Below are 107027 nucleotides of genomic sequence, written 5' to 3'. Positions count from 1 at the left end.
TCGAGAAGATGCAGGTGTTCTGGCCCTGGTCTTCCTTCAGGATGTCGGCCTGCACGGTGCCGCGCACGTTCATCAGGACCCAGTCCTTGATCTTGGCCGCTTCGTCGTCGGTCGGCTGGCGGCCGTTGTCCGCGACGAACTTGTCGATCTGCTGGTCGATGGCGGTATTCATGAACATCGCCAGGATGGTCGGGGCTGGTCCGTTGATGGTCATCGAGACCGAGGTCGACGGGCTGCACAAATCAAAACCGTCGTACAGCACCTTCATGTCGTCCAGGGTCGCGATCGACACGCCCGAGTTGCCGACCTTGCCGTAGATGTCGGGACGCAGGGCCGGGTCGGCGCCGTACAGGGTCACCGAGTCGAACGCGGTCGACAGGCGTTTCGCGTCCATGCCAGTTGAAACTAACTTGAACCGGCGGTTGGTGCGGAAGGCATCGCCTTCGCCCGCGAACATGCGGGTCGGGTCTTCGCCTTCACGCTTGAAGGCGAATACGCCGGCGGTGTAGGGGAAGGAGCCCGGCACGTTTTCCAGCATCAGGAAGCGCAGGACCTCGCCGTGGTCCTCGAATTTCGGCAGCGCGACCTTGCGGATCGGGTTGCCCGACAGGGTCTTTTGCACCAGGCGGGTGCGGATTTCCTTGTCGCGGATTTTGACGACGTAGTCGTCGCCCGCGTAGGCGGCCTGCATGTCCGGCCACATCGCCAGCAGTTTTTTGGCGCCGCCTTCCATGGCGTTCTCACGCTCGGTGATCAGGTCGTCGAGCACCACCTCACGGTTGGCGGCGGCCAGCATGCGCTTGGTCTCGCTCAGTTGCTGGCGCTCTCGCGCGAGCTGCACTTGTTTGCGCACGTTGCGGTGGTAGCCGCGCACCGTGTCGGCGATTTCGGCCAGGTAGCGTGCGCGTGCCGGCGGCACGATCACGTTCTTCCCGCTCGAGTACTTCTGGCTCGGCGGCGCCAGCTTGCTTGCTTCCACCTTCAGGCCCAGCTCCGCCAGCTTCGGCAGCAGGCCGTGGTAGAGGGCGGTGACGCCGTCGTCGTTGAAGCGCGAAGCCTGGGTGCCGTAGACCGGCATCTCGTCCGGCTGGCGGCTCCACAGTTCGCGGTTGCGCTGGTACTGCTTGGCGACGTCGCGCAGCGCGTCCTGGGCGCCCTTGCGGTCGAATTTGTTGATCGCGATGAAGTCGGCGAAGTCGAGCATGTCGATCTTCTCGAGCTGCGAGGCGGCGCCGAATTCCGGGGTCATCACGTACATCGAGGTGTCGACGTGGGGCACGATGGCGGCGTCGCCCTGGCCGATGCCCGAGGTCTCGACGATCACGAGGTCGAAGCCGGCCACCTTGCAGGCCGCGATCACGTCGGGCAGGGCCTGCGAGATCTCGGAACCGGCTTCGCGCGTGGCGAGCGAGCGCATGAACACGCGGGCCTGGCCATTCCACGGATTGATCGCATTCATACGGATGCGGTCGCCCAGCAGGGCGCCGCCCGACTTGCGGCGCGAAGGGTCGATCGAGATCACGGCGATGTTCAGGCGGTCGCCCTGGTCGAGGCGGATGCGGCGGATCAGTTCATCGGTCAGCGAAGACTTGCCCGCGCCGCCGGTACCGGTGATGCCCAGTACCGGGGTCTTGACGCTGTCGGCGGCGTCCACGATCTGCTTGCGCAGGTTCGCGTCGGCCTTGCCGTTTTCCAGCGCGGTGATCAGCTGGGCCAGCGGACGATGGCGCGCCGCGATCTCGCCTTGCTGCAGGGCCTCGATCGAGGTCGGTGCGTAGGAAGACAGATCGACGTCGCAGGCTTCCAGCATCGAGCGGATCATGCCGACGAGGCCCATGCGCTGGCCGTCTTCCGGGCTGAAGATGCGGGTGACGCCGTAGGCGTGCAGGTCCTCGATCTCGCTCGGGACGATCACGCCGCCGCCGCCGCCGAACACCTTGATGTGGGCGCCGCCGCGCTGGCGCAGCAGGTCGATCATGTACTTGAAGTATTCGACGTGGCCGCCCTGGTAGCTCGAGATGGCGATGCCTTGCACGTCTTCGGCCAGGGCCGCGGTGACGACTTCGTCGACCGAGCGGTTGTGGCCGAGGTGGATCACTTCGGCGCCGTTCGACTGCAGGATGCGGCGCATGATGTTGATCGAGGCGTCATGGCCGTCGAACAGGGAAGCGGCGGTGACGAAGCGCACCTTGTTGAACAGCCGGGAATCGTCGATCTGGTTGATGATGGAGAGGTCGGTCACAAGCAACTCACGTGAGAAGGGGAGGTTGGTACTGCATCGGCAAGGGGACAGGGTCCCCTTGCCGCCTGGCGTCAGGCGCAAACCGGTTCGGAAAGGTCCTGTGCCGGCGCGGCCTTGGACGCGCCTTTGGGCACCAGCAGTGCGCACAGGGCCGGGATCATCACCACTGCGCCAAACATATTCCACAGGAACATGAACGCCAGCAGCAAGCCCATGTCCGCCTGGAACTTAATGTCCGAGAAAATCCAGGTGGCGACGCCAAGCGCAAGCATGACACCCGTCAGCGCCACTGCGACGCCTGTCGTTTTCAGGGTTTCGAAGTAAGCCTCGCGCAAGGCCAGGCCGCGCTGGAAGTAATATTCCATCTTGTTATAGATATAGATCCCGTAATCGACTCCGATGCCGATGCCCAGGGCGATCACCGGCAGCGTCGCGACTTTCACCCCCAGTCCGAGCGTTGCCATGATGCCTTCGCACAGTACCGAGGTAATGTAAAGGGGCAGCATGATGCACAGGGTGACGCGCAGCGACTTGAACTCCCACCACACCAGCAGCGCGACGATGCCGTAAACCAGCGCCAGCATCAGCGGCTCGGACTGTTTGATGACCATGTTGGTCGCGGCATCGATGCCGGCATTGCCTGCCGCCAGCGTGAACTTGATCTTGTCGTCGTTATGCTCTGCGGCGAACTTTTCCGCCGCATTGACGACGGCTGTCAGGGTCTCGGCCTTGTGGTCTTTCAGGAAGATCAGTACCGGCACCATCGAGCATTCGCTGTTGTACAGCTCGGTAGGCAGCATGCGGTGCGCGGCATTCGCACTGTAGCGGTTGCGCGTGACCGACTGCCAGCGCATGTCGCCGCCATTCTGTCCCGCCAGCACCCGCTTCATCGAGGTGAACAGCGACGAGGTCGATTCGACTCCCGGCACGTTCTCCATGTGCCACTGGAACTGGTCGACCGTGGCGGCCACCGGATACGCGCCGCACTCGCCGACTGGAGTGGTGACCATCACCACGAATACGTCAGGGCTGGTCGCATAGTTGGCCGCGACATAGGCATTGTCGAGGTTGTAGCGCGAGTCGACCCGCAGTTCCGGGGCGCCGGGATCGAGGTCGCCGATCTTGAGGTCACGGCTCAGGGTGAATCCGCCGGCGAAGACGATGGCGGAGATGCCGACCGCGATCCAGGCGTTACGTGGTTCGGCCACGCGCGCAAGCCAGTGCGCCCACGCATAGCTGCCCTGCATGCGGCGCTGCTGGTGGCGCAGGCCCGCTGCGCTGACGCCGAGGTAGGACATCAGGATCGGCAACAGGAACATCTTGGTGACGATGATGACGGCCACGCCGACGCTGGCGCTGATGGCCAGTTCGCGGATCACGCCGATGTCGATCACCAGCAGCGTCGAAAAGCCGACCGCATCGCACAGCAGGGCGATCGAGCCTGGAATGAACAGGACCCGCATGCTTGCTTTTGCCGCTTCGATATTCGTGCGCCCGAGCACGCGCTCGGTGGCCATCGTGCTGATGTTCTGGACGGCGTGGCTGACGCCGATGGCGAAGGTCAGGAAGGGCACCAGGATGGAGTAGGGGTCGAGCCCGAAGCCAAGCATCCTGACGATGCCGAGTTGCCAGACCACCGCCAGCGTGCAGCAGAACAGCGTGGCGGCGGTGCTGCGCCAGCATCGCGAATACAGGTACAGCACCAGGGCCGTGAGCGCGAAGGTGAGCGCGAAGAACACCCCGATGGCGCGGGCGCCTTCGATCAGGTCGCCCACGATCTTGGCGAAGCCGATGATGTGGATCTTGATGTTCCCGTGCTGGTACTTGTCGCGCACCAGCTGCTCGAGCCGGTCCGACAGCTTGCCGTAGTCGAGCCGCTCGCCGCTCTCGGGGTCGACTTCCTGCAGCGGGGCCAGCACGATCGCCGACTTGTGGTTGTTCGCCACCAGGGTGCCCATGATGCTCGAGCGCGCCACGTTGGCGCGCACCGCCTCGATCGAGGCTGCCGTGCCGTCGAAGCCCTGGGGGACGATCTGGCCGGCGGTCAGTCCTTCCTCCGTTACTTCGAGCCACTGGACGTTCGGCGTCCACAGGGATTTGAGGGCGCCGCGATCGACGCCTGGAATATAGAACACCTCATCGGTGACCTGCTTGAGCGTATCGAGAAACTGCTTGTCGTAGATGTCGCCGCCCGTGTTCTCGACCACAACCCGGATCACGTTGCCGAGCGGACGCAGTTCGTTTTCGAACTTCAGGTAGTTGGCGATGTAGGGGTGCGAGGAAGGCACCATTTTCTGGAAGCTGGCGTCGGGCCGCAGCTGCGCCGCGTGCCATGCGAACAGTACCGTCAGCAGGAGGAACAGGACCATGGCCGGCATGCGCAGGCGCACGAAGTTCTTTTCCAGGAAAGCCCCGGCATCCCATCGGGATGTCGTACGCGGGTGTGCATCCGCAGCGGCCGATGATTGTTCGTGTTTATTCATAGGTAGCTCGCTCGGTTCAAGGGCTTGCGTGAGGCGGTTGGTCCAGCACGAGGATGCGTGTCCCGCCGGATCCGGCGGCGAGCAGGCGCTTGTCGCCCAGGGGCTGCGGCAGCAGGGCGGCGAGTGGCCGGCCGGCACCCGCCTTGACCAGGGTGAAGCTGGCGCCTCCGTCACGGCTCACCAGCACTTGGCCGTCGCCGGCGGCAAGCGCCAGGCTGCCGTCGGGCGCGACCATGCCGCCGACCAGTGCCTTGTTGACCAGCCTGGGCAGCGCCTTCCAGCTCTTGCCGTCGTCTTCGGAACGCAGCACCGTGCCGCCGAAGCCGAATGCGACGATGGCCTTGCTGCCCGCCGGGGCAAGCACACCATACAGATGGCCGGCGTAGCCGGTATCCAGGGTTTCCCAGCTGGCTCCGCCGTCCCGCGAACGGCGCAGCTTGCCGGCTTCACCGGCGATTACCAGGCTGCCGTCGCCAATCCGGTTGATGCTGTTGTAATGAAAACCTTCCGGATTGTCGATGCGGGCGCCCCAGGTTGCCCAGTTGCGGCCGCCGTCGGCGGTGTGAAACAACTGACCGAATGCGCCCACGGCAAGGCCACGGTCGGCGTCGGCGAACCAGATCCCGAGCAGCGGCAGGGAGGGACCGAAGGCGGCGCTTCCTTCCAGGTCGGCGACGGCGTTGTCCAGGGTGTCGGCGAGCTCGGCCTGCGCCGCCCCGGCCGCCTGTGCCGCGGCGCGGCGTCGCCTCAGATCGTCTAGCATCAGGGCATTGGCCACGTTGCCGTCGAACTGTTTGTGCCAGGTGCGGGCGCCGTCGACCGTGCGCAGGATCACGCCGTCGTGGCCAGCCGCCCAGCCGAGCTGGTCGGAGACGAAATACAGTGAGGTGAGGGTGACCGATACCGGTACCCGGGCTTGCCGCCAGGTGACGCCCTGATCGTGCGAGTAGACGATGATGCCGCGTTCGCCTGCTGCGACGATCGCCTTGCCGGCATTGGCCACTGCCAGCAGTGTGCCCTTAGCGGCGATCGGGGATTGCAGGGCAGGGACCTTCAACAGGTCGATGGCGGCGGTGGCGGGGGCGGGGGCCAGCGCCAGCGCGGCGGTGGCCAGCACGAGCAGCCTGAACAAAGAGGATGTCGACGCGGATGGCTGAATGGGGAGAGGTCGGGCTTGCATTGGATGACTCGCTGTAACGAAAAAGAAAGCAGGCCGCGACCGGGGCCGCGGCCTTGCATGGCGCTTAGTTGCCTTGGCGACGCATCGCTTCAGGCGCGAAGGACTTGAGCGTCATCTTCTCGCCGAAACGCATCGGCTTCTCCTCGTTCATCATGCCGGTGACCAGGTAGCGGCGCGACTGCAGGTCGTAGAGCACCTCGGTGATGGCCCAGGTCATGGGCTGGTCGTAATAGGGCATCAGGTGCGTTTCGCGCACGCGCCATAGTTCCCCACGGCCGTCGTACTGGTCGGCGTGGGCGATCGACCAGCTGTCTTCGTCGATGTAAAACACGCGCTTGGCGTAAATGTGGCGCATGCCCTTTTTGACAGTGGCTTCGACCACCCAGACGCGATGCTTTTCGTAGCGGGGCAGGTCGGCCCGGATGTTGGTCGGCTGGATGATGTCCTTGTACTTCAGGCTCTTGTCGCTCAGCTTGAAGTTGTTGTAAGAGATCAGCATCTCCTTCTTGCCGATCAGCTTCCAGTCGAAACGGTCGGGTGCGCCATTGAAGCCCAGGTGGTCGTCGATGGTGCGCAAGCCATCCGAACCGGTACCGGGCGCATCGTAGGCAAACTGCGGCGCGCGCAGCACGCGCCGGGTCCCGGGGTTGTAGATCCACGCCAGGCGCGGCTCCTTGACCTGGTCTTGCGGCTCGTGCACCAGCACGCCGTCGCCGGCCACGTTGGAGGGGCCGGTCAGCTTGGCCAGGTAATAGTACAGGCGGTTCGGATCGGTCTTGTCGAGCGCCCAGGGCGCGACGAAGGTCTCGTCACGTGTCGTCGGCGTGAACGCACCATTCGACTGGACCGGGAATTCCGCGTTGTAGCGAGTCCACGAACCGCCGAAATAGCGCGCCTGGTGATTCCATTGCACCTCCAGGCCGTTTCTCGGCACCGGGAAGGGGATGGTGCCCTTGCTCATGCCGATCACACCATTGCCGCCGTCTGCCAGCTTGGTTTGCGCGCCTTCGCTGCGGGCGAGGTCATAGATCGACTTCGGATAGGCGGCGGTGCGGCGGCTCTGGTAGACCTGCATCTTGTACGTCGGGTAGCGCTTGAGCATGGCAAGTTGTCCGGGCGCCAGCAGGTCTTTGTACTGGTCGGCGTTGGCGGCGGTCACCGTGTACAACACCTTGTCCGACGCAAACGGATCTGCGTAGCCCTTGCTGCGGTCGAAGCCGGCCGGCGCCGAAGTAAGTCCGCCTTCCCAAGGAGGAATGCTGCCGTCCTTGTTCCCCGCGCGTTCCGCGCCGACCGGCGTGAGGTCCTTGCCCAGCCGCGCGACCTCCTCCGGCGTCAGGTCGGCCATTGCATTGCCGGCGGCGGCGAGGATGATCAGTGCGGCGCGGCGGAATGCCGTCGTAGTGGTTTTCATCGTGTCTCCTGTCTATGTCTTAGAAATTGACGCCGACCACAGCGGACACGAAGTCGCGGTCATGGAAGGTGTCGTACTTCGCCTTGCGGTTGAAGCGGTTGTAGCTCAGGTCGGCGTAGTACTTGCCGAGGTAGTCGAAGCGGGCGCCGAGCCCGAGCATCTTGCGATCCTCGACGAACTGCGAGTCGGCCGAGTAGCCCTTGACGTCGTGCGACCAGAACACCCGTGGTTTGAGGTTGACACCGGCCATGACGTCCGGGTAGCTGCCTTCGAGGTTGATCCGGTATCCCCAGGCACTGGACGTTGCAAAGCCCTCGTTCTCGCAATACGCCGGCGCTGGATTGCCGGCGCCGGCAGCGCCCCCGGCCGTGCAGTTGGTGAGGGTTGAAGTGGTTGCCTGGCCATACACAAATGCGCGGCCGTAGCGCTTGCCCGTGTTGGGGTCGCCGATCCCTGACCAGCGCTGGTAGGCCACCTCCCCGAGCAGGGTCACGGACTCGGCACCCAGCACACGCGGGAAGATCTTCAGGGTCGATACCTGGAACTGGCTCTTGTCCTTTCGTTCATAGCCGGTAAACAGGATGTTGGCGTTACGCGGCGTCGCGGCCAGGAAGCCCAGCGGTCCGACACCGGCGGAAGCGCCGCGCAGCAGGTCCAGTCCGTTCAGCTGCACGGGCAGGTCCTTGGTCTTGCTGGCTTCGCCAAACACCGACCAGCCGCCCAGGCTCGTGGAGAAGCTTAGTCCGAACACCTTGATGTCCTCGCCCGACCAGTCCCAGGCGTATTGCAGGCGGCTGGTGCCGGAGGCAAAGGCCGACGGCGCAGGGCTCGCGTTGAACAGGATGCTGATGACCGGCGAGCGCTGGTGATAGTTCACCGCGTAGGCGCCGAATTCGGTAGCGAGCTCCTGCGAGAAGTAGCGCAGGGCGAGGCCGAACTGGCCGCTGTCCTTGCCATCGATGTCGCCGGCATTGGCGAGGATCGCGGTGCCGTTGGCATTCGTTACCCGGTCGGGCGAATTGGCCAGCGGACCGGCGGGCACGTTGACTCCGCGGTCAGAGCAGTTGTAGACGTCCGAGATCGACCAGTAGGTACCGCAGCCGTCGAGGATGTTTTTCTTCCACCTGAATTGGTAGAAGGCTTCGGCGCTCAGGTTGTCGGTGATGCCGAGGTTGGCCCAGACCTGGGGAATCGGCATCAGGATTTCCTTGACCTGCGAACCGGGACGGCGCGATGCGGACAGGTCGAAGGCGCCGAACTGGTTGATGCCGGAGACAAAGAGGCTTTCTCCCCAGTTCACCACTTGGTTGCCGAGCTTGATGCTGAGCGGGCGATCCTCGCCCAGTTCGGTATTCCAGGATGCGTAGGCATCGAGCAGGGCCACGCCCGAGAACTTGGACAGGCGATCGAAATCGTCGTCATTCAAGGCTGCACCCGGCGTAAAGCGATTCGCCGAACTGCCATGGGGGACGCCGCTGTTGTTCAGTTCGAAATCGTGCCAGGCCTTGGCGCGCAGGAAGACGCCGACATTGTCGCGCTTGAGCGAAACCTCGCCGATCAGTTTCGCGATGGTGGAAAACGTGTCGTGCTTGTCGTAGTTGAGATTGCCGTCGTCATGGCTCGAGCCTCCCGTACCGCCGTTGCCGACCATGATCAGGGCCTTGTCGGCTTCGCGCATGCGCATGCTGGTGCCGAGCGAGGCGTTGAGCGAGGTGCGGACCTCGACGCCATTGGCTGTCACGAACTCGGCCGCCATCCCGGCGCCGGAATGCAGGCCCGCAAGGGCCAGCAGCGAACACATGACCGCCTTGCGCGGCAACGTCGTCGGGTGCTGCGCGACAGGCCGGCTCCGCTCCGGCTCCGGATAGTGCTTTCTCATCTATGTCTCCTCCAATGGATCGTTTGAATTGTGGTGTGGCGAAGCCTCCCGATCCGTGGCGGCCACGCGCGAACGAGTCGCTGCTTTTTTATGCTTCTTTCTGCGAGCGGCAGGGCCGTCGCCCACGCTCCATTACAAACAGACCAGTCTGTCTGCAAATATATGGAGCTCGTATCGTGGTGTCAAGTTGTTTTGGAAAGATTGGCGCGCGCAGGAGCGGGCCGGCGCGGCGGCCGGCCAAGTCGATCGAATGGAGGGAGAACGAAGGGAGGTGGTGGACGTGTCGTCCGGAGGGTCAGGCGGCGTGCTTCTTGTTTTTGGCGGGCTTGCCGCCGCTGTCGAGATAGAGGGCGCGGCCAGCCTCGTAGGCCAGCTGCTTGACACGCTCGAACCGCGGGGTGTCGACCTGCCACAGCATGCGGACAGACAGGCCGCGGATCGTGCTGAAGACCAGCCACAGGATGTCAAGCGCGGCCTCGTGCGAGACGCCGCGCCGCTCCAGTTCGGCCAGCCAGGCATCTTCAACCGCAAGTCGGTTATCACGGGAGATGGCACGCACGCCTTCGCGCAGTTCCGGGTCGCGCTCGGCGGCGGCCAGCAGGTCGAGGCCGATGGCAAAGTCCGGGTGAAGAAAGAAGTTGGCCGCGTCCTCGACCATGGCAGCAACGATGTCGTCGTCCTCGCCGACCTCGGCGAGGCGTCCGGCACTCTCCCGTCCCGCATCCTCGAACATCCTGGCGAACACGGCCAGCACAAGATCCGCCTTGGAATGGAAATGGTGGCTCTGCGCGCCGCGCGACACCCCGGCTTCCTCGGTGACGTCGGCAACTCGCAGGCCGGCAAAGCCGCGGCTGCGCAATAGATTGATGGCCGCGAGGATGATGCGTTCTTTCGTTTCGGCGCTGCGCTCCGCCTGTGAGCGGCGTCCTGTCTGTGTGGCACTCATGTTGGCTGGAGATTTCAAAAAGTTAAGACTTCGGGATGATATTACAACGGCTCCCGCTGCGCCATGGTTCCAGAAGCCTGCCGTCTCGGCGCGGAATGCGCACACCATGTCAGGTGCCAAACAACGCGCAGTAATGCTTGACTCAGGAATTTTGGCCTTGTATATTTCATTTACCGACAGGATGGTCGGTTTGTTAGTTGACCGGGAATTAGCTCTCCTCGGCCAATCCGACAACGGCACAGAATAAAGGAGACAGAGATGGCTGGATCAGATGTGCAAGCGCTTGTCGTCGAGAACGAACAGCAAGGAATGTTTCAGGTCGCGCGGGCGGCGTTTACCTCCGCAGACGTGTTCGAGGCGGAGTACGAGGAGCTGTTCAACAAGTGCTGGCTGTATGTCGGTCATGAATCCGAGGTGAGCAAGAACGGCGATTACGTGCGCCGCACTATTGCGCGGCGCAACCTGATCTTCAATCGCGATTCGGACGGCCGCTTGAACGCGTTTTTCAATACCTGTCCCCACCGCGGTGCCGAGGTGTGCCGTGAGCAAAAGGGCAATGCCAAGCATTTCCAGTGCTTCTATCACGGCTGGATCTTCGCGAATAACGGCAGCCTGAAGAGCCAGCCCGGCGCGGACCGCTACAGCGTGCATTTCAAGGAGCAGCAGCGTGGCAACCTGGTGGCGGTACCCCGCTTTGCCAACTACCGCGGACTGTGCTTCGTCAATTTTTCGCAAACCACCGTGTCGATCGAAGAATACCTGGGAAACGCACGCGAATACCTCGATCTGGTACTCGACCAGGCCGAATCGGGCCTTGTAGCCGTCAATGGCATGCAGGAATACTCCCTGCGCGCAAACTGGAAGCTGCTGGTGGAGAACAGCATCGACGGGTACCACGCAGCGACCACCCACTCGACCTACCTCGACTACCTCGCCAACATCCACGGCAAGGGCATGAACAAGGTCGGGCTCGAAGGCGTCGGCACCAAGCTGGACAATGGGCACGCCGTGATCGAGTACAGCGCACCATGGGGGCGTCCGATCGCGAACTGGGTGCCGGCCTGGGGCGAACAGGGCAAGGTGGAGGTGGATGCGATCCGCGCCCGCCTGGAGGAGCTACATGGGAAAGAAAAGGCGGACCGCATTGCGCTCAAGAACCGCAACCTGCTGATCTTCCCGAATCTCGTCATCAACGACATCATGGCGCTGACCTTCCGCACCTTCTTTCCGACTGCACCGAACAGCCTGCACGTGACCGGCTGGGCGATGGCGCCTCAAACCGAATCGGAGTGGGCGCGCAAGTACCGCCTCGATAACTTTCTTGAATTCCTCGGGCCAGGCGGCTTCGCCACGCCCGACGATGTCGAGGCGCTCGAATCCTGCCAGAGCGGTTACCAGAACGGCATGGAACAGCATGTGCAATGGAACGACATGTCGAAAGGGATGGGCATGGAAGCGGGCTATTCTGACGAAATCCAGATGCGCAGCTTCTGGTCGGAATGGGGCCGCCGCATTCAGCCGGCAATCGACCGGAAAGGAGCGCGCAAATGAACCTGCCGACCCGCAGCGCTGTCGAGGACCTGCTGTTCCTGGAGGCCGACCTGCTCGACCAGTGGAAACTCAATGACTGGCTGGCCCTGTACGCGACCGACGCGCGCTACGAAGTACCGTCGACCGACCTGGCCAAGGATGCCGATCCGGACAATAGCCTGTTCTACATCGCGGACGATCGCACACGTCTGGAGCAGCGCGTGATCCGCTTGAACAAAAAGAGCATGTGGTCCGAATCGCCGCGCTCCCGGACGCGCCACCTCGTGAGCAACGTCCGGGTGCTGGGCGCCGAGGGGGATGACATCCTGGTCAGCGCCGCCTTTGCCGTCTACCGCACCAAGTGGGGAAATACCGACCTGTTCGTCGGCGCCTACCACTACCTGCTGTGCCGCGAGGGCGACGCCCTGCGCATCAGAAAAAAACGTTGCCTGCTCGACCTGGACGGCCTGCGGCCGCAAGGACGGGTCAGCATCCTGCTGTAAGCCGCACGGCCCGCTGCGCGGGCCGCATGCGCATGCTCCCACTACGAAGGAAAGCACCGTGACACTACCATTCCGTTATGAAAAGCTGGGCTATGCCGCCCTTAACGTCACCAGCCTTGAGCGGTCGGTCCCGTTCTATCGGGACCTGATGGGCCTGGAAGTCGTGACGATGGATGAGCGCATGGCATTCCTGCGTTGCGGCCAGGACCATCACAGCCTGATCCTGTACCAGGCCCCGTCAGCTGGGATCAAGCGAGTCGCCTACAAAATGGCGACCAAGGCCGACCTCGAGCGCGCTTTCGCGCACCTGGCCGAGAGCGGCATGGCGCCTCAGTGGATCGATCCAGCCGAAAGCACTGCGCTCGGCATCGGCCCCGCTTTCCGTGTTCGCGAGCCGAATTCGGGCCTGATGCTCGAGTTCTATGACCGCATGATCCAGATGGCCGTGCCGTTCAACCCCACGGTGACCAAGATCGCTCGCATTGGCCATGTCGTGCTCGGCGCCCGCAAGTATGCGGAGTCGGTGCGTACGCTGAGCGAGGTGTTCAACTTCACGGTATCGGATTTCGTCGAAAACAAGTTTTCCTGGATGCGCTGCTTCCCGAATCCGCTGCACCACGCACTGGCTGTCGGCAAGAGCGAGCGCGATCACCTCCACCATGTCAACTTCATGGTGTCGGACATCGACGATATCGGCGCCGCCATCAACCGCATGAAAAAGGCCGGAGTGCAGATCGTGTTCGGACCAGGTCGTCATCTGCCTTCCACCAGCATTTTCCTGTATTTCCTGGATCCGGATGGCATGACGATGGAGTTCAGCTTCGGAATGGAGGAGATCCACGAAGAGAATCCTCGCGAACCGCGCATGCTCGAAATGCATTCGCGGACGATGGACATCTGGGGCAGCACGCCGCATGAGCAGTTCGGCAAATTCGGTGCGATCGAGGGCGGCCATGACTGAGCGGATCCCGTCAACAGAGCGCCTGGCGGGCCAGGTGGCGGTCGTGACCGGCGCCGCCCATGGCATCGGTCTGGCGATTTCGCTGCAGCTGGCGGCCCAGGGCGCGCAGGTCGTCATGGCCGACCTGCTCGGCGACACGCTGGAAGGGGCAGCCACCGAGGTACGCGCGGCGCATGGCGGCCAGGTACGCACGTTCTCTGGCGACCTGTCGCGCGAGGACGTGGTCGAAGCGCTGCTTGCCCGCGTGCGGGCCGAGTTCGGTGCCGCCGGCATCCTGATCAACAACGCCGGTGGCGGCGTCATTCGTCCTTTCCTCGAGCATACGCCGGAAACGCTGCGCGCCACGCTCGACCGCAACCTGTGGACCACGCTCTGGTGCTGCCGCGCCTTCCTGCCCGACATGCTCCATGCCGGCTACGGCCGCATCATCAACATCGGTGCCGATTCCGTGCGCAACGGCCTGTGGCAACACGCCGCCTACAACGCCGCCAAGGGCGGTGTGCACGGTCTGACCACGGGCCTGGCGCGCGAGTTCGCCGGCGCCGGTATCACGGTCAACACGGTCGCGCCGTGCGCGGTTAACACAGCGGCGCTGGACCGTGCGCGTGAAGCCGCCCCGGCCTTCGCCGCCCAGGTGGTCGAGGTGATCCCGATGGGACGCCCGGCTGAAGTCGACGAGGTGGCGGCGATGACGGTCTTTCTGGCAGGCAGGGAGGCGTCCTACGTGACCGGGCAAGTCATCAGCGTCAACGGCGGGAGCACCATGCTGTGAGCAAGCCGCCCGCAGACGCCGTCCGGCCGGCGCGCCGGACCCAGACCGAACGCAGCACCGACACCCAGGAACGCATCCTGGCAGCGGCCACGGAAGTCATGCGCAAGCACGGGTATGCAGGACTGCGGGTGGCGGACGTGACGGCGGCAGCAGGCGTCTCGCGCGGTGCGCAGACCCATCACTTCCCGTCGAAAGTGGAACTGGTGCAGGCAATCTTCGCGCGCATTTTCCAGCAGGCCAGCCATGCCAGCCTGGCGCGTGCGTCGGCTGTGGCGCGCGGCGACGATGTCATCGCCGCCCTGATCGAGGATGCCTCTGCCTTCTTCCTGGGGCAGGATTTCACGCTCGGGCTGGACATGCTGGCCGCCGCCGGACGCGATCCGGAATTGCGTGAGGCGGTGCAGGACAGCGCGCGCCTGAACCGGTTCGCGGTGGAAGGAATGTGGACGCAGGTACTCGAAAGCCACGGCCTGTCGCGGGCCGACGCCGACGACGTGCTGTGGCTGGCGTTCAGCGCGATCCGCGGCCTGTCGGTACGGCTGCTGTGGGACCGCGACCCCGAGCGTTTCGAACGGGTCAAAACGCTTGCCTACGACGCCGCACGCAGGCTGTACGACAGCAAGCGGGCAGTGGCGTAGTGAACCCGGGCCGGCATCTGCTGCGGGCTGGCCAACACCAATCATCAAAAGGAAAAAGAGACATGAGCTTATGGAACGATATGCTGGGGACGGAAATCCGCTATGTGCAAACCCGCTCGTTCGGACGGATCCGGATTGCCGAGGCGGGCGACAGGAACGCGCCGGCCATCCTGTTTCAACACGGTATCAATGGGCATCTGGAAGCCTATGCCAAGAACCTGATTCCCTTGTCCGCGGAGTTCCACGTCATCGCCTTCGACTATGTCGGCCATGGCCTGTCCGACAAGCCGGTGCTCGAGTATTCGCCGCTTCTGCTGGTCGAGCAACTGGCCGAGCTGATGGACGCGCTGGATCTCGAGCGCGCCCATCTGTCGGGCGAATCGCTGGGCGGATGGGTGTCGGGACTGTTCGCAGCCAAGTATCCGCACCGGGTCGGCAAGCTGATGCTCAACACCGCCGCCGGGCTGCCGGTGGTGTCCGAAAAGGGCAGGGCCGACTTGCAGAACCTGATGGCCCTGAACGCGCGCAACGTCAACAACGTACCGACGCCGGAATCGGTGCGTGCCCGCCTGCATTGGCTGATGCATGAAAACAACCGCCACCTGGTTGACGATGAACTGCTCAATTTGCGCCTGGGCATCTACCTGCGCCCTGAGACGCGCGTGGTCGCGCCGATCATCAACGCCATCATCGGCCGCCATGACGACTACCTGATTCCCCTCGAACAGATCGCCTGTCCGACCATGTTCCTGTGGACCCTCGACAACCCGATCCACGATCTCGAAACCGCACGTGCGTCGCAGGCGCGCATTCCCGGCAGCGAGTTGTATGTGATGAAAGGCGATTCGGCGCACTGGCCGCAGTACGAGGCGCCGGAGGAGTTCAACACGGTCGCCGCCCGCTTCTTCCGCGCCGCCTGAGTAGAAAAGGAAAAATCCCATGACGATGACAGAAGAAAAAATTCGCCAATATGGCGACGAGCTGTACGAAGCCTTGCTTGCACGGCGCAGCGTCGGACCCCTGAGCAGCCGCGAGTCCGAGATCAGCATCGCCGATGCGTACCGCATCCAGCAGCGCATGGTCCAGCGCCGTACCGACTTGGGCGAACGCATCGTCGGCAAGAAGATCGGCGTCACGAGTGTGGCCGTCATGAACATGCTCGGCGTCGATCAACCGGACTTCGGCTACATGCTCGACGGGATGATCCACGGCGACGGTGCGGCCATCGAGGCGGCCAGCCTGATCGCCCCCAAGGCTGAGGGAGAGATCGCCTTCGTGCTGAAAAAGGACCTGATGGGTCCGGGCGTGAGCGCGGCCGACGTGCTGGCCGCCACCGAAGGGGTGATGGCCTGCTTCGAGATCGTCGATTCGCGCATTACCGACTGGAAGATCAAGATCGCCGACACCGTCGCCGACAATGCCTCCTGCGGCGTGTTCGTGCTGGGCGACCGCATGGTCGACCCGCGCGCGCTCGACCTGCGGACCTGCGGCATGGTCCTCGAAAAGAACGGCGAGGTGGTCGTCACCGGCGCCGGTGCCGCCACCATGGGCTCGCCCGTCAACGCCATCGTGTGGCTGGCCAATACCCTGGGCCGGCTCGGGATCGGCCTGAAAGCCGGTGAAGTGATCCTGTCCGGTGCGCTCGGCGCGATGGTGCCGGTCAAGGCCGGCGACAACCTGCGGGTGGCGATCGGCGGCATCGGCGGGTGCGCCGTCCGCTTCTACTAAACCAAGGAAACTCCCATGCAAAAGATCAGATGTGCATTGATCGGACCTGGCAACATCGGTACCGACCTGCTGTACAAGCTCCAGCGCAGTCCCTATCTCGAGCCGGTGTGGATGGTAGGGATCGATCCGCAGTCCGAAGGGCTGCGCCGCGCAGCCGAGATGGGCATCAAGACCACCGCCGACGGCGTCGATGGACTGCTTCCCCACGTCCTGGCCGACAACATCCAGATTGCCTTCGACGCGACCAGCGCCTACGTCCATGCCGAGAACTCACGCAAGCTCAACGAACTCGGCGTCTTGATGATCGACCTGACCCCGGCCGCGATCGGTCCGTACTGCGTCCCGCCGGTCAACTTGCTGGAAAACCTCGGCAAGGGCGTGATGAACGTGAACATGGTGACTTGCGGCGGACAGGCGACGATTCCGCTGGTAGCGGCGGTATCGCGCGTGCAGCCGGTTGCCTACGGCGAAATCGTGGCCACCGTGTCGTCGCGCTCGGCGGGACCTGGCACGCGCAAGAACATCGATGAGTTCACCCGCACCACCGCAGGCGCAGTCGAGCGGGTAGGGGGCGCGCGCAAGGGCAAGGCAATCATCATCATCAACCCGGCAGAGCCGGCACTGATCATGCGTGACACCGTCCACTGCCTGACCGACGATGAGCCTGACCGCGATGCGATCACCGCGTCGGTGCACGCCATGATCAGGGAAGTCCAGAAATACGTGCCGGGCTACAAGCTGGTCAACGGGCCGGTATTCGACGGCAAGCGTGTTTCGATCTTCATGGAAGTCGAGGGCCTCGGCGACTACTTGCCGAAGTACGCCGGCAACCTCGACATCATGACCGCGGCGGGCGCACGCACCGCCGAGATGTTTGCCGAAAAGATGATCAGTGGCGAGTTGAAGCTGCAAGCGGCAGCGCGCGCAAAGGAGCCCGCATGAGCACGAGCAAGACCATCACCTTGCATGACATGACCCTGCGCGACGGCATGCATCCGAAACGCCACCTGATGACGCTCGACCAGATGACCAGCATCGCCCAGGGCCTGGACGCGGCCGGGGTGCCGCTGATCGAGGTCACCCATGGGGATGGACTGGGCGGATCGTCGGTCAATTACGGCTTTCCCGCACATTCGGACGAGGAATACCTCGGCGCCGTGATCCCGCTGATGAAGCAGGCCAAGGTATCGGCGCTGCTCCTGCCGGGCATCGGCACAGTCGACCATCTGCACATGGCGCGCGAACTGGGCGTCAACACCATCCGCGTGGCGACCCACAGCACCGAAGCGGATGTCGCCGAGCAGCATATCAGCCGCGCCCGCAAGCTCGGCATGGACACGGTCGGCTTCCTAATGATGGCGCACATGGCCAGCCCCGAGAAAGTCCTCGAACAGGCCCGGCTGATGGAAAGCTACGGCGCGAACTGCATCTACTGCACCGATTCGGCCGGCTACATGCTGCCCGAGGACGTGAAGGCGCGCATTGGCCTGCTGCGCGATCGGCTGAAGCCGGAAACCGAACTCGGCTTCCACGGCCACCACAACCTCGCCATGGGCGTCGCCAATTCGGTCGTCGCGGTCGAGTACGGCGCGAACCGCATCGATGCCGCCGCCGCCGGGCTCGGCGCCGGTGCAGGGAATACGCCGATGGAAGTGTTCGTCGCAGTTTGCGCGCGCATGGGGATCGAGACCGGAGTCGACCTGTTCAAGATCCAGGACGTGGCCGACGACCTGGTGGTGCCGATGATGGACCACGCGATCCGGATCGACCGTGACTCGCTCACGCTCGGCTATGCCGGTGTGTACTCCTCCTTCCTGCTGTTCGCCAAACGGGCGGAGGCAAAGTACAAGGTACCGGCGCGCGAGCTCCTGATCGAACTGGGACGGCGCGGGATGGTGGGCGGGCAGGAAGACATGATCGAAGACACCGCCCTGACCATGGCGCGCGAACGCGGCCTGGCCGTCTAGGAAGGCGCCCGCATGCCGCACAGCCACTGCCGCGCGATCGACGTCCATACCCACGTCGTGCCCGAGAATTTTCCCGCCTACCCGGGCGTGGATGCGGCGGCGCCCTGGCCGTCGATGGCGCCGGCACACGCCTGCCACCGCAGCGTCATGATCGCCGGCAGCGTGTTCCGTACGGTGCCGCAGCAGTCATGGGACGCGCCTTCGCGCAGCATCGACATGGACAGCCTCGGTATCGGGCGCCAGGTGCTCTCGCCCATGCCCGAGCTGCTGTCCTACTGGCTGGCGCCGCGCGATGGCGCGGCGCTGGCGCGCCACCTGAACCAGGACATCGCGCGCATGGTGGCGCAGCAGCCGGAGCGTTTCTTCGGCCTGGGCGCGGTGCCGCTGCAGGACGTCGGGCTGGCGATCGCGGAGCTGGATCATGCGCTGCACACGCTTGGCCTGGCCGGCGTGGAGATCGGCACCAACGTCAACGGCGTGCCGATCGGCGCACCGCAGCTCGAACCGTTCTTCGCCGCCGCCGAGGCCTGGGATGCGGCGATCTTCGTCCATCCCTTGCGGCCGTGCGGCATGGACCGCCTTGTCGGCCCGCCAGCGCTCGAACAGGTCCTGGCATTTCCCTGCGAGACAGGGCTGGCCGCGGCCTCGTTGATCACCGGGGGTACGCTCGCGCGACATCCGCGCCTGCGCATTGCGCTCAGCCATGGCGGCGGAAGCTTCGCCGCGCTGGCGGCGCGCCTCCAGCATGCGTGGTCCATCTTCCCCGCCTTGCGCGACACGATGGGGCCGCCGATGGAAAGCGCCAGGTCGTTCTACTACGACAGCCTGGTATATGACCGCAGGCTGCTGGAAAACCAGCTTGCCCTGTTTGGGCCGACCCAGACCATGATCGGATCGGACTATCCGTTCGTCATCCGCGACATGGATCCGGCCGGCCGCATCGCTGAACTCGGCCTCGACGCCGAGACGACGGCCCTGCTGACCCATGAAAACGCCATGCGCTGGCTTGGCCCGCGCGTGACCGATCGGCAGTTTTGACTGGAGCATTATCGTGAAACAGCAATTTCAAATCCGCCTGGCCGGAAGCGACGATGTTTTTGATTGCGACGGCGAGGATACCCTGCTGCGCGCCGGGCTGCGCCAGGGGCTCGGCATTGCCTATGAGTGCAATGTCGGCGCCTGCGGCTCCTGCAAGTTCGACCTGGTCGAGGGTGAGGTCGAGGATCTGTTTCCAGAAGCCACCGGCCTGCGCCAGAAAGAGCGCGAGCGCGGCAAACGGCTGGCCTGCCAATGCATCCCGCGTGGCAACTGCACGATCAAGATACGCACGGGTGCGGAGTACGTGCCGGCGACGCCGCCGCGGAAGCGCCGCGCCACGCTCGCCAGCAAGACCGCCCTGACCGGGGACATCTCGCTGTTCGAGTTCGCCGCGGATGGTCCCGCCGCCTTTCTCCCCGGGCAGTATGCGCTGATCGGTGTGCCCGGCAAGGGCCAGCTGCGGGCCTACTCGCTGTCGAACCTGCCAAATCCCGAGGGGCGCTGGCAGTTCGGCATCCGCCGCGTACCGGGCGGAACCGTAAGCAATGCGCTGTTCGATGCCGTCCAGGCGGGCGACGAAGTCGTGCTCGACGGCCCATACGGCATCGCTTACCTGCGCGAGAAAAGCAAGCGTCCGGTCGCCTGCATCGGCGGCGGCTCCGGCCTGGCGCCGCTGCTGTCGATCGTGCGCGGCGCCGCGCTGGCCGGCACCGCGGCGCGGCCAATCATCCTGTATGGCGGACGCGGGCCGGGCGATATCCCCGACGTCGCAGCCATGCTGGCGGACGAAGACGTTCCGGTCGACTTCCATCCGGTCGTGTCGATGCCGGACCTGGCCGGCGCTGCCTGGTCGGGGGACGTGGGTTTCGTTCACGAATTCATCCCCAGGAAATTGACTCAGCCACTGGACGTCTACGAATATTACCTGGCTGGGCCACCGCCGATGATCGAAGCCGCAGTACGGCTCTTGATGATCGAGGCGAAGGTCCCTGCAACACAAATACACTTTGATCGCTTCTTCTAAGGCGACAGCTTCCGTTTTTTTGGAGACATTTATGGCACTGCACAAGGTATGCAAGGTGGGAGACGTTCCCGAAGGCGGATGCTTCCGCGCGGAGGTCGATGGAATGCCGGCGCTGGCCGTCTTTCATGTCGACCAGGGCTATTTCGTCATGAACGATACCTGTTCGCACGGCGAGGCATCATTGTCGGAAGGCGAGATCGAGGATGGGCAGGTGGAATGCCCCTGGCATAACGCGCGCTTCTGCATCAAGACCGGCGAAGCGCTGACCTTTCCCGCCGTCGAGCCGCAAAAGGTGTACCGTATCAAGCTGGTCGACGACGACATCATGGTCGAGGAATAGTGACGACATGGAGACCTCAATGAGCGCTTACGGGGCATTCACCGCCGCACGCGACCTGCTGCAGCGGCATCGTACCGACTACGACACCGCCATGCGCGAATACCGCGCGCCGGCCATGGAAAAATTCAACTGGGCCCTCGACTACTTCGACGTCGAGGCGCGCGGCAACGATACGCCGGCGTTACGGGTAGTGGCGGCCGATCGCAGCGAGCAGGTATTGAGCTACGCCGAGATTTCGGCGAGCTCGAACCAGGCGGCCAATTACCTGCGCGACCTGGGAGTGAAGCGCGGCGACCCTGTCCTCCTGATGCTGCCCAACCGCGTCGAACTGTGGGAGCTGATGCTCGCCGCGGTGAAGCTGGGGGCGGTCATCGTGCCGACCACGATGCTGGTGTGCGGGGATGACCTCGCCGATCGCCTCGACCGGGGTGCGATCCGGCATGTCATCGTCCAGGCCAGCGAAACGCCGAAATTCACGGAAATGCATGGTAACTACACCCGGATCAGCGTCGGCGGCGAGGTGGATGGGTGGCACTCCTTCGATAGCGGCCGGCTGGCATTACCAATGGATTTTTTGCCGGAAGGCGTGACACTGGCAACCGATCCGCTGCTGCTGTACTTCACCTCCGGCACCACTTCCAAGCCCAAGCTGGTGTTGCACAGTCACCAGAGCTATCCAGTGGGCCACCTGTCGACGATGTACTGGATTGGCTTGCAAAAGGGCGACCTGCACTGGAACATCAGCTCGCCCGGCTGGGCAAAGCATGCATGGAGCTGCCTGTTCGCTCCGTGGAACGCAGGGGCGACGGTCTTCGTCTACAACTACGAGCGCTTCAACGCGCGTGACGTCCTGGATGTGATCTGCAGCTCGGGAGTGACTTCCCTGTGCGCCCCTCCCACGGTGTGGCGCATGATGATTCAGGAAGACCTGACCCGGTTCAAGGTACCCTTGCGCGAGCTGGTCGGGGCCGGTGAACCGCTCAATCCCGAAGTGATCGACCAGGTCGAGCGTGCTTGGGGAATCCGGATTCGCGACGGCTTCGGGCAGTCCGAAACGACTGCGCAGATCGGCAATACCCCTGGCCAGCCAATCAAGCCGGGTTCGATGGGGCGGCCACTGCCGGGCTATGAGGTCGTCCTGCTGGATGCCGACGAGCTGCCTGCCGCCGAAGGGGAGATTTCGCTGGTCCTCAAACCTATGCCGGTTGGACTGATGCTCGGCTATCAGGGGGAGCCGGAGAAGACGGCGCAAGCGTTGCGTCAAGGGCATTATCATACCGGCGACACGGCATGGCGTGACGCGGACGGATATTACTTTTACGTCGGGCGGAACGATGATGTCTTCAAGTCGTCGGACTATCGCATCAGCCCGTTCGAACTCGAAAGTGTATTGGTGGAGCATGACGACGTGCTCGAGGCGGCGATCGTGCCGAGTCCGGATGCGCTGCGTTTGTCGGTTCCTAAAGCCTTCGTTACATTGCGCCAGGGAGCCCTGCCGGGGCCGGAGCTTGCGGCGTCGATTTTTGCCTTTACCCGCTCGCGGCTCTCTCCCTACAAGCGGATCAGGCGGATCGAGTTCACTGAGCTCCCCAAAACAATTTCTGGGAAGATCCGGCGTGTCGAACTACGAAACCAGGAAGCGGCTGCAAGATGCGCGAACCGTAGGCCCAATGAGTTCTGGGAAGAAGATTTTTTAGGTGGGTGAGCTGCAGTACCGGCGCCTTTATAGAATAGGCGCTTTCGAGTGAGACAGCCGCGGTCGGGCAAAAATATGTTTGGGGTATGGCTGAGGGTAGGCGCGCGATCTGATCAGACGGGTAACTGTGTACGTGCGGGTTTTCGTCGTTAATAGTAGTTCCACCGTCTCCGCCAAGTTGAAAAATAAGGAAGCCACCCTCGGGTGGCTTTTTTATTTGCAATTTGGCGGAGACGAGGAAAGCGCCTGCGCGCTTTCCGGGTGTCGCCAAGGCGGCAGATTCGATGGGTTGCGCGTACTCGCGCAACCGCGGCCCGCGAAACGTGGGCGAATCCCTGTTTGCACAGAAGTTAAGTTATCGAAGCCACCGCAAGGTGGCTTTTTTCTTTTGTAACCCAGGCCGGCCAGCTTCGTTGACAGGGAGCTGCCCGGTACATGCAGAGACGGTTTTCAGGTCATCGAGTGGAGCCCGATCATGTTGCCCTCGATGTCGTTGACCAAGGCGATGTAACCGTATTGGCCAATCGAGAATTTGTCCTTGAAGATCCTCCCGCCCGCTGCAGCTGCCCGCGCAGCAGCGGCAGCGCAGTCGTCGCAAATGAAATAGACGAGCACGCTATTCCCGCCTGGTTTGAAACCTTCCATCCTGACCAGCGCGCCCGGGGCGCCGTATGCATTTTGCTGCGCAGGGAAGGCGCACATTTCCTCTAACGGCCCGTCAGCTTCGGCCGGCGACAGCATCTTGGCAAGCTCAAGCCCCAGCACATCTTCATAGAACCGGCGTGCACGGTTCATGTCTTCGACGTAAATCTCAAACCAGCCCACCACATTGTTTGTCATCGCATTTCCTTCCGAAAGAAATTGAGGGAGACTCTCTGGATGCACTGCTGACGACTGTGGAGATGCCTTGTTCGTTTCGGATGCCCGCTGCTCAGGCAGGGCCGGCACGTTCAAGTCCATCTCCCCTGACGCTTGTTGCTCTACGATCCGCACCGCGACTGCCCGCCCATCGACGACGGGCCGTGGATGACGAAAGAGCAACATAGTACTCCTATTTAAATCGGTGATAAATGTCGACCTTCTTCATGCAACGTCGCCTGCCTTTTTTCTTCAGTTGCCACGGATAGGCAGAGAAAGATCGGTTGAGATAGCAGACCGGGATATCGATGCCCGCGTGCCGGCGGCCAAAGCGAGCGTCGGGCAGGACAAGTGTCATGTTGACGCAATATCAGTTGCCCCGAGCTTTGATGGGACTGTATTATTCAGAGGACCACGTCCCCGACCGTTCAAGGTTCGAGCACGTACCGCCCTGGGACTGCGCCCAGGGCGGTGTTGGCCGGGCGGGCGGGAAGCCGGGCTGGTTCATGGCCGGTCCTTCAATGCGCCATCAGCACCGGTAGCGGGGCGCGCTCGAGCAGCACGCGGGTGACGCCGCCCAGCACGATCTCGCGGTAGCGGCTGTGGCCGAAGGCGCCCGTGACCAAGAGGCTGGCGCCGGCGCCCTTCGCCATGCCTATCAGGGCGTCGCCGACGCTGGCCTGGGAGCGTTCGCTCAGCACCTCGACCCGCACGCCGTGGCGCGCCAGGTAGAGCACGATGTCGGCGCCCGGCTCCTCGCCATGCAGGCCGGATTCGAGGTCGGGATTGACCAGCGCCAGGCGCACGTTGCGCGCGCGCGTGAGCAGCGGCATGGCGCCGGCAATCGCGCGGATGGCCTGGCCGCTGCCGTCCCAGCCGACCACGATGTTGTCCGCCAGCGGCGCGCCGTCATAGGAGGGCGGCACCACCAGCACCGGGCGCACGCCGTGCATGGCCAGGTATTGCGGCAGGCCGCGCACGGTGGCGGCGTCGCCTGCGTCCTGGCCGGTGACCACCAGGTCGGCGTAGCGCGAATGCAGCAGCAGGGCGTCGCGGTTCTCGTCCTCGACCAGGCGCTCTTCCAGCGACGCCACGCCCAGCTGGCGCGCGCGCTCGGCGAAGCGCCCCAGGGAAGCGCGGGCCGCCTCGCGCAGCGAGTCGAATTCATCGGCGGGGCTGACCGCCATCGAGCCGGTCAGCATGGCATAGGCGGGCCAGGACATGCCGGTCGCGGCGCAGCCCACCAGGTGCGCCTCGTGGGCGTTGGCCAGCCCTGCAGCGGCGCGCAGCCTGGCCTCGGTCAGCGGGCTCTCGTCGACATGGACAATGATGGTCTTGTACATGGCAGCTCCTCCTTGACGGTCCTCAAGCCGGGCCGCGCCGAAAGGCGGGCGTCCGGCAGCGATGACTCTACGCCGAGTGAAGGGCTGCGTCAGACGTGCGGATGATGCAGATCAATAATCCTGCAAATTTCCAGTCCTAATCGGGGCGATGGCGGATGGCGTCGATGACCAGGGCCAGTGCGCGCGAGTGACGGCGGCTGGGGTAGAAGGCATGCAGGCCGGCGAAGCGCGGGCACCAGTCTTCCATCACGCTGACAAGGCGTCCGGCGGCGATGTGCTCGGCCACCAGCTCGTCGGGCACGAAGGCCAAGCCGGCGCCGCTCACGGCCGCCGCCACCTGGTGCGCCGCTTCGTTGAAGATCAGCTGGCCGCGCGGGCGCGCCTCCAGGGCTTCGCCCGCGTGCTCCAGTTCCCAGGCGTAGATGCCGCCGCTACTCGACAGGCGCAGCCCGATGCAGTTGTGCTTCACCAGGTCCTGCAGCGAGGCCGGCTTCGGACGCCATTCGAAATAGGCGGGCGCACCGACGATGCGCATCTGGACGTCGGCCGTGAGGCGCACGGCGATCATGTCCTTGTCGACCTGGTCGCCGTGGCGCACGCCGATGTCGAAGCGCTCGGCCGCGATGTCGACGATGCGGTAGTCGGCGCTGAATTCCACGTGCAGGTCCGGGTATTGCGGCAGCAGCGGCGCGATGCGCGGCCACAGGATACGCTCGATGACGTGGTCGATGGCGGTGATGCGCACGGTGCCGACCGGCTTGTCGCCCAGGTCGCTGATGTCGGCGATCTCGGCCTCGATCTCTTCCAGCTTGGGCGCCACGTTCTGGATCAGGCGCTCGCCCGCCTCGGTGGGCGAGACGCTGCGCGTGGTGCGGGTCAGCAGGCGCACGCCGAGGCGCTGTTCTAGCGAACGCACGATGTGGCTGAGCGCCGACTGGGTCATGCCGAGGCGGGCGGCGGCGCGCGTGAAGCTGCGCTCCCGCGCGACGGCGAGGAAAACCAGGATGTCGTTGATGTTGTCGCGGGCCATGCGGCAGGGCTTTCGTGGAAGATTATGCAAATTCTCGCACGAATAAGGCCGCTAATTCATGACGCCCATTCATAAGCCCATGCAATTTCCAGCCCGTTTTTGGGTGCGATCCGCCGCTACCATGCAGCCTTTGTTATTGGATTGGAAGGAAGCAGCATGACTGTCAACGCCTATGGCGCCCACGCGGGCGACCAGCCACTCGGACCGCTCGCCATTACCCGCCGCGCCCCCGGCGCGCACGACGTCCAGATCGACATCGCCTTCTGCGGCGTGTGCCACTCCGACCTGCACCAGGTGCGCGGCGAATGGGCCGGTACCATTTACCCCTGCGTGCCGGGTCACGAGATCGTCGGCCGTGTCGCCGCGGTGGGCGCCCATGTCACGCGCCACAAAGTGGGCGACCTGGTCGGCGTCGGCTGCATGGTCGACAGCTGCCGGCACTGCGCCGACTGCGAGGCCGGCCTGGAAAACTACTGCGACGGCATGGTCGGCACCTACAACGGGCCTACTGCGGACGCACCCGGCCATACCCTGGGCGGCTACTCCCAGCAGATCGTGGTGCACGAACGCTTCGTGCTGCGCGTACACCACGACGAAGCCCAGCTGGCGGCGGTGGCGCCGCTGCTGTGCGCCGGCATCACGACCTGGTCGCCGCTGCGCCACTGGCAGGCTGGCCCCGGCAAGCGGGTCGGCATCGTCGGCATCGGTGGCCTCGGACACATGGGCATCAAGCTGGCGCGCGCCCTCGGCGCCCACGTGGTGGCCTTCACCACCTCGGAGTCGAAGCGGCGCGATGCCGAAGCTCTCGGCGCCCACGAGGTGGTGGTCTCGCGCGACCCGGCGGCGATGGCCGCGCAGGCGCACAGCCTGGACCTGATCGTCAACACGGTGGCCGCGCCGCACGACCTCGACGCCTACCTCACGCTGCTCAAGCGCGACGGCACCATGGTGCTGGTGGGCGCGCCATCCTCGCCGCATCCGTCGCCGCAGGTGTTCAACCTGATCATGAAGCGCCGTGCGCTGGCCGGTTCGATGATCGGCGGGATCCCGGAAACCCAGGAGATGCTGGACTTCTGCGCCGAACACGGCATCGTCGCCGACATCGAGATGATTCGGGCCGATGAGATCAACGCCGCCTACGAGCGCATGCTGGCGGGCGACGTGAAATACCGCTTCGTGATCGATAGTGCGACGCTGGGAGGCTGAACGGATGGGTAACATGCATCTCGACCTGCCTCTGGAAGAGGCGCGGAGCGCGCACAAGCCGGCGGCCTGGGGCGCGGTGTGCGCGCTGTCGCTGGGCGCTTTTGCGCTGATCGCATCGGAATTCATGCCGGTCAGCCTGCTCACGCCGATCGCGGCCGATCTCGGCATCAGCGAAGGGCAGGCCGGGCAGGCCATCGCGATCTCCGGTGCATTCGCGCTGGTCACCAGCCTGCTGTTCCCGACGCTGGCCGGCCGCATCGACCGCAAGCGCCTGCTGCTCGGGCTGACGCTCTTGATGATCGCTTCCGGCACCCTGGTCGCGCTGGCGCCGAACTATGGCGTATTCATGGCCGGACGCGCGCTGATCGGCGTGGCGATCGGCGGCTTCTGGTCGATGTCGGCCGCGATCGCGATGCGCCTGGTGCCGCCGCATCAGGTGGCGCGCGCGCTGGCCATCCTCAATGGCGGCAACGCGCTGGCCACAGTGGTGGCGGCGCCCGCCGGCAGCTACCTCGGCGCGCTGGTCGGCTGGCGCGGCGCCTTCTTCTGCGTGGTGCCGGTGGCGGCGCTGGCGCTGGTGTGGAAGTTCGCCAGCCTGCCTGCGCTGCCGGCGCAGCACGGGGGAGCATCCGCAAACCTGTTCCGGCTGGCGCGGCGTCCCGCCGTCGCACTCGGACTGGCGGCGGTAAGCGTGTTCTTCATGGGGCAGTTCGCACTGTTCACCTACCTGCGGCCCTTCCTGGAGCGCGTGACGCAGGTCGACGTGTCGACCCTGTCCTTCGTGTTGCTGCTGGTCGGCGTCGCCGGCTTCGTCGGCACCAGCGTCATCGGCGGCTTCCTCAAGCAGGGCCTGTACCGCGTGCTGGTCGGCATACCGCTCTTGATGGCCGGGATTGCCGGCGGCTTGATCGCATTCGGCGCTTCGCTGCCGGTCACTGCCGTCCTGCTGGCCGCGTGGGGCCTGGTCGCCACTGCGGCGCCGGTGGGCTGGTGGATGTGGCTGTCGACCACGCTGCCCCATGAGGCCGAAGCTGGCGGCGGCCTGATGGTGGCAGTGATCCAGCTCGCGATCATGCTCGGCGCCACCGTCGGCGGCTTCCTGTTCGACCTGAGCGGCTATCGCGCGACCTTCGGCGCCAGCGCGGGGCTCCTGGTGCTGGCTGCCCTGCTGGCCGTGGGGGCGGCGCGGCTATCTCACTTATCCATCCACAAGGAGAGCACATGAAACGACTTTGCATCGCCATCCTCGGCCTGAGCCTCGGCGCTTCCAGCCTTGCGCAGGACATGGTCATCACCCGCGCCGGCAGCCAGGCCTCAAGCAAGGGACCGGCCCAGAACTTCACCGGCAGCGTGCGCATCGATCCGCTGTTCGCGCCAAGCGGGCCGTCGCCCACCTCGGGCGCCTACGTGACTTTCGAGCCGGGTGCGCGCTCGGCCTGGCACACCCACCCGGCGGGCCAGGTGCTGGTCGTGACGGCCGGCGTCGGCCGCATCCAGCAATGGGGCGGCAAGCTTGAGACCATCCGCGCGGGCGACGTGATCTGGACGCCGCCAGGCGTGAAGCACTGGCACGGCGCCCAGCCCAGCAGCGCGCTGACCCACATCGCGATCCAGAACACGGTCGAGGGCAAGAACGTGGTGTGGCTGGAGAAGGTCAGCAACGAGCAGTACGGGAAGTAGCCCGGCGCGCCGCAATGGGCATCCGTGGCAGACTGCGATCTTTGCCGCAGATGGACATCGCATGAACGAGCACATCCAACCCGTCCCACTGGACAAGGCTTACCGCCTGCTCAGCCACGGCCCGACCGTCCTGGTCTCGGCGCGCCACGACGGCGTCGAGAACGTGATGGCCGCGGCCTGGGCCTGCGCCCTCGATTTCGCGCCGCCCAAGCTCACCGTGGTCCTCGACAAGTCGACCCGCACCCGCGCCCTGGTCGAGGGCAGCGGCAGCTTCGTGATCCAGCTGCCGACCGTGAAGCAGCTGCGCCTGACGCATGAAGTCGGCAACCGCAGCCTGAACGCCGAGCCCGATAAACTCGAGCGCGCCGGCGTCACCCTGATGCGCATGGGAGGCGTCGATGCGCCCCTGGTTGAAGGCTGCTCGGCTTATCTCGCCTGCCGGCTGGTGCCGGAGCCGCACAACCAGCAGGCCTACGACCTGTTCATCGGCGAGGTCACCAGTGCCTGGGCCGACGATCGCGTGTTCCGCGACGGTCACTGGCATTTCGAAAGCGCTGACCCTGGCCTGCGCAGCATCCACCACATCGCCGGCGGCCACTTCTATGCGATCGGCGAGCCGATGCGCGCGGCCGACTAGCGCGCTTGCGCCGGGGCGGGCGCGCGCCGCGCCGCCCTCATGACCGCCACGTATTCCGTCACCCAGTAGGCCAGGGCCAGGGCCGGCAGCGCCAGACCGGTGAGCAGCGCCGCCTGCCAGCCGTACGTCGCATACACCCAGCCGCCCAGCGCCGAGCCGAACGCGCCGCCGGCGAAGAACAGCGCGAAATACAGGCCGTTGAGGCGGCTGCGCACTTCCGCGCCCAGGCTGAAGATGGCGCGCTGGCCCAGCACCAGGTTGGCCGCCACCGCCATGTCGAGCACGATCGAAGCGAAGGCCAGCAAGCCGAGGTCGGCCAGGCGCGAGGGCGGTGCGAGCAGGGCCAGTGCGAAGCCGGCGATCCCCAGCAGCAGGGCGATCGCGGTCGCGACCAGGGTGTGGCCGCGGTCGGCCAGGTGGCCGGCCACCGGGGAGGCCACCGCGCCGGCCATGCCGACCAGGGCGAAGATCGCGATGCCGGTCTGCGACAGGCCGAAGCGCGGGCTGCTCAGCGCCAGCGGGGCCACGGTCCAGAACAGGCTGAAGGCGCCGAACAGGGCCGCATGGTAGGCGGCGCGGCGACGCAGGACCGGGGTGCTGCGCAGCAGGGTCCAGAGCGAGGCCATCAGCGGGCCATAGGCCAGCTGCGGCGAGGGCATCCGCTGCGGCAGGCGCCGGCGCAGAACCAGCGCCAGCAGCGCCATCAGGACCGCGGCGCCACCGAACACAGCGTGCCAGCTGCTGTGGTCCGCCACCAGGGAGGCCGCCGGCCGCGCCAGCATGATCCCTAGCAGCAGGCCGCTGACCACCTTGCCGACCGTGCGGCCGCGGGTGCGCTCGATCGACAGGTGGGCCGCGAAGGGCACCAGCACCTGGGCCGCCACCGAACCGAGCCCGATCGCGAGCGCCGCCGCCAGGAAGGCCCAGGCGCTGGTGCTGAGCGCCGCGGCCAGCAGGGCGACGGAAGTGAAGGCGAGGCCGCCGACCACCAGGCGCCGGTTCTCGACCAGGTCGCCCAGCGGCACCACGAACAGCAGGCCCAGGGTATACCCGACCTGGGTCAGGGTGACCACCAGCCCGGCGGCGCCGGGGGACAGGCCGGTGGCGCTGCTGATCGGGCCCACCAGGGTCTGGGCATAGTAGAGGTTGGCGACGATCAGGCCGCAGGCCAGGGCCAGCAGCAGGACCATGCCGGGGGCGATGTCCTCGTGGTTGGGGGATGGGTCGTGCATGGTGTGCTCCTGCGTGGAAAAGAATGGAGCCATTCTAGAGAAGATGGACTGGAAGATAATTAGCCGACAAACCGCCCACACTTGTCAGCTTTTATGAACAATCGCGCGACTACTGCAGGGCGCGCGTGTCCGCCCCGGTGGCCGCCGCCGCCGCGGTCCGGATCTCGGTCGCCTGGTGCAGCGCCATGCGCCAGCCTTCCGGCTGGCGGGTCCAGATGCGCACGTAGCGGCCCCGCACCGGCTGGCCGCCTCCCAGGTCCTGGCGCTCGGCGCGGTAGGTGCCGGTCACCAGCGCGACGCTGCCCTCGCCGAGCAGCTCGATGTCCATGTCCTCGAGCTCGTACTTGCGGATGCGGTAGTCGTCGCGCGCCAGCGACTGCAGGAACTCGGTCTTGCTGCGCAGCCTGCCATTGGTTTCAACGTGGCGGTAGTTACCGCCGATGAGGCGCCGCAGCTGTTCGATGTCGCGCGCATTGAGTGCCTGCGCCCGCTGGCGCTCGGCCTCGCGCACGCTGCTAACGGTGGCGCCGCGTGCGGGAGCATCCCCGGCGTGGGCGGAAGCGGGCTGCCAGAGCAGGCCGGCGAGGCAAAGCGTGACGAGCGGAAGAGGGCGCATGGCTGGGCTCGGAGTCGGGTTGATTCGATTATAGTAATCCTGCTTAGGAGCAAATGTCACACATTCTCGCGAACGCGACACATTGTTGGTACACATGACATGGTAATTGTGTGTCTGAAAGTCAATATCTGGTACAGTTCCGGGAAGACGGCAGCCAGGCCGTCACCTGACCTTGACGGATGCGTATGCCAGCAGCTCCCTTGCCCCCAGACGAACTAGACCGGCTGTCGATGCTCGACGCCCTGCACCTGCTCGACACTCCGCCCGAGCCGGTATTCGACCGTGTGACCCGGCTCGCCAGCCGCCTGCTGGACGTGCCGATGGCGCTGTTCTCGCTGGTCGACGCCGACCGCCAGTGGTTCAAGTCGCGCGTTGGCCTCGAGGTGGACGAGACGCCGCGCGAAGACGCCTTCTGCGCCCATGCGATCGGCATGAGCGCGCCGCTGGTGGTCAATGACGCGCAGCAGGATGCGCGCTTCAGCGACAATCCGCTGGTTAACGGACCGCCCAACATCCGTTTCTACGCCGGCGTGCCGATCCGCACGACGGCAGGCCTGGCGATCGGCACCCTGTGCGCGCTCGATACGAAGCCGCGCACCTTCAGCGAAGAAGAAGTGCAGGTGCTGGGCGACCTGGCCGCGATCCTGACCAAGGAGGTGCAGTACCGCGAGCGCATGGTGCTGGCGCGCGACCAGCTGGCGCATTCGAGCGAAGTGCTGGGCGCCAGCGAGGCGCGCTTTCGTACCATCTTCGACATCGCCAGCGTCGGCATCGCGCTGGTGGCGCCGGACGGCGGCTGGATCAGCGTCAACAAGGCCTTGTGCGACATCGTCGGCTACAGCGAGGAAGAGCTGTGGCGCCTGACCTTCCAGCAGATCACCCACCCGGACGACGTGTCGGCCGACGTCGCGCAGCTCGCAGCGATGGGGCGGGGCGAGCTCGATCAGTACCAGCTGGAAAAGCGCTACATCCGCAAGGACGGCAGTGCGGTCTGGATCAACCTGAATGTCTCACCCAAGCGCAACGACGCTGGGGTGGTCGAATATTACGTTTCGGTGATCAAGGACATCCAGGCCGAGAAAGCGGCGCAGCAGCAGGTCGCGGCGCTGAACGCCGACCTGGAACGCCGGGTGCAGGCGCGCACGGCCGAACTGCAGGACGCCAATGTGCAGTTGACCGCGGCGATGAAGCGCCAGCACGCCATCGAAGGCGAGCTGCGGGCGCGCGAGGCGGAGATCCGCAGCGTGGTGGAAAACGCCAACGACGCCTACATCAGCCTGGACGAAGAGGGTACGGTCACGGCCTGGAATCGCCAGGCCGAGGACACTTTCGGCTGGCCGCGCAACGAGGCGCTGGGCCGCAAGCTGGAGGAGCTGATCATTCCGGAAGCGCACCGCGACGGCCACCGCGACGGCATGCAGCGCTTCCTGGCGACCCGTATCGCCAGTGCCGTCGACCAGCGCCTGGAGTTGCCGGCGCTGCGGCGCGACGGCAGCAGCCTGACGGTGGAAGTGCGCATCCGCGCGCTCGAGATCAACGGACGCACCATGTTCAGCGCCTTCCTGCACGACATCAGCGCGCGCAAGGAGGAACAGGAGAAGCGCGAATACGAGACCAGGCACGACCAGCTCACAGGCCTGCTGAACCGCCGTGCGCTGCTGGAATCGATCCCGATCGCCCAGGCGCGCGCGCGCCGCAGCGGCAAGACGCTCGGTATGCTGTTCATCGACCTGGACGGCTTCAAGGCCGTCAACGATTCGCAAGGGCACGAAGCGGGCGACATCCTGCTCGGCGTGATCGCCGAACGCCTGCGCGCGGCGGTGCGCAAGACCGACAGCGTATACCGGCTTGCGGGCGACGAGTTCACCGTGCTGCTGGAAGACATGGCCGATACCTTCGACGATGCCCACACCGTGGCCGAGAAGCTGATTTCCAGCATCTCGGAACCGGTGGAACTGCCGGGCCGCGCGGTGCGCGTGCGCGCCAGCATCGGCATCGCCCTCGACACCGGCGGCGCCGAGCGCAGCTCGGACGAGCTGCTGAAGGAAGCCGACCACTTCATGTACCAGGCCAAGAAGGCCGGGCGCGGGCGGGTCTGCTCGGCGCGCCGTCCTTATTGAAGTGCGCGCCTGGCGCAGCTTGAGTTCCTCTCATTCCAGGCGTTCGCCGCCGGACTGGTAGGCGGCACTGGCCAGGTTGCCGTAGTTGCGCAGCTTGAGATTCAGCCTGGCGACAAAGACCGCCGCGCCGGCGGCGTAGCGGACGTCGCCGATCCGGACCTTTTTCGGCCTGCGACTGCTTGTCGTTCTTGTCGTCATCGTCCTCTTTCCACCACAGCCGGCCAGGCTTTCCTTGCAAGGACAATGCGCGCTCCCTCGTCGTGTCGGGAGTTCGATGGGCAGCCCATCCATTCGTTCGGCCATGGCACGCATTCCACCGATGAGCTCAATCGGGACGCGAAATATGTGCACAAACACGCTTGACCTTCCCATCGTGGGAAGGAATATCCTGTAGATATGGATAAAGGAAGCAACATGGACACGAGTACAGATTCCGGCAGCAGCACGGTGCTGCGCATCGAGGGCATGACCTGCGCCTCCTGCGTGGCGCGGGTCGAGAAGGCGCTGCAGAAGGTTCCCGGCGTTCGCGCCGCGACGGTCAACCTCGCCACCGAAAAGGCCAGCGTGCACGGCGGCGCGGACCTCGCCGCGCTGGTTGCGGCGGTGCGCGACGCCGGCTACGAAGCGGCCGAAGCGAGCCATGCGCCCGTCCCTCAGGAACCGGGCAGGGCGCTGCCGTCCTGGTGGCCGGTCGCCGCCGCGCTGCTGAGCATCCCGCTGGTGGCGCCCATGCTGGCCCAGGTTGTCGGCGTCGACTGGATGCTGCCGGGCTGGCTGCAACTGGCGCTGGCGACCCCGGTGCAGTTCTGGCTCGGGGCGCGCTTCTACCGGGCCGGCTGGAAAGCCCTGCGCGCCGGCAGCGGCAACATGGACCTGCTGGTCGCGATCGGCACCAGCGCCGCCTATGGCCTCTCGCTCTACCTGCTGCTGGCGCACCCGGGCGGCGCGCACGGCGCCCCGCACCTGTACTTTGAATCCGCCGCCGTCGTGATCACGCTGGTCCTGCTCGGCAAATGGCTGGAGAGCCGCGCCAAGCGCCAGGCGCTGGCGGCGATCGGGGCGCTCGAGGCATTGCGCAGCAACGACGCCCTGGTGCGGCGCGCCGGCGGCGACCTGCGCATCCCACTCGCCGAACTGCGCGTGGGCGACCTGATGGTGGTGCGACCGGGCGAGCGCGTGCCCGCCGACGGCCTGGTGGAAGAGGGTCGCAGCCACCTCGATGAATCCCTGCTCACTGGCGAGAGCCTGCCGGTGGCCAAGGGACCGAGCCAGCAGGTGGCCGGCGGCGCCGTCAACGCCGACGGCCTGCTGCTGGTGCGCGCCACCGCGGTCGGCGCGCAGACCATGCTGTCGCAGATCATCCGGATGGTCGAGGATGCGCAGGCGGTCAAGGCGCCGATCCAGCGCCTGGTGGACCGGGTCAGCGCGGTGTTCGTGCCGGCGGTGCTGCTGGTCTCGCTCGTCACACTGCTGGGCTGGGGCCTGGCGACCGGCGACTGGCAGGCGGCCCTGCTCAATGCGGTGGCGGTGCAGGTGATTGCCTGTCCCTGCGCGCTGGGCCTGGCGACGCCCGCCTCGATCATGGTCGGCACCGGCGCCGCCGCGCGCCACGGCATCCTGATCAAGGACGCCGAAGCGCTGGAGCGCGCCCATGCACTCGACGTGGTGGTGTTCGACAAGACCGGTACCCTCACCGAAGGCAAGCCGCAGTTGGTCGCACTTGAAGGAATTGATCCGCCCCGGCTGTTGCAGCTGGCCGCCAGCGTGCAGCAGGCCAGCACCCACCCCTTGGCGCAGGCGGTGCTCGACGCCGCCCGCGAACGCGGCCTGGCCCTGATGCCGGCGGCCGATGCACGGGCGCTTCCGGGACGCGGCATGCAGGCCGAGGTGGACGGGACCACGGTATGGCTCGGCAACGCGCGCCTGATGCAGGAACAGGGCGCGCCGCTGGGCGAGCTCGCGGCGCGCGCCGCCGCGCATGAAGAACAGGGACGCACCGTATCCTGGCTGGCGCTGCAGGGTCCCGGAGGCATCGAAGTGGCCGGCCTGCTTGCTTTCGGCGACACGCTGAAACCCGGCGCCGCCGCGGCGGTGGCGCGTTTGCAGGGCATGGGCATCGCCTCGGTGATGCTGACCGGCGACAGCGAAGGGGCGGCGCGCGCCGTGGCGGCGCAAACGGGCATCACGCGCTTCCACGCCGGCGTGCTGCCGGGCGACAAGGCGCGCGTCGTGGGGGACCTGATTGCCGCCGGCAGCCGGGTGGCGATGGTCGGCGACGGCATCAACGACGCCCCGGCCCTGGCCGCGGCCGACGTCGGCATCGCCATGGCCAGCGGCACCGACGTCGCCATGCAGACTGCCGGCATCACCCTGATGCGGGGCGACCCCGGCCTGGTGGCGGACGCAGTGACGATCTCGCAGCGGACGTACGCCAAGATCCGCCAGAACCTCGGCTGGGCTTTTGTGTACAACGTGGTCGGCATCCCGCTGGCGGCATTCGGTTTCCTCAATCCCGTGCTGGCCGGCGCCGCGATGGCGCTCAGTTCCGTGAGCGTGGTGGCGAACGCACTGCTGCTGCGCGGCTGGCGGCCACAGGAATCACCCAAACTCGCATCATCGACCAACGGGGCCAGCGCGCCCATTCAACAAGGAGCATTGCATATGTATGAACTGACTGTGGAAGACATGAGCTGCGGCCACTGCGTCGGCCGCGTGACCAAGGCGGTACAGGGTATCGACGGGGATGCCAAGGTCAGCATCGACCTGCCGACCAAGCGCGTGCGCATCGACAGCGATGCCGATCTCAACGAAATCGCGGCGGCGATCGATGCCGCCGGCTATCCGGTCAGCGCACGCGCCTGAGCCGTCCGCACGCTGTCAAAACGACAAATAAACTTCAGATGAGCTATATTTTTATGTAAGGTAGATAATTGCCGGGCGGACGGCCCGATCGACGCAGCATTCCACGGGGATGACCCATGCGACAAGGTGTTCTGACAGAACCGGCAGACCTGGCGAAACACCCGCCTTCCGGGACGCAATTGCGCAGCGTTCTGGTCGTCCTCGCGGTGCTGGCGGTGCTGTTCGCGCTGCTGGCCCCGTTTGCCCGCACCCCCTTGCCGGTGGCGCCGGAATTCGTGCCGATGTACCAGTCGATCCTCATCGGCAGCAACCTGCTCACCGCTATCCTCCTGCTTGGCCACCTGCACACCAGCCGCTCCTGGTCGCTCGGCATCCTCACGCTCGGCTATCTGTTCACGGCCCTGATCGCGCTGGCCCACATGCTGACCTTCCCGGGCCTGTTCTCCGCCCACGGCGTGCTGGGCGGGAACAGCCAGACCACGCCCTGGCTGTTCATGCTCTGGCATGCACTGTTCCCGCTGTTCGTGATCGGCTACGCGCGCAGCTACCGGCGCCCCTTGCCGCCCCACTTCCTGCGTGTCGGCAGCTTGCTGACGGGGCTGTTCGTCGCGCTGCTGGTCCTGCTCTGCACCAGCGGTGCGCCCTACCTGCCCCCGCTGACGGACGGGCATCGCTTCCTGCCCGCCTACCGCTGGATCAGCGCCCTGGTGCTGGCACTGGCCCTGGCCGCCCTGTGGCGCACCGCCCGTAAACGCCCGCGCGCGGTACTGGACGTCTGGCTGACCATCGCGATGTCGGCCTGGGTCTGCGAGGTCATGCTGTCCTCCCTGCTCAATGGCGGGCGCTACGACCTCGGCTTCTATGCCGGGCGGATGTATGGCCTGGCGGCCTCGCTGTTCGTGCTGGGCGCGGTCGCCATCGACAACATCGCCCTGCATGAGCGCCTGCGCCTGACCTTCGAAGAGATGCTCGAGACGCGCTCGCGCGCGCAGTGGCAAAGCCTGCTCGGATCGGTGCTGCGCCAGCTGCCCGACGGCGTCCTGATCGTCGACCGCGAGGGCCGCTGCGTGATGGCCAACGACCAGGCCGAGCAGATGGCGGCGCGCTTCGAGCATGCCGGCTGCGCCGGCCCAGGCCGGATGGAGGGAACGGCGGCGATGCTCTCCCTGATCGGCGAGCCGGTGCGGCGCGTGATCCGCGGCGAACCGTTTCGCGACGCCGTGCTGGAGAGCCTGACGCGCGATGGCCGCCGCGTGTATGCGGTGAGCGGAGCGCCGCTGCGCGACGGCGCAGCCGAGCTGGCGGCGGCCGTGATCGTCCTCGACGACATCACCGAACGCACCGAAGCGAATGCCGCGCTGGCGCGGGCGCTCGACCAGACCCGCTACCTGATCGAGAACACACCGCTGGCCGTGATCGAATGGGACCGCGACTTCGTGATCCGCCTGTGGAACAAGCGCGCCGAGGAGCTGTTCGGCTGGAGCGCGAGGGAAGCGGTGGGACGGCGCATCGATGCGCTGCCGATGATCCACGAAGAGGATGCCGACAGGGTGACCGGCGCCATCGGGCGCCTGCTCGATTCCGCCACGCGCTACGTCAAGTCGAGCAACCGCAACCGCACGCACGACGGCCGCACCCTCAGCTGCGAGTGGTACAACTCGGTGCTGCACGACGAGGACGGGCGCATCGACCGGGTGTTTTCGCTGGTGCTGGACGTCAGCGAGCGCGAAGAAGCGATGGAGGCCTTGCGCGAAGCCGACCGCCGCAAGGACGTCTACATCGCCACCCTGGCGCACGAGCTGCGCAACCCTCTCGCGCCGATCGCGAACGCCGCGTCGCTCCTGCGCGGCAAGGCGCTGGCCCAGGACCGGATCGACTGGATCGCCGCCATGGTCGGGCGCCAGACCGCGCAGATGGCGCGCCTGCTGGACGACCTGCTGGACGTGACCCGCATCAGCCGCGGCAAGATCGCGCTGCATCGGGCCCCGGTGGAGCTGGGCCGCCTGCTGCGCGACACCCTGCAGACCAGCATGCCCCTGGTCGAAGCCGGCCGCCACCAGGTGGCGCTCGACCTGTGCGACGAACCGGTCTGGGTCGAGGCCGACGCATTGCGCCTGACCCAGGTGCTGGCCAACCTGATCAACAACGCCGCCAAGTACACGCCCCCTGGCGGGCGCATCGGCATCCTGCTGAAGGAAGAGGACGGCGAAGCGCGGGTGGAGGTGAGCGACAACGGCATCGGCATCGAGCCGGACATGCTGGCGCGCGTGTTCGACGCCTTTGTCCAGGTGTCGAGCGCCAGCCACCTGGCCCAGGGCGGGCTCGGGATCGGCCTGTCGCTGGCCAAGGGACTGGTGGAGCTGCATGGCGGCCGCATCGAGGCCTACAGCGCGGGGCCGGGACGTGGCTCGGCCTTCACCGTGCGGCTGCCGGCGATCCATCCGGCGCCCGCGTCCGACGTGGACGTGCAGGAGGCTGGCGGCGGACCACGCATCCGCCATCGGGTGCTGGTCGCGGACGACAACGTCGACGCGGCGGAATCGCTGGCTTGGCTGCTGCGTTCGGAGGGAGCGACGGTGGAGGTGGCGCACGACGGGGCGGCCGCGCTGCGGCTGTTCAACGCGCGTCCGGCGCAGATCGTGGTGCTGGACCTGGGAATGCCGGAGCTGGATGGGCTGGAGGTGGCGGCCATCCTGTCGCGCCGTACGCCGCGGCCCTTCCTGGTGGCGGTGACGGGGCGCGGTCGGCAGGAGGACCGGGCGGCATCGCTGGCGGTGGGCTTCGACGAGCATCTGACCAAACCGGTGGCGCCGCACCAGCTCATCGAATTGCTCTCGAAGTTGTAGGGTGGGCAGGTTTCCTGCCCACGCGGTGATCGCTAGCGGCTCCGCTTTCGTGCGGGATGATCTCGCTGCAAACTATCACCGCGTGGGCGGAGATCCGCCCACCCTACGGTCAATGCTTATGCGAAGTCGGCTTCTTCGCATTCATCGCCGGCTGCTCCGACGCCGGCGCAGCCGCCGCACTCGGCGCCGCCGGCAGCTCCCCGGTCCACTCCCGCGCCACGGTCCCCGCCGGATGCTTGTACCAGCCCGGATCGGTGTAATCCCCGCGCGCCAGTCCTTCGCGCACCTTCAGCACCGTGAACATCCCGCCCATCTCCATGTTCCCGAACGGTCCTTTGCCGTCCATCATGGGCAAGGTGTTCTGCGGCAGGCGCATGCGCATGTCGCCCATCGAGCCGCCGCGGTCGCCCATCACCATGTAGCCCGGCACCAGGCTGTTGATCTTGCGCGCCACGCCGCGGTGGTCGACCCCGGCCAGGTTCGGCACGTCGTGGCCCATCGCGTTCATTGTGTGGTGCGACTTGTGGCAGTGGAAGGCCCAGTCGCCGGGATTGTCGGCTACGAACTCGATCGCGCGCATCTGGCCCACCGCGACGTCGGTCGTCACTTCCGGCCAGCGCGCGGAGGGCTGCACCCAACCGCCGTCGGTGCCGGCCACCTGGAAGGTGTGGCCGTGCAGGTGGATCGGGTGGTTGGTCATGGTCAGGTTGCCGACCCGGATGCGCACCTTGTCGCCCAGGCGCGCCACCATCGGGTCGATGCCGGGGAATACCCGGCTGTTGAAGGTCCACAGATTGAAGTCGAGCATGGTGTTGGTGCGCGGCGTGTAGCTGCCCGGTTCGATGTCGTAGGACGAGAGCAGGAACACGTAGTCGCGGTCGACCGCGTGCTGCTTCGGGTTCTTCGGGTGCGTCACCCAGAAGCCCATCATCCCCATCGCCATCTGCATCATCTCGTCCGCATGCGGGTGGTACATGAAGGTGCCGGCGTGGCGCGCCACGAATTCGTAGACGAAGGTCTTCCCGGGCGGGATGCCGGGCTGGGTCAAGCCGGTGATGCCATCCATCCCGCAGGGCAGGATCTGGCCGTGCCAGTGGACGCTGGTGTGCTCGGGCAGCTTGTTGGTGACAAAGATGCGCACGCGGTCGCCCTCGACCACCTCGATGGTCGGGCCCGGGCTCTGGCCGTTGTAGCCCCACAGGTTGGCCTGCATGCCGGGGGCGAGTTCGCGCACCACGGGTTCGGCGACCAGGTGGAATTCCTTGACGCCGTCCTTCATGCGCCAGGGCAGGGTCCAGCCGTTGAGGGTGACCACCGGGTTGTAGGGCCGGCCGTTGGGCGGCGCCAGGGGCGCGGCGGTGGCGCTGGAGCTGTGGACCGGGGCTTCGGGCAGTCCGGCGGCGCCGGCCTTGCTGATCAGGGAGGCGCCCAGCATGGTAGCGCCGGCATTGGTGAGGAAGTGTCTGCGGTTGGTCATGGGGTTTCCTTGTTCGGGCGGCCGCCCAGCGCGCCCTCGAGGGCGCAATCGGCCAGCCAGAATTCCTTGAGGGCGTCGATGGTGCTGCTTACGGCCTGCGCCTGTTCGCGCGCGTCGGCCAGCAATTCGAAGGGGCTGGCCAGCATGCCGTTGTAGCGCAGCAGGGTCTCGTCGGCGATCTTCTTGCGTAGCGGGATGACCTCGTCGCGGTAGTGGCGCGCCAGGTCATAGCTGGCGCGGTAGCCCAGGTAGCTCTCGCGCGCTTCGCTGCGGGCATTGACGGCGGCGTCGCGCACCCGGTACACGGCCTGCATGTAGAGCGCTTCGGCGCGGGCGACGCGGGCGCCGCCCCAGTCGAACAGCGGCAGTTCCAGGCCGACTTCGTAGCCATTGGCGCGCGCCGAACCCGTTTCGCTCTTGTTGTGGTAGCCGAGGTCGAGCACGTTCACGAAGCGCGTGCTGCGCGTGAGGCCCAGGTCGCGCGCCAGCTGCTCGGCGGAGACGCGCGCGGCCTGCACGTCCAGGCGCCGTTCCAGGGCGGTCTGTTCGATGCGCGCTAGGTCGCGCGGCGCGGCCGGCAGCTCGGGCAGGCGCTCCGGCAGCGTGTAGCCGGCCTGCGCACCCCAGAGGCCGAGCTGGCGGGTCAGGTGTTCGCGTGCGCCGTCGAGCGCGCGCTGGGCGCGCAGCACCCCGGCGGCGGCTTCGGCATGGAAGGCCTGTTCGCGTGCCAGGTCGAGCTGGCTGGCGTTGCCCGCCTTGGCCATGCGGCCCATCAGTTCGGCCGAGGCGTCGGCCGCCACGTTCACCTGGCGTGCGTAGACCAGGCTTTGCCCGGCGGCGACCGCCTCGATCCAGGCTTTGCGGGTTGCCAGCGCGTGGCCTTCGATGGCGGCTGCCACGCTCAGGCGCGCCGACTCTGCGCGGCGCGCTTCCATGCGCTGGCGCAGCGGCATGGTCAGCAGGCCGGCCAGATCGAAGCCGATCGAGCGCTCGATCTCGACCTCGCCGTGCCCGGACAGGCGCGAGAATCCGAGCGCGGGATTGCGCAGGCGCGCAGCCTGGGCCAGGTCGGCCTGGGCCACGCCGACGTCCCAATAGGTGGCCTGCAGGCCCGGGTGATTCAGGAGAGCGATGCGCACCGCGGCGTCGATCGAGACCGGTTCCTTGAGCAGGGCCTCGACTTCCTGGCTCACGGCCTGGGCATCCGGCCCGGCGAGGCGCGGGGCGACCCCAAGGCGTTGCTGGACCAGGGTCGCGACGGCGTCGGCGCCTTCTTGCGGGCTGGTGCTGGCGCAGCCGGCCAGGACCAGTAGCGGAAGCAGGAGGGCGGCGCGCATCAGTGATGCCCCTCTTTGTCATGCCCGGAATGGTCGTGGGCTGGCGCGGGCTTATCAGGCTTTTCCGCCGGCGCCGGCGCACGTTCGGGCATGGTCAGCATCATCGGCTTGTAGCCGAGGACGGTGCGATTCGCTTCCACCCAGTGGCGGTCGGGCGTGGTGGGTGGCGTCTCGGCCGCCCGGTAGTCCTGTGGCGTGCGATACGCCGTTTCGGGGACGGGCGCCTTGGCGTCATCGGCTTGTGGCGGCGTCGCGCCGGCCACAACGGGGGCAAGTGCCAGCACGGCTGGCAAGATCAAACGGAACATGGGAACCTCGTTCGGAGAATACGGGACGGGCGCACGCGCAGCGCGCGGCGGCCGGACGAATCAGGCGAGGGCGTGACGGGGAGGGCGTTCGGGGAGATCGGGGTCGCTTGCGCTCACGCGCGCCGAGGCGGCGGCGGGGCAGCAGCTGCACGGGCAGCAGTCGGGGGCTGCAGGGCTGGAGGCAGGCGCCATGGCGGTGCCCACCGAGCAGGCGGCGCAGTTGCCGCACTTTTTGTGCTGCGGCCCGCCGGCGCCGTCGTCGTCCGCCGCGGCATTGGCAGCGGCGTCGCCGTGGCAGGGCGCCTTGGCTTCGTGCTTGGCCGCGTGCTTGGCCGATGAGGACGCCATTCCGTGCGCGCAAGTCATCGCCGCCGCGGCGAATCCCTGGAAGGGGACTGCCAGCAGCACGAGCCAGACGAGCAGGGTGCGGACGAGCATTTTCACGCGGCCATTCTAGCATGGGTTTTTACAACACCGGGCGGCCGAATATTGCAGAGCTTGCAAGCGACTGTTAGTATGCCGAGGGGATCTACTCGGAGGGCGCCATGCACATGCTGTTTCGCCTGCTCGGCCCACGCCGCAGGAAAAATCAGGAAGAAATCACCGGCCGCGCGGCCGAGGTGATCGCGCAGGTGCTGTTCGACGTGGGCCTGGACCGCTTCCTGGCCGGCACCATGCTGCTGGACCGCGAGTATCGCCTCCATTTCTACGCTGCGCCGCCGCAGTCTTCCCGCGCCGTGCTGGCCAGCGTCGCCGTACTGGAGCTGGGCGAGGCGCGCGTATTCCGCACCCACGTGATGCAGTCCGGGATCGACGCGCCCACGCTGGCCTGCCACACCCGCATCATGGCGGATGGGGTCATGCGCGAACTGCGGGCCCGTTCGCCGGCGCTGTGCGCACTGCCGGCCGCGCGCCGCGAACGCCGGCTGATGCGCCGCGCCTGAGCCTACTGCGCCATTCGGTGCGCGCCGCCTCGCGCAGCATTGCTATCCTTCCCCTGCAGCTATTTGCGTGGAAAGGCTATCTGTATGAGCGTTCGCAACCTCGAGCATCTGTTCGCACCGAGCTCGGTCGCGCTGATCGGGGCATCCGAACGCCCGGGCAGCCTGGGGGCCACGCTGCTGCACAACCTGCTGGCCGGCGCCTTCAAGGGCGAAGTCTGGCCGGTCAATCCCAAGTACGCCGAACTGGCGGAGCGGCGCTGCTACGCGAACGTGGCCGAGCTGCCCGAGGCGCCGGCGCTGGCGGTGATCTGCACGCCCCCGGGCACCATCCCCGCGATCGTGCGCCAGTTGGGTGAGCGCGGCACCCGCGCGGCCGTGGTCCTGAGCAGCGGCCTGCTTGAAGCGCGCGAGCGCGGACGCAGCCTGCGCCAGGCCATGCTCGATGCCGCCCATCCCTACCTGCTGCGGGTGCTGGGCCCGAACAGCGCCGGCCTGCTGACGCCCGGCCTGGGGCTGAACGCCAGCGTCGCTTCCAGCGGCGCGCTGCCCGGACGGATCGCCTTCGTGTCGCAGTCGGGCGCCCTGATGGTCGGGGTGCTGGACTGGGCGCGTACGCGCGGCATCGGCTTCTCGCACTTCATCGCGCTGGGCGACGCGGCCGACGTCGACCTGGGCGACGTGCTCGATTACCTGGCCAGCGACGGTGCGACCAGCGCCATCCTGCTCTACGTGCAGGACCTGCGCTACGCGCGCAAGTTCATGTCGGCGGCGCGTGCGGCGGCGCGCAGTAAACCAGTGCTGGTGCTCAAGGCCGGACGCGAAGAAGACGACGTCCCGGCCGCGGCCAGCGAGAGCGGGGCGCTGGCGCGCCGCGACGACGTGTTCGACGCCGCGATCCGGCGCGCCGGCATGCTGCGGGTATACACCACCGACCAGCTGTTCTCGGCCGCCGAGACCCTGGCCTATGCGCGCCCGCTGCATGGCGAGCGCCTGGCCATCGTCAGCAACGGCGCCGGACCGGGCGTGCTGGCGCGCGACGCGCTGGCCTACGGCGGCGGGGTCGAGGCGCAGTTTTCCGACGCCACGCGCGAGCGCCTGGACACGCTGCTTGGGCCGCGCTGGCGGCGCGGCAACGTGGTCGACCTGCAGGGCGGCGCCGCGCCTGCGCTGTACCGCGAGACCCTCGAAATCCTGCTGCAGGACCCGCAGGTAGACGCGGTGCTGGCGATCCAGTCGCCTACCGCGACCGTGGCCAGCCGCGACGTTGCCGACGCCATCGCGCCGCTGGCGCGCAGCGCTTCCAAGACCCTGCTTTCGTGCTGGCTGGGCGGGGCCGCGGTGCTTGATGCGCGCGCGATCGCGTCCGGCGCGCGCCTGCCGGCCTTCCGCACGCCGGAAGACGCGGTAAGCGGCTTCCTGCAGCTGGTGCACTACCGGCGCAACCAGAACCTCTTGATGGAAGTGCCGCCCTCGATGGCGGGCACGGTGGCGCCGGACCGGGCGGCGGCGCGGGCGCTGGTGCGCGAAGCCATCGCCAAGGGACGCTACCTGCTGTCCGACCCGGAAACCAAGGCCATCCTGCGCACCTACGGCATGGCGGTGGTCGAGACGCGCCGCGCCGCGACCGTCGACGAGGCGGTGCAGGCGGCCCAGAACATCGGCTATCCGGTGGCGGTGAAGATCCTGACGCCGGACGTGATGCACAAGTCGGACTTCGGCGGCGTGACCCTCGACCTCGACAGCGCGGACGGCGTGCGGGCGGCGGCGGCACGCATGCACAAGCGCCTGGGCGAGCTGTTCCCGCAGGCGCGTTTCGAAGGCTATTCGGTGCAGGCCATGGCGCGCTCGACCAATGCGCACGAGCTGATCGTCGGCGCCGCGCTCGATGCCGTGTTCGGGCCGGTGATCGTGTTCGGGCAGGGCGGGGTGACGGTCGAAGTCACGGACGACCATGCGGTCGGCCTGCCGCCGCTGAACCTGGTGCTGGCGCGCGACCTGGTCGACCGCACCCGCGTGGCCCGGCTGCTGGCGGGCTACCGCAACCGCCCGCCGGTGAACATGGACGCGGTACTGGCCAGCCTGGTGCAGGTCTCGCGCATGGTCTCGGACATCCCGGAAATCGTGGAGCTGGACCTGAACCCGCTGCTGGCCGACAGCCGCGGCACCGTGGTGCTGGACGCGCGCATGCGCCTCGCCCTGGCCGACCGCTCCGGCAGCACGCTCGACCGGCTGGCGATCCGGCCCTATCCGCGCGAGCTGGAAGAGACCATCGAGTGGCATGGCGCGCCCCTGCTGCTGCGCCCGATCCGGCCTGAAGACGGACCGGCGCACCTGGCCTTTTTCGATGCGCTCACGCCCGACGACGTGCGCTACCGGATGTTCGTGCGCATCCGCGAGCTGCAGCCGTCGCAGCTGGCGCGCTTCACCCAGATCGACTACGACCGCGAGATGGCCTTCATCGCCACCCGCCCGAACGCCGACGGCGTGGCCGAAACCCTGGCGGTGGGCAGGGTCGTGGCCGACCCGGACAACATCACGGCGGAGTTCGCGGTGACGGTGCGCTCGGACCTGAAAGGCATGGGGCTCGGGAAAATCATGATGCAGAAGCTGATCGACTACTGCCGCGCGCGCGGCACGCGCGAGATCGTGGGCGAGGCGCTGCCGCAGAATTCGCGCATCACCGGCATGGTCAAGAAGCTGGGCTTCACCGTGAAGTCGACCGGCCTGGAAGGCATGCGCGAGATGCGCCTCGTGCTGTGAAATATTATTTCATCTAAGCACTGAGAATGAAATATTCTTTCACCGGCGGAAGCGCACGTCTTCCTGTACGACTTTCGTTTCGCCTTTCGGCTTCTTGGGCTTCTTCGGCTTTTTGACGATCTGGCCGCCCGCCGTGGTCTCCGGCACCCGGTGGTCCGGCTCGAAGCCGCTTTCCTCGACCCGCTTGATGGTCTGCTTGGTGAGCGCCTCGATCGCCGCCAGGTATTCCACCTCGTCGGCCGCCACCAGTGACACCGCTTCGCCCGATGCGCCGGCACGGCCGGTCCGCCCGGTGCGGTGCACGTAATCCTCGGCGACGATCGGCAGGTCGACATTCACCACCACCGGCAAGTCCTCGATATCGAGCCCGCGCGCGGCGACGTCGGTGGCCACCAGCACCTTCACTTCGCCGAGCTTGAAGCGCTCCAGCGCGCGCAGGCGCGCCGGCTGCGGCTTGTCGCCGTGGATCGCGTCGGCCGGGATGCGCTTGGCGTCCAGCAGGCCGACCAGCTCGTCCACGCCCTTGCGGGTCTTGGCGAAGGCCAGCACCTGGGTCCAGCCATGCTTCTTGAGCAGGTGCAGGAACAGTTCGGACTTGCGTTTCTTGTCGACCGGGACCAGCCACTGGGTGATCCTGGCCACGGTGGTGTTGCGCGGCGTCGCTTCGATGCGCACCGGTTCACGCAGCAGGCGGTTGGCCATGGCGCGGATCTGGTCCGAGAAGGTGGCCGAGAACAGCAGGGTCTGGCGCTTCTTGGGCAGGGCTGCGAACACCTGGTCGAGCTCTTTTGAAAAGCCGAGATCCAGCATGCGGTCCGCTTCGTCCAGCACCAGCGTGATGACCTCGTTGAACTTCACCGCGTTCTGGCGGTGCAGGTCGAGCAGGCGGCCGGGCGTAGCGACCAGCACGTCTACCCCTTTTCGCAGGTTCATCATCTGCGGATTGATGCTGACCCCGCCGTAGGCCACCATGGTGCGCAGGTTCAGGCCGGCGCCATAGGCGCGGAAACTCTCGTGCACCTGTTCCGCCAACTCGCGCGTCGGCACCAGCACCAGGGCGCGCACGGCATTGCTGCTGACCGGCTTGTCGCGCTTGAACAGGCGCTGCAGGATCGGCAGGGCGAAGCCGGCGGTCTTGCCGGTGCCGGTCTGGGCCGCGGCCATGACGTCCTTGCCGGACAGCACGGCAGGAATCGCCTGCTGCTGGACGGCGGTCGGGGTGGTGTAGTCAAGCGAAACGAGGGTCTGGACGATCGGTTCGATCAGTCCAAGGGCGGCAAACGGCATGGGAACCTTACGGCGAATAAATAAACAGGCCGTAGTGTAGCTTGCCGGAGCCCGGCATGGCGAATGCGCCTCAGGCGACGACCACCACGGTGTCCGACAGGTCGACGATCGGCTTGACCGGTTCGCGCTGGTCCTTGCAGCCACCCGTGATCAGCGTGGCGACGATGAGCGCAAATGGAAGGAAGCGGCGCGGTGGCATGATGGCTCCTTGATAAGAGCTTTCATCATACGCCTGTCCGCGCCGATGTACATACCTTCCCAATGTTTTAGAAGCTGTACGACAGAGTAGCGCGCAGCACCGGGTAGACCTTGTAGTCCGAGGCTTCGTCCTGCAGGCGCAGCTCCTCGACGGCGACGTCGCTGGCCAGCTTGCCGCACACCGCGTTCGAGGTGGTGCAGCCGTAAGGAATCAGGTTGACCTGCGCCTTGCCCTGGTAGAAGGCGCCGATGTCGGCGCCGAAGTTCCAGCGCTTGTTCGGGGTGAGGGCATTGCCCCAGCCGATGCCGATATAGGGCGCGGCGCGGCGGAAGGTGACGTCGCCCTTCAGGCTGCCGATGTCGGTGGTCGAATAGGTGTTGCCGTTGAAGGTGAACTTGCCGCCGGCTGCCGGTACGCCGGTCGCGTTGAAGCGGGTGCCGTTGTACAGCACGCCGCCGGTCAGACGGAAGTTGCTCTGCGGGATGACGTACCAGTCGAACAGCACGTCGAAGGTGGCCAGCTTGCCGTCGAGCTTGTAGTCGACCAGGCCCGAGCGCTTGTCGAAGTCGTGCTTGAAGTAGTTGGCGCCGAAGCGGCCGTTCAGGGTGCTCTCCATCGGCACCACGATGTGGAAGCCCGCGCCGGTCGTGCCGAGGTCGGCGGTGACGGCGGCGCCCACCTGGGCCTGGGCGGAGGCGCCCGCGAGGAGGGCGGCAAATGCGAAGACGGTATGCTTGAATGCCATGCTGGAAAAACCTTTCAGTATCGAACAGCCGAGCATTGTAAAGCAGGGCCTGACATTTACCGAGAAAAAGCGACTGCCGGTGACGGCAATGCGCAACGGATTATTTATGCCGAACGGGGCCGGTTTCGTCGCCGCTATCCCGGCTCCGTCGCATAATGTCACCGGGCAATGGAGACCGGAACTAATCTGGCGCTGTCCCACTACTGAAAGAACATCATGATCGCAAGTACCATTCATCTCGGACGACTGTTGCTGGCCTGGCTCGGCTGCTACCTGTTCCTGTGCATCCTCGTCAACCAGACCATCTTCGAGCCGCTCTTCGATATCGACCCCAGCGGCTGGTTCGCACTGGGCGCCTTGCTGCTCGCCTCCTTCATCGCCTCTGGCGTGTTCTCGCATATCCGCCGGGTCCGCCTGATTGCCGGCACCCTTAATGCCAGCAGCCTGTCCAACCGCCAGCGCCGCCAGATCGAGATTCCCTTCGAGGCCGGCGAAGCCTTCGACCTGATCGACGCCGCCATCCGCGAACTGCCGGGCGCCGAGATCGTCGACTCGGCCCGCGACAGCCTGCAGGTACGCGCCAAGGTGCGCCGCATCGATCCCTACGGCAGCGGCAGCCATGCCGGCTGGTCGCTCGACCACTTCGGCTCCCGTCGCAACCAGATCCTGGCCACCGTCACGCCGAACGGCGACGCCGCCGGCAGCGTCACGCTGATCTGCGAACCGGAAGGCGCGGCCTGGACCGACGTGCTGCTGGTCGACCATGGCACCAACCTGGAAAACGCGGAAGCCATCGTCCGCGCCATCACCCGCCGCGTGGCCGCGCGCCGCCGCGGCGAACAGGCGCAGGTACGCCAGACCGCTACCGAGAAGGAACTCACGGTGGCCAAGCTGAACCTGCTGCACGCCCAGGTCGAGCCGCACTTCCTGTACAACACGCTGGCCAGCGCCCAGGTGCTGACCCGCAGCGACCCGGCGCGCGCCGACGAGATGCTGGGCAACCTGATCCAGTACCTGCGCCATTCGCTGCCGCGCACCGAGGATGCGCCTTCGACCATCGGCGAAGAGCTGGAGCGCGCCCGCGCCTACCTCGACATCCTCAAGATCCGCATGGGCCCGCGCCTGCAGCTGCAGGTGGATATTCCCGACGCGCTGCGCGGCGTGCTGTTCCCGACCATGATGCTGCAGACCCTGGTCGAGAACGCGATCAAGCACGGCCTGGAGCCGAAACCGGGCGGCGGCACCGTGTGGATCCTGGCGCGCCAGGTCGACAACACGGTCGCGGTGACGGTAGCCGACGACGGCCGCGGCTTCACCGCCGAAGGCGGCGGCACCGGGGTGGGCCTGCGCAACGTGCGCGAACGCCTGCGCCTGGCCTACGGCAGCGCCGCCAGCTTCTCGATCGTCGCCAACTTCCCGAGCGGGGTGGCGGCCACCATCACGGTGCCGAATGCCGTCAACAGCACCTTGAATGCGGGAGGGCTGCATCATGCATAACGCAAATAGCGCCAAAGTCACCTGCGTCATCGCCGAAGACGAAGCCCTGCTGCGCGAATCGCTGGTGCAGATGCTGGGACAGGTGTGGCCCGACCTGGACATCGTGGCCGCCTGCGAGGATGGCGGCAGCGCCCTGGAAGCGATCGCGGCGCACCGTCCCGACGTGGCCTTCCTCGACATCCGCATGCCCGGCCTGAGCGGACTGGAAGTGGCCTCCAGCCTGCTGGAATCGGGCATCAAGACCGAAGTGGTGTTCGTGACCGCCTACGACCAGTACGCGATCGATGCCTTCGAGCGCGGCGCGGTCGACTATCTGCTGAAACCGGTGGCGCGCGAACGCCTGGCCGGGACGGTGGGGCGGGTGCGCGAACGCCTGCAGCGCGGCGGCCAGGACGTCCTGCAGTTGCAGGCCCTGCTGCAGCAGCTGGCCAGCATCGCACCGCCGCAGCCGAAGGCGCCGCCGCTGGTCTGGCTGACCGCCAGCCGCGGCCAGGAGACGCGCCTGATCCTGGTCGACGACGTGGCCTACTTCCAGGCCGACAGCAAGTACACGGTCGTGATGACCCAGGACGGCGAAGCGCTGCTGCGCACGCCAATCCGCGACCTCTTGGCGGTGCTGGATCCGAGCATGTTCAAGCAGGTGCATCGCTCGACCATCGTCAACCTGCGCGCGGTGGCGGGGGTGTCGCGCGACGAGAGCGGGCGCGGCACCCTGCGCCTGAAGAACCGGCCCGAGACCTTGGCGGTGAGCCAGCCCTTCATGGCGCTGTTCCGTAACATGTAAGCAGATGTGAAAGCTTGTGCAGAGTGTAAGAGTGTGGGGTGGCGCACTGTGGAACAGCAATTTCCGGTGGTAAAGTGCGGCCATCAACAAACATGAGAGGCACACCATGAAAGCCCTGATCCTCTGCGCAGCCCTGGCAAGCGCTTCCATCCCGGCCCTGGCCCAGACCAATGTCAGCATCAGCGTCGGCCAGCCCGGCTTCTACGGCCGCATCGACCTCGGCGACCCGGGCTATTACGGCCCGCCGCCGGTCTACATGGCGCAACCGATCATCGTCGAGCGCCATCGCCGCGCCTATGCAGAGCCGATCTATCTGCGCGTGCCGCCGGGCCACCGCAAGAACTGGAGCAAGCACTGCCGCAAATACGGCGCCTGCGGCCAGCCGGTGCTGTTCGTGCAGGACCGCTGGTACTCGGACGTCTACGTGCCGCGCTACCACGAGCGCCATGGCGGCGGCCGCGACCGCTGGGATGACCGTGGACAGGGACGCGACCGTTGGGACGACCGTGGCCACGGACGCGACCGCCACGACGACCGCGGCCATGGCCGGGATCACGACCGTGGCCATGGCAACGGTCACGGCAAGGGCCACGGCCGCGGCCACGACTGAGCCGGCTAAGAGGGCAGCGGCGCCTCCGGCGGTAGCAGCCCTTCGTGCACTAGTTCCTGCCAGAATGCGGCCGGAATCTTCAGTTCCATCAGCACGGCATTGCGTTTGAGGTGCTCCGGACTGCTGGCGCCCGGAATGGTCGCCGACACCACCGGATGCGCCGCACCGAACTGCAGCGCCGCCGCAGCGAGGTCGACGCCATGTCGGCCCGCCACCTGGCGCAGGCGTTCGCGCCGTTCGTAGTGTTCCGGCTTGGCGGCCAGGTAGTCGTAGCGGTCGCCGCCCGCGAGAAAGCCCGAGTTGTACGGGCCACCCAGCACCACCGAGGCGCCGCGCTCCATACACAGTGGGAACAGGGCGGCGAGCGGCGTGGTTTCCATCAGCGTGTAGCGTCCGGCCAGCAGGAAGATGTCCGGGTCGGACTGTTGCAGCGCGCGCATGCAGGGCTCGACCGTGTTCACACCCAGGCCCCAGGCCTTGATCACGCCTTCCTCGCGCATCCGCACCAGGCCTTCGAAGGCGCCGCCCGGACCGGCCGCCACCCGGAAGTGGTGCTCGAACTGATCGCCAAAGGCGTCCACCGAGAGGTCGTGCACGTAGACGATGTCGATGCTGCCGAGTGCCAGGCGCTGCAGGCTGTCCTCGACCGCGCGGCGCGCGCCGCCGGCGGTAAAGTCGATCACGCGCCGGAAGGGCAGTGAGGAAACGAAGGGTGGAAACACCTCGCCGGCCAGGTCCGGCACCAGCACGCGTCCGACCTTGGTCGACAGCGTGTAGTCCACGCGCGCCCGGGTGCGCAGGGCCTGGCCGAAGCGGTGCTCGGACAGGCCGGCGCCGTAGTGCGGCGCAGTGTCGAAGTAACGAATGCCGGCGTCCCAGGCCGCGTCGACGGTGCTGCGCGCCGCATCGTCGCTGGTCGTGTGGTACATGTCGCCGAGCCCGGTGCCGCCAAGGCCCAGGCGCGTGACCGGTCGGTAGCGCTGGTTCACGTCGCGTCCTTTCATGCTGGTTGGCCAGGTCATGCTACAGGAGCGGCACGCCGCGCCACGCACGGGTCAGCGAAGTTCGCTTGCGTGCGCGGCGATCACCCGCCAGGCGCCATCCGGCGCGCGCCGCCAGACACGGGTATAGCGCAGGTCGGCGCTGAACGAGGACGGGCCGAAGCTGCCTGCCAGGGCCATCCGTACCGACACGACGGCGCAGTCGCCATCGACGTGCACGCGCATCTCGGAGCCGTCCATGCGTTCGAGCTTGAGCAGCCCCGAGCGGTGCGTTTCGAGGTCGTCGTGTTTGCCGAATACCTGGCCCAGGTGATTCGTGAAGATCAGCCCATGGTCGATCAGCTCGTCCAGGGCCGCGAGGTCGGAGGCGAGCATGGCGCTGCGCAGGCGCGCCTCGGCCTCGATGATGGCGGATGCAATGTCGTTCGGCATGGTGTCCTCAGCTTGGGAGAGCCTATCTTAACCCGGTGCGCATGAACGGGAGCTGTCCCGCGTTCCCGTCGTTTGCGTAGTAAGATTGCCACATCGCCCATGTGCTGGCATTGCCGGACGGGCGCCATGAGAGGAGCTTACTTTGCGTAGCGAATTCGTGATCGTGGGTGGCGGTGCGGGCGGCCTGGAACTGGCCTGCAAACTGGGCCGCAAGCTGGGCCCATCGAAAGTAACGCTGGTCGACAGCCGGCTGTACCATATCTGGAAGCCTTCGCTGCACGAGGTCGCGGCCGGTACCCTGGACATCCACCAGGAAGGCCTGTCCTATCAGATGCTGGCGCACGACAATGGCTTCAATTTCGTGTTCGGACCGATGACGGCGCTCGATGCCGCTTCGAAAACCATCACGGTGGGCGCGATCGTCGCGGCCGCCGACAACGACGAGGTGCTTCCCGAGCGCCGCATCCGTTACGACTCGCTGGTGCTGGCGATCGGCAGCACCTCGAATTATTTCGGCGTGCCGGGCGCGCAGGAAAACACCATCTCCCTGAACGCCACCGAGGACGCCGAGCGCTTCCGCCTGCGCATGCTGCGCCTGATGCTGGCGGCCGAGCAGGAGCATGAAGAAGGCAAGGGCGCGGGCCTGGACGTGGTGATCATCGGCGGCGGCGCCACCGGCGTCGAACTGGCGGCCGAGCTGCGCGAAGCTTCCGGCGCCTACGTCACCTATGGTTTCGACCAGCTCGACGTCAAGCGCGACGTGCGCATCACCATCCTGGAAGGCGCGCCGCGCGTGCTGGCGCCGCTGCCGGAAAAGGTGTCGAGCGCCGCCAATGACCTGCTGGGCAAGCGCGGCATCCGCGTCGTGACCGATTGCCGGGTGACCCAGATCGACCGCGACAAGGTGGTGGACAAGGACGGCAACGTGTATCCGTCCAACCTGTGCGTGTGGGCGGCCGGGATCAAGGCGCCCGACCTGTTGGCAACGCTCGGCCTGCCGACCGCGAAGGGCGGCCAGGTCGAGGTCGATCCGCACCTGCGCGTGAAAGGCGTGGCGGACGTGTATGCGCTGGGCGACTGCGCCGCCTGCGTGGACGGCAAGGGCAACGCGGTGCCGCCGCGCGCGCAGGCCGCGCACCAGCAGGCCGATTACCTGGTCACCACGTTTCTACGAAAGTCGAAGGGACATGCGCCCCAGGAGCACCCGTATGAATACCGCGACTACGGGTCGCTGGTGTCGGTGGGACGTTCGACCAGCGTGGGCAGCCTGATGGGATCGCTGCGCGGCGCCAGCTGGTTCGTGCAGGGGACGATGGCGCGCTTGATGTACACCAGCCTGCACCTGATGCATCACCGGGCGGTGCTGGGTACGATGCGGACCGGGGTGCTGGCGCTGGCGCGCTTCCTGGTGCGGCGCGCGACGCCGCTGGTGAAGCTGCACTGATCCTTACGGTGGGCGGCCTAGCCGCCCACCCTACGTTCAGACGGTCGGAGCCTGCTTCGGCAAGGTCATGCGCAGCACGGCGCCGCCAGTCTCGCCGGCGCCCAGCTGCAAGCTTCCGCCCAGGAAGCGGGCCCGCTCGCGCAGCAGGCGCAGGCCGTGGCAGCTGGTCGATTCCAGCACCTTGTCGTCCTTCGGGAACCCAGTGCCGTTGTCGCGTACCGTCAGCATCACCTGCTCGCCGTCGTCGTCCAGGATGACGTCGACCTCGGTGGCGCGCGCATGTGCAGCCACGTTGCGCAGGCCTTCCTCGACGCAGCGCAGCAGCACCACGCCCTGGGTACGGGTGTAGGACCCATCCTCGTCGGGCAGGCTGGTGCGGGCCTTGATGCCGTTGGCGGCGGCAAAGCCTGGGACCAGTTCGGCCAGCGCGGCCTTCAGGCCCAGGAACTCGAGCTTGTCGTTCCACAGCTCGAGCTGCATCTTGCGGTTGGTTTCGATGATGTTCGCGAGCAGCTGCTTCATCTGCGTGCTGCGGTCGCGCATCGCCTGGTTGTCGGCCGGGATGTGCTGGGTCAGCAGCGCCAGGTGCATGGTCAGCGCGGTCATCGACGAGCCAAGGCTGTCATGGAGCTGGCGCGCCAGCAGGCGGCGTTCCTCGTCCCAGCAGGCGGCGAGGTAGCCCAGCATCTCGGTGAGTTCAGCGGTGCGGTCCACGCCCGGCGCTGCAGATGCGACAGCAGCCGGGCCGGGCTGCGGATGGTCCGGTTCGGTCATCGTAGGCTCGGTTAAATGTTTCCTAAATAATACATCAATTGGCTTTCCTGCGGCGCGCACGCTGCGGTGGGAAAGCAGGCATTGTAACCACGGAGCGGCGCGAAACTGCGTGCGGTGCCGTACAGTCGGCTCGGCGGTTTCAGGCGAAGCTTGACCTGTGGCGGATGCCACTTTACTAACAACCGGGGGTACCAATAATGACGACCGCAACCAAACCGCAGGATGCCATCACACTGCTGACCGCGCAGCACCGCGAAGTCCACGCCATGTTCGAAAAGTTCGAAAACATGACCGACCGCGCCAAGGTCAGCAAGAAAAAGCTCGCCGACGAAATCTGCCAGGCGCTGATCATGCACACCACCATCGAGGAAGAGATCCTGTATCCGGCCGTGCGTGAAGCCACCGAGGAAACCGAAGACATGGTGGACGAGGCCGTTGTCGAGCACGCTTCGGCAAAGGACCTGATCGCCCAGATCCAGGAAATGGACCCGGGTGACGACCTGTACGACGCCAAGGTGAAGGTGCTGGGCGAACTGGTCGACCACCACGTCGAGGAAGAAGAGGAAGAAATGTTCCCGAAGATGAAGGAACTGAAGCTGGACCTGAAGGCGCTGGGCGAGGAAATGGCAGCCCGGGCCGCCGAGCTGCAGTAAATCAGTGCAACGGGCCGCCGGAGCGGCCGGCCCGTCAGGCTGCGTCGGCTGCTTGCAACGCCGCCGGCGCCAGTGCCTCCAGTAACTGATCCATGCCGACCGGCTTCACCAGGTGCTGGTCGAAGCCTGCTTCCAGCACGCGGCGCTGGTCTTCCGCCAGGCCGTAGCCGGTGAGGGCGATCAGGCGGATATTGCGTGTGGCCGGGTCGCGCCGCAGGCGGCGCGCCACTTCATAGCCGTCGATGCCGGGCAGGCCGATGTCCACCAGCGCCGCCGCCGGGCATTCGGCCAGCGCGGCCGCCACGCCCTGCAGGCCGTCGGCCGCGGTCGCCACCGGGAAGCCGTGGGCGGCCAGCATGGTCGCCATCATCTCGCGCCCGTCATCATTGTCTTCGATCAGGAGCACCGAGGGTTTGCCGCTGTTGTCGCCCAGGCTTTGCTGCGCGGTGGGCGTCACTACCACCGGCTGGGTAGCGGGCAGGCGGATCATGAAGGTACTGCCGTTGCCGCTGCCTTCGCTCTCGGCGCTGACGCTGCCGCCGTGCAGCTCGACCAGGCGGCGCACCAGCGACAGGCCGATGCCCAGGCCGCCCTGCGCGCGGTCGATCGAGATCGCGCCCTGCACGAATACGTCGAACACGTGCGGCAGCAGTTCGGCCGGGATGCCGACGCCGCTGTCGCGCACGGTCAGCACCACGTCCTCGCCGGACTGTGCCAGGTTGATGTCGATGCTGCCGCCGCTCGGCGTGTATTTCAGCGCGTTGTCCAGCAGATTGGAGGTGATCTGTTCCAGGCGGGTCGGGTCGCCGTCGACCCAGCCCGGGGCAAGGTCGACGCTGAAGCGATAGCTGGCGGTGCGGCCGGTGGCGCGGAAGGTTTCCAGGCAGCCGGATACCAGGTTCGACATATCGGTCGGCTTGCGTGCCAGCAGGATCTTGCCGGACATCGCACGCGACAGGTCGAGCAGGTCGTCGACGATGCGCGACAGGTGCTGGCTCTGGCGCTGGATGATCTGCTTGGCGCGCGTGACGGTCTCGGCATTCGCGCCCGTCATGCCGATCAGCGAGGAAGCGCTGCTGATCGCCGACAGCGGATTGCGCAGCTCGTGGCCGAGCATGGCGAGGAATTCGTCCTTGGCGTGGCTCTTGCGCTCGGCGTCGCGGCGTTCCTCCATCTCGCGCACGAGACGGCGGTTGGTCGCGGTCAGCTCGGTGGTGCGCTGCGACAGCTTTTCGGCCTGGCGCTTGAGCTGCTCGTTCTTCATTGCCAGCGCCACGAACACCGAGACCTTGGCGTGCAGGATCTGCGGGATCACGGGCGTGAACAGGAAATCGGCGGCGCCGCGCTGGTAGGCCTTCAGGCGGTCGATCTCGTCGGCCAGGAAGGCGGTGACGAAGATGATCGGGATGTCGGCCGAGCGCGCGCGCTGGTGGATCGCTTCGGCGGTCTCGAAGCCGTCCATGCCGGGCATGTTGACGTCGAGGAGGATCACGGCGAAATCGTGAAGCAGCACCTGACGCAGGGCTTCCTGGCCGGAGCGTGCGGAATGCACGGAGTAATTGCTCTCGTCCGCCCACTGGTCGAGCAGGCTCGTCAGCGCGAGGAGGCTGGCGGCGTCGTCGTTAACGACCAGGATCTTGGGTTTGTCTGTGTGGGCCACGATAGTTCATCATACTTTCACAAAAGGGTTTTCCCTCAGGAAAGATAATATCAAAGCTTGTAGTTACGTTGGAGAAAATAGCCTGTAATAACAAAGAATGATATCACGGGCAATTTAGGTGCAAATAGGCAAAATCTCAATCGTGCGCAGCAAAGGTGTTCGCTGCCGCACATACAGGGCGAGACGGGTGTGCGATAGTGAAAACCGTCCAGTTCAACCGTATCGCATCGAGGACGGGGCTGCCTACATGAAAGGACACACAATGAATATCGACTCTATCGTAAATCAGGATTATCGCGGGAAAACGCTCATTGAGCTCGTCAATTCTCCGCTGACCGCCCTTTGTGGTGTCAACGAACAACAAGCCAGCGCGTTTGCCGCCGCTGGCGTGCACACGATTGGCGATCTCGCCAACATGCAGATCGTCGGCTATGCCACCGCCATCAAGGCGCTGTCGAGCTGCGAAGGGGCATCCAGCAAGGAACGGGCCGAAGAAGCCTTGATGGACGACGCCGTCGAGATGACTTTCCCGGCCAGCGACCCGGTCTCGGTCCAGTCCAGCATCACGCGCATCGAAGTGGCGCCGGACAAGGTCGACGCCAGCCGCGATCACCAGCATGCCCAGGCGATCGAAGAGCACAACAAGGAAGTGTTGCGCTCGGCGGAACCGACCCGCTACATGCAGAAGGACGAAGGCGGGAACCGCTGAGCGGCGGTTCTGAAGCCCGGAGGGGCCACCGGTGGCGCAAGCTGCCGGTGGCCCTTTTTTCATGCCGTAATCGCGTATGAACGAAGCACGACGAAAAAGGGGCTCCCGCGAATGCGGGAGCCCCTTTGCCTTGAGACCGGTGAAACAGCGCTCAGCGATGCGGCGCCGCCATCTCCACCGCTGCGGGCGCCGGCGTGGCCGACACCTTGGCCGGGGCCTGGCGGTTGGCAGCCGGCGAGCAGAAGCGGTTCTTGCCGGAGCGCTTGGCTTCGTACAGGGCGTAGTCGGCGATGTTGATCAGGGCATCCACCGTTTCGGCGTCGTCCGGGTAGATGCTGATGCCGATCGAGGTCGACAGGCGCAAGGTGAGGTCGTTGATGAAGTAGGGTTCCGAAATCGCCTCGACCAGCTTGGCGGCCGGTCCCTGGGCGTCGGCCAGCGTGTGGATATCCGCCAGCACTACCATGAATTCGTCGCCGCCGAGGCGCGCCACCGTGTCTTCCTTGCGCGAGGTGGCCAGCAGGCGCTGCGACACCATCTTCAGGATGTCGTCGCCGTAGGCATGGCCGTAGGTGTCGTTGATGGCCTTGAAGCCATCCAGGTCGAGGTACATGACTGCGGCCTTGGAATGGCTGCGGTTGGCGTGCTGCAGGGCGGTCTCGATGCGGTCTTCCAGCAGGCGGCGGTTGGGCAGGCCGGTGAGGGCGTCGTGCAGCGCCAGTTCCTGCTGCGCGCGCGAATACTGCGCCAGTTCCTTGTAGAGCAGGCGCACTTCCAGCATGTTGTGGATGCGCTTGTGCACTTCCAGCAGGTCGAAGGGCTTGCTGATGAAGTCGCGCGCGCCCGCTTCCAGCGCGGCGATCTTGAAGCTTGGCTGGGCGGTCAGGGCCAGCACCGGCAGGTAGCCGCCCTGTTCGATTTCCTTCAGCCCCTTCATGACCTGGAAACCGTTCAGGCCCGGCATCTGCAGGTCGAGCAGGATGAGGTCATAGTTGTGCTCGCGGTGCAGCGGGCACACCTGTTCCGGCAGCATCGTCGAACTGACGCAGGTGTAGCCTTCCTCGCGCAATATCTCTTCCATCAGTTCGATATTGTCGGGCGAGTCGTCCACCACCAGGATCTTCGCGTTCAAAATGTCTTGTCTGCTCGGCATACTCGTTCTCTTCTATGCTGTCGGGACCGTGTTCCATTTCCTTTTGGAATGGGAACATCCCATCTCTTCATAGTCTAACAAAGCTCAGAAAATTTCTTGTAGGACAGCGCCGCGTGTCCGGGTAGGATCATTATCGGCCAAGCCCGCGGCTGTCGCCAGTCCTCATTTGTGCAGGTGGCGCGGCCACCGAAGCGATCGCCGCAATCAATTCTCCCGGCTCCACCGGCTTCGAAATATGGGTCGAAAAACCGGCTTCCAGCGCCTTCAGCCGGTCTTCCGGACGGGCGAAGGCGGTCAGGGCGATGGCCGGCAACTGGCCGCCCGCCTCGACCGGCAGGGCGCGCACCCAGCCGATCAGTTCGAAGCCGTCGACCTCGGGCATGCCCAGGTCGCTGATCAGGACATCCGGCCGGTCCGCGCGCAGGGCCTCGAAGGCTTCGCGCGCGCTGGCCGCGATGCGCACGCGCGCGTGGCAATCGGTGAGGATACGCGCAATCAGCTCGCGGCCGTCGCGCGCATCGTCGACCACCAGCACCGTCAGCCCGGCCAGGTCGTGCGCCGCGGCCTCCAGCGCTTCAGGCGCCTGAGAAGGCGCCGCCATCGCGTTGCCGGCGCGGCCGCCGGCGGCCGGCGCCTCGGCGCGCGGCAGTTCGATGGTGAAGCTCGCGCCCAGGCCTTCGCCGGGACTCTCGGCGCGCACCGTGCCGCCGTGCTGCTCGACCAGGTGCTTGACGATCGACAGGCCCAGGCCCAGGCCGCCGTGGCGGCGCGTCATCGAAGCGTCCTCCTGGCGGAAGCGTTCGAACACGTGGGTGATGAACTCGGGACGGATGCCGGCGCCGTTGTCGTGGACCGTGACCGCGACCACCTTCCCGCCCTCGGCTTCGCACTCGCTGAGCTCGACCACCACGGTGCCGTCGCGCGGCGTGAACTTGATCGCGTTCGACAGCAGGTTCCACACCACCTGCTGCAGGCGGCCGGTGTCGCCGGCCACCAGCGCGCCCGGCGCCGTGTAGCGCTTCTCGATGGTGATGTGCTTGGCGTCCGCCGCCGGCCGGACGGTCTCGATGGCGGCGTCGATGAAGGAGGTGGGAGAGATCACCTGCATATCGAGCAGCACCTTGCCGGAGGTGATGCGGCTCATGTCGAGCAGGTCTTCGATCAGCTGGGCCTGGGCGCGTGCGTTGCGTTCGATGGTCTGCAGGCCGCGCTGCAGGTCGGCGCCGTCGCGGCTGCCGCGCCGCAGCACCTGCGACCAGCCGAGGATGGCCGACAGCGGCGTGCGCAGTTCGTGCGACAGCGTGGCCAGGAATTCGTCCTTCATCTGGCTGCTGCGCTCGGCTTCGGCGCGCGCCGCGCGTTCGTTCTCCAGCAGCAGCTTGCGCTCTTCGGCGGCGCGGCGGGTGGCTTCGTACAGGCGCGTGTTGTCGACCGCGATCGCAGCCTGGGCGGCGATGCCGCGCACGATGCGCTCGCTGCGTTCGCTGAAGATGTCGGGCTCCGGGTGGCCGAAGAACATGGTGCCGAGCAGCTCGCCGGAACGGGCCGCCACCGGCACCGCCATGTAGCTGCGCAGCGCGGCGCCGCCGAATTGCCAGGCGCCGTTCGCATCGCCTGCGTCGCGCTGCAGGTCCGCGATCCGCACCACGTCCTGGCTGCGCAGGGCGGGCGGGAACAGGGTGCTGGTGCGCGCCTCGTCCAGGCGCTCGAAGTCGGCGCTGCCGCCGGCCTGCGCCGACAGCGAGAACAGGGTGCCGTCGCCGTCTTCGCCATAGTGGATGAAGGCGGCATGGCGCGCGCCGCTCACGCCCGCCGCCGCTTCGGTGGCGGCGCGCAGCAGGGCGGGCAGCTCACGGGTCGAGGCCAGTACGCTGCCGGTATTGTTGAGCAGTTCGAGCACATGCGATTCCTCGCGCAGGGCCTGCTCGGCGCGCTTGACCTGGTCGACGTCGGTGTTGGTGCCGAACCAGCGCACCACGTTGCCTTCCGGGTCGCGCACCGCGCTGACGCGGGTCAGGAACCAGCGATAGCTGCCGTCGGCGCCGCGCAGCGGGAATTCCATCTCGAACGGGGCGCCCGCCAGGACGGTCGCATTCCAGCGCGCCATCACGGCGCCCAGCACGCCCGGTTCGATCATGTCTTTCCAGCCCCAGCCGACGCTGTTTTCCGGCGTGCTGCCGGTGTAGGCGTACCAGCGGTCGTTGAACCAGACGATGGCGCCGTCGGTGCCGGCCATCCAGGCCAGCTGCGGGATCGTGTTGGCCAGCGCGCGCAGCAGTTCCTCGCTCTGGCGCAGGCTGTCTTCGGCGGTCTTGCGGCCGCTGATGTCCTGCACCACGCCGGTCATGCCGACCAGGGTTTCCTGGCCCTTGCGTTCGGCGTAGTCGGGACGCCCGACCAGGGCCACCCAGCGCGCCGCGGTGTTGTCGTCGCCGCCGGTCTCGACCCGGCATTCGACGTTCAGGTCGGCGCGCGCCTTGAAGGCCTTGAGCACGGCGCGCCGTACCTGGATCCGGTGTTCCCGGGGCAGGCGCAGGCGCAGCTGCGGCCAGGGCAGCGGGGCCTCGGCCGGCAGGCCCAGGATGCCGGCCGCGCGCGGTCCCAGGATCACGCGGTCGAGCGCGGCGTCCCAGCGCCAGTCGCCCAGGCGGCCGGCGGCCAGCGCCACCTGCAGGCGGTTGTTGTTCTCGACCAGGGCCTGCTGGTCGAGCTTGCGTTGGGTGATGTCCTGGAAGTACAGGGTCAGGCCGTCGGGCGAAGGGTGCAGGCGCATCTCGAGCCAGCACTGCAGGCGCACATAATAAAAGTCGCGCACCACGGTCTCGCGCCGCTCCATCGCGCGGCGGCAGTCGGCCGCCACCGAGGTGCCGTGCAGGTCCTCGAACTCGTCCCACAGGTTCTTGCCGATGAGCCCCGCGCGGCTCTTGTCGAGCGGGGCGATCATGGCGAGTGCGCGCCCATTGATGTAGGTGATGCGCCAGCCGCGGTCGACCGCGCAGAAACCGTCGGACAGGCTCTCGAGCATGTTTTCCATGCGCTCGCTGGCGCGCCGCAGGGCGTCCTGCGCGGCCATCAATTCTTCCTCGGCGCGCTGGCGCGCAGCCAGCACGCTCTGGGCGTTGCGCAGGGCGGCCGAGCGCATCATCTCGAGTTCGTGCTCGTCGCTCATGCGGCCCCTTCCAGGAGTACGGCAGCCAGGCGCGTGCCTTCGACCCGCGCGCGCACCTTGGCAAAGGCGGTGGCGCGGCCCACGCCGGCGTCGTCGAAGAAGGGCGCGAAGCCGGCGTCGTCGGTGGTGCCGAGGCGCTGCGGGCCCAGGTAGCTCGCCGCCAGCAGCACGCGGTCGCGCACCTGCTGCGCGCTTTCGACCGCCGGGTTGGCCGGATCGGTGACGCCGACGAACACCCGCTGATAGGGGCGCGCATAGTCGCGCGCGATGCGCAGCACCCGCTCGGGCTCCGGCTGGCCGGCCAGCGCGATATAGAAGCTGCCGGCGCGGATCTCGAACAGGGCCGGCAGCAGCTCGGCGTAGTCGACGCTGCCGCCGGGCGCGGAGATCCCGGCCGCGGAGACGTGCAGGCCGATCAGGCTGCGTTCCGCGTCGGAGAAACGACTCAGGGCCATGTTGTTCAGGTGGACGAAGCTGGCCAGCAGGGCGCCGCTCGGATCGAGCCGCATCGCCAGCGGGCCTTCGGCGAAATCGACTTGCACCTTGTGCGCACCGGCTTCCAGGCAGCGCCGGATTTCGGTCTCGTGTTCACGCACGAGGTCTTCCAGGAACTGCTCGCGCGGATAGTCCGGCAGGCCGTCGGGCGGATAGAGCAGCGACAGCGCCGACGGCGAGATGATGGCTTGCTTGACCGGCTGGGTCGCGTGGCGCCGCGCCGCGCGCAGGTACTGGTCGGCGTAGCAGCCGTAGCGGAACGGACCGTGGGTCAGGCGCGGCATGCGGTGGCGCGCGCCGCCCTCACTATCGAGCAGCGGAATGCGAAAGCCGTCCGGCGCGGTATTCGGGGCCCCGTGCACCGGGTAGGACCAGAAGTTTTCCAGCTTGGCCTGTTCGCCGTCGCTGATGACCGGCGCTCCGGTGGCCTCGAAGGCGGCCACGGTGGCGCGCACCGCCTGCTCGAGCAGAGGCGCGAGTTCGGCCGGCCCGGCGCCGCCGCGAATCGCGGCGACCAGCTCGGGCGGACGGGGAATGCTGCCGATCGGTTCGGTCGGAATCATCGTCGCTGGCGTGGATGCGGGCCGCAGGCGCGTGACGGCGCCCGGCCCGGTACGGCCCATTGTAGCCCAGCCGAAGCGCAGCGGCACAGGGGCACCAGCCTCACCTGGCGGGCGCCGGCAGGCGCGCCACCTTGGCCAGGGCGTCCTGGAGCTGGTCCAGCTCGTAGGGCTTCTGGAGCGACAGATAAGGGAAATCGAGATGGCGCAGCAGCGAATCGCCGTAGCCGGAGGCGAAAATCACCTTCAGCGCCGGATTGTCGCCCAGGGCCCGGCGCGCCAGGTCCACGCCCGACATGCCGGGCAGGCTGACGTCGGAGAACAGCACGTGGTAGCGCTGCTTTCCCAGCAGTTCGAGGGCGTCGTCCGGATGCGCCACGCCGTCGGCTTCGTGGCCGAAGGCCTTGAGCATCTCGCACACCAGGTACTGGGAGTCGAGGTTGTCCTCGACCACCAGGATGCGCAGCGCGCTGTCCGCGCTGTCGGGTTCGGCTAAGGCAGGCAGGCCGGCGGGCGGCGCCAGCAGGATGTGCACGCCGCCGACACCGCCGCCGCCGTCCTGCAGGGGCGTCAGGCGCAGGTCGCAGCGGTGTTCGCGCGGACCTTCCGGGTGGCGGAAGGACAGCGCGGCGCCCGGGATCACGCCAGGCTGGCCCGACCATGCCCCTTGCAGCGCCGCGCCGGCGCCGGCGAGCGGCGGCGGCAGCACCGAAGGCACCGAGCCGCCCGGCACCCGGCCGCAGCCGATTCCCGCCAGGGCGGCGTAGGCCTCGTTGAAGACCAGGATCGTCTCGCGTCCCCAGACGATCAGGCCGGGCAGCGGTGAATTGAGCAGTAGGTCGGCGGCGACCCGCAGCGGGACGGGCCAGCGGGCCGGGTCGCCCAGGCTGCTTGCCGACCAGTCATAGGAGGCGACGGTGCGCGGATCGTGTTCAGGCATGGGCAAATTGTTGTAGGAACGAAAACATGGCGGCCATCCTACACCAAATGCCGTCCCATCGCCCCCGTGATCCGTGCGCGCGGACCGAACAGCCAAACAGGCAAAAAAAAAGCCCGCTTCCAGGAAGCGGGCTGAATCTATTTCCTTGGAGGAGAATAGAGGAGACAGGAAGGATGATGCTGCAATGCCGCAAATTAGTCCAATTTATATTTCTAATGACTGCCATCAAGATTATTGATGAGTCAACCTATCAAGAGAAGTCGTGGCGCGCATGCGACGCTGACGCAGAGGGAATCGTGCGCTCTTGGTGCGTGACAGAAAATGTTCTAGGATGGCAACTATGTTAAAACCTTCCCAGCTTGCCTGCGCATGTGCGGCACTGTTTTTGCTGCACGCAGGCGGCGGGCACGCGGCCAGCCATGCCGAGCTCGCCAGCCAGAGGGAAGCGCAGCTTGCCGATTTCTCCCTCGAGCAGCTGTCCGATATCGTCGTGACTTCGGTCTCGCGCCAGCAGGGACGCCTGAGCAGCGCGCCGGCCTCGGTCTACGTCATCAGCGGCGCCGACATTGCCCGTTCCGGCGCCACCAGCATTCCGGAAGCCTTGCGCCTGGCGCCCAACCTGCAGGTGGCGCTGGCCAATGCCCAGGAATACGCAATCACCGCGCGCGGCTTCTCCTCGCAGCTGGCCAACAAACTGCTGGTGCTGGTCGACGGCCGCAGCGTATATTCGCCGCTGTTCTCCGGCGTGTTCTGGGAAGCCCTCGACGTGGCGCTGCCGGACGTCGAACGGATCGAAGTGATCAGCGGCCCGGGCGGCACCATCTGGGGCACCAACGCGGTCAACGGCGTCATCAACATCATCACCCGCAGCGCCGCCGATACGCAAGCTGGGCTGGCGGTAGTCCATGCCGGCAATCGCTATGCCGGCGTGACGGTACGCCAGGGCAAGCGCCTGGCGAACGGCGCTTTTGTGCGCGCCTACGGCAAACGTGACGAGACCGGCGCCGCGCCGGGCGAGGCCGGGGAGGGCGGCGGCGTCGGCCGGCGCCAGGCCGGTTTCCGGCTCGACTGGGAAGGCGCCGACCAGACCCTGAGCCTGAGCGGCGACCTGCATGCGGGCGCGCTGCGCGCATCGGGCAATGAAACGCGCACCGACTTCTCGGGCGCCAACCTGGTGGCGCGCTTCGATGCCCGCCTGGCGGGAGAGGCCGGGCTGCGCCTGCAGGCCTGGATCGACCAGGGCCGGCGCGCGCAGGCCGGGGCCGGCAAGCATGCGCTCGACACGGTCGACATCGAGGCCCAGTACGCCACGCGGCTGGGCGGGCGCCATGCGCTGACCTGGGGCGGCGGCTACCGCCACCAGCGCGACCGTTTCGAGAACGGCCCGATCCTGCAATTCTCTCCGACCCGGCGCACCTTGGCCTGGAGCAACCTGTTCGCCCAGGACGAGTTCGACATCACCCCGGCGCTGCGCGCGACGGCCGGCCTGCGCCTGGAGGAGAATAGCTATACCGGCATGGAAGTGCTGCCGAACCTGCGCCTGGCCTGGGACCACGCGCCGGGCGCGATGCTGTGGGCGGCGGCCTCGCGCACAGTGCGCGCCCCCAGCCGCATCGACCGCGACCTGAGGCTGGTCGACCCGGCCTCGAACGGCGCGCGCTACCTGATAGCGGGCGGGCCGGACATGCAGGCCGAGACCGCGCGCGTGCTGGAACTGGGCTACCGCGCCCAGCCGGTGCCCGCGCTGTCGTACGCGGCAACGCTGTTCTACAGCCATTATGACCGCCTGCGCACGCTGGAACTGCAGCCCGGCGGCGCGGTATTCCGCAACCTCGGCCACGGCCGCGCACGCGGACTGGAGCTGTGGGCCAGCTGGCAGGTGATGCGCGGCTGGCGCCTGGCCGCCGGGGCGGTGTTGCAGGATATCGACACCGGCGTGCAGGCTGCGAGTACCGACGCTTCGGCCAGGGCCGGCCTGGCGACCAACGACCCGCGCAGCTACTGGCAGCTGCGCTCGTCCCACGATTTTAGCGGTGGCCTGAGCGGCGACTTGATGCTGCGGCGCGTCGCGCGCCTGCCGCAGCCGGCCGTGCCGGGCTATCATGAACTCGACGCCCGGCTCGCGTGGCAGGCACGCCCCGGCGTCGAACTGGCCCTCACGGGCCGTAACCTGTTGCATGCCCGTCATCCCGAATTCGGGGCGGCGGGCATGCGCCAACTGGCCGAACGCAGTGTGTTCGCCAGCGCTTCGCTGCGTTTCTGAAGGCCCATGACAAGAATGAAGACACACCCTCCCGACCAATCGCGACGCCTGGCCTGCAGGGCGCTCGCATTGCCGCTGCTGCTGGCGGCGGCGGGATCCGCGCCACCTGCCGCCGCCGACGCCGGCGGCGCCCAGGCGCTCGAGCGCCGCGTCAAGGCGGCGTTCCTGTACAAGTTCCTCGGCTATGCGGAATTCCCGCCGCAGGCCTTCGCCGACCCGGCCGGTCCCTTGACGATCGCGGTGATCGGCTCGGACGACATGGCGGCCGAACTGGCGCGCATCGCCGCCGGCCGCGCGATTGCGGGGCGTCCGATTTCCGTGCGGCCGCTGCGCGAGCACGAACCGGTGCCGGCGGTGCACCTGCTGTTCGTGGCCGGCAGCGACGGCGAACGGGCCGCGCGCGTGCTGCGCGGCGCGCCCGCCGCCTACCTCACCGTGACCGAATGCGACGGCGGCCTGCGCTATGGCAGCGTCATCAACTTCCGCATCGTCGACGAGCGCGTGCGCTTCGACGTCTCGCTGGATGCCGCCGAAAAGAAGAACGTGAAACTCAGTTCGCGCCTGCTGACGGTCGCGAACCGGGTCCAGAAGGGAGGTGCGTGATGGCCATGCACGATACCGGCTCCGTCCGCAGCAAACTGATCCTGATGGCGGTGGCGACCACCATCGTCGCCCTGTTGTCCGCCGCCGTCGCCATGCTGGTGGTGGACGTGCGCACCGCCCAGCGTGTCTGGGTCGACGACCTCACCACCCAGGCCGATTTCGTGGCCGAAGTGGCCGCCCCGGCGGTCTCCTTCAACGATACCGCCGCCGCCACGCGCAGCCTGTCGGTGCTGCGGGTGCGCCCGCAGATCGTGGCCGGCGCCATCTTCACCAACAGCGGACAGCGCTTCGCCACCTATGCCAAGGCCGGTTCCGAGACATCCTTGCCGGCGCGTCCGGAGGCCGCCGGCCACCGCTTCGAGCAGGGCGAACTGGTGGTGTTCCGCCCGATCGTCGAGAACGGCGAGCCGCTCGGCACGGTCTATCTGCGCTCGCGCTACGGCCTGCTCGACCGCGTCCTCAGTTACGGCGCCATCCTCGGCGGCGTGATGCTGGGCGCGCTCGTGATCGCGGCCCTGGTGGCCTCGCGCCTGCAGGCCTCGATCACCCGGCCGCTGGAGGCGGTGACCAACGTCGCGCGCCAGGTGATGCTGCGGCGCGACTTCACCCTGCGCGTGCCGGGCAAGGAAAAGGGCGAGATCGGGGTGCTGGTCGAAGCCTTCAACGACATGCTGGCCGAGATCGGGCGCCGTTCCGATGCGCTGCAGGCGGCCAACCGCACGCTCGAACACGAGATGACGGTGCGCGAGCGTGCCGAGCAGGCCCTGATCGTGGCCGACCGCAGGAAAGACGAATTCCTGGCGACCCTGGCGCACGAACTGCGCAATCCGCTGGCGCCGATCCGCACGGGTCTCGACATCCTGCGCATCCGCAGCGGCGACGCCCAGGCGACCCAGCGCGCCACCGACATCATGGAACGCCAGCTGCGCCAGATGGTGCGCCTGGTGGACGACCTGCTGGACGTCTCGCGCATCAACACCGGCAAGTTCACCATCAAGATGGGCCGGGTGGAGCTGAAAGCCGTGGTGAACGACGCCCTGGAAGTGGTGCGCTCCTATATAGAACTGCACGGCCACGAACTGGAAATCGACCTGCCGGACCGCCCGGTGTTCCTGCACGGCGACGCCACCCGCCTGGCGCAGGTGCTGTCCAACCTCCTGAACAACGCCGCCAAGTACACCAACCGCGGCGGCAGCGTGACCCTGCGGGCCGGCGTCGAGGACCGCACCCTGGTGCTGGAAGTGGCCGATACCGGCATCGGCCTGGCGCCGGATATGCTCGATTCCGTATTCGAGATGTTCGTTCAGGTCGATTCCACGCTGGAACGCAGCAACGCCGGCCTGGGTGTCGGCCTGTCGCTGGCGCGCAAGCTGGTCGAACTGCATGGCGGCACCATCGAGGCCAAGTCCGAAGGCCTGGGCCACGGCAGCACTTTCGTGGTGCGCCTGCCGATCGTGGTCGATCCGGAGCCGATCGCCAAGCCGACCCCGGCCGCCTTCATCAGTACCGAGACCTACCGCATCCTTCTGGCGGACGATAACGTCGACTTCGTCAACAGCATCGGTGCGCTGCTCACGGCCATGGGCCACAGCGTGGTGATCACCCATAACGGTCCGGACGCGCTGGCCGCGGCGGCGCGCTTCTGCCCGGACTATGCCTTCCTGGACATCGGGCTGCCCCACATGTCGGGCTACGACCTGGCGCGCGGGATCCGCAAGCTGGCCTGCGGCCCGATGACGGTGCTGATCGCCGTGACCGGCTGGGGCCAGGAGAAGGACCGCCAGCTCGCCTTCGAGGCAGGTTTCGACCATCACATGGTCAAGCCGGTGCGCTTCGAGCAGATCGAGGAGATCCTGGGCAACCGCAGCATCATCAAGAAGCTGCGCACCTGAGAGAAGGGGCGGCTGCCCCTTGATCACGCCGCCGCGCACAGCGGCGACGGACGAAAAAAAGGACGGAAGCGCTTGCGCGCTTCCGTCCATCGCTATGCCAGGCTGATTATCAGGCCTGCTTTGCCTTGCGGCGGCGTGCCAGGAAGCCCAGGACACCCAGACCGCCCAGCATCATGCCGTAGGTTTCCGGTTCCGGAACCGGAGCCAGCATCACGGCGCCGCCGAACGAGGCGCCGGCGTCCGACACCAGGTTGCCGCTGACGCGCAGGTAGTAGTCACCCGCTGCCAGGTTATTGGCGGTGATGCTCCAGACATCGATCGCACCGCTCTGCAGCGAGGTGCCGTTGGTGATCAGGGTGTCGTCTTCGCCATACAGAGCCAGACCGGTGATGTCCAGGCCCACGTCGGCGGTACGGCTGATCGACGAGATGATCGCATCGAGGTTCATGCCCATGTCACCATCAATGGTGAAGGTGAAACGGTCAGCGAAGGTGTTACCTTCGTTGTCGGCTTCGAAGGTGTCGCCAAAGAAGGCGCTGTTGTCGATCAGGTTGAGCTCCTGAGGGGAGTTGCCGACGACGGTTTGGGCCATTACAGCCGACGAACCAAACGAAGCGGAAGCCAACACAATTGCAGCAATCAGAGATTTTTTCATTTCTTTCCTCGCATTAGAATCAGCCGCGTCCTGCAGCCTGGGTTTCAAGTATCGGGGAACTTCATGCTATCAAAACGATAAAAAAAAGCACGCGGAAGCGTGATTGAACGGTCAACTTGCACCTTGCATTCCAAGAATCAACAAATTGCCAATAGGCTATGCTAGAGCGCTTTACGCCATAGGAGAACTCGTCCAAGAGACGTTAATGAGTAGAAAATTATGATTGGGTTGCTGAAAATGTGTCAGCCCAGTCCTACGAAAAGAGGAGGGTGTTTCCGGCGCAGAGCCCCTGCGATTTCAGCCCGGTTTAATGAATGAAGCGTAGAAGTTGATGCGATTTAGGTCTTTTTGCTGAGTTAGCCCAAGCGTGGATCGGGCCCGAGGCTGGCGTGTGAGGATGCTCCGGCGGCGAATGCGCCTACCGATGCAGGAAAATGCGAGGAGAGGGGAGCGGAAAAGAAAAATGGCCCAGAATCGCTTCTGGGCCATTTAAAAAAAGTTGGTGCGGCTGGCAGGAATCGAACCCACGACCCCTTGGTTCGTAGCCAAGTACTCTATCCAGCTGAGCTACAGCCGCCCGAGGCACGCATTATAGCAGCACCGCCGGATTTCGCAAACCCCCTATGGCGCAAGCTCAGGGAGGCGCCGAAAGCAGATCCAGTGGAACCGTCCAAGACCCCGCCGTTCGCGAAACACCGGAGGCATGAAGCAGGGCTGGCGCCGGACCGGGATGAAAGCGCCTCGCAAGATGCCAGGCGACAGCGCACACAGTTCCAGCGCGCTTCATTGCCCGCAAGTGGACGCAAAAGAACGCAGATACAACGAAAAAAGGGACCAGAATTTTCATTCTGGTCCCTCGTATTCTGGTGCGGCTGGCAGGAATCGAACCCACGACCCCTTGGTTCGTAGCCAAGTACTCTATCCAGCTGAGCTACAGCCGCCCGATGCACGCATTATAGCAGGGGATCGCGACTTGGCAAAGGCTCATTAGCATCTTGCAAAACCTGAGGTGTTGGCATCTCTGTCGCGAACCAATGACAGCAGGTGGGCGCGCTGCCGGAAACGAAAAGGCGCTGTCATCACCAGGTGTGGAAAAGGCCGATTGCCCTCTAGTGGCTGGACTACGGTAGGGAAATGCTCGACTCGCGCAGCGTACGGGCGGCGGCGAAACTGATCGGCGTGCATCGCAACACCAGCTTTCGCTGGCGCCATCGCTTCCTCGACGGTGTGCGCCAAGACCAGCCCGAGCGCCTCGCTGGCATCGCCGAGGCGGATGAGATGTACCTGCTCGAATCTCAAAAGGGATCGCGCCAGCTGGAGCGGCCGGCGCGCAAGCGCGGCGGCGTGGCGCGTCCTTGGCGTAGTAGGCGGCGAAAGCCGTCAGACTTCATCGTCCCTCCTGGTCATTTAACCCAGGTTGGACATCCGTGCAGCTCAACAGTTCAATTTCTACACGTAGTAGTGACAGCGCCAACGAAAAAAGGGACCAGAATTTTCATTCTGGTCCCTCGTATTCTGGTGCGGCTGGCAGGAATCGAACCCACGACCCCTTGGTTCGTAGCCAAGTACTCTATCCAGCTGAGCTACAGCCGCCCGATGCACGCATTATAGCAGCGCCTTGATCTTTCCGGAAGTGTCATTTTTTTCCGTAGGCAAACAAGCTCTGGTAGATTAGCCGGGTTGGATCGATTTGGGACACTTATGTTTGCCTTGATGCGGGGACCGCGCCTTGCCCTGGTCGCCCTGTTACTGATGTGGATCTGGGGCGGCTGCGCCCTGGCTGCGCCGCGCAGCCTGCGCTTCGAGCGCCTGTCCATCGAGCACGGCCTGTCGCAGCAATCGGTGTTGACCATCCTACAGGACCGGCGCGGCTTCATGTGGTTCGGCACCCAGGCCGGCCTCAATCGCTTCGACGGCTACCGCGTCACGGTCTACCGCAACAACCCGGACCAGCCAGAGAGCCTTCCCGACAATTATGTACTGGCCTCGTACGAGGACGGCCAGGGCCGCCTGTGGTTCGGCACCAAGGGCGGGCTGGCGCGCTTCGACCAGGCCACCGGCAAGTTCGTGCGCTATCTCGCGTCCGACGACAAGGGCGCGGTCGCCATGAACCCACCGCCAGGCAAGCAGCGCGGCGGCGCCTCCAACGCGGGCGGTGCGTTCTCGGGTAACCGGGCCGTGCTGGCGATCCAGCCGGCACAGGGCGGCCTGTGGCTGGCCACCGGCGACGGCCTGCAGTTCCTCGATACCGCGAGCGGCGCCATGCGCAGCTACCGCCACGACCCCAACGACCCGGCGACGCTGCGCGACAACCGCGTGAACGCGCTGGCGCTGGACGCGCGCGGCGCCCTGTGGATCGGCACCGCGGCCGGCATCGACCGGCTGGCGCCCGGCGCCGACCGCTTCGAGCACTACGACGTCGATACCGAGGACCTGCAGCGCAATACCGTGCTGGCCTTGTCGATGGGGCCGCGCGATACCCTGTGGGTCGGCACCGCGTCGGGCCTGGAAGCCTGGCGCCTGGGCGACGGCGCCTCCTACGCCCAGCCCCAGCGGCGCCGCCTGGGCGGCGAGGAGGGCCTGGGCGAGCTGCGTATCAACGCCCTGTACCACGATGGCGGCGGCACCCTGTGGGTCGGCACCGAACTGGGCGGCCTGAAGTGGCTCGATCCAAGCACCGGCCGTTTCATCAGCTACCGTAACGATCCGACCGACCCGCACACGCTGTCGGACAACCAGGTCAGCTCGATGCTGGTCGACCGCACCGGCACCCTGTGGGCCGGCACCCAGTTCGGCGGCGTCAGCCGCACCGACCTGGCCAGCGGCGGCTTTGCGCGCTATGGCGGCAACGAGGGTTTGGGGCGCGCCAAGGTGCGCGCCGTGGCCGAGGATGGGGCCGGACGGGTGTGGATCGGCACCACCGGCGACGGCCTGATGCGCATGGACCGTCCGGGCGGTCCGATCGAGCGCGCTGGCCAGGGCGGCGAGCCGGGCGAGGTGATCACCGCGCTGGCCTATGCGCGTGAGCGGGTCTGGATCGGCACCCCGACCGGCCTGGCCTGGCGCGACGCCAGCGGTCGCTTCGGCCATACCGCGCTGGGCGGCAGTCCGGGCGCCAGCTATGTCCAGGCGCTGCATGCGGGGCGTTCCGGTACCCTCTGGATCGTCACCCGCGGCGGCCTGGCCGCGCTCGCGCCGGGGCAGGATACCGTGCGCACCTGGCGCCACGACGCCTCCGATCCCGCCAGCCTGGGCGAGAACTACGGCTTCACCGCGCTCGAAGACCGCCAGGGCATCGTCTGGATCGGCACCGAGACCGGCCTCGAACGCTACGACCCGGCGACCGGCCGCTTCACCCATTACCGCCACGACCCGGCCAACCCCAACGGACTGCGCCACAGTCGCATCTACCACCTGATGGAATCGACGCGCGGCGACCTGTGGGTCGGCACGGCCGGCGGCCTGCACCGCATGCAGCAGGGGAAGGACGGCGTGCGCTTCCGCTTCTATCCCTTCAGTGGCGGCCCGGAAGCCCTGCCGATTGGCGCCACCATCGAGGACGCGCACGGCTACGTGTGGGCCAGTACCACCACCGGCATCACCCGCGTCGAGCCGGGAAGCGGCGCGACCAAGAGCTATACCGCGAAGGACGGCCTGGTGGACGGCTCCTACTTCGTGGGCGCGGCCATGCGCGGCAGCGACGGCCAGTTCTACTTCGGCGGCGTGAACGGCCTGACCTCGTTCATGCCGGATGCAGTGCGCGACAATCCGTATGCGCCGGAAGTCGTGATCACCGACTTCCTGGTGCTGAACCGCTCGCGCGCGGCGCCCAATTTCCACGAGCAGTCTGCCTTGAGCCTGTCCTACCGCGACTCCGTGTTCGCACTGGAATTCGCCGCGCTGCACTACGCCGACCCGGACGGCAACCGCTACGCCTACCAGCTGGAAGGCTTCGACCAGGGCTGGGTCGACACCGACGCACGGCGCCGCTACGCCAGCTACACCAACCTCGATCCCGGCACCTATGTGTTCCGGGTGCGCGCCAGTAACAAGGATGGCGTCTGGAGTACCAGGCCCGCCACGCTCACGATCACCATCACGCCGCCGTTCTGGAAGACCTGGTGGTTCCGCACGCTCGCGGTGCTGGCCACCCTGACCCTGTTCACCGTCGGCTACCGGCTGCGCATCCGCGCGCTGGTGGCGCAGAAGGTGATGCTGGAGCACGAGGTCGGAGTCCGCACCACCGAGCTGCGGCGCCAGAAGGATTCGGCCGAGCGCCGCAAGCAGGAGGTCGAGGAACAGAAAGAGGTGGTGGAGCAGGCGCACCGCAACATCGCGCTGCTGTCGGACATCGGGCGCGCCCTGACCGCCAACCTGGAGCTGGAAGCGATCATGCGCGCGCTCTACGAAAACGTGCATGCGCTGATGGACGCGACCCTGTTCGCGGTGGTGCTGCGCCACCCCGAGCGCGGCACGCTGGAATATGCCTATGCGGTGGTCGACGGCGAGCGGCGCGAGGCCTTCGAGCTGCCGGAAGACGCCGACCGCGAACTGGCCGCCTGGGCCATGGTGCGCGGACGCGAGGTACTGGCGGGCGACCTGCCGCACGAACTGCCCGAGTACCTGCCGGCGCTGCCGCCTGAAGGGGCGCTTGAGCTGGCGCTGCCCTGCGCCTGGCGCGCCGGACTGAGCCCGCGCTCGCTGCTGCTGGTGCCGGTGATGGTCGGCGAGCGGGTGCTGGGCGCACTGACGGTGCAGAGCCCGGCCGCGCGCGCCTATGGCCAGGTCCACCTTGACATGCTGGAGACCCTGGCGGCCTATGTCGGCGTCGCGATCGACAACGCCAGCGCCTACCACCAGCTGAAGGAAACCCAGGCCCAGCTCGCGGCCCAGGAAAAACTCGCCTCGCTCGGTTCGCTGGTAGCGGGCGTCGCCCACGAACTGAACACCCCGATCGGCAACAGCCTGCTGATGGCCAGCACCCTGCAGGAACAGACCAGCGACATCGCCGCCCGTTTCGACAGCGCGACCCTGCGCCGCTCCGACCTGGCCGACTACGTCTCCTCGTCGCGCGAGGCGGCCGGCCTGATCATGCGCAGCCTGCACAATGCGGCGGAGCTGGTGAACAGCTTCCGCCAGGTCTCGGTCGACCAGGCCAGCGCCCAGCGCCGCCGCTTCGAGCTGGCCCAGGCCTGCCAGGAGATCGCGGCCACCCTGATGAACAAGGTGCGCCTGGCCGGGCACCGGCTCGAGCTCGACGTGCCACCCGGGATCGTATTGGACAGTTTCCCCGGTCCGTTGGGCCAGGTCGTGATCAACTTCGTCAACAACGCGCTGCTGCACGCCTTCGACAAGCCGGGCGGCAGCATGGTGCTGGCCGCCACGTTGCTGGACGGCGCCAGCGTGCGCATCGAATTCCGCGACGACGGCCGCGGCATCCCGCTGGAACACCAGACGCGCATTTTCGACCCCTTCTTCACCACGCGCATGGGGCAGGGCGGCACCGGCCTGGGACTGAACATCAGCTGGAACATCGTCACCACCCTGCTGGGCGGATCGGTGCGGGTCGAAAGCAGTCCAGGGCAGGGCGCGGCCTTCATCCTGGAGCTGCCGCTGCACGCGCCGGACCCGCAGGCCGGGCAGGGCGAAACGCCGGCGGCGGCCGAAATGGGCAAGTAAGGTCTAGACGAGGTTCTTCGGCTGCCCGGCGGCCCAGGCCTCGATGTTATCGACCAGCATGTCGGCCAGGGTCTGCATGGCCCCGCCGCTGGCCCAGGCCACGTGCGGCGTCAGGATGAAGTTCGGCAGCCGCAGGCGCAGCAGTGGGTTGCCCGGATCGGGCGGCTCCTTGCTCAGGACGTCGAAACCGGCGCCGCCGATGGTCCCGCCGAGCAGGACCTCGGCCAGCGCGGCCTCGTCCACCAGCCCGCCGCGCGCGGTATTGATCAGGAGGGCGTGCCTCTTCATGAGGCCGAGCTCGCGCGCGCCGATCAGGTGGCGCGTCTGTTCGTTCAGCGGCAGGTGCAGGCTGACCACATCGGAGCTGGCGAGCAATTCGTCCAGCGGCAGCTGCAGCACGTCCGCCTCGTTCAGCGGCGCGCGCGCGGTGGCCGCGATTTCCATGCCGAAGGCGCGCCCCAGCTGCGCCACCTTGCGCCCCAGCGCGCCGTAGCCGACGATGCCGAGGCGGCTGCCGGCCAGGTCGCCGATCGGGTGGTCCAGCAGGCAGAAGCGGGTCGACCGTTCCCAGCGGCCGGCCGCAACGTCGTCCATGTAGGCGGCCAGGTTGCGGCGCAGCGCCAGCAGCAGCGCGAAGCAGTGCTCCGGCACCGAGACCAGGGAATAGTTGCGGATGTTCGCGACCGCGATCCTGCGCGCCCGGCAGGCGGCGAGGTCGACATTGTCGGTGCCGGTGGCGGCGATCGCCACCATCTTCAAATCGGGCAGGCGCTCGATGGCGGCGGCGCGCAGCGGCACCTTGTTGGTGATCGCAACCGTGGCGCCCGCGAGGCGCGCAACGACCTCGTCTTCTTGCGTGCCGGGGTAGTCCTGCCAGTCATGGGCAAACGCAGGGGAGCGGACCCGGGCCTGCAGGCTGTCGCGGTCGAGGAAGACGATTCGATGCATGGTGCGCTCGCAGCGGGGAAAACCGCATTGTAGCGTTTGGTGCGACAAAGGACAGGGCGAGCCTGTCCTTTGGAATATGGGGGCCTGGGCGGCGTGTTATTTGGTGGCGGTGGCAGTCATCTTGTCCGCCTTGGCATCGGCGTGGTCGGCGGCCTGTTCTGCCTTGGCTTCCGCCTTGTCGGCCTTGGCATCGGCTTTCTTCTCGGCGTGCTTCTTGTCTGCCTTCGCCTTGGTCTTGGCGGCATCCGCCTTCGCTTCGGCGACGTCCTTCTTCGCTTCCGCATTGGCCTTCGCTACCTTGGCATCGGCCTTGGCAACCTGCTTCTCGTGCTTGGCATCTGCCTGGGCGACTTCCTTGGCTGCCTTTGCATCGGCCTTCGTCTCGGTCGCCGGCGTGGTCTGGGCGAACACGGACGTAGCGAACAGGCCGGCAATCAGGGTGGCAACGATCTTGCGCATAATGGCTTTCCTCATTCAGGTTGGTGACCAGGGACCATCCCGTGTCACTGAGGAATCAACGCGAGCCCGAATAGCCGCGTTGACGGTATTTACATTCGCTTACAAGTGGCGCGGGGCCTGTCCAGGGTTCGCTGGCGTACAGTCGGGCCGAGGCGGGCGGGACTAGACTGGCCACTAGCCGATAGCCGGGAGGTGCCACATGCCAGACGCGCTCAAACTCTATAAGGCCAAGCGCAATTTCAACATCACGTCCGAGCCTGCCGAGGGCGGCGATGCCAGCACGGAGGCCTTGACCTTCGTGATCCAGAAGCACTGGGCGACCCGCCTGCATTACGATTTCCGTCTCGAACTCGACGGAACCATGAAGAGCTGGGCCGTGCCCAAGGGGCCCAGCTACGATACCCACGACAAGCGCATGGCCGTGCACGTCGAGGACCACCCGATTTCCTATTCCGATTTCGAAGGCACCATCCCGCCCAAGCAATATGGCGCGGGCAAGGTCATCATTTGGGACAAGGGCACCTGGGAACCGATCGGCGACCCGCACGAGGGCTACCGCAAGGGCAACCTGAAGTTCGAGATCCACGGCCACAAGATGCACGGGCGCTGGGTGCTGATCCGCATGAAAGGGCGCGGCGACGACAAGCAGGAACCCTGGCTCCTGATCAAGGAGAACGATGAACATGCTCGACCCGCCGAGGAGTTCTCGGTGGTCGACGAAATGCCCGACAGCGTCAAGGAGCTGCCCATGCCCAAGCCAGCGCGCCGCAAGGTGGCGGCACTGAAAGCCGAAGCCGAATCGGACGATGCGCGCAAGCCGGCACGCAAGCCGGCCGCCAAAAAATCGGCCGCGAAGCCTGCCGCCAAACCGTCGGCCAAATCCACGCGCAGCGCCAAGGCCGCGGCGCCGGGATTGCCGGACGGTGTCAAGAAGGCCGTCCTCCCCGAGAAATTCAATCCCGAGCTGGCCACGCTGGTGGACGCGCCGCCGCCAGATCCGGAAAACTGGATCTTCGAAGTCAAGTTCGACGGCTACCGCATGCTGGCGCGGGTCGAGGACGGGCAAGTGCGGCTGATCACGCGCAATGCCAACGACTGGACCGAGAAGCTGCAGCCCCTGCAGAAGGAACTCGAGCGCATGAAGCTGCCGGACGGCTGGTACGACGGCGAGATCGTGGTGCACGACGAGAACGGCAAGCCCAACTTCGGCCTGCTGCAGCTGGCCTTCGACGGCGTGCGCACGGCCGACATCGTCTACTTCCTGTTCGACGCCCCCTACTGCAACGGCTACGACCTGCGCGACGTGCCCCTGAGCGAGCGCCGCGCGGCGCTGGAACAGATCCTCAAGAAGTCGAAATCGGACAAGGTGCGTTTCTCGGCCGAATTCGGGACCAACCCCGAGGAGCTGGTGGTGGCCGCCTGCAAGATCGGCCTCGAAGGGGTGATCGGCAAGCGCCGCGATTCGCGCTACGTGGAGCGGCGCTCGCCGGAATGGATCAAGCTCAAGTGCGGCCTGCGCCAGGAATTCGTGATCGGCGGCTTCACCGACCCGAAGGGCTCGCGCAAAGGCGTCGGCTCGCTGCTGCTCGGCACCTACGACCGCGAGGGCGTGCTGCGCTACGCCGGCAACGTCGGTTCCGGCTTCAACCACGCCTCGCTGATGGACATCAGCGAACGCCTGGAAGCGCTGCGCACCGACGAAAGCCCGTTCCCGCCGCGCGCGGTGCCGGGACGCCAGCACCACTGGGTCAAGCCGGTGCTGGTGGCCGAGGTCAGCTTCTCGGAGTGGACGGCGACCGGCTCGGTGCGCCACCCGGTGTTCCAGGGCCTGCGCCAGGACAAGCCGGCCAAGGGCATCACGCGCGAGGAACCGCGCCACATCGAGGACGTGGAAAAGCCGGCGCTGGCGGACGAACCGGTGACGCCGCCGCCCGCCGGCCTGCACCGCAAGCTGCCGGAGACCCTGCGGGTGACCAACCCGGAGCGCGTGGTCGACCCGTCGACCGGCATCACCAAGCTGGACGTGATCCGCTACTACGCCCTGGTGGGCGAGCTGATGATGGAGCATCTCAAGCGCCGTCCGCTGACCCTGGTGCGGGCGCCCAGCGGGATCGGCGCCGAACTGGTGTTCCAGAAGCACGCCGACGTCAAGAAACTGCCGGGGGTGAAGCAGATGGACGCCGCGCTGGACCCGGACAATCCGCCGATGCTGGAGATCGTCGGCGTCGAGGGCATCCTGTCGGTGGCGCAGTGGAATGCGATCGAGCTGCATACCCAGAACGCGGTGGCCAAGAGCTACGAGACGCCGGACCGGATGGTGTTCGACCTCGACCCGGGCGAAGGCGTCGAGTGGCAGCAGATGCAGGAAGCGGCGCAGATCATGCACGCCTTCCTGGATGAACTCGGGCTGCCGAGTTTTCTCAAGACCAGCGGCGGCAAGGGCTTGCACGTGGTGGTGCCGGTCAAGCCGGAATATGGCTGGGACACCGTGAAGTCCTTCTCGCAGGCCATCGTGCGCCACCTGGCGGCGACCTTCCCGGACCGTTTCGCCTTCAAGAGCGGCCCGAAGAACCGGATCGGGAAGATCTTCATCGACTACCTGCGCAACGGCCGCGGCGCCACCACCATCAGCGCCTGGGCGGCGCGGGCAAGACCGGGGATGGGGATTTCGGTGCCGCTCGAGTGGGATGAACTCATGAAGCTCAAGTCGAGCACGCAGTGGACGGTGGCCAACGTCCACACGCGGCTGGACAAGGGGAACGAGCCCTGGTCCGGGTACACCAAGGCGGCCAAGGGTCTGACCCGCGCGATGAAGATCCTGGGCTTCGACGAGTAGGCGGCCTCAGTGCCGATACGCGCCCACGTCAATGCCCTTGGCGGGATCGCGCGGACGGCCTTCGATGTCGACGGGAGGGGCGTAGGTGGCGTTGCCGCGGCCGATCGCCGGCGAACCGGCGCTCGGCCTGAAGTTCGGTTTCGCGGCGCTACGCGAATAGTCGACCAGCAAGGGCTCCGAGCTGATGGTGCCGGTGTGAAGCAGGCGATTGCGCAGCCGCCAGTCATAAGTCCTGTTCTTGTAGACCAGGTTGTTCTTGTAGGTATTGCCGTCGCCGGTACGGCCCTGTTCCGAGATGCCGTACTGGTTGTCGTACACGATATTGTTATGGACGTGGACGTTGTTTGCACCGGTAGAACTGAAGTAGTAGTTGCCGCCGCCGACAATGATCCCGAACGCCGACGCGCTCAGGGTGTTGTTGATGATTTTCAGGTCCTTGGCGTCGTGCCACAGGTGGATCGCCGCCGAGCCGACACGGTAGACGACGTTGTTCTTGATGGTGCCGGAAGTGCTATGATAAATGCCCTGCACGTAGCTGCAGCCGGCCGGGCCGATGTCGTGCACGGTATTGCCGACGACGTCGCCCTTGACGCCCCTGAAGTAGCTATCCACGCCGATGCCGGACCCGCCGGCGCCGTTGCAGGGGATTCCCTGGGCGATGTGGTGCACGTGGTTCCCTTCGATGAGGCTGTAGGAGCCGCCGCTGTAGATACCTCGGGTCCACAACTTTCCTTCACCGCTATTGGAACCGTCGACCTCGAAGCCGATGATGCTGACGTAGTCGCCACGGTTATCCCATGCCGTTTTGCTTTTCGACCTGGCGGGCGGCACGATTCTCGCCCCGTTCGACATCCAGGAAATGCGTGCCTGCGGGCTGCCGTGGGCAGTCGTCTTGATTCCGCCTTCATAGGTGCCAGGGGCAACGTAGACGGTGGTGCCCGGGTGGGTGACGGCGCGAGCGGCACGCGCAAGGGTCAGGAACGGCGCGGCTTCGCTGCCGTCGGCGCTGTCGGCACCGTTCGGCGCGACATGGTAAACGGTGGAGCTTGCTGATGCACAGGCAGTGGCGCTACAGGCCAGGGTGACAAGGCCGACAAGAATCGGTGCGGGGGAGGTGAGTGTTTTCATATGAAAAATCCTTCATTGGAAAATGCTTAGGCTTCAAGGGAAAAATTCCTCTGGATAGTGTTTTTCGAAATTAAAGCACTGCCAAATCAGAGAGTTGCTTAGCAATGTTAATGTGAAAACTTAAGATGACGTGCCCGGCAATCGTAGACGCATTGGGACGCCCGCCCTTTGTTCTGGAACAGATCAGCCTGACGCTTGCTTGAAGTTTGCGCTAGACAATTCGCTGCAGTGCTGGATGGGATGGCACGTGCGGCCTGAGAAGGAAATGTCGGACAAGGGCAGGGCGCCCTTGCCGGAAGCGGAGGCGAACATGCTTGTTCGCCGCGGTCAAGCAATCGTGTTGAGGCCGGGTCGAAACGGTGCAACAGGCACCGTTTCGCAAGCCGCGCTTCAATCCACGTTACGGCCCAGCGCCTTCAAGGAAGCGCGCACACCACGGCCATACGCCGGATCCGCCTTGTCGAACTGGCGCAGCTGGCGCTCCAGAATGTCGGCATCGACCTGGCTCAGCGGACCCGCCAGGTTGTCGCACAGATTCCGGCGCTCCTGTTCGGTCATCAGGCGGAACAGGTTGCCCGCCTGGGTGGTATCGTCTTCCTGGCCGCGGAAGTCGTAGCGGCCGGCGTCGCCCCTGATCGGCAGCTCCCGTTCGCCGTGGCCCATGCCCAGGGCGCCACCTCCCACCGAATCGATGGTCGCGTAGTTGCGCGCCGCCCCGCCGTTGGCGACCGCCATCGCGCCGTCACGCTGCTGGTTGTGGAAGGGGCAGCGCGGGGCGTTCACCGGCAGGTGCTGATGGTTGGTGCCGACCCGGTACAACTGGGCGTCGTGGTAGGCGAACAGGCGTCCCTGCAGCATCTTGTCCGGCGAGTAGCCCAGGCCCGGCACCACGTTGGCGGGCGAGAAAGCGGCCTGCTCGACTTCGGCGTGGTAGTTGTCGGGGTTGCGGTTGAGTTCCAGCACGCCTACCTGGAGCATCGGGAAGTCGCCGTGCGGCCAGACCTTGGTCAGGTCGAACGGGTTCCAGCCGGTGCGCTGCTCCCAGTCGGCCAGCTGCTGCTCGGTCGCCACCTGGACTTTGACGTCCCACTGCGGGAAATCCTGGCGCGCGATCGCCTCGAACAGGTCGCGCTGGGCGTGGTCCGGGTCGGTTCCGGCGATGCGGGTCGCCTCTGCGGCGCTGAGGTTCTTGATGCCCTGGCGCGTCTTGAAGTGCCACTTCACGTAGACGCGCTCACCAAGCTCGTTGATCAGGCTATAGGTGTGGCTGCCGAAACCGTCCATGTGGCGGTAGCCGTCCGGGGTGCCGCGATCCGAGAACAGGATCGTCACCTGGTGCAGGCTTTCCGGCGCCTTGCTCCAGAAGTCGAACATCATGTTGGCCGACTTCAGGTTGGTCTGCGGGTCGCGCTTCTGGGTGTGGATGAAATCCGGGAAATTGATCGGGTCCTTGATGAAGAACACCGGTGTGTTGTTCCCGACCAGGTCCCAGTTGCCTTCTTCCGTATAGAAGCGCAGGGCGAAGCCGCGCGGATCGCGCTCGGTGTCGGCGCTGCCCTTTTCGCCGCCGACGGTGGAAAAGCGCAGGAACACCGGGGTCTGCTTGCCGATCTCCGAGAACAGCTTTGCCTTGGTGAACGGGCGCAGGTCGTGGGTCACGGTGAAGGTGCCGTAGGCGCCGGAGCCCTTGGCGTGCACCACGCGTTCCGGGATGCGCTCGCGATTGAAGTGCTGCAGCTTCTCGATCAGGTGGAAGTCTTGCAGCAGCAGCGGGCCGCGCGGGCCGGCGCTCAGCGAGTTCTGGTTGTCGGCGACAGGAATGCCGGAAGCGGTGGTCAGGCGGGCTTGGCTCATCAGGAATCTCCTCGTTGGTGTTGATAGAGAGATTCTATGGCTCAGCGGAAAATTAATAAATTTGATTAATACGATCGCTTCGATAGGTTTTTATAATCCTGTCTTCGGCGGCGCCGCATGTTCGTCATCGCGCTTGTCGCTGCGCACGGAAGATAGCCGGTCCACTGCAATCAAACCCTCGGCCGCCGCATGGGAGGCGGCGAACACGCTGTCCGGCGACAGGACCAGCTGGGTGCCGGTGGCGCTTACCTCTTCGATCAGGCGGTCGAGGGCGTCAATGCGCGAGGGATCGGGGTTGACGTTACGGATGTAGATCATCTTGACCGCGCCCGGGTGCCGGCGCACCACCTCGGTATAGATCTCCGGGTCTTGCTCTCCGCTGTCGCCGATCAGCACGAACTGCATGTCCGGGTAGAAGTCGAGGATGCGTTCGATCTGCGCGAGCTTGTGGCTGCCGTGCTCGGTAATCTTGAGCATCTGGCGCACGCTCAGTTCGCGCAGCAGCAGGGGGCCGAGCGGGATGCCCTGCAGCTTCAGGAAGTCCACCAGCGGCCCGTACAGGTGCCAGGGGCTGCTCGAAACGTAGAACAGCGGATTGTCTTCGGTCCCGCTGGCGCCGTCGCGCAGCGCGCGGTAGAAGCCGGCCACGCCCTTGAAGGGCTTGCGCGTGTGGTGGTTGGTGCGGGCCAGCATCAAGGCCATGTTCAGCTTGTTGGTGACGTTGGTCCACAGGACGGTGTCGTCGATGTCGCTGATGATGCCGAAGCGCGCCGTCGGCGCCGGGACGACCACCTCGGCCACGGTCCGCAGCGCGTCGCCGCCGGGCCGGTTATCCGGGAATTCCAGCTCCACGCGATGGCGGCCGCCTGCCAGGGGCGTGTCGAGCGCGATGTCGAAGGAAAAATAGCCGCCGTCGTCGGTCCGCGCCTCGTGCGTGCGGCCGCCAAAGTGCGCCAGCACGCGGGCGTCGGCCACTTCGTCGGATTCGAGGCGCTGGTAGAGCGCCACCAGGTTGGCCCAGCCGCTGTCCGCGACGTTCTGTTCGCGGAAGGCGACGTCGTCGAGCAGGCGCCCCTTGAGCCAGATGCGGTGCGCGTTACCGAAGCCGAGATAAGGCACGGCCATCAGCGCCCGTCCACTTTCCGGCGCGCGCAGGCGCCGCAGCACACCGGTGGCGAGCACGCCCGCGGTGCGCGCCAGGCGCTGGCGCAGCGGCGTGGTGGAAACGAGCGGGGCTTCGGCACGCTGGACCTTATCGAGCGCGGTGCTGGACACCGGCGCGCCATGCTCGACCCAGACGCTGCCCAGTTCATTGCGAGTCAGGAGCAGCGCCTGTTGCACTTCCTGCGGCTTGGCCGGGTTGACCGGCGTCGCCATCACATGCACCGCGGCGCCGCTCTCGCGCAGGCGCGCGATGTCCTGTTCCGACAGCAGGCCAGGATTGAGGTAGAGACTGGCCCTGCCGAGGTCGACCCGCCGGGCGATATCGTCGAAACCCGCCCGGGTCAGCACGAGGAAGAGCATGGCGCTCTGTGGCATCTTGGTGTCTCGCTAGTTCCGATGCCTGAAGTATCGCCCGCCAGGCAAATCCCGTTCGCACGCTTCGGGTGCGGGCGCAAGCGGCAGGACAATGGCGGGGCATCCTGCCGTGCTCGCCGACTTTGTTTGGCACACTAGACTGATCGTCCCGCTTCCCTCACATCGCCTACCATGAACATCGTCTGCATCGCCTGGGGTTCCCTGCTGTGGAAGCCCGCACCCTTGAAGCTGGCCTCCGGCTGGCACCCCGGCGGCCCGCGCCTGCCGCTGGAATTCGTGCGCAAGAGCGACGACAGTGCGGAAGTGGCGCTGGTGCTGTGCGAAGGTGCGCGCGAGATGCCGACCTACTGGGCCTGGCTCGACACGCAGGACCTGGATGCGGCGCGCGCGATGCTGGGCGAGCGCGAGAAGATCACGCCGGCGCGGCCGGACTGGATCGGCAGCATTCCGTCGCGCGACGGTGCGCAAGAAGACGCGCGCATCGCGGCCTGGCTGCGGCGCATGCGCTTCGATGCCGCGGTGTGGACCGCGCTTCCGGCCAAGTTCGGCGGCGAGTCGGGGCGGGTGCCGACGGCGGAGGAGGTGGTGCGTACCCTGGATGGCCTGCCGCAGGAAGAACGCGCCGAGGCCGAGCGCTACGTGCGCTCCACCCCGGCGCATATCGATACCCGCTACCGCCGCATCATCGCGGCGCGGCTGGGCTGGTACGCGCAGCGCGACGCGTCGGTGACGCGAATGCGATAGATATCACTTGTGCCGAAGGCGCAGCAGCCAAACCGGTTCAGGCACCGGTGTCTTTCTGGTGTTGCTCGGTCAGGTATCTCCGGTAGAAATCGATAAAACTCCTGACTTTCGCCGGCACCTGGCGCCCGGGCGGATACACGGCATAAATCCCCGCGGTGGGCAGGGACCATTCCGGCAAGACGCGCATCAAGCGCTGTGTGGCGATGCCCTCCTGGGCATTGAACTGGTCCATCACGGAGACGCCCATCGCTTCCTGAAGCAAGGCGCGCAGGGCGCTGGGCGAATCGACCCGGATGCGCGATGTGACATGGACCGTCCTGGTTTCCCCAAGCTGGGAGGCGAACTTCCAGGTGAGTGGCGTCGGCAGCAGGGTCAGGGAAATCCAGTCGAGCGACGCCAGGTCTTCGGGATTTGCTGGACATGCCCTGCGTTCGAAGTAGCCTGGCGCTGCGACCACGTATTGTTCGAAGTCCGCAAGTTTGACCGCCCGGTTGGATGAGTCCCGCAGCCACCCCAGGCGGATGCCGACATCGATGCCCGCATCGATCAGATCGACGACGCGGTCGTTCGTGCGCAGGTCGATTGCGAGATGGGGATGCCGGCCCGCGAATTCGGCAAGTGCAGGTGCGAGGGACAAGGCGGCATGGTCGACCGTGGTGCTGATGCGAAGCGTCCCCCCGAGCTGCTCCCGGCCCGACGCGGCGCGTTCGAGCGCCTCCGTCAAACCATGCAGCAGGGGCCTGCATTCCTCGTAGAGCGTCTGCCCCGCATCGCTCAAGGCGACTCTGCGCGTGGTGCGATGAAACAGTGCCATCCCGAGCTTGGATTCCAGTCGGCCGACTTCGACGCTGATCTTGGCGGTCGCCACGCCGAGCCGCTCCGCCGCGGCAGTGAAACCTCCGCTTTCGGCAACCGCCTCGAATACGAGCAAGTCATTCAAATCAATCCTTCCGGGGAGCGCCATACGACACCTTATCTTTAAGAAATACGTAAAAGTGAATTATGAATTGATGTGTTTTTCTGTTCAATACCCCGTGTGATCATGCGCTTTATCGGCGGACTGACCCGCCGCCAATCTTGATCACACCATGGAGAAGCTCATGAAAGTTGCCATCATCGGCGCCACCGGTTTCGTCGGTTCGGCCTTGTTGAAAGAGGCCGTCGCACGGGGACATGAAGTCACTGCCCTGGTCTCGGACCCGCGCAAGCTACCCGTCGCGAACGGTGTCCACGCCGTCCAGGGCGACGTGCTTGCGCAGGACGATCTCGCCGCCAAGCTGAAGGGACATGAAGCCGTCCTGAGCGCCTTCAGCGGGCATGCGCAAACCGACGTGCTTGGCTATTACCTCAAGGGGATCCGCTCAATCGTCTCGGCAGTCAAGCAAGCCGGTGTTCCCCGTCTGCTGCTGGTGGGCGGCGCCGGCGCCCTGGAAGTGGCCCCCGGTGTCCAGCTCATCGATACGCCGCAATTCCCCGCCGAGTGGAAAGGCACGGCGGAAGGCGCCCGCCAGGCCCTGGATGTGCTGCGCCAGGAGCGCGACCTGGACTGGACCGTCCTGGCGCCCTCCGCCCATCTCGAACCAGGAGAGCGTACCGGCAGGTTCCGCCTCGGGACCGACGCGCTGCTGGTCGATACGGAAGGCCGCAGCCACATCTCGCTGGCCGACTATGCGGCTGCCATGATCGACGAACTCGAGCAGCCGGCGCACTCGCGTACCCGTTTCACCGTGGGATACTAGGCAGTGCTCGCGCGTGATCGCAGGCAGGCTAGGTGGATTCGTTCTTGAAGATCCCGCGGATGTTGGTGACCATCAGCGCCGTCTGCAGCGCGATCAGGGCCCAGGCCTCGTCGTGGATGCCCCACACGATCCACAGCACGTTACTGAGGATGAAGGTGCAGAAGCCGAACACGCGGCGTTCGGCGCGCTTCGAGCCGATCAGGTAGGCGGCGGTGAGGGTGACCAGCATCGCCGGCCACTGGAGGAAGTCGATGAATTCATCCATCCTTCACGCCGCCTTCTTGCGGTGCGCGGGGGCCGTCGATGCGGTGGACTTCGCCGTGGTTTTCTTTGCCGCCGGTTTCGCCACAGCCTTGGCCGCGGTCTTGCGCTTCGGGGCCGCTCCGCTGGCCGCGACGCGATCGCTACTGTGCGAGGCTGTCTTGCGTGTACGCGGCGGGGCCTCTTCCTCGTCGTCGTCCTCCACGGCCGGACGGCGCTTCTTCGACGGCGGCGGTTCGTCGTCGTCATCGTCCTCGTCGGCCGCCGCTTTCGAGGGTTTCTTGCCCAGGCTGGCCTGCAGCAGCGAGACCAGGTCGATCACCTTGCCGGTCTCGCGCTTGGTTTCACCCGGTTCCGGCATGGTGATGGTCTTGGTCTGGTGCGCCTTGACCTTCTTCTCGATCAGCGCCAGCACGTCCTCGCGGTAGGTGTCGTGGTACTGCTCCGGGTCCCAGTCCTCGGCCATGCCCTGGACCAGGGCCATCGCCATCTTGAGTTCCTTGTCGGTGATCTCGGCCTTGCGGTCGCTCTTGGTCGGGATCTTGAGGTCGCCCGCGTCGCGGATCTCGTCGGCGTAGCGCAGGGTGTTCATGACGATGGTGTCGCCCACGCACACCAGCGCCGCCAGGTGCTGCTTGACGCGGATGACGACGCGCGCGATGCCGATCTTGCCGGCCTTGCGCAGGGTTTCGCGCAGCAGGGCGTAGACCTTGTCGCCGCCCTTGCCGGGCGCGAGGTAGTAGGGCTGCTCGAAGTAGAGCAGCGAGACGTCTTCGGCATCGACGAAGGCGAGGATGTCGATGGTCTGGGTCGCTTCCGGGTTGGCGCGCCGCAGGTCTTCGTCGGACAGTACGACGTATTCGCCGCTGGTGTACTCGTAGCCCTTGACGATGTCGTCCCAGGAGACTTCCTTGCCGTTACCCTTGTTGTAGCGTTTGAAGCCGACCGGCGAGAAGTCGCGCCGGTCGAGCATGGTCAGGTCGAGCCCCTTGTTGTCGACCGCCGGATACATATCGACGGGGATGTGCACCAGCCCGAAGCTGATCGCACCCTTCCACATGCTGCGCGGCATAACGGTTCTCCTTGTTGTCAGTGTCCTTGAACTTACTCGCCCACGGTGCCGGTGATCGGCAGGATCACGCCGGTGATGTAGCCCGAGCACACCGGCGACGCCAGGAACACGTAGGCCGGCGACAGTTCTTCCGGCTGGGCCGGGCGCTTGTAGGTGGTGCTGGCGCCGAACTCCTTGATCTTGTCGGGCGACTGGTCGGCCGGATTGAGCGGCGTCCAGACCGGTCCCGGGGCCACGCAGTTCACGCGGATGCCCTGGTCGATCACGCTGGCGGCCAGCGACATCGTGAAGGCGTGGATGGCGCCCTTGGTGGCCGAGTAGTCGAGCAGCTTGGCCGAGCCTTTCAGGCCGGTCACCGAGCCGGTGTTGATGATCGAGGAACCCTGCTTCAGGTGCGGCAGGGCGGCGCGCGCCATGTGGAAGTAGCCGTAGATGTTGGTGCGGAAGGTTTCGTCCAGGCGGTCCTCGGTGATGTCCAGCAGCGAGCTGGCATGCTCCTGGAAGGCTGCGTTGTTGACCAGGATGTCGAGGCGGCCGAATTCGGCCACGACCTTTTCCACGGCCTCGTTGCAGAAGTCGGCGTCCTTGACGTCGCCGGGGATGGTCACGCAGCGCCGGCCTTCGGCCTCGATGCAGCGCTTGGTTTCGGCGGCGTCCTCGTGTTCGTTCAGGTACATCACGGCCACGTCGGCGCCTTCGCGCGCGAACAGCACCGCGACGGCGCGGCCGATGCCGGAGTCGGCGCCGGTCACGATGGCAGTCATGCCTTCCAGCTTGCCGCTGCCCTTGTAGTGTTCGGCCATGAACTTCGGCTTCTCTTCCATCTGGGCTTCGATGCCCGGCTTGGCGAGGTGCTGCTCGGGCATCGGCGGGGCCGGCTGCTGGATGCCGGTCTGCACCGGCTCCTCGCTCTCGCCTTTTTGCATGCTGCCGTCGCGCTGGTCCTGGCGGCTCTGGATCGCCTTCTGCTTGTTTGCCACATCATCCTGGTTTGCCATTGCATTCCTCCCATTTACGTTCGCGTTCGATCGACCGGGAGAGTATTCATTGCGGCGCCCTCGAGTGACGGTGCGCTTCCACACACTCGGAGACAATTCTTGACTATCCGCTCACAGTGCTTTGTGGCAAACTTGGCATCGCTTTTTCAGAATGAGCTTGTCAGGAAAGAACATGGAAGAAGGGATGTCCCAGGGGGCGGGCGCTGGCCCGGCCTTGTCGTGCCTGTACGTGAATCCGGCCGGGCAGCGCCGCAGCGAGTTCCAGCGCGCCTGCGACGGCCTGTTCGCGCACCTGGAGGTGGCCGACGGCGCCGAGCAGGCGGCCAGCCTGCTGGCGCAGCAGCCGGCCGATGTGCTGGTGCTCGACCTCGAGCGCTTCGAGATCGGCATCGACCTGCCGGCCCTTGGCCAGCTGGTGGCCGGGCGCGCGGGTGCGCCGGTACTGGTCCTGTGTCCCTTCACCAATGCGCGCTGGCTGCCCTCCCTGATGTCCCACGGCCCGCTGGCGTATGCGATCGGGCCGCTCAGGCCGGAAGAGATCCGCATCGAAGTGAGCGCGCGCCTGGCGCAGGGCTTCGCGCTGCCGGTGGCGCCCGGCCCGGTCGAAGCGGAACTGGCGGCCCTGCTGGCCGTGCGCAGCGAGGCGCAGCAGGCGCTGGCCGAAGCCGACGACAGCATCCGCTTCGGCGAGCGCTTGTGCGTAGCCCTGCGCGGCTGCCCCGGCGTGATGCACGCCGCCGTGTTCCAGCTGCACGAGGGCGGCGACCTGCGCCTGGAAGCGCAGCACGGCCACCACGGCCTCGACCTGGCCAAGGTCCTGGGGCGCGCCGAGCGCCTGCTGCAGTCGCCGCTGCGCCATGCCTTCCCGGGTCTGCTGGCCGCAGCCGGCGGCGAGCCCGCCTTGCTGGACGCCCTCGACAAGGCCGGCGAGCCGGTACTTGCGCAGGCTCTGCAGGCCCAGGGCGTGCGCATGGTGCTCGGCCTGCCGATTCCCGCATCCGGTCCCGGCGCCCCGCGCGGCGCACTGTGCCTGCTGTTCGACGGCGCACGCGCGTTCTCGCGCGCCGAACTGGGCGCGTTTGCCGACCTGGCCCAGCTGGCCGCCTTTGGGCTGCGCATGGCGGAGCTGATGCGCGAGAGCGAAGAGCTGCTGGGCCGCGTGACCCAGCTGGCAACCCTGGATGCGCTCACCGGTGTGGCGAATCGCCGCCACGGCGAATACCTGATGGAGCAGGAGATCAAGCGTGCGCGCCGCTACCGCCTGCCGCTGGCCCTGATCGCCTTCGACATCGACCGCTTCCGCAACATCAACGACGCCTACGGCCATCCGGTCGGCGACATGGCGCTGCGCATCGTCACCGATACCGCGCGCGCTTTGCTGCGTTCGAGCGACGTGCTGGTGCGCTCGGGCGGCGAGGAATTCCAGGTGATCGCGCCGCACACCAGCGCGATCGACGGTCTCAAGATGGCCGAGAAGCTGCGCGCGGCGATCGAGCAGGCCGAGATCCCGGGCTGCGACCACGTCACCGTCAGCCTCGGCGTGGCCCAGCTGGGCGAACTCGAGAACGGCGATTCGCTGGCGGTGCGGGTCAACGCCGCGCTGGCGCGCGCCAAGCGGGCCGGGCGCAACTGCGTCGAACTGGCGATGCAATAGGGTGGGAACGGCCCGGACCCTGTGGTAGGCTAGCGGCTTTTCTGTCAAGCAATACTCCTATGTTCTCCTGGCTGCGGAATTACCGGCGTGCCTTGCTGCCGGGCGACATCAGCGCCGGCATCGTGGTGGCGATGATGATGATCCCGCAGGGCATGGCCTATGCCCTGGTGGCCGGCCTGCCGCCGGTGGCCGGGATCTACGCCAGCATCGTGCCGCCGGTTTTATATGCCCTGTTCGGCACCAGCAGCACCCAGTCGGTCGGCCCGATGGCGATCATCTCCCTGATGACGGCGTCCACGCTGGCGCCCCTGGCCGCGCCGGGCAGCGCGCTGTACGGCGTGCTGGCGGCCCAGCTGGCCTTCCTGTCGGGCGCGGTGCTGCTCGCCTGCGGCCTGCTGCGCATCGGCTTCCTCGCCAACTTCTTTTCCCGTCCCGTGATGAGCGGCTTCACCATCGGCTCGGCGATCCTGATCGCCTGGGGCCAGCTGCGCGTGCTGCTGGGCGCGGCGCCGCCCGAGCTGCATGGCCCGAGCGCGGCGCTGGGCCTGGGGGCGCTCGCGCTGCTGGTGTGGTCGCGCCACTTCATGGCGGGCGCACTGCGGCGCCTCGGGATGCCGCCGGCGGCGGCCGACATCGGTGGCAAGCTGGCGCCGATGCTGGTGGTGGTCGGCGCCACTGCGCTGGTGGCTGTGCTGCACCTGGATGCGCGCGGCGTCGCCACCACCGGTTCGGTGCCGGTAGGATTGCCGGGCCTGAACCTGGCCACCTCCAGCGCCCATTGGCAGGCGCTGCTGCAGCCGGCGCTCCTGATCGGCTTCATGGTCTTCCTGATCAGCATGTCGGGCGCGCAGACACTGGCGCTCAAGCGCGGCGAAAAGCTGGGCAGCAACCGCGAACTGCTGGGACTCGGTGCGGCCAATCTCGGCAGCGCGCTGAGCGGCGGCTTTCCGGTCACGGGCAGCATCTCGCGCTCCGCGGTGAACTTCTCGGCCGGCGCCAATACCCAGCTGGCGAGCCTGATCACGGCCGGCCTGCTGGCCCTGGCCCTGGTGGCGCCGACCGGCTGGCTGGCGCTGCTGCCGCTGCCGGTGCTGGCGGCCACCATCATCGTCGCCGTGCTCGGCATGCTCGACCTGTCGACCTTGCGCGCCGCTTGGCGCTACGACCGCGCCGACGCCGCCGCACTGCTGGCCACCGCCGCCGGCGTGTTGGTGCTGGGCGTGGAGGCGGGCGTCGTGGTGGGCGTCGCGCTGTCGATGGGGGCGCTGATCTGGCGCGCCAGCCGGCCGCACATTGCGGTGCTGGGCCGCATTCCGGGGAGCGAACACTTCCGCAACGTGGAGCGCTATTCGACCGAGACCGCGCCAGGGCTACTCATGCTGCGGGTAGACGCCGGCCTGTTCTTCGGGAACGTGGAGGCGGTGAACGAACGCATCGAGGATGAACTGGCGGCGCACCCGGACACGCGTCACCTGGTGCTGGTGCTGTCGGCGGTGAACGCGATCGACACCTCGGCCCTGTTTGGCCTGGCGGAACTGAATACCTCGCTGCGCCAGCGCGGCGTGCTGCTGCACCTGGCCGAAGTAAAGGGGCCGGTGATGGATCGCCTCAAGCACAGCACCTTGCTGCAGGCGCTGAACGGGCGCCTGTTCTTGAGTGCGGCGGTGGCCTGGGACGAGCTGGCGCCCGGCCAGCCCGGCCCCACTTAATGCTTTTTTAATACACCGCTGTCAAACTGCCGCGAACTCAACAATTCCTCGGAGTATGCGATGCGTTACCACTTCCTGACCCTGGCGCTCTTCGTGCTCGCCGGCCTGCTGTGGTACCTCGGCATGCGCTACAACATCGGGCTGCTGGTGCTCGCTGCGGGTCTGCCAGAGCTGTTCGCGTGGAAGCGCGTGTTTAAAAAGCGTGCCCCAGTCTGACGGATGGCGTTTTTAGTGCCCGGGTGGCCAGGCTGCGGCTCAGCCTTGGCGGCGCTGCGGTTCGGACGGGTCGCGCGGCGGCGCCAGCTTGATCGGCGCGGCCTGGTCCGGATACAGGCCCTGGCGGCCTGCGTAGACGGCCGCGATGGCCGCCATGTCCTGGTCGGCGTCGCCGCTCAGGGTCAGGGTGTCGACCACGCTCAGTACCTTGGTGCTGTAGTCGATGTACACCAGCAGCAGCGGCACCTTGGCGGTGGTGGCCAGGTGGTAGAAGCCGCTCTTCCAATGCGGACGGTAGCTGCGCGTGCCTTCCGGCGTGATCGCGATCCAGCACCAGGGCGCGGCCAGCATGTCCTGGGCCAGCTTGCGGGTGGCGCCCATCGAGGCGCGGCGGTCGACGGCGATGCCGCCCCAGTAGCGCATCAGGCCGCCCATCACGCCGCGGAACAGCGAATCCTTGGCCAGCCAGCGGAACTTCAGGCCGACCGCCCACTTGGCGAGCAGGCCGATCGGGAAATCCCAGTTCGAGGTGTGCGGATAGACCACGGCGATCCCGTGCGGGCCGGGCAGGGGCTTGAAATGCACTTGCCAGCCGGTCAGGTTCAGCAGGCGAAGCGCAGTGCGCTGGCCCCAGGTGGGAAGTGCCGCGGGACGCAGCAGGTACTCGCTCATCGATTCTCCGTCGCTGTACAAAATGTTTTCCGGCAGTTTTTATGTTCTTGCGGAAAAATAAGCGACGAATTCTATAGCGAGCGGGGGCTGGGAACAAGCGAAATAGCTGGTGCCAGTGATGAGCTGTGGTTATGATGCGGCTACTTTTTCGGCAATATTGAAGAGCGTTTAACACATGGATATCACGATTTACCATAACCCGCGCTGCGGGACTTCGCGCAACACCCTGGCCGCCATCCGTGAGGCGGGCCATGAACCGCAAGTGGTCGACTACCTGGCCACGCCGCCGTCGCGCGCCCAGCTGCAGGAGATGATCGCCAGCGCGGGCCTGACGGTGCGCGAGGCGGTGCGCAGCAAGGAAGCGCTGTTCGGCGAGCTGGGACTGGACCAGCCGGGTGTCGACGACGGGGCCCTGCTCGATGCGATGGCCGCGCATCCGGTGTTGATCAACCGTCCCTTCGTGGTCACGTCCAAGGGCGTGCGCCTGTGCCGCCCCTTCGAACTGGTGCGCGAGATCCTCTGAGCCGAGCCGCCGCCCGATGCCAGACCGGCACTGAGCGGCTGCCCACCTATTGGCCCGCCGCTGGCGAGGGCACACCGGCCGGTTCCGCCTCGGTATACGGCACGGCCCCGATATCGATCTGGCGCCGCGGCCGGATCGCCACCGTGTCGCCCGCATCGGGCGCCAGGCCCTTGCCGATCGCCGGCGAACCCGGCTGGAGCCGGAAGTCCGGCGTGGGCAGCGTGCGGTTGTAGTCGGCGAACAGCGGGGCCGCTGTCACGGTGCCCGTATGCTGGCGCCCGGCCGACAGTTTCCAGTCGCCGCCGGCGTTCTGGAACACCAGGTTGTTGCGGTAGCTGATGTTGTCGCCGGTCGCACCCTGTTCCAGGACCCCGTGGCCATTGTCGTAGACGATATTGTTGGCCGTGTGGGTGTGGTCGTTCGGCCCCTCGCTGTGATAGAAGTCGCCGCCGCCGACCACGATGCCGGTGCCGCAGCCCACCACCGTGTTGCTGCGGATCGTGACGTGGCTGGCGTCGTGCCACAGGTGGATGCCGGCGCCCGAGGCGCGGTAGATCACGTTGTCGCGCACGCTGGCGGTGGTGCTGACGTAGATGCCGTGCATGTAGCGGCATTCCGGCGGGCCGATGTCGTGCACCTGGTTGCCAACCACTTCGGCGTCGTTGCCCTTGTAGTAGCTGTCGATGCCGATCCCGGCGCCGCCCTTGGCCTCGCAGGGCACGTCGTTGCCGATGTGGTGGATGTGGTTGTGGTGGATGCCGTTGTGCGAGCCGCCGTTGTAGATGCCGCTCAGCCACTTCATGCCGCTCTGGTACTGGCCGCCGTCGATTTCGAAGCCGATGATGTCGAGGTAGTTGGCGCGGTTGTCCCAGGCCGCCGGCTGGCGCGAATCGAGGGGCGGCACCAGGCGCGCGCCGCCGCGTTCGGTGGATTCGAACACGATGCGCGCCTCGGCCGTGCCGTGGGTATTGGTGCGCACCCCGCCGAAATAGGTGCCGGGCGCGACGTGCACCGTGGTGCCGGGCGTGACCGCCTGGGCGGCGCGCGTGAGCGTGCGGAAGGGTTCGTCGCGGGTGCCCGGATTGCTGTCCGAGCCGGATGGCGCCACGTACAGATGGGTGCGCACCAGCTCGGGAATCACGAGGTCTTCCTGCCCGGTCTCGCGCAGGCGGCAGCCCGACAGGAGCATGGCGGCGCACAGGCCGGCAAGGAGGATGGCAGACAGGGAGCGGGCGGTGGAGCGGATCGTGGAACGGTAGTGGCGCATCTTTCCCTCGTGGCGGCGGACATCACCGAAGCAGTTTGACCCAGCACAAGCGGGAGCGGGGCCGGTTGCCTCAATGGTGACTTTGAGGGGCCGCAACACGAGGCCGCACCTCGAGGTTTACACGGCCTGCACCACCACCGGCATATACGTGTCCACGAATTCGGCCGGCATGCGGCGCGGCCGGCCGCTGCTGATGTCGATGCAGACCAGGTCCCAGCGCCCGCGCAGCACGGTGGCCCCGTCGCTGTCGCGCAGCAGCTGGAAACGGCGTTCCATCGCCAGCTTGCCGTCGCCGGCCACCAGCCAGGTGGCCAGGGTCAAGCGCTCGCCCAGTTGGGTCGGCAGCAGGTAGTCGTACTCGCCGCGCCGGATCGCCATGGCGCGGTCGAGGCGGCGGTAGTCGTCCAGCGACAGGCCCAGCTGTTCCGAATGGGCCCAGCCGGCCTGCTCGCACCAGCGCACGTAGACGGCATTGTTCGTATGGTTCAGGCCGTCGATGTCGCCGGCTTCCGGCGTGACGGGCAGGGTGAAGGGTTGCGGGTAATCCCAGTCCAAAATGACCTCGTGAAGCGTGGATCGGCAAACCGCTATTGTACGGCCCGCCGCCGGGCGGCGTCAGGCGGCGCCTCACGGCCCCCAATCCAGTTCCACCAGCAGGGCCTGGTGATCCGACCCCTGTTCGCTGGCATCGACCCGCACCCGCCGCACCCGTTCGGCCAGGTCGGCGCTGGCGAACACGTAATCGAAGGTGAAGGGAGCGCAGGCTCCGGGACTGGCGTCGTGCAGGCCCACGGTGGGCGCGTGGCGCCGGCCCGGCTGGACCAGCTGCCAGCAGTCGCGCCAGGGCTGGACCTCGTCGCCGAAGGGCGCCAGCAGGCGCTGGTGCTCGGGCGAGCCGGGCAGCATGTTGAAGTCGCCCGCAAGCAGCGCCGGCATGGCCCGCGGCGGCTGCGCGAAGGGGCCGCGGCCGGGCGCGGGTGGCGCGCAAGCGTGCAGGCTCGCCTCGCGGTGCAGCTCGCGCAGGCGCTCGACCTGGGCCAGGCGCTGGCGCTGCGAGAAGTATTCGAGGTGGACGGCGTGGACGCGCAACAGGCCGCCGGGCGCCGCCACCGTGAGTTCGAGCGCCGTGCGGGGCATGCTGATCACCTCGGGTTCGGACGGCCAGGGCAGCGAGTGGCGGAAGGCCTGCAGCACCTGGTGGCGCGAGAACACCATCATCCCGAAACGGCGGCGCGCGCCGGGCGCGGCCTCCAGGCCGGCGGTGTCGCAGGCGAGGGCGCTGAAGCCGGTGTAGCCGGGCAGGCGCTCGCGCAGCATGGCGAACTGGTCTTCGCCGCCGGCGGTGTAGCCGCTCGAAACTTCCTGCACACAAAGCATGTCAAAACTGCAAAAGCGGTCGAGGCATGCGATGATACGGTCGAGGTCGGTCTTGCCGTCCGGGCTGCGGCCGGACTGGATATTCCAGGTAACGAGCTTGAACATGAAGGGATCCTTTCGTGGATCCTCAGGCTAGCGCGCGGTCCCGGCAGGATGTTTGAACAAGGTCAGGCGTGCGGGCGAACGGAGCCGCATGTGGGGAGAACGGATGTTTACGATGATCCTGCTGCTGTACCTGCAGCAGCACCGCGACGTCATGCTGGAGAGCACCAGCCTGCGCGGAACCTACCAGACGAAAAAGGCGTGCGAGGCCGCGGCGCTGCGCCTGCGCGGTCCCTTGCCGACGCCGCAGGGCTATGCGGCCGCCTGGCACGACGCGGTGTGCATTCCAATCCAGCGCAACGTCATCGTCAACGAAGGCAAGCCGGTCGACCTCGGCAAACTGCTGCAGGGGCGGCCGCCGGTGGTGTGCGAAGGCACCGGAGCATGGCGCCGCGTGGCCGAGCTTTGTGCACCGGCCAGTAACGGCGCCGGCGGCGGGGCGTCGCAGGCCCCGCAGGCCCGTTCAGTCCGCTGAAACGCTGTAGCCGGTCACGCGCCACGCGCCGTCCTTGTCGAGCACGGTGGTGACTTTCTCCAGCACCTTGTTGTCCTTCTCGAATTCCGAATCGAATTCGAAGCTGACCCGCTTGCCGCCCGCGTCAAGCGCGGTCGACTTCAGCTTGCGGACGCGGAGCTGTCCCAGCGGCAGGTGGGTGGCGCTGAGGAGCATGTTCCATGCCATTTTCGGTGTGTTCGCGCGCACGTCGCTCGCACTGGCGTCCCAGGCGCCGGAATAATCTTCCTTGTCGACCAGCTTCAGCCAGCGCTGCGCCGAACCGTGGGCGGCCGCCAGCGCCTTGCTGTCCTGGGCGAAGGCCGGATTGGCAACCAGTACGCATGCCGCAAGCGCGGTCGCGATCATCTTTTTCATTGTGAATCTCCTTCTGCTTGATGCCGCCATGTTAGCGCGGCTGCGCATAGGCGGACCGGCCATGTGGATGGAATGACGAAAAGGAGGAGCAGGAGGTCGAAAGCGCGGAGGAAGGGTTCAGTCGCGCTTCCATTCGGCGTGGCTCGGGCACTGCACCTCGCCGGCCCGTCCCGCGCCGCCCTGCACGTCGAACAGCACCTCGCCGCCGCCGACGGCCCCGCCGATCTTCGGCCCCACGCTGCCGCCGCTGCGGCACATGGTCTTGCCACCGCGGCGGAAGCGGTAGATCACTTGGCCGTCGGGCGCGGTATAGGTCTCACTGCTCACGCCCAGGCCCCGGTCCTTGTGGGCCGCTTCGAGCGCGCGCGTGAAGCGTCCCCAGGGCGTGTCGGCGATTTCGGGCACGCCCGATTTGCCCTTCCTGAGTTCACGGTCGATGGCGCGGGCATCGCGCTTGGCGCGGCCGACCATCGCGTCGAGTGGGGATTCAGCGGGAGCTGCGGGCTCGGTGACGGCAAAGGGATCGGTAACCGGCGCCGGTGGCGTGACCGGTTCCGGCTCGCTCTCCGCTGGCGCCAGTGTCGACGGACTACGTGCGCGCGCAGCAGCAGGTGTGGCATTGCGGGGTGGAGGCGGCGCGGCGCGCACTTGCGCCGGGGCCGGTGGAGGCAGGGGAATCAGCTCGAGGACCCGTTCCCCGCGCTGGTCCTGGGCGGGCGGATGCGCGATCCGCCAGCTCCAGGCCAGCAGCAGGTGGACGCCCAGCGTGGCCAGCAGGGGCCAGCCGGGCGTGCGGCGCGGGTAGGCCGCGTATGCCAAGGATTACGACTTCGGCGCGGTCATCGCCTTCTTGACTGCGACGCAGCGCTGGTCTTCCTGCAGCGTGTCGAGCAGCGAGCGGCGGGTGCCGGCCGACAGGTCCTTCATGGTGTCGGCGGCGCGCTGCAGGCGCTGGACGCTCGCCAAGGTGCAGCTGGCCGGGATCATCGTGTTGGCGTAGCTGCGCATGAAGACCGGGCCGGCCGCCTTGTCGATCGCCGGCAGCTTGGCCAGGCGGTCGCTTGCGGTCTGCTCGGCCAGCTTGTGCTGCTCGACCGGGTACATGCTGCCCATCGCCGTGCGCACGCGCGAGAACGGCAGCTTGGTCTTCAGGTCTTCGACCGTCGCCATCCACTCGGCCTTCACCTTCGGATCCGGACGCACCACGGTGGCCGCGATTGCCGCGCCCTGGCCGGTGTCGGACTTGTCGCGCGCCTGCTCGGCTTCGAGCAGCGCGGCCGCGCCCTGGTAGTTGAAGCGGTTCAGGCGGGTGATGATGGCCCAGCGCTGGTCCTGGCTGATGTTCAGGCCTTCGGTGCCTTTACCCTCCAGCATGCCGGCCAGGCGCGCCAGGGCTTCCGGGCTGCTCGCCACGCTCATGTAGGTGCCGAACCAGCGGCGCTGGAAGTTGTCGTTGCCTTTATAGGCGACGACACCTTGCCAGGCCATGTCTTCCAGCGCCTTGCCGGTCTTGCGGGTATAGGCGTTGTCCAGGCCGGTCGCGGTCAGGTAGTACTTCGACTGCGAGACCTTGCCCAGCACGTCGCCCAGCAGGGTGTAATCCTTCTCCTGCGGTGCATTGGCAAGGGCCACGTCGATGAATTCGTTCAGCGGCAGCTTGGCGTCGCGCACGCCGTCCCACAAGGCTTGCCACAGCATGGCGCGCAGCAGCGGGTCGTCGACGCCGCTCAGGGTGTTGCGGGCAGTCTCGAAGGAGCGCTTGTCGAGGTTGACCTTCACGAAGCCCCAGTCCTGGTAGTTCGGATAGACCAGGTCGGGGCAGGCCGCGCCCACCATGCCGGGCACTTTGGTGGTGGCGCCGGAATAGGTGACGGGGACGTTCTTGGCCAACACCAGCTTGCCGTTCTCGAGTTTGAAGGCGCCTACCTGCACGCGCTGTTCGCGCAGGGTCGGCAGTTCCTTGCTTGGCGCGGTCTGGGCCAGCGAGAAGGACTTGATCTTGCCGTTCGAGCAGGTGTAGTTGGCGGCGATGGTGTTCACGCCGGCCTGGTACAGCCAGTCCTTGGTCCACTTGCTCAGGTCGCGGCCGGCCGCTTCACCGAGGCTGCCGATGAAGTCATCCAGCTTCGCGTTCTGCCACGAGTACTTGACCAGGTAGTTATGCACGCCCTTGCGGAAGACCTCTTCGCCCAGCATGTGGCGCAGCTGTTTCAGGGTCGAGGCGCCTTTCGAATAGGTGATCGCGTCGATGTTGTCAAAGGCGTTGGCCGAGGAGGGTACCGGCACTTCGATCGGGTGCGTCGAGACCTTCTGGTCCATGTTGTAGGCACCTTGCTTGTCCTGCTGGTAGAAGGCCTGCCAGGCGTCCTTGAACTCGGTCGACTCGGCGGTGGCCAGGGTCGCCATGAAGGACGCGAAGCTCTCGTTCAGCCACAGGCCGTTCCACCACTTCATGGTGACCAGGTCGCCGAACCACTGGTGCGCCATCTCGTGCAGGATGACCTCGGCCAGGGTCGCCTTCTGGGCGGCGGTCATCTCGGCCTTGTACAGGAAGCCGCCTTCGGCGAAGGTGATCGCCGCCGCGTTTTCCATCGCGCCGTACAGGAAGTCCGGCACCAGCAGCTGGTCGTACTTCTCGAACTGGTAAGGGATGCCGAAGTAGTTGTCGAAGAAGCTGAGGCCTCCCTTGGTGTAGCGGAACCAGTCGGCCGGGGTTACCTGGCTGGCCACGGACTGGCGTGCGAACAGGCGCATCGGGTACTTGCCGCTGTTGTCTTCCCAGACCTTGTACGGGCCGGCGTGCAGCGAGAAGTTATAGGGGCTCAGCTTTTTCGACGTGGGGAAGCTCCAGCGCTTGCCGCCGGTGGCATCCGCAACCTTCGACTCGCGGGTGGTGGTGACGACCTGCCAGTCGGCCGGCGCATTCACGGTGACGGTGTAGGTGGCCTTCAGGTCCGGCTGGTCGAACACGGCGAACATCTGGTGCGCGGCGGCCGGCTCGAAGTGCGAGTAGGTATAGACGCGGCCATCGACCGGGTCGACCATGCGGTGCAGGCCTTCGCCGTTGGTGCTGTGCAGGCGCTCGTAGCTGACGGTGACGGTGTTGCGGCCCTTGGCCAGGTCTTGCGGCGCCAGGGTGATGAACCAGTTGTTGTAGGCCGGGGTGACCTGCTTGCCGTTGACCGTGACCGATTTCACCGTCGCCTTGTCGAGGTCGAGCGTGACCGCGGAGTCCGTATCCTTCAGGTCGAAGCTGACGGTGGTGGTGCCCGCGAAGCTTTCCTTGCCGGTTAGCGTGAAGTCGAGGACGTAGTCCACGTTCGACACGCGCGCTGAACGGGCCATGGCGTCCGCCTGCGACAGGTAGGCGTTCTCGGCGCGCGCTGGCGCCGGAGCGGCGCTGGCTGCGTTGACGGCAAAGGCGGAAGCGATGGCGATCGCCATCACGCGGGGTGCGAAGTAGTTCACGTGGTCTCCTGGACAGCGCAGCTGGGTGCGCGATAAAAATAATCGCGCAAGAATAGCATGGGCAGGCTGTCATTTACACCACATACATATCAGTTCGTAGAACGTATGTACGTGGTGTAACGAGGAGACCGTTTAGGCCAGCGCCGGGTAGTCGATGTAGCCTTCTGCGCCCGGATGGTAGAACAGCTCCGGACGCGGCTGGTTCAGCGGTGCATCTTGCGCCAGACGCTTCGGCAGGTCCGGATTCGCGATGAACCACACACCGAAGGCCACCGCATCGGCTTCGCCCGACTGGATCAGCTGCTCCGCGCTTTCCTTGGTCAGCTTTTCGTTGGCGATGTAGACGCCGCCGAATACCTCCTTCAGCTGCGCGCGCAGGCTGTCGCCGCCGATGGCTTCGCGGGCGCAGATGAAGGCGATGCCGCGCTTGCCGAGTTCGCGCGCGACGTAGCCGAAGGTTTCAAGCGGGGTCGAGTCGCCCATGTCGTGCGAGTCGCGGCGCGGCGCCAGGTGCATGCCGACGCGGTCGGCGCCCCACACCTCGATGCATGCGTCGGTCACTTCGAGCATCAGGCGCGCACGGTTCTCGATCGAGCCGCCGTACTGGTCCTTGCGCTGGTTGGTGGAGTCCTGCAGGAACTGGTCGAGCAGGTAGCCGTTGGCGCCGTGGACCTCCACGCCGTCGAAACCGGCTTTCTTGGCATTCTCGGCGCCCTTGCGGTAGGCGGCGACGATGCCAGGGATCTCGGACAGATCGAGCGCGCGCGGGGTGGCGTAGTCGCGCATCGGGCGCAGCAGGCTGACGTGGCCCTTCGGCTGGATGCTCGAGGGGGCGACCGGCAGCTGGCCGTCGAGGAAGTGCGGATCCGAGATGCGGCCGACGTGCCACAGCTGCAGGAAGATGCGTCCGCCCGCCTGGTGCACGGCCTCGGTGACCTTCTTCCAGCCTTCGACCTGTTCGTCCGACCAGATGCCCGGGGTGTCGGCATAACCCACGCCCATCGGGGTGACGGCGGTCGCTTCCGACAGGATCAGGCCTGCCGACGCGCGCTGCACGTAGTACTCGACCATCATCTCGTTCGGCACGCGGCCGCCGCCAACGGCGCGGGCGCGGGTGAGCGGGGCCATGATGATGCGGTTCGGCAGTTCGAGTGCCCCTACTTTGATCGGGTCAAACATCGTCGTCATGTTGTTGTTCCTATAGTCCGTCGTTCAGTTGATTGAGGAAGGCATCGATGACTTCCTCGTTACGCTGGAAGAAGATGAACTGTCCGACGCGCCGCGTGCTGACCAGGCCGGCCTTGTGCAGGGTCGCCAGGTGGGCCGAGACCGTCGATTGCGACAGCCCCGTGCGCTGGTCGATCAGCTTGCAGCACACCCCCAGGTCGAGCGGGTGTTCCTGCTCGGCGAAATGCTGGTGCGGGTCCTTCAGCCAATGCAGGATCTGGCGCCGCACCGGGTTGGCCAGGGCCTTGTGGATCGCGTCGATGTCCATGAGCTCTTCCTTATATCGGGTTCTTTCGATCCGAATATCGTCATCTTACGATATGTTCGGAAATCCTGCTGAGGCCGCCTTATTTCGTGCTTCAGGGATGGCCTGCTTACTCGCGGCCGAACGATGGATTGGGGCGGGTCATGTAGTACCACTCCGAGTTGGCGCCGGCCTTCGCATCCGGGAACAGGATGCGGCCGCTGAATTCGGCCGTGACCTTGCTGCCGTCGGCGCGCACGCCGATCTCGTCGCCTTCAGCCACCGGGTCGAAACTGGCCCACTGGCGCGAGAACTGGTCGTCCGCGTGCAGCTTGTCATGCACCACCACCATCGACAGTGCTTCCATCTTGTCGAAAGCGATCGGCTCCGGGTCGGGCGCGGCGATCAGCGCTAGGTGCGCCAGGGTGTTCATGATGGCGCGGTAGGCGACTTCTGGGGCTTGCGGGTCGACGTGCTGGCCGCATTCGAGAGTCAGCGCATAGCCGCCCGTGGTGCGCATGAATTCGGTGGTGCCGACGCCGTAGCGCAGCACGGTTTCCAGTTCATCGGCATTGCGGCTGCGGCGCTTGACGCCGTCGCCGTAGGCCGCCAGCCAGCCATCCACGAAGCGCGTCACGCCCAGGCGGCGCGCCCAGGCGCGTTCTTTTTCCGCATGCTTGAAGGGCTGCAGCGGACCATCATTGTTCAGCGGGCCGACCATCACGAAGGGCAGGCCGCCGGTGGCATTGAAGGAGTGCAGGTCGAGCAGCACGTCGTGCTGGGCGAGCAGGGGGCACAGCCAGTTGGCGATCTGGTCCTCGAAGTCTTGCGGGTCGTCCTTGGGGAACAGGTTGCGGTTCAGGTTGCGGTCGCCGTTGCGGGTGTTCTGTTCGTAGGCCTTCGGGTTCACGATCGGCACGAAGGTCACGCTGCCGGCTGCGATGTGCAGCTTGCCACTGTCGATTTCCTCCATCACGCGGCGGATCGCGATCGTGCCGCAGACTTCATTGCCATGGGTCGCGCCCATGATGATGACGCGCGGGCCCGGCTGGATGCCGGTGTAGTTAACGGATTTGAATTGATACTGGCTGGGGGAAGTCATTGCGTTGCGATGGATGGAAATGATGGGTGCCGACATTCTATCGGCAAATTGAGAAATTGAGGCCGGCATGGCATGATCCGCAACTTGCTTGCCAATTGCCCCCAATGTCCACATCCACCCGCATCCATGGCCTCGACACGCTGCGCGCACTCGCCGTCACGCTGGTGGTGCTGCACCACTACGTGCTGTTCGTCAGCGATGCGCCGACCTTCGGCTGGGTGGGCCAGATCGGCTGGGTCGGCGTCGACCTGTTCTTCGCCCTCTCGGGCTACCTGATCGGCAACCAGATCTTCGCCGCGATGAAGAGCCCGGGCGGCTTCTCGCTGAGGCGCTTCTACGCGCGGCGCCTGCTGCGCACCCTGCCCAATTACTGGGTGGTGCTGGCCCTGTACTTCCTGTGGCCGGCCTTCCGCGGCGACGATCCGCTGCTGGCGCTGTGGGAATACGCCACCTTTATTCAGAACTTCGCGCTCGAACCGGGCAGCGCTTTTTCACACAGCTGGTCGCTCGCGATCGAGGAACAGTTCTACCTGTTGCTGCCCGCCGTGGCGCTGCTCGGCGCGCTGTGGGGCGGCTCGCTGCGCCTGGCATGGACCGCGATCGCGCTGGCTTTCGTCGCCGGGATGCTGGTGCGCGCCGACCTGTGGCAGGAGATGGCGGGCCAGACTCATAAGCTTTACTTCTATTTCAAGTGGATTTATTACTCCAGCTTATGCAGATTCGACGAGCTGCTGGCCGGCGTAAGCCTGGCGATACTGCGCAACCACCATCCCGGCGCGTGGGGATGCTTGACGCGTCACGGCAACCTGATGGGTGGCCTCGGCCTGCTGTCCTGCGCCGTCGCCTTCTGGTTCTTCCTGGATGACCGCTACGGCTTTGGCATCACCGTGTTCGGCTTCCCGCTGATGGCGCTGGGTTTTTCCCTCCTGATCGTCGCGGCGGTGGCTGAAGATTCTTTGCTGCGCAGGCTGAAGGTGCCCGGTGCGGGAGCGCTGGCGCTTTGGTCCTATGCGATCTACCTGCTGCACAAGCCATTGTGCGTGATGGCCGCCAAATGGATGGCGCAGCGGGGTTTCGGCGCGGAACACCCGCTGACCATCGCCGCGCTCCTGACTTTGTCGGTGCTGACCGGATGGCTACTGTACAAGCACATAGAGACCCCCTTTATGCTCCTGCGCATGCGATATTTTCCGGCGAACTCTCGGTCTGTAACAACAGATAAAGTCGGAAAAAATTCAGCCCTTTGACGTCACTAAGTGGATGTGATGAAAACTGGACAGCTCGTCAGTGAACTCAGGGCTAGAGGCTAATCAATTTTTCGAGTGCATGTCGACGAAGTGTAGGTAAAACCTCATCGAAGCGTATTTGGTCTGACGAGGCCTTCAGGATTAGCGGTTTATCTGACTCCATTTTCGCTACGACAGTTGCAGATGTTTTAGGGTCGTAGAAAAATAAGTGTTCTCCTGCATGCCCAAGGTACCGCATCTTTGTCTCGGGTTTACTATTCGCAGATGAGTCACCGACACCGGAGACTAGGTAGGTGTATGCGGTTCCTTCCACTACTCGCTGAGCGGCGATGCGTCCTTTTCCATACGCCAGGAAAGGTAGGGCAACCAACAGATAGACTACAAGAATACGCGCGTTTCTGTTCGGGAGCCAAGAGATATTAGTCACGTGGTCTCGGAGCCAGTACATCACGATCATGGCAATAGAATAAGGTAGAAGCGACCACAAAAAGATTGTGTCGCAAAAGAGTGCGACGATAAAGCTTAGAACCCATCCACCTTTAAGGAACAGAAGTCTTCGACGCAATTTGAGGCGCTTAGCTTCGAGCTCGGCGATGCTCAAATGCTCTAGGGACTCGTCTTCTTCCCGGTTGTGCCCAATCGTTCCCAAGCTAGTTCCTAATAGGAGAAGTAGAAGGGTGACGGCGATTGGATACGCTGTTAATTTCAATATGTCCGTGACAGCGATGTACTCGAGTATGTTAATTCCGAAGCTTGGCCAGTAACCCCACAGGTAGAGAACACCCACTGTGACGAAATAGAGGGAACTGAAATAGAGCTTTGTAGATAGCTTATCCTTGAGCTGGATTACCTTTTGGCCGTCGTCGGCACCAATCTCATTAACTAGAGGCGCGATACTGTTCATATTACTTTGTATAGAACATTAATCGGATAATAGTACCTGAAACTTAGCTTTGAACAGATGAATATTACCAGATCCGAATAGGCCTTTAGCTAAGCTCAACTACACCAAAAGAGGCCGGCGCATCCGCTAGAAAGGCGAGGATCGCATTGGCCTGCACGTGTGGCTCGTAGCCTGAGGTATCGCGGATGGCCTGGCGCAGGCCCGGCACGGTTTCCATGGTATGCGGGCTGCGGTAGGCCGCCACCAGCAGCGCAGCCAGGTCGCCAGGCGCGCCTTGTCCGCGCCGCAGGCGCTGCTCGATGATGCCAAGCAGGGTGCGCTGCATGCGCGGGGTCGGGTTCTGGATTTCGCCGAACAGGGTAGGGGTGTTGGCGATCGCCTCGCACATGCGCTGCTCGATCGCGTCGGGCTTCAGGTCCGAGGGGATATCGAAATAGGCCTTGTTCCAGCGCGTGCGCGTGTAGGCGTGGCCGGGCGGGAAGGAGTCCGCGGTCTCGAAGCCAAGTGCGCGGCTGGCGCGCGCGAGCAGGTCGGCGACGGTGTCGATCAGAGGCATAAAAAAACGGGATGAACGTGCGTCATCCCGTCAGTGTAGCGTATTGGCGTTTTCGTATCAGGCAGCGAAACGGCCAGCCCGGAAATCATCGAAGGCCTGGTACAGCTCTTCGGTCGTGTTCATCACGAACGGGCCATGCTGCGCGATCGGCTCGTTCAGCGGACGGCCGGCCAGCAGGATCAGTTTGGTCGCTTCCACCGCCTTGATCCGCACGCCATCGGCGCCCGCGGCATTGTCCAGCACTGCCATGCGCGTCTTGCCCACGCCCTTGCCCTCGACCACCGCGTCGCCGCGGTAGACGTAGATGAAGGCGTTGTGGCCTTGCGGGATCGGCTGCTCGAACGTCACGCCGGCCGGGATCTCGATGTCGAGGTACAACGGCTCGGTGTGCGCGCGCTGCACCGCGCCCTTCACGCCGTGGGTCTCGCCCGCGATCACCTGCACCGTCACGCCGTCCTCGTTCGTGAAGCGCGGCACTTCCTCGGTCGGGATGTCGCGGTACCACGGGTCCATCATCTTGTCCCTGGCGGGCAGGTTGAGCCACAGCTGGAAGCCTTCCATCAGGCCCTCATCCTGCTCCGGCATCTCGGAGTGGATCACCCCGCGGCCCGCCGTCATCCACTGCACGCCGCCGTTGGTCACCAGGCCTTCGTTGCCGGCGCTGTCGCGGTGACGCATGCGGCCGTTGAGCATGTAGGTCACGGTCTCGAAGCCGCGGTGCGGGTGCTCCGGGAAGCCGGCGATGTAGTCGCCCGCCTTGTCGCTGCCGAAGGCATCCAGCATCAGGAAGGGGTCGAGGCGGCGCTGCAGGGAACCGGTCAGCACACGGTTGATCTTCACGCCCGCGCCGTCCATCACGAACTGGCCCTGGATCAGGCGTTCGACGCCGCGGCTCTTTGCGATACCTGCGATCGTTGCGATAGTAGTCTGCTCGGTCATGCTGTTCTCCTTGTGTTGATCGGTTGCCCGCCGCTTCTTCAGCGGCGAGATTTTACGCCAGCGCGGCTTCCACCGCTGCGTCGGCCTCCTGCTTGCCCTTGGCCGCCGCATCCGGACCCATGTTCAGGCCGGACGAGTAGATGAAGGTGTGGTTGGTCAGGCCCAGGAAGTTCAGCAGCATGCGGATGTGCGGCACTTGCGGATCGGCATCCGCCGGGTACACGCCGCCGCGGGCGGTGGCCACGTACACCTTCTTGTTCTTCAAGAGGCCTTCCGGACCGGTTTCGGTATAGCGGAAGGTCACGCCGGAACGCGCAATCGCGTCGAACCAGTTCTTCAGCTGCACCGGCATGCCGAAGTTGTACATCGGGGCGCCGATCACGATCACGTCGGCGGCTTGCGCCTCGGCGATCAGGGCGTCGTCCAGCGCCACGCGGGCCGACTGTTCAACGCTGCGCTGTTCGGCCGGGGTGAACAGGGCGCCGACGGCGGCGCCGTCCAGCAGCGGGTGCGGCTGGGCGCCGAAGTCGCGGCGCACGACGTTCGCGTCACGGTTCGAGGAGACCAGCT

The 107027-nt window shown here is 66.2% G+C and carries 92 protein-coding genes and 3 tRNA genes (1 of these 95 cut by a window edge); 41 read left to right on the top strand and 54 right to left on the bottom strand.

The genetic code is table 11. The features are described from left to right. The 6 genes from GV068_RS24750 to GV068_RS24725 all read right to left on the bottom strand — a co-directional run. Window positions 1-2242 (bottom strand): methylmalonyl-CoA mutase family protein (locus tag GV068_RS24750; RefSeq protein WP_159704369.1); only part of this gene is annotated, 2242 nt, incomplete at its 3' end. Between the two features lie 71 nt (window positions 2243-2313). Then, complete coding sequence (locus tag GV068_RS24745; protein WP_159704366.1) at window positions 2314-4725, bottom strand: RND family transporter; 2412 nt, start codon at window positions 4723-4725, stop codon at window positions 2314-2316. Between the two features lie 16 nt (window positions 4726-4741). Beyond that, window positions 4742-5857 (bottom strand): YCF48-related protein, encoded by a 1116-nt coding sequence (locus GV068_RS24740; protein WP_159704363.1) that lies wholly within the window; start codon window positions 5855-5857, stop codon window positions 4742-4744. A gap of 112 nt (window positions 5858-5969) precedes the next feature. After that, window positions 5970-7319 carry a DUF1329 domain-containing protein gene (locus GV068_RS24735; RefSeq protein WP_159704360.1) on the bottom strand — a complete coding sequence of 450 codons (1350 nt, stop codon included), beginning with the start codon at window positions 7317-7319 and terminating at the stop codon, window positions 5970-5972. Between the two features lie 19 nt (window positions 7320-7338). After that, window positions 7339-9198, bottom strand: a complete 1860-nt coding sequence (locus tag GV068_RS24730) for a DUF1302 domain-containing protein (protein WP_159704357.1) — start codon at window positions 9196-9198, stop codon at window positions 7339-7341. Between the two features lie 295 nt (window positions 9199-9493). Further along, complete coding sequence (locus tag GV068_RS24725; protein WP_159704354.1) at window positions 9494-10144, bottom strand: TetR/AcrR family transcriptional regulator; 651 nt, start codon at window positions 10142-10144, stop codon at window positions 9494-9496. A 258-nt stretch (window positions 10145-10402) separates the two neighbouring features. Here GV068_RS24725 and GV068_RS24720 point away from each other — a divergent pair, with 258 nt between their 5' ends. From GV068_RS24720 to GV068_RS24660, 13 genes are all read left to right on the top strand, one after another. Beyond that, window positions 10403-11695 carry a Rieske 2Fe-2S domain-containing protein gene (locus GV068_RS24720; protein WP_159704351.1) on the top strand — a complete coding sequence of 431 codons (1293 nt, stop codon included), beginning with the start codon at window positions 10403-10405 and terminating at the stop codon, window positions 11693-11695. Then, on the top strand, window positions 11692-12177 hold the full coding sequence (locus GV068_RS24715) for an aromatic-ring-hydroxylating dioxygenase subunit beta (RefSeq protein WP_159704348.1): 486 nt from the start codon (window positions 11692-11694) through the stop codon (window positions 12175-12177). Before GV068_RS24720 ends, GV068_RS24715 begins: the two co-directional genes overlap by 4 nt. 58 nt (window positions 12178-12235) lie before the next feature. Then, window positions 12236-13138 (top strand): VOC family protein, encoded by a 903-nt coding sequence (locus tag GV068_RS24710; RefSeq protein WP_201303351.1) that lies wholly within the window; start codon window positions 12236-12238, stop codon window positions 13136-13138. Further along, window positions 13131-13910, top strand: coding sequence for an SDR family oxidoreductase (locus tag GV068_RS24705; protein ID WP_201303350.1), 780 nt, complete (start codon window positions 13131-13133; stop codon window positions 13908-13910). The genes GV068_RS24710 and GV068_RS24705 overlap by 8 nt, the downstream gene beginning before the upstream one ends. Then, window positions 13907-14548, top strand: coding sequence for a TetR/AcrR family transcriptional regulator (locus GV068_RS24700; RefSeq protein WP_201303349.1), 642 nt, complete (start codon window positions 13907-13909; stop codon window positions 14546-14548). Before GV068_RS24705 ends, GV068_RS24700 begins: the two co-directional genes overlap by 4 nt. 62 nt (window positions 14549-14610) lie before the next feature. After that, a complete protein-coding gene (locus GV068_RS24695) occupies window positions 14611-15468 on the top strand; it encodes an alpha/beta fold hydrolase (RefSeq protein ID WP_159704345.1) in 858 nt (285 codons plus the stop codon). 25 nt (window positions 15469-15493) lie between these two features. Next, window positions 15494-16276 carry a 2-oxopent-4-enoate hydratase gene (gene dmpE / locus GV068_RS24690; protein WP_159705534.1) on the top strand — a complete coding sequence of 261 codons (783 nt, stop codon included), beginning with the start codon at window positions 15494-15496 and terminating at the stop codon, window positions 16274-16276. A gap of 15 nt (window positions 16277-16291) precedes the next feature. Beyond that, a complete protein-coding gene (locus tag GV068_RS24685) occupies window positions 16292-17218 on the top strand; it encodes an acetaldehyde dehydrogenase (acetylating) (RefSeq protein ID WP_159704342.1) in 927 nt (308 codons plus the stop codon). Further along, complete coding sequence (gene dmpG, locus GV068_RS24680) at window positions 17215-18243, top strand: 4-hydroxy-2-oxovalerate aldolase (protein WP_159704339.1); 1029 nt, start codon at window positions 17215-17217, stop codon at window positions 18241-18243. The genes GV068_RS24685 and dmpG overlap by 4 nt, the downstream gene beginning before the upstream one ends. A gap of 12 nt (window positions 18244-18255) precedes the next feature. Further along, window positions 18256-19281, top strand: a complete 1026-nt coding sequence (locus GV068_RS24675; RefSeq protein ID WP_159704336.1) for an amidohydrolase family protein — start codon at window positions 18256-18258, stop codon at window positions 19279-19281. Window positions 19282-19294: 13 nt separating this feature from the next. Beyond that, a complete protein-coding gene (locus tag GV068_RS24670; RefSeq protein ID WP_229464491.1) occupies window positions 19295-20305 on the top strand; it encodes a 2Fe-2S iron-sulfur cluster-binding protein in 1011 nt (336 codons plus the stop codon). 31 nt (window positions 20306-20336) lie between these two features. Next, window positions 20337-20645, top strand: coding sequence for a non-heme iron oxygenase ferredoxin subunit (locus GV068_RS24665; RefSeq protein ID WP_159704333.1), 309 nt, complete (start codon window positions 20337-20339; stop codon window positions 20643-20645). A 19-nt stretch (window positions 20646-20664) separates the two neighbouring features. After that, window positions 20665-22350, top strand: a complete 1686-nt coding sequence (locus tag GV068_RS24660) for an AMP-binding protein (RefSeq protein WP_159704330.1) — start codon at window positions 20665-20667, stop codon at window positions 22348-22350. Window positions 22351-22791: 441 nt separating this feature from the next. Here the strand turns inward: GV068_RS24660 and GV068_RS24655 are convergent, their stop codons facing one another. The 3 genes from GV068_RS24655 to GV068_RS24645 form a co-directional block, all read right to left on the bottom strand. Continuing rightward, complete coding sequence (locus tag GV068_RS24655; protein ID WP_159705528.1) at window positions 22792-23181, bottom strand: VOC family protein; 390 nt, start codon at window positions 23179-23181, stop codon at window positions 22792-22794. A gap of 536 nt (window positions 23182-23717) precedes the next feature. Next, on the bottom strand, window positions 23718-24542 hold the full coding sequence (locus GV068_RS24650; RefSeq protein WP_159704327.1) for a universal stress protein: 825 nt from the start codon (window positions 24540-24542) through the stop codon (window positions 23718-23720). A gap of 136 nt (window positions 24543-24678) precedes the next feature. Then, window positions 24679-25572: a LysR family transcriptional regulator gene (locus GV068_RS24645; RefSeq protein ID WP_159704324.1), complete on the bottom strand. Its 894-nt coding sequence runs from the start codon at window positions 25570-25572 to the stop codon at window positions 24679-24681. A gap of 156 nt (window positions 25573-25728) precedes the next feature. On the opposite strand from GV068_RS24645, the gene GV068_RS24640 reads away from it, so the two are divergent. From GV068_RS24640 to GV068_RS24625, 4 genes are all read left to right on the top strand, one after another. Continuing rightward, window positions 25729-26778: an NAD(P)-dependent alcohol dehydrogenase gene (locus GV068_RS24640; RefSeq protein ID WP_159704321.1), complete on the top strand. Its 1050-nt coding sequence runs from the start codon at window positions 25729-25731 to the stop codon at window positions 26776-26778. Window positions 26779-26791: 13 nt separating this feature from the next. Beyond that, entirely contained in the window at window positions 26792-28003 is a 1212-nt protein-coding gene (locus GV068_RS24635) for an MFS transporter (RefSeq protein ID WP_159704317.1), read from the top strand. After that, window positions 28000-28458 (top strand): cupin domain-containing protein, encoded by a 459-nt coding sequence (locus GV068_RS24630; RefSeq protein ID WP_159704314.1) that lies wholly within the window; start codon window positions 28000-28002, stop codon window positions 28456-28458. The genes GV068_RS24635 and GV068_RS24630 overlap by 4 nt, the downstream gene beginning before the upstream one ends. Window positions 28459-28519: 61 nt before the next feature. After that, the gene (locus GV068_RS24625; protein ID WP_159704311.1) at window positions 28520-29095 is read left to right on the top strand and encodes a flavin reductase family protein; all 576 of its coding nucleotides are present in this window, start codon (window positions 28520-28522) and stop codon (window positions 29093-29095) included. Here the strand turns inward: GV068_RS24625 and GV068_RS24620 are convergent. Both GV068_RS24620 and GV068_RS24615 read right to left on the bottom strand, forming a co-directional pair. Continuing rightward, a complete protein-coding gene (locus tag GV068_RS24620) occupies window positions 29092-30327 on the bottom strand; it encodes an MFS transporter (RefSeq protein ID WP_159704308.1) in 1236 nt (411 codons plus the stop codon). The two genes, GV068_RS24625 and GV068_RS24620, sit on opposite strands and share 4 nt — an antisense overlap. A gap of 109 nt (window positions 30328-30436) precedes the next feature. Beyond that, window positions 30437-30943 (bottom strand): nuclear transport factor 2 family protein, encoded by a 507-nt coding sequence (locus tag GV068_RS24615; RefSeq protein ID WP_159704305.1) that lies wholly within the window; start codon window positions 30941-30943, stop codon window positions 30437-30439. Window positions 30944-31143: 200 nt separating this feature from the next. On the opposite strand from GV068_RS24615, the gene GV068_RS24610 reads away from it, so the two are divergent. Then, window positions 31144-33063, top strand: a complete 1920-nt coding sequence (locus tag GV068_RS24610) for a PAS domain S-box protein (RefSeq protein WP_229464488.1) — start codon at window positions 31144-31146, stop codon at window positions 33061-33063. Window positions 33064-33093: 30 nt separating this feature from the next. On the opposite strand, the gene GV068_RS24605 is transcribed toward GV068_RS24610, so the two are convergent. After that, the gene (locus tag GV068_RS24605) at window positions 33094-33261 is read right to left on the bottom strand and encodes a hypothetical protein (RefSeq protein ID WP_159704299.1); all 168 of its coding nucleotides are present in this window, start codon (window positions 33259-33261) and stop codon (window positions 33094-33096) included. Between the two features lie 216 nt (window positions 33262-33477). On the opposite strand from GV068_RS24605, the gene GV068_RS24600 reads away from it, so the two are divergent. Further along, a complete protein-coding gene (locus tag GV068_RS24600) occupies window positions 33478-35925 on the top strand; it encodes a heavy metal translocating P-type ATPase (RefSeq protein WP_159704296.1) in 2448 nt (815 codons plus the stop codon). A gap of 116 nt (window positions 35926-36041) precedes the next feature. Beyond that, on the top strand, window positions 36042-38771 hold the full coding sequence (locus GV068_RS24595; RefSeq protein WP_159704293.1) for an ATP-binding protein: 2730 nt from the start codon (window positions 36042-36044) through the stop codon (window positions 38769-38771). A gap of 109 nt (window positions 38772-38880) precedes the next feature. On the opposite strand, the gene GV068_RS24590 is transcribed toward GV068_RS24595, so the two are convergent. The 4 genes from GV068_RS24590 to GV068_RS24575 are packed head-to-tail and all read right to left on the bottom strand — an operon-like array spanning window position 38881 to window position 42337. After that, the gene (locus GV068_RS24590) at window positions 38881-40248 is read right to left on the bottom strand and encodes a multicopper oxidase family protein (protein ID WP_159704290.1); all 1368 of its coding nucleotides are present in this window, start codon (window positions 40246-40248) and stop codon (window positions 38881-38883) included. After that, a complete protein-coding gene (locus GV068_RS24585; protein WP_159704287.1) occupies window positions 40245-41585 on the bottom strand; it encodes a TolC family protein in 1341 nt (446 codons plus the stop codon). Before GV068_RS24585 ends, GV068_RS24590 begins: the two co-directional genes overlap by 4 nt. Next, entirely contained in the window at window positions 41585-41893 is a 309-nt protein-coding gene (locus GV068_RS24580; RefSeq protein ID WP_159704284.1) for a hypothetical protein, read from the bottom strand. Before GV068_RS24580 ends, GV068_RS24585 begins: the two co-directional genes overlap by 1 nt. Window positions 41894-41953: 60 nt before the next feature. After that, window positions 41954-42337, bottom strand: coding sequence for a hypothetical protein (locus tag GV068_RS24575; RefSeq protein WP_159704281.1), 384 nt, complete (start codon window positions 42335-42337; stop codon window positions 41954-41956). Between the two features lie 101 nt (window positions 42338-42438). Here GV068_RS24575 and GV068_RS24570 point away from each other — a divergent pair, with 101 nt between their 5' ends. Further along, window positions 42439-42837, top strand: coding sequence for a hypothetical protein (locus tag GV068_RS24570; RefSeq protein ID WP_159704278.1), 399 nt, complete (start codon window positions 42439-42441; stop codon window positions 42835-42837). An 84-nt stretch (window positions 42838-42921) separates the two neighbouring features. Beyond that, window positions 42922-45597: a bifunctional acetate--CoA ligase family protein/GNAT family N-acetyltransferase gene (locus tag GV068_RS24565; RefSeq protein WP_159704246.1), complete on the top strand. Its 2676-nt coding sequence runs from the start codon at window positions 42922-42924 to the stop codon at window positions 45595-45597. Between the two features lie 39 nt (window positions 45598-45636). On the opposite strand, the gene GV068_RS24560 is transcribed toward GV068_RS24565, so the two are convergent. From GV068_RS24560 to GV068_RS24555, 3 genes are all read right to left on the bottom strand, one after another. Further along, window positions 45637-46884 carry a DEAD/DEAH box helicase gene (locus GV068_RS24560; RefSeq protein ID WP_159704243.1) on the bottom strand — a complete coding sequence of 416 codons (1248 nt, stop codon included), beginning with the start codon at window positions 46882-46884 and terminating at the stop codon, window positions 45637-45639. 70 nt (window positions 46885-46954) lie between these two features. Then, window positions 46955-47083 (bottom strand): hypothetical protein, encoded by a 129-nt coding sequence (locus GV068_RS25370; protein WP_267874540.1) that lies wholly within the window; start codon window positions 47081-47083, stop codon window positions 46955-46957. Between the two features lie 67 nt (window positions 47084-47150). After that, window positions 47151-47828 carry a hypothetical protein gene (locus tag GV068_RS24555; protein ID WP_159704240.1) on the bottom strand — a complete coding sequence of 226 codons (678 nt, stop codon included), beginning with the start codon at window positions 47826-47828 and terminating at the stop codon, window positions 47151-47153. Between the two features lie 216 nt (window positions 47829-48044). On the opposite strand from GV068_RS24555, the gene GV068_RS24550 reads away from it, so the two are divergent. The 3 genes from GV068_RS24550 to GV068_RS24540 all read left to right on the top strand — a co-directional run bounded on the left by GV068_RS24550 (window position 48045) and on the right by GV068_RS24540 (window position 50719). After that, window positions 48045-49325 (top strand): histidine kinase, encoded by a 1281-nt coding sequence (locus tag GV068_RS24550; RefSeq protein ID WP_159704237.1) that lies wholly within the window; start codon window positions 48045-48047, stop codon window positions 49323-49325. Then, window positions 49318-50109, top strand: coding sequence for a LytTR family DNA-binding domain-containing protein (locus tag GV068_RS24545; RefSeq protein WP_159704234.1), 792 nt, complete (start codon window positions 49318-49320; stop codon window positions 50107-50109). Before GV068_RS24550 ends, GV068_RS24545 begins: the two co-directional genes overlap by 8 nt. Before the next feature lie 106 nt (window positions 50110-50215). Continuing rightward, on the top strand, window positions 50216-50719 hold the full coding sequence (locus GV068_RS24540) for a hypothetical protein (protein ID WP_159704231.1): 504 nt from the start codon (window positions 50216-50218) through the stop codon (window positions 50717-50719). A gap of 5 nt (window positions 50720-50724) precedes the next feature. Here the strand turns inward: GV068_RS24540 and GV068_RS24535 are convergent, their stop codons facing one another. Both GV068_RS24535 and GV068_RS24530 read right to left on the bottom strand, forming a co-directional pair. Further along, window positions 50725-51723, bottom strand: coding sequence for an aldo/keto reductase (locus GV068_RS24535; RefSeq protein WP_159704228.1), 999 nt, complete (start codon window positions 51721-51723; stop codon window positions 50725-50727). 51 nt (window positions 51724-51774) lie between these two features. Then, entirely contained in the window at window positions 51775-52152 is a 378-nt protein-coding gene (locus GV068_RS24530; protein ID WP_159704225.1) for a nuclear transport factor 2 family protein, read from the bottom strand. Window positions 52153-52294: 142 nt separating this feature from the next. Between GV068_RS24530 and GV068_RS24525 the strand changes: the two genes are divergently transcribed. Continuing rightward, window positions 52295-53596, top strand: coding sequence for an NAD(P)/FAD-dependent oxidoreductase (locus GV068_RS24525; protein WP_159704222.1), 1302 nt, complete (start codon window positions 52295-52297; stop codon window positions 53594-53596). A gap of 36 nt (window positions 53597-53632) precedes the next feature. On the opposite strand, the gene GV068_RS24520 is transcribed toward GV068_RS24525, so the two are convergent. Next, window positions 53633-54370 carry a sensor histidine kinase gene (locus tag GV068_RS24520; RefSeq protein ID WP_159704219.1) on the bottom strand — a complete coding sequence of 246 codons (738 nt, stop codon included), beginning with the start codon at window positions 54368-54370 and terminating at the stop codon, window positions 53633-53635. Between the two features lie 197 nt (window positions 54371-54567). Here GV068_RS24520 and GV068_RS24515 point away from each other — a divergent pair, with 197 nt between their 5' ends. Then, entirely contained in the window at window positions 54568-55023 is a 456-nt protein-coding gene (locus GV068_RS24515) for a hemerythrin domain-containing protein (protein WP_159704216.1), read from the top strand. A 34-nt stretch (window positions 55024-55057) separates the two neighbouring features. Here GV068_RS24515 and GV068_RS24510 read toward each other — a convergent pair whose 3' ends face one another. Continuing rightward, window positions 55058-56683, bottom strand: a complete 1626-nt coding sequence (locus GV068_RS24510; protein ID WP_159704213.1) for a response regulator — start codon at window positions 56681-56683, stop codon at window positions 55058-55060. A gap of 388 nt (window positions 56684-57071) precedes the next feature. Between GV068_RS24510 and GV068_RS24505 the strand changes: the two genes are divergently transcribed. Next, on the top strand, window positions 57072-57392 hold the full coding sequence (locus tag GV068_RS24505) for a hypothetical protein (protein WP_201303348.1): 321 nt from the start codon (window positions 57072-57074) through the stop codon (window positions 57390-57392). 151 nt (window positions 57393-57543) lie between these two features. Here GV068_RS24505 and GV068_RS24500 read toward each other — a convergent pair whose 3' ends face one another. From GV068_RS24500 to GV068_RS24485, 4 genes are all read right to left on the bottom strand, one after another. Then, complete coding sequence (locus tag GV068_RS24500; protein WP_159704210.1) at window positions 57544-58545, bottom strand: diguanylate cyclase domain-containing protein; 1002 nt, start codon at window positions 58543-58545, stop codon at window positions 57544-57546. Window positions 58546-58675: 130 nt separating this feature from the next. Next, window positions 58676-61714 (bottom strand): ATP-binding protein, encoded by a 3039-nt coding sequence (locus tag GV068_RS24495; RefSeq protein WP_159704207.1) that lies wholly within the window; start codon window positions 61712-61714, stop codon window positions 58676-58678. Next, entirely contained in the window at window positions 61711-62859 is a 1149-nt protein-coding gene (locus tag GV068_RS24490) for a 5-methyltetrahydropteroyltriglutamate--homocysteine methyltransferase (protein ID WP_229464486.1), read from the bottom strand. The genes GV068_RS24495 and GV068_RS24490 overlap by 4 nt, the downstream gene beginning before the upstream one ends. A 13-nt stretch (window positions 62860-62872) precedes the next feature. Continuing rightward, window positions 62873-63709 (bottom strand): response regulator, encoded by an 837-nt coding sequence (locus GV068_RS24485; RefSeq protein ID WP_159704204.1) that lies wholly within the window; start codon window positions 63707-63709, stop codon window positions 62873-62875. 385 nt (window positions 63710-64094) lie between these two features. On the opposite strand from GV068_RS24485, the gene GV068_RS24480 reads away from it, so the two are divergent. Genes GV068_RS24480 through GV068_RS24470 form a run of 3 tightly spaced genes read left to right on the top strand, consistent with a single transcriptional unit; the run spans window position 64095 to window position 68467 of the window. Next, window positions 64095-65972 (top strand): TonB-dependent siderophore receptor, encoded by a 1878-nt coding sequence (locus tag GV068_RS24480; protein WP_229464484.1) that lies wholly within the window; start codon window positions 64095-64097, stop codon window positions 65970-65972. A gap of 15 nt (window positions 65973-65987) precedes the next feature. Continuing rightward, window positions 65988-66575 (top strand): YfiR family protein, encoded by a 588-nt coding sequence (locus tag GV068_RS24475; protein ID WP_159704198.1) that lies wholly within the window; start codon window positions 65988-65990, stop codon window positions 66573-66575. Beyond that, a complete protein-coding gene (locus tag GV068_RS24470; RefSeq protein WP_159704195.1) occupies window positions 66575-68467 on the top strand; it encodes an ATP-binding protein in 1893 nt (630 codons plus the stop codon). The genes GV068_RS24475 and GV068_RS24470 overlap by 1 nt, the downstream gene beginning before the upstream one ends. A 109-nt stretch (window positions 68468-68576) precedes the next feature. Here the strand turns inward: GV068_RS24470 and GV068_RS24465 are convergent, their stop codons facing one another. The 4 genes from GV068_RS24465 to GV068_RS24450 all read right to left on the bottom strand — a co-directional run bounded on the left by GV068_RS24465 (window position 68577) and on the right by GV068_RS24450 (window position 70715). Continuing rightward, the gene (locus GV068_RS24465) at window positions 68577-69122 is read right to left on the bottom strand and encodes an FxDxF family PEP-CTERM protein (RefSeq protein WP_201303347.1); all 546 of its coding nucleotides are present in this window, start codon (window positions 69120-69122) and stop codon (window positions 68577-68579) included. Window positions 69123-69622: 500 nt separating this feature from the next. Further along, window positions 69623-69699: transfer RNA gene (locus GV068_RS24460), tRNA-Arg, on the bottom strand. A 287-nt stretch (window positions 69700-69986) separates the two neighbouring features. Further along, window positions 69987-70063 (bottom strand) — tRNA-Arg (locus GV068_RS24455). A gap of 575 nt (window positions 70064-70638) precedes the next feature. Continuing rightward, a tRNA-Arg gene (locus tag GV068_RS24450) sits at window positions 70639-70715 on the bottom strand. A 108-nt stretch (window positions 70716-70823) separates the two neighbouring features. Between GV068_RS24450 and GV068_RS24445 the strand changes: the two genes are divergently transcribed. Further along, window positions 70824-74801: a two-component regulator propeller domain-containing protein gene (locus tag GV068_RS24445; RefSeq protein ID WP_159704189.1), complete on the top strand. Its 3978-nt coding sequence runs from the start codon at window positions 70824-70826 to the stop codon at window positions 74799-74801. A 3-nt stretch (window positions 74802-74804) separates the two neighbouring features. Here the strand turns inward: GV068_RS24445 and GV068_RS24440 are convergent, their stop codons facing one another. Both GV068_RS24440 and GV068_RS24435 read right to left on the bottom strand, forming a co-directional pair. Further along, window positions 74805-75749 carry a D-2-hydroxyacid dehydrogenase gene (locus tag GV068_RS24440; RefSeq protein ID WP_159704186.1) on the bottom strand — a complete coding sequence of 315 codons (945 nt, stop codon included), beginning with the start codon at window positions 75747-75749 and terminating at the stop codon, window positions 74805-74807. Between the two features lie 96 nt (window positions 75750-75845). Next, window positions 75846-76208 carry a hypothetical protein gene (locus GV068_RS24435; protein WP_159704183.1) on the bottom strand — a complete coding sequence of 121 codons (363 nt, stop codon included), beginning with the start codon at window positions 76206-76208 and terminating at the stop codon, window positions 75846-75848. Between the two features lie 199 nt (window positions 76209-76407). Here GV068_RS24435 and ligD point away from each other — a divergent pair, with 199 nt between their 5' ends. Further along, a complete protein-coding gene (gene ligD, locus GV068_RS24430) occupies window positions 76408-79044 on the top strand; it encodes a DNA ligase D (protein ID WP_159704180.1) in 2637 nt (878 codons plus the stop codon). A gap of 6 nt (window positions 79045-79050) precedes the next feature. Here the strand turns inward: ligD and GV068_RS24425 are convergent, their stop codons facing one another. The 3 genes from GV068_RS24425 to GV068_RS24415 form a co-directional block, all read right to left on the bottom strand. After that, window positions 79051-80172: a right-handed parallel beta-helix repeat-containing protein gene (locus GV068_RS24425; protein ID WP_159704177.1), complete on the bottom strand. Its 1122-nt coding sequence runs from the start codon at window positions 80170-80172 to the stop codon at window positions 79051-79053. Between the two features lie 390 nt (window positions 80173-80562). Then, window positions 80563-82026: a catalase gene (locus GV068_RS24420; RefSeq protein WP_159704174.1), complete on the bottom strand. Its 1464-nt coding sequence runs from the start codon at window positions 82024-82026 to the stop codon at window positions 80563-80565. 90 nt (window positions 82027-82116) lie between these two features. After that, window positions 82117-83550 carry an App1 family protein gene (locus tag GV068_RS24415; RefSeq protein WP_159704171.1) on the bottom strand — a complete coding sequence of 478 codons (1434 nt, stop codon included), beginning with the start codon at window positions 83548-83550 and terminating at the stop codon, window positions 82117-82119. A gap of 186 nt (window positions 83551-83736) precedes the next feature. Here GV068_RS24415 and GV068_RS24410 point away from each other — a divergent pair, with 186 nt between their 5' ends. Then, entirely contained in the window at window positions 83737-84309 is a 573-nt protein-coding gene (locus tag GV068_RS24410) for a hypothetical protein (RefSeq protein ID WP_159704168.1), read from the top strand. Window positions 84310-84346: 37 nt separating this feature from the next. Here the strand turns inward: GV068_RS24410 and GV068_RS24405 are convergent, their stop codons facing one another. Next, on the bottom strand, window positions 84347-85249 hold the full coding sequence (locus tag GV068_RS24405) for a LysR family transcriptional regulator (RefSeq protein ID WP_201303346.1): 903 nt from the start codon (window positions 85247-85249) through the stop codon (window positions 84347-84349). 160 nt (window positions 85250-85409) lie between these two features. On the opposite strand from GV068_RS24405, the gene GV068_RS24400 reads away from it, so the two are divergent. Beyond that, window positions 85410-86048 (top strand): NAD(P)-dependent oxidoreductase, encoded by a 639-nt coding sequence (locus GV068_RS24400; RefSeq protein WP_159704161.1) that lies wholly within the window; start codon window positions 85410-85412, stop codon window positions 86046-86048. A gap of 28 nt (window positions 86049-86076) precedes the next feature. On the opposite strand, the gene GV068_RS24395 is transcribed toward GV068_RS24400, so the two are convergent. The 3 genes from GV068_RS24395 to GV068_RS24385 are packed head-to-tail and all read right to left on the bottom strand — an operon-like array spanning window position 86077 to window position 88379. Further along, entirely contained in the window at window positions 86077-86313 is a 237-nt protein-coding gene (locus GV068_RS24395) for a hypothetical protein (protein WP_159704158.1), read from the bottom strand. Between the two features lie 3 nt (window positions 86314-86316). Continuing rightward, the gene (locus GV068_RS24390; protein ID WP_159704155.1) at window positions 86317-87381 is read right to left on the bottom strand and encodes a Ku protein; all 1065 of its coding nucleotides are present in this window, start codon (window positions 87379-87381) and stop codon (window positions 86317-86319) included. A 32-nt stretch (window positions 87382-87413) separates the two neighbouring features. Beyond that, entirely contained in the window at window positions 87414-88379 is a 966-nt protein-coding gene (locus tag GV068_RS24385) for an SDR family oxidoreductase (RefSeq protein WP_159704152.1), read from the bottom strand. Between the two features lie 172 nt (window positions 88380-88551). Here GV068_RS24385 and GV068_RS24380 point away from each other — a divergent pair, with 172 nt between their 5' ends. Genes GV068_RS24380 through GV068_RS24370 form a run of 3 tightly spaced genes read left to right on the top strand, consistent with a single transcriptional unit; the run spans window position 88552 to window position 91958 of the window. Then, window positions 88552-90033 (top strand): diguanylate cyclase, encoded by a 1482-nt coding sequence (locus GV068_RS24380; RefSeq protein ID WP_229464481.1) that lies wholly within the window; start codon window positions 88552-88554, stop codon window positions 90031-90033. Window positions 90034-90092: 59 nt separating this feature from the next. Next, window positions 90093-91742, top strand: coding sequence for a SulP family inorganic anion transporter (locus GV068_RS24375; RefSeq protein WP_159704149.1), 1650 nt, complete (start codon window positions 90093-90095; stop codon window positions 91740-91742). Between the two features lie 60 nt (window positions 91743-91802). Then, window positions 91803-91958, top strand: coding sequence for a hypothetical protein (locus tag GV068_RS24370; RefSeq protein WP_159704146.1), 156 nt, complete (start codon window positions 91803-91805; stop codon window positions 91956-91958). A gap of 39 nt (window positions 91959-91997) precedes the next feature. Here GV068_RS24370 and GV068_RS24365 read toward each other — a convergent pair whose 3' ends face one another. Continuing rightward, window positions 91998-92630 (bottom strand): 1-acyl-sn-glycerol-3-phosphate acyltransferase, encoded by a 633-nt coding sequence (locus GV068_RS24365; RefSeq protein ID WP_159704143.1) that lies wholly within the window; start codon window positions 92628-92630, stop codon window positions 91998-92000. A 175-nt stretch (window positions 92631-92805) separates the two neighbouring features. Here GV068_RS24365 and arsC point away from each other — a divergent pair, with 175 nt between their 5' ends. Continuing rightward, a complete protein-coding gene (gene arsC / locus GV068_RS24360) occupies window positions 92806-93153 on the top strand; it encodes an arsenate reductase (glutaredoxin) (protein ID WP_159704140.1) in 348 nt (115 codons plus the stop codon). 46 nt (window positions 93154-93199) lie between these two features. Here the strand turns inward: arsC and GV068_RS24355 are convergent, their stop codons facing one another. The 3 genes from GV068_RS24355 to GV068_RS24345 all read right to left on the bottom strand — a co-directional run bounded on the left by GV068_RS24355 (window position 93200) and on the right by GV068_RS24345 (window position 95902). After that, window positions 93200-94420: a right-handed parallel beta-helix repeat-containing protein gene (locus GV068_RS24355; RefSeq protein ID WP_159704137.1), complete on the bottom strand. Its 1221-nt coding sequence runs from the start codon at window positions 94418-94420 to the stop codon at window positions 93200-93202. A 117-nt stretch (window positions 94421-94537) separates the two neighbouring features. Continuing rightward, window positions 94538-94975 carry a thioesterase family protein gene (locus GV068_RS24350; protein WP_159704134.1) on the bottom strand — a complete coding sequence of 146 codons (438 nt, stop codon included), beginning with the start codon at window positions 94973-94975 and terminating at the stop codon, window positions 94538-94540. Window positions 94976-95047: 72 nt separating this feature from the next. Continuing rightward, a complete protein-coding gene (locus GV068_RS24345; protein ID WP_159704131.1) occupies window positions 95048-95902 on the bottom strand; it encodes an endonuclease/exonuclease/phosphatase family protein in 855 nt (284 codons plus the stop codon). Between the two features lie 103 nt (window positions 95903-96005). Between GV068_RS24345 and GV068_RS24340 the strand changes: the two genes are divergently transcribed. Further along, window positions 96006-96374: a hypothetical protein gene (locus GV068_RS24340; protein WP_159704128.1), complete on the top strand. Its 369-nt coding sequence runs from the start codon at window positions 96006-96008 to the stop codon at window positions 96372-96374. On the opposite strand, the gene GV068_RS24335 is transcribed toward GV068_RS24340, so the two are convergent. The 6 genes from GV068_RS24335 to GV068_RS24310 form a co-directional block, all read right to left on the bottom strand. Further along, on the bottom strand, window positions 96363-96770 hold the full coding sequence (locus GV068_RS24335; RefSeq protein WP_159704125.1) for a DUF4019 domain-containing protein: 408 nt from the start codon (window positions 96768-96770) through the stop codon (window positions 96363-96365). The two genes, GV068_RS24340 and GV068_RS24335, sit on opposite strands and share 12 nt — an antisense overlap. Window positions 96771-96887: 117 nt before the next feature. Next, window positions 96888-97589 carry a hypothetical protein gene (locus GV068_RS24330; RefSeq protein WP_159704122.1) on the bottom strand — a complete coding sequence of 234 codons (702 nt, stop codon included), beginning with the start codon at window positions 97587-97589 and terminating at the stop codon, window positions 96888-96890. A 3-nt stretch (window positions 97590-97592) separates the two neighbouring features. After that, a complete protein-coding gene (gene pepN / locus GV068_RS24325; protein ID WP_229464480.1) occupies window positions 97593-100238 on the bottom strand; it encodes an aminopeptidase N in 2646 nt (881 codons plus the stop codon). Between the two features lie 132 nt (window positions 100239-100370). Next, complete coding sequence (locus GV068_RS24320; RefSeq protein ID WP_159704119.1) at window positions 100371-101426, bottom strand: alkene reductase; 1056 nt, start codon at window positions 101424-101426, stop codon at window positions 100371-100373. Between the two features lie 10 nt (window positions 101427-101436). Beyond that, the gene (locus GV068_RS24315) at window positions 101437-101733 is read right to left on the bottom strand and encodes a helix-turn-helix transcriptional regulator (protein WP_159704116.1); all 297 of its coding nucleotides are present in this window, start codon (window positions 101731-101733) and stop codon (window positions 101437-101439) included. A 106-nt stretch (window positions 101734-101839) separates the two neighbouring features. After that, the gene (locus tag GV068_RS24310) at window positions 101840-102811 is read right to left on the bottom strand and encodes a succinylglutamate desuccinylase/aspartoacylase family protein (RefSeq protein ID WP_159704113.1); all 972 of its coding nucleotides are present in this window, start codon (window positions 102809-102811) and stop codon (window positions 101840-101842) included. A gap of 104 nt (window positions 102812-102915) precedes the next feature. Between GV068_RS24310 and GV068_RS24305 the strand changes: the two genes are divergently transcribed. Next, the gene (locus GV068_RS24305; protein ID WP_159704110.1) at window positions 102916-104058 is read left to right on the top strand and encodes an acyltransferase; all 1143 of its coding nucleotides are present in this window, start codon (window positions 102916-102918) and stop codon (window positions 104056-104058) included. A 52-nt stretch (window positions 104059-104110) separates the two neighbouring features. Here GV068_RS24305 and GV068_RS24300 read toward each other — a convergent pair whose 3' ends face one another. From GV068_RS24300 to GV068_RS24285, 4 genes are all read right to left on the bottom strand, one after another. Further along, a complete protein-coding gene (locus GV068_RS24300; RefSeq protein ID WP_159704107.1) occupies window positions 104111-104962 on the bottom strand; it encodes a hypothetical protein in 852 nt (283 codons plus the stop codon). 85 nt (window positions 104963-105047) lie between these two features. Continuing rightward, window positions 105048-105518, bottom strand: coding sequence for a hypothetical protein (locus tag GV068_RS24295; RefSeq protein ID WP_159704106.1), 471 nt, complete (start codon window positions 105516-105518; stop codon window positions 105048-105050). A gap of 57 nt (window positions 105519-105575) precedes the next feature. Next, window positions 105576-106457, bottom strand: coding sequence for a pirin family protein (locus GV068_RS24290; protein ID WP_159704104.1), 882 nt, complete (start codon window positions 106455-106457; stop codon window positions 105576-105578). A gap of 52 nt (window positions 106458-106509) precedes the next feature. Then, window positions 106510-107027: the 3' portion of an FMN-dependent NADH-azoreductase gene (locus GV068_RS24285; protein ID WP_159704102.1), read on the bottom strand. Its footprint extends 79 nt past the window's final position; 518 of the gene's 597 nt are visible here — the last part of the coding sequence; the start codon falls outside the window, past its right edge; its stop codon occupies window positions 106510-106512.

The organism is Massilia sp. 9I, assembly GCF_902506415.1.
Taxonomy (GTDB): Bacteria; Pseudomonadota; Gammaproteobacteria; order Burkholderiales; family Burkholderiaceae_D; genus Telluria.
The sequence above is the reverse complement of the archived record's forward strand: the minus strand, read 5'-3'. Positions and strand labels throughout refer to the sequence as shown.

Bases quoted from the DNA above. Each gene is read 5' to 3' on its own strand.
- GV068_RS24400 (WP_159704161.1), top strand. From the start codon at position 85,410: ATGAAAGTTGCCATCATCGGCGCCACCGGTTTCGTCGGTTCGGCCTTG.
- GV068_RS24380 (WP_229464481.1), top strand. From the start codon at position 88,552: ATGGAAGAAGGGATGTCCCAGGGGGCGGGCGCTGGCCCGGCCTTGTCG.
- ligD (WP_159704180.1), top strand. From the start codon at position 76,408: ATGCCAGACGCGCTCAAACTCTATAAGGCCAAGCGCAATTTCAACATC.
- GV068_RS24640 (WP_159704321.1), top strand. From the start codon at position 25,729: ATGACTGTCAACGCCTATGGCGCCCACGCGGGCGACCAGCCACTCGGA.
- GV068_RS24605 (WP_159704299.1), bottom strand. From the start codon at position 33,261: ATGACGACAAGAACGACAAGCAGTCGCAGGCCGAAAAAGGTCCGGATC.
- GV068_RS24435 (WP_159704183.1), bottom strand. From the start codon at position 76,208: ATGCGCAAGATCGTTGCCACCCTGATTGCCGGCCTGTTCGCTACGTCC.
- GV068_RS24725 (WP_159704354.1), bottom strand. From the start codon at position 10,144: ATGAGTGCCACACAGACAGGACGCCGCTCACAGGCGGAGCGCAGCGCC.
- GV068_RS24655 (WP_159705528.1), bottom strand. From the start codon at position 23,181: ATGACAAACAATGTGGTGGGCTGGTTTGAGATTTACGTCGAAGACATG.
- GV068_RS24705 (WP_201303350.1), top strand. From the start codon at position 13,131: ATGACTGAGCGGATCCCGTCAACAGAGCGCCTGGCGGGCCAGGTGGCG.
- GV068_RS24415 (WP_159704171.1), bottom strand. From the start codon at position 83,550: ATGCTCTTCCTCGTGCTGACCCGGGCGGGTTTCGACGATATCGCCCGG.
- GV068_RS24555 (WP_159704240.1), bottom strand. From the start codon at position 47,828: ATGGCATTCAAGCATACCGTCTTCGCATTTGCCGCCCTCCTCGCGGGC.
- arsC (WP_159704140.1), top strand. From the start codon at position 92,806: ATGGATATCACGATTTACCATAACCCGCGCTGCGGGACTTCGCGCAAC.
- GV068_RS24570 (WP_159704278.1), top strand. From the start codon at position 42,439: ATGCACATGCTGTTTCGCCTGCTCGGCCCACGCCGCAGGAAAAATCAG.
- GV068_RS24520 (WP_159704219.1), bottom strand. From the start codon at position 54,370: ATGACCGAACCGGACCATCCGCAGCCCGGCCCGGCTGCTGTCGCATCT.
- GV068_RS24370 (WP_159704146.1), top strand. From the start codon at position 91,803: ATGCGTTACCACTTCCTGACCCTGGCGCTCTTCGTGCTCGCCGGCCTG.
- GV068_RS24530 (WP_159704225.1), bottom strand. From the start codon at position 52,152: ATGCCGAACGACATTGCATCCGCCATCATCGAGGCCGAGGCGCGCCTG.
- GV068_RS24585 (WP_159704287.1), bottom strand. From the start codon at position 41,585: ATGCGCGCCGCCCTCCTGCTTCCGCTACTGGTCCTGGCCGGCTGCGCC.
- GV068_RS24550 (WP_159704237.1), top strand. From the start codon at position 48,045: ATGATCGCAAGTACCATTCATCTCGGACGACTGTTGCTGGCCTGGCTC.
- GV068_RS24365 (WP_159704143.1), bottom strand. From the start codon at position 92,630: ATGAGCGAGTACCTGCTGCGTCCCGCGGCACTTCCCACCTGGGGCCAG.
- GV068_RS24395 (WP_159704158.1), bottom strand. From the start codon at position 86,313: ATGGATGAATTCATCGACTTCCTCCAGTGGCCGGCGATGCTGGTCACC.
- GV068_RS24295 (WP_159704106.1), bottom strand. From the start codon at position 105,518: ATGCCTCTGATCGACACCGTCGCCGACCTGCTCGCGCGCGCCAGCCGC.
- GV068_RS24515 (WP_159704216.1), top strand. From the start codon at position 54,568: ATGACGACCGCAACCAAACCGCAGGATGCCATCACACTGCTGACCGCG.
- GV068_RS24420 (WP_159704174.1), bottom strand. From the start codon at position 82,026: ATGAGCCAAGCCCGCCTGACCACCGCTTCCGGCATTCCTGTCGCCGAC.
- GV068_RS24425 (WP_159704177.1), bottom strand. From the start codon at position 80,172: ATGAAAACACTCACCTCCCCCGCACCGATTCTTGTCGGCCTTGTCACC.
- GV068_RS24355 (WP_159704137.1), bottom strand. From the start codon at position 94,420: ATGCGCCACTACCGTTCCACGATCCGCTCCACCGCCCGCTCCCTGTCT.
- GV068_RS24685 (WP_159704342.1), top strand. From the start codon at position 16,292: ATGCAAAAGATCAGATGTGCATTGATCGGACCTGGCAACATCGGTACC.
- GV068_RS24590 (WP_159704290.1), bottom strand. From the start codon at position 40,248: ATGACCAACCGCAGACACTTCCTCACCAATGCCGGCGCTACCATGCTG.
- GV068_RS24630 (WP_159704314.1), top strand. From the start codon at position 28,000: ATGAAACGACTTTGCATCGCCATCCTCGGCCTGAGCCTCGGCGCTTCC.
- GV068_RS24445 (WP_159704189.1), top strand. From the start codon at position 70,824: ATGTTTGCCTTGATGCGGGGACCGCGCCTTGCCCTGGTCGCCCTGTTA.
- GV068_RS24500 (WP_159704210.1), bottom strand. From the start codon at position 58,545: ATGCCGAGCAGACAAGACATTTTGAACGCGAAGATCCTGGTGGTGGAC.
- GV068_RS24345 (WP_159704131.1), bottom strand. From the start codon at position 95,902: ATGTTCAAGCTCGTTACCTGGAATATCCAGTCCGGCCGCAGCCCGGAC.
- GV068_RS24595 (WP_159704293.1), top strand. From the start codon at position 36,042: ATGCGACAAGGTGTTCTGACAGAACCGGCAGACCTGGCGAAACACCCG.
- GV068_RS24410 (WP_159704168.1), top strand. From the start codon at position 83,737: ATGAACATCGTCTGCATCGCCTGGGGTTCCCTGCTGTGGAAGCCCGCA.
- GV068_RS24300 (WP_159704107.1), bottom strand. From the start codon at position 104,962: ATGAACAGTATCGCGCCTCTAGTTAATGAGATTGGTGCCGACGACGGC.
- GV068_RS24540 (WP_159704231.1), top strand. From the start codon at position 50,216: ATGAAAGCCCTGATCCTCTGCGCAGCCCTGGCAAGCGCTTCCATCCCG.
- dmpE (WP_159705534.1), top strand. From the start codon at position 15,494: ATGACAGAAGAAAAAATTCGCCAATATGGCGACGAGCTGTACGAAGCC.
- GV068_RS24635 (WP_159704317.1), top strand. From the start codon at position 26,792: ATGCATCTCGACCTGCCTCTGGAAGAGGCGCGGAGCGCGCACAAGCCG.
- GV068_RS24485 (WP_159704204.1), bottom strand. From the start codon at position 63,709: ATGCCTGAACACGATCCGCGCACCGTCGCCTCCTATGACTGGTCGGCA.
- GV068_RS24675 (WP_159704336.1), top strand. From the start codon at position 18,256: ATGCCGCACAGCCACTGCCGCGCGATCGACGTCCATACCCACGTCGTG.
- GV068_RS24650 (WP_159704327.1), bottom strand. From the start codon at position 24,542: ATGTACAAGACCATCATTGTCCATGTCGACGAGAGCCCGCTGACCGAG.
- GV068_RS24745 (WP_159704366.1), bottom strand. From the start codon at position 4,725: ATGAATAAACACGAACAATCATCGGCCGCTGCGGATGCACACCCGCGT.
- GV068_RS24495 (WP_159704207.1), bottom strand. From the start codon at position 61,714: ATGAGCGACGAGCACGAACTCGAGATGATGCGCTCGGCCGCCCTGCGC.
- GV068_RS24320 (WP_159704119.1), bottom strand. From the start codon at position 101,426: ATGACGACGATGTTTGACCCGATCAAAGTAGGGGCACTCGAACTGCCG.
- GV068_RS24620 (WP_159704308.1), bottom strand. From the start codon at position 30,327: ATGCACGACCCATCCCCCAACCACGAGGACATCGCCCCCGGCATGGTC.
- GV068_RS24545 (WP_159704234.1), top strand. From the start codon at position 49,318: ATGCATAACGCAAATAGCGCCAAAGTCACCTGCGTCATCGCCGAAGAC.
- GV068_RS24440 (WP_159704186.1), bottom strand. From the start codon at position 75,749: ATGCATCGAATCGTCTTCCTCGACCGCGACAGCCTGCAGGCCCGGGTC.
- GV068_RS24565 (WP_159704246.1), top strand. From the start codon at position 42,922: ATGAGCGTTCGCAACCTCGAGCATCTGTTCGCACCGAGCTCGGTCGCG.
- GV068_RS24715 (WP_159704348.1), top strand. From the start codon at position 11,692: ATGAACCTGCCGACCCGCAGCGCTGTCGAGGACCTGCTGTTCCTGGAG.
- GV068_RS24615 (WP_159704305.1), bottom strand. From the start codon at position 30,943: ATGCGCCCTCTTCCGCTCGTCACGCTTTGCCTCGCCGGCCTGCTCTGG.
- GV068_RS24720 (WP_159704351.1), top strand. From the start codon at position 10,403: ATGGCTGGATCAGATGTGCAAGCGCTTGTCGTCGAGAACGAACAGCAA.
- GV068_RS24465 (WP_201303347.1), bottom strand. From the start codon at position 69,122: ATGAAAAAATCTCTGATTGCTGCAATTGTGTTGGCTTCCGCTTCGTTT.
- GV068_RS24390 (WP_159704155.1), bottom strand. From the start codon at position 87,381: ATGCCGCGCAGCATGTGGAAGGGTGCGATCAGCTTCGGGCTGGTGCAC.
- GV068_RS24735 (WP_159704360.1), bottom strand. From the start codon at position 7,319: ATGAAAACCACTACGACGGCATTCCGCCGCGCCGCACTGATCATCCTC.
- GV068_RS24385 (WP_159704152.1), bottom strand. From the start codon at position 88,379: ATGGCAAACCAGGATGATGTGGCAAACAAGCAGAAGGCGATCCAGAGC.
- GV068_RS24340 (WP_159704128.1), top strand. From the start codon at position 96,006: ATGTTTACGATGATCCTGCTGCTGTACCTGCAGCAGCACCGCGACGTC.
- GV068_RS24645 (WP_159704324.1), bottom strand. From the start codon at position 25,572: ATGGCCCGCGACAACATCAACGACATCCTGGTTTTCCTCGCCGTCGCG.
- GV068_RS24665 (WP_159704333.1), top strand. From the start codon at position 20,337: ATGGCACTGCACAAGGTATGCAAGGTGGGAGACGTTCCCGAAGGCGGA.
- GV068_RS24695 (WP_159704345.1), top strand. From the start codon at position 14,611: ATGAGCTTATGGAACGATATGCTGGGGACGGAAATCCGCTATGTGCAA.
- GV068_RS24335 (WP_159704125.1), bottom strand. From the start codon at position 96,770: ATGAAAAAGATGATCGCGACCGCGCTTGCGGCATGCGTACTGGTTGCC.
- GV068_RS24660 (WP_159704330.1), top strand. From the start codon at position 20,665: ATGAGCGCTTACGGGGCATTCACCGCCGCACGCGACCTGCTGCAGCGG.
- GV068_RS24310 (WP_159704113.1), bottom strand. From the start codon at position 102,811: ATGACTTCCCCCAGCCAGTATCAATTCAAATCCGTTAACTACACCGGC.
- GV068_RS24290 (WP_159704104.1), bottom strand. From the start codon at position 106,457: ATGACCGAGCAGACTACTATCGCAACGATCGCAGGTATCGCAAAGAGC.
- GV068_RS24375 (WP_159704149.1), top strand. From the start codon at position 90,093: ATGTTCTCCTGGCTGCGGAATTACCGGCGTGCCTTGCTGCCGGGCGAC.
- GV068_RS24560 (WP_159704243.1), bottom strand. From the start codon at position 46,884: ATGCCGTTTGCCGCCCTTGGACTGATCGAACCGATCGTCCAGACCCTC.
- GV068_RS24535 (WP_159704228.1), bottom strand. From the start codon at position 51,723: ATGAAAGGACGCGACGTGAACCAGCGCTACCGACCGGTCACGCGCCTG.
- GV068_RS24305 (WP_159704110.1), top strand. From the start codon at position 102,916: ATGTCCACATCCACCCGCATCCATGGCCTCGACACGCTGCGCGCACTC.
- GV068_RS24730 (WP_159704357.1), bottom strand. From the start codon at position 9,198: ATGAGAAAGCACTATCCGGAGCCGGAGCGGAGCCGGCCTGTCGCGCAG.
- GV068_RS24475 (WP_159704198.1), top strand. From the start codon at position 65,988: ATGAAGACACACCCTCCCGACCAATCGCGACGCCTGGCCTGCAGGGCG.
- dmpG (WP_159704339.1), top strand. From the start codon at position 17,215: ATGAGCACGAGCAAGACCATCACCTTGCATGACATGACCCTGCGCGAC.
- GV068_RS24625 (WP_159704311.1), top strand. From the start codon at position 28,520: ATGAACGAGCACATCCAACCCGTCCCACTGGACAAGGCTTACCGCCTG.
- GV068_RS25370 (WP_267874540.1), bottom strand. From the start codon at position 47,083: ATGCCACCGCGCCGCTTCCTTCCATTTGCGCTCATCGTCGCCACGCTG.
- GV068_RS24315 (WP_159704116.1), bottom strand. From the start codon at position 101,733: ATGGACATCGACGCGATCCACAAGGCCCTGGCCAACCCGGTGCGGCGC.
- GV068_RS24470 (WP_159704195.1), top strand. From the start codon at position 66,575: ATGGCCATGCACGATACCGGCTCCGTCCGCAGCAAACTGATCCTGATG.
- GV068_RS24600 (WP_159704296.1), top strand. From the start codon at position 33,478: ATGGACACGAGTACAGATTCCGGCAGCAGCACGGTGCTGCGCATCGAG.
- GV068_RS24580 (WP_159704284.1), bottom strand. From the start codon at position 41,893: ATGTTCCGTTTGATCTTGCCAGCCGTGCTGGCACTTGCCCCCGTTGTG.